This is a genomic window from Comamonas badia DSM 17552, assembly GCF_000484635.1.
Classification (GTDB): domain Bacteria; phylum Pseudomonadota; class Gammaproteobacteria; order Burkholderiales; family Burkholderiaceae_C; genus Comamonas_C; species Comamonas_C badia.
In genome coordinates, this window is record NZ_AXVM01000009.1 from 1 (window position 1) to 105,097 (window position 105,097).

The window sequence follows — 105,097 nt, forward strand, 5'->3', positions numbered from 1 at the left end:
TGTCACATCCCGGACGATCATATGGTCGTCTATGGAACAACTGAGGATGGGATTTGTACCACTGTTTCATCGTCTGCATCGGGGTCTGGCTCTTGAGGGCTGACTGAGGCAATTGCTGGTTATACAGATGCACGTAGCGCAGCAGCGTAGCGTCCAGGTCTTCCTGGTTGATGAACCTGTGCGTTCTGAGCACGTCGGCAATGCGCCCGTTGAAGCGCTCCACCATCCCGTTGGTTCTGGGCGTTCTGGGCTGGGTGAGGCGATGCTCAATTGCCAGCTCCTTGCACAGCAGGTCAAACTCGTGATTACCGCTGGGCTGCTTTTCCCGGCTGGCAAAGAGCCTGTCGGTGAACTCCTTGCCGTTGTCGGTGAGGATCTTGCTGATTCTGATCGGGCAAGCCTTGGCAAGCGCATTGAGGAAGCTGCGCGCACTGGCTGCGCTCTTGTTCGTCTTGATGGCCACGAACACCCAACGCGTAGCGCGGTCAATGGCCACAAACAGATAGCGGCGCTTGCTCTCACCGGGCATCTGCGGCAGATACTTCACATCGATGTGCACGTACCCTGGCTCGTAGGCCTTGAAGGTCTTGCCGGGCTCCTTGGGAGCGGGCGGCAACAACGCTCGCAGATTGCCCACGCCATGGCGACGAAGGCAGCGATCGAGCCCCGAGCGAGAGGCCTCGGGGCACAGGAATTCACGCGTGACAGCGAGCAAGTCATCCAGGGGCAGCAGCAGCGTCTTGCGCAGTTCAACCACGATCGCTTCCTGTGCTGGCGTGAGCGTCGTCTGAAGGTGGTGCGCCGTGTGCGAGCGGTCGGTGAAGACCTCACGCTTTTTCCACTTGTAGACACACAACGGGCTGACGCCGTAGCGGGCAGCAAGCACGTGGGCAGGTTCACTGCTGGCGGCGATCTCGGCACGCACCGCAGGCGTGGTGCGTGCGTTCTTGTGCAAGGCGATGATCATGGAGCACTCCCGGATGCAGATTGCAATGACGCTATCAGTTCAGCCATCGTCGCTCGCGCGATGAAGAGCGGGTAGCGTTTATTGTTTATCCAATCATCCGGGATGTGACACCTAGACACGAATGATTTGGAAGTGGAATTACGTCTGAACCTGGGTTTTCAGCGCCTCCTGGTACAGCCACAGGTCTTCGGCGCTGAAGCAGCAGAACACCACCTGCTGCAGCGTACCCGGCCGGTGTTCCCGCACGTTGCGCACCGCGATTGCAGCCGCTTCGCGTTTGGGATAGCCATACACCCCGGTGCTGATGGCCGGGAAGGCAATCGACGTGCAACCCAACTGCTCGGCCAGCGCCAGCGACTGGCGGTAGCAACTCGCCAGAAGCCGGGCTTCATCGAAACCGCCACCGCGCCAGATCGGGCCGACGGTGTGGATCACATGGCGGGCGGGCAGCCGGTAGCCCTTCGTGGCCTTGGCCTCGCCGGTCGCGCAGCCGTTCAGCAGCCGGCATTCGGCCAGCAGCTCAGGGCCGGCCGCGCGGCGGATCGCGCCATCCACCCCGCCACCGCCCAGCAGCGTGGTGTTGGCGGCGTTGACGATGGCATCCACCGGCAGCGTGGTGATGTTGGCCTGAAGGGCGCGCAGTTGCATGGCGTCAGTGATCGTGGCGTAGTCAAAGGATATGGCATCAATGCACCGCCGCCGAACGCATGGGGTAGGGCAGCTGCGTTTGCACGTATTGGTACACCCCCTCGGCGCGGGCCTCGATGTCTTCGCTGGAGAAATCCTCGGGCATCCCATCGAGCAGGCGGTCGATGATGGCCGCCTTCATCTGCGCCTGCGCTGAGGCGCGGTCGCGCAGCTCGCCCATTTCGTGGCGACGCTGCTCCACGGTGTCCATCAGCGCCTGCGCCACTTTTTTGATTTTTTCGATGTCGCCTTTGGTGATATGGGCCTTGTCCTTGGCCAACAAATCGAACACCGCCAATTCCTTTTGCGTGGCAAAGCCCTCGCGGATGTAGCGTTGCTCCTCCTGGTCCAGTCCATCGTGCAGCGCCAGCAGCGCATCGAACACGCGCTGGATTTCAGCGGCGTCCTTGTCCTTGTTGTAGTCGGCAATGATGCTCTGGTAGCGCTGGTACAGGTCGATGCGGCTGGGGTTTTGTGCCAGCATCTGGGCCAGCCGCGCGTCGATGCGCTCCTGCAGAGTCAGCACCGCCGTTTCCTTGTAGGGCGACTGGGCAAACTCCGCGCGCAGGCGTTCAAAGTCGATGTGCGACAGGTCGTATTGCTTGGTGGGTAGCTGGGCTTTCCCCTTGGGCGTCACCTCCAGCGCGGTATCGATCACGCCGCGAATCTCCTGCAGGATGGCGGTGATGTCCACCTTGGGCTTGGGTTTTTGCAGCAGGTTGTACAGCGCGGCAATCGCGTTGTCTTGCGGCTCGTAGGCGAACAGGCCGGGGTGGGGGAACAGGCCCCGAAAGCGGTCAAACACATCTTCGGCCAGCACCTGAAAGGTCTTTTTGGCTTCGGCGCTGGTGCTGAGCGCGTTCTGCGCCTTCAGCAGCTCGGCCCAGGTTTCCTCCCCTTCTTCGGCGCGCACCAGCGCCGCCAGGTCGTAGCCCACGGCGTGCAGGTGGGCCTGCACCTTGCCGATGGCTGCCGCGTATTCGGCCAGCGCCTGGTCTTCGTCGAACAGCGGGTCGGCGGGCTGGCCCTGCTCGCCCTGCGCGTAGGTGGCCAGCGCCTGGCGCAGGCTTTTGAGCATTCCGTTGTAGTCGATGATCAAGCCGTTTTTCTTGTGTGCCGCCACGCGATTCACGCGCGCAATGGCCTGCATCAAGGTGTGGCCCTTCATGGGCTTGTCCAGGTAGAGCGTGGCCAGGGGCTTGACGTCAAACCCCGTCAGCCACATGGCGCAGACCACCGCCACGCGAAACGGGTGCTTGCCGTTCTTGAAGCATTCGTCCAGCGCCTTGCCGCCTATGCCCTTGGCCATCACCTCGCGGTAAGGCCGCACGTCGATGCCCTCTGCAGCAAAATCCTTCACCTCGTTTTGCTCGGGGCTGAACACGGGGTGAATCTGCGTATCGGCCATCCACGCAATCTGCGCGCGCAGGCGGGCCACAAACGCCGTTTCGGGCTTGCCCGCCTGGACAAAGTGCGCCTCTTCCTTCGCAAGCTGGGTTTGCAGCTCCAGCAGCTTGATCTGCCATTTTTGCTGGATGCGCTGGGCCATCTTGGCGCAGGTGATCTTGTCGATGCATACCAGCAGCGCCTTGGCGTTGCCGCCGTATTTTGGAGTGCTGCCCTTTGGTACGGGCGGCTCCATCAAGCGCCAGCGCTGGTGAAAGTGATCGACAAAATCGCTCGCCACATCGTTCAGGTGCGTGTCTGACGTGAACACCGGGTAGTCGCGCGCCAGCTCGCGGTAGAGCTTTTCTTCCTGTTCCTCGGTCAGCTCGCCGTCGGCGCGGGCGGCGTCTATGCGCGCTTCGATGCGCTGGTTCAGGCTGGCATCCACCAGGCGCAGCTTTTCGCCCCGGTTCTCGTAGTACAGCGGCAGCGTGGCGCCGTCGGCCACCGCGCGCTGAAAGTCGTACACCGACACATAGGGGCCAAACACCTGCTCGGTCACGCTGCGCTCGGGCCCGTCAATCAGCGGCGTGCCGGTAAAGCCGATGAACTTGGCCCGCGCCAGCGCCATGCGCATGTTCAGCGCCAGCCGGCCATATTGGGTGCGGTGCGCCTCGTCCGATACAACGATCACATCGCTGCGCTGGTTCCACGGCGCGCTCACGCGGTGGCGAAACTTGTGGATCAGGCTGAACACATAGCGGCGGTTTTCGTCCTTCAGCAGGTGCTCCAGCCCCTCGGCTCCCGTGGCCTTGTCGCCCTTGCTGGTCGAAACACCGCAGCCGACAAAGGTTTTGTAGATTTGCTCGTCCAGTTCGCGGCGGTCGGTCAGCAGCACAAAGGTGTAGGCCGCCGACACCGTGCGGTGCACCTTCTGGCAGAAGAACACCATCGAATAGCTCTTGCCGCTGCCCTGCGTGTGCCAGAACACACCCAGCTTGCCCGCCAGCACGTCGGCGTCGCCCAGGTCGCCGGCCTGCAGCCTGGCAATGGCCCGGTTCACGCCCAGGTACTGGTGGTTGCGCGCCAGCACCTTCACGGTGTGCTCCTCGCTGGCATCAAACAGCGTGAAGTTCTCCACCCAATCGAGCAGCGCCGCCTTGGCGCACATGCCGCGCAGCAAAATGGGCAACAGGGGCTTGAGCGGCGGCGCATCGTGCTGGGGTGCCGGGTCGGCATCGCCTTCATCCAGGCGCTTGCAGCGGTAAAAATGGTCCCAACTGCTGGTGATCGAGCCATAGCGCGCATCCAGCCCGTTGCTCACCACCACCAGCGCGTTGTAGTGAAACAGCTGCGCGATGGTGTCTTTGTAATCGCTGTAGTTGTCGTCAAATGCCGCCTTCAGCCCCTTGTCATGGCGTTTGAGCTCCACAAACACCAGCGGCAGGCCGTTGACGAAGCCCACCAGATCGCAGCGCCGTTTGAACGGCCCGCTGTGCACCCACAGCTCGCGCACCAGCAAAAAATCGTTGGCCGCCGGGTTCTGAAAGTCGATCACCGCCACATGCACGTCCTGCGCCGTATTGCCGCTGGGCGACTTGACGGTGACGCCATCGCGCATCCAGCGCCATTTGGCCTCGTTGTGTTGCAGCAGCGTCTTGCTTGGGTCGGTGTCCAGTAGCACATCACGCGCCTGGGCCAGCTGGGCGCGCCCTTCGGGCGTGGCCGCCAGCGCGGGGTTGAGCCTGGCCAGCGCCGCATCCAGCTCGCGCACCAGCACCACCTCGCCCGCATGGTTGCGCCCCAGCAGCGAACCCGGCCCAAAGGTTTCGGCGTTGAAGGCAAAGACCGAGCGCCAGCCCAGCTCCTGCTCCAGCAGCCGGGCGGCGGGTTCCTGGATGTTGGCGTCTTCGGAGTAGGGGTTGGGGCTCATGCAGGCAGGTGGTCAGGGGTGGTGGTGAGTGGGCAGAGTGGCTTATTTGCCTGACGGGGCACGCAGATCGGCATCCAGCTCCGCCTCCAGCCGCTCGATGCTGGGCAACTGGTCGCGCAGCGCCTCGGGCAGCGTGTGAGACAGCTCGTAGCTGGCCAGGCCCAGTGGCTTGTGGATGTCCGACAGCGCGTATTCCGCCACCAGCCGGTCACGGCTTTTGCACAGCAGCAGGCCGATGGTGGGCGCATCCTGCGGGCCGCGTAGCTGGGCGTCCACCGCCTTCAGGTAAAAGTTGAGTTTGCCGGCAAACTCGGGCTCGAAGTCCACGGTTTTCAGCTCCACCACCACGTAGCAGTGCAGGCGTGCGTGGTAGAAAAGCAAGTCCAGAAAGAACTCGCGCTCGCCTACCTGCAGCGGTACCTGCCGCCCCATATAGGCAAAGCCCGCGCCCAGCTCCAGCAAGAACTGCGTGATGTGCTCGGTCAGTGCCCCCTCCAGCTCGCGCTCGGTGTGCTCGGGCGTGAGGCTCAAAAAATCGAACACATAGGGGTCTTTGAGCAGCTGCGCCGCCAGGTCAGACTGCGGCGCGGGCAGAGTCTGGGCAAAGTTGTTCAGCGCCTGGCCTTGGCGCTGCCACAGGCCGCTTTCAATCTGGTGCGTCAGCACCGCGCGGCTCCAGTGGTGGGCCTGGGTTTGCTGCACGTAAAACAGCGCCTGGGCGGGGGTGGGGCACTTGCTAAGGATGGTCAGGTTGTGCCCCCAGGGGATGGTGACCAATTGCGCTACAGCTTGTTGCGCAATTGCGGCGTCGCTGCTCCAGTACCGGTGCCACTGGCGAATGGCCTCCAGATTGCGCCTGGAAAAGCCCCTCACCTCAGGGAACTCGCGCATCAAATCCTGGCTGAGCTGCGCCAAAAAGCCGCTACCCCACTGCGCCTGCGTCTGCGCCTGCTGCGCGGCAATGTCCGCCCCCAGCGCCCAGTAAAACTGCAGCAGCTCGGTATTGACGGCCACCGCCGCCTTGATCTGCACGGCGCGAAAACGGGTTTTGAGCTGCGCCAGCCATTGAGAATAGGCCGGGTTGGCGGGAGCAGCGAAGGTGTTGGGTGGTGTCATGGATTGCCCTTTTTTAAGTCTGCGCAGCAGGCGGCTGTGCAATGGGTGCCGTCCCTTGGCGCAGCTCCTCGGCGGTGATGCGCCGCAGCTGGCCGTCTTGCACGATGACGATGGCGGTGTTGGTCTGTATCGCCACCTGCCGCGCCATGTCGGCGGCGCGCAGCAAGGCGGGGTAGGCATCGCGCAAATGCTGTGGTGCCTGAGAAAAATCTGTGGATTTCATAGGTTGCTTCCCCACTCCAGTGCGATAGGCGCATTGCCGACGTTATCAAACAGAATCCAGTCATCGACTGCCTGGCGGTAATGGTGCTCAAAATTGTGCAAACCGGCGGCGAATCACGGGTTCTGGAATGTCATGCCCGCCCTGGCGCACGCGCTCGGCCACGCGGCGGATGGCGGTTTGGGCATCGGGCAGGGTCAAAAAATACAGGGTGACGCAGTAACCCCGTGCGCGCCAATCGGTGATGTGGCGCAAGTAGCCCAGGCCGGACAGCGTGGTTTCAATCGCAAAACTCTCGCCGCGCTGCACGCTGTGCGCCACCTCTTGCAGCATCAGCCGCCCGGCGCGAATGGCAGCCGTCTCGGGCGCAAAGGGCGCCAGCCCGGCGGCGATCAAATCGGCGTTGATAAAGCGCAGCAGCCCGGCTTCAGCCGGTAAAAAGGCGCGGGCAAACGTGGTTTTGCCCGCGCCATTGGGGCCGGCAATGATGAGGGCGCGGGGCGGGGCGCTCATGCGATGCTCTCCTCGGGCTGCGGGATGTTGGAGACATCGAGCTGGCCGGACATCAGCTTGGGCAGCAGCAGGTCGCGGGCTTGGGCGAGGTCGTGGTTTTGCAGTAGCAGTGTTTCGACTTGCCGGAATAGTGGTTGGACTGCGCTCCCAAATGCTTGTGTTATCGCCGCATCGGGCAAAACAAAAGGAATTACTTTGAAGGTATCTACCACGATTGCATCAAAAACACCGCCGACAGCAACTTGTTTGAAATGCTCGACAGCATCTTTGATTGCAGCAAACAGAAATAAATTGTCGTATTCCTGTTTTGGCACCAGCGCGTAGCAAGATTGATTCATAGCCATTGGCTTCTGCGCCAATGCTACTTTGCCGACCGTACCGCGTGCCGTAATAAATGTGGTGTTCTTCTTAAAAAGACGACTATTGCAATTGGCTAGACCGCTCTCGGTTAATGTTTTTTCGGTGTCAAGAACGTAAAACGCATCTGGGCTATCTTTCGGCGTGAAGAACGGAATGCCGCCATCCCAATAGTGCTCAGTACTGGTTTTTGGCGTGCCACCACTCAAGATTGAAATGAAATCATGGGCAGAGCCTTGAGTCCACCCCTCCGGCACCCCATCCCTCACCGGCACCTGCTCATGCCCAGGAAAGCGCAGATGCACAAACCATTCGCGGTAGAGGCGGCGGGCAACTTCTTCCAGCAAGGCGATGCGGCGCTGGTTGGTGGTGATGAGGTCATCGTAGGTGGAGAGCACTTCAGCAACTTGACGCTGTACTTCAATTGGCGGACAGACAATTCCGAAAGACAGCAACTTTTCCTGGCTCAAGTTATCTTGAGTTGCGCCTTGAGACACCATCTGTAGCTCACGCTGAATGATGTCGAAGTAATACTTCACAAAGCGCGGATCGGCCTTTTCCTTGTCTGCGATGAAGCCAATCACACTGTCAGGAAAACATGCTTCGTACGCAAGCAGGGCTGTGTCGGCAATGTTGGCAGCAATCGTGATGCAAAGCGTGTCTTTTGGCCATAAGCGGCTCTGAACCAAACCTGCGTCGCTGTATGTCGCTGTGTGTTCTGTAATCCGAAAATTCGCGTGCTTCACATCCCCTGTTTGAATGAAAGGGTACGGGCCTCCATACAGGGTCGGGTCGTTACGTGGACGATGACGAGATCGGCCACGGGACACATATCCAAGCTGATCCAAGGGAAGTTTGGGCCAACTCATCCCACCACCCCCTCAGCATCCCCCGCTGCCCGCAAACTCAGCTCAATCTCCCGCCGCAGCTCTTCCTTGTCCGGCAAATACAACTGGTATTTCTGCACAAACAACTGGCTGTCCATGCCGTAGGTGGCGTATTCCACCAGCAGCTCGTCTTTGTTGCGGCTCAGGATGATGCCGATCGGCGGCTGGTCGTCGGGGGTGTTTTCTTCCTTGGCGAAGTAACCCAGGTAGAGGTTCATTTGCCCGATGTCGTGGTGCTGCACGTCGCCCATTTTCAAGTCGATCAGCACAAAGCAGCGCAGGATGCGGTGGTAGAAAACCAGGTCCACGCGGTAATGCGTGCCGCCCACGGTGATGCGGTATTGCCGCCCGACGAAGGTAAAGCCCTTGCCCAGCTCCAGCAAAAAGTGCTGCAAATTTTCAATCAGCGCGGTTTCCAGCTGGGTTTCGGAAACTTGCGCTGTTTCCGGTATTTTCAAAAACTCGAACACATAGGGCTGGCGCAGCAGGTCTTCCGGCGTGGCGACGCGCTGGCCTTGCCGGGCCAGTTGCAGGATGCCCGCCTTGTCTTTGCTGGCGGCCAGGCGCAGGAAGAGGGCGCTGGCGTACTGGCGTTTGAGCTCGGGCACAGACCAGCGCTCGGCAATGGCTTGCTGCTCATAAAAGCCTCTTTCCAGCGGGTCGTCCATGCGGATCAGCTCTACATAGTGCGACCAGCTCAAAAAGCCAGAAGGCTTCTGGCTTTTTGGGTAGAGCAGATAAAACTGCCGCATGGAGATCAGGTTGCTGCGGCTAAAACCCTTGCCGTGGCGCGTGCGCAGGTCGGCGGAAAGGCGGTGCATCAGGCCAGCGCCGTATTCGGCGCGGTCTTTGCCGTTTTGCTCGAACTCGACAATGTGCTGCCCCACTTGCCAGTAGGTTTGCACGAGGAAGCTGTTGACCGCCTGCGCGGCCTGCTGGCGGCCACTGGCGTAGGTGCTGGAAATTTGCGCGAGCAGGTCTTGGTAGCCGGTACTGGGGACGGGTGTGGTCATGCCAGCAGCTCCTCAAAATTACTGGCAATCCGCGTCGCCAGCTCCACCGCCTTGTCGTTCAACTGCGCCAGCTCGGCGTGGATCTCGCGCATTTTTTCGGCAAAGTCTTCGGCGTCGTCCTCTGCCGCAGCAGCTACGCCCACGTAGCGGCCGGGGGTGAGGGAGTAGTCGTTGGCGGCAATTTCGTCTTGCGTGACGGCTTTGCACAGGCCGGGCACGTCCTGGTAGTAGCCATCAGGAAAGCGGCTGTGCAGCCAGTGGCCTTGGTGGATGAAGTATTGCGACTGTTTTAGGGCTGTAGCGCTTATCTGGCAAACGCTGGCAGCTTCTGTTTTGCTAGCGTCTGCGGGCTGCAGGGCGCGTTTGGCTTCGCGGATGGCCTTGGCGTCCCAGGCTTTGCTTTGGCGGGCGCGCAGTGGTTTTTCTGCCGTTTCCAGCAGCTTGAGCCATTGTTTGTGGCGGGCTTCCAAGGCTTTGGCGGTGGTTTTGAGGGCGGGTTGCAGGGCGTCGAGCTGGGCTTGCTGGGCGGCTGGCCCCTCACCCCAGCCCTCTCCCCAGAGGGGCGAGGGAGGCATACCGGGGGCGGGGGTGGCAAGGGCGGAGGCCAGCTCGTCTTTGAAGGCCTGCCACTGCACAACGGTGATGGGGCTTTCCTGCCCGGCGTTAAGCTCAGCCAGCGTGGCGTTGTCGGCAAAGGCTTGCAGCAAATCTGCCAGGGTTTGCACGGCGGCGTCGTCGTCTGCCAGGCATTGGGGCAGTTGCGCCAGCCAGCTGTGCGCCTGCTCCTGGTGGCGGGCCAGCAGGGCGCGGTATTTGTCGGTTTCGCCCCGGTAGAGCCAGACGATGGCGTTGAGATTGGCCAGTTGCTCTTCGCTGAAGACGTGTGAGCGCGCCGAGACGACGGTATAGACGTTGCGCGCGTCCAGCATCAGCACCTGGCCCTGCAAATCATCGCCCTTGCCTTTGTCCAGAAACCACAGGGTGCAGGGCAGGCTGCGGGTGTAGAAAAATTTGTTGCCGATGGCGACCATGGCGTCCACATGGCCGGTTTTGACGAGCTGCTCGCGGATATCGCGGTCTTTGTTGCCGGCGTCAGACGCGCTGGAGGCCATGACAAAACCGGCGCGGCCCGTGGCGTTGAGGTAGCTGTAGAAGTACTGAATCCACAGGCTGTTGGCGTTGCTGATGGCGCCGGTTTTGCCGTTGGTGCCGGGCAGGCCAAAGGGCAGGCGGCCCGTGGGGCTGACCTGGGACTCGATTTTTTTCGTGTCCACGCCATCCACGTTGAACGGCGGGTTGGCCATGACGAAGTCGCAGCGGCCCAGCAGCTGGTGCTGGTCTTCATAAAAGGTGTTGCCTATGCGGATTTGCCCCTCCAACCCGTGCACGGCCAGGTTCATGCGGGCGAGCTTGCTGTTGAGGTCGGCTTTTTCCTGGCCGTAGAAGGTGATGTCGGTGTCCACCGTGTGCTGGTGGCGCACTTCTTCGATGAAGTGGCCGGTTTGCACAAACATGCCGGCCGAGCCGCAGGCGGGGTCGAGCACGGTGCCGTGGTCGGGCTCGATGACGTTGACGATCATGCGCACCAGGCTGGGGGGCGTGAAATATTCGCCGCCTTCTTGCGCGCCGCTTTGCGCGAACTGGTTCAGAAAGTATTCGTAGATGCGCCCGAACACGTCGCCCTGGGCGGTTTGCAGCGCCGGGCGGTTGAAGATTTTGACCAGCTCGGCCAGCAGGTCTTGCTCCAGGCCCAGGTAGTCCTTGGGCAGCGCGCCCTCCAGCAGCTTGTTGCCTTGCTGATCGGTGACCGAGGCCTCGATGGCGATCATGGCGTCGCGTATCGCCGCGCCCACGTGGGTGCCTGCGGGCAGCGCGGCCAGGTGGTCGTAGCGCGCGGCTTCGGGCAGGTAGATGGCGGCCTTGCCGGCAAAGCCGAGCTTGATGCGGTCTTCGCGCAGCGCGCCGGTGGCGCGGGCTGGCACGGCTTTTTCTACCTCGGGCAGCAGGTCGTAAAAGCGCGTGGTGGCGTGGCGCAAAAAGATCAGGCCCAGCACGGGCATGGAATATTCGCTGGCCGTGAGCTTGGAGTTGGCACGCAGCTGGTCGGCGGCGGCCCACAGGTCGTTTTCGAGTTGTTGGAGCTGTTGGTAATCCATGGTGTCTTTGTGCGTGCGCTGGCTTGTCAGTGGCTGGGCCACAGCGCCTGAAAATCAAAAGAAAGCTGGCTTTGGTGGCGAAGTGCGTACAGCAGCGAATGATTCGGGGCGTGCGTCATCACGTGCCCACGTACTCGCGCAGCGAAATGTTGCGGATTCGAGCACGTAGGGTTCTGTGGATCATAGGTACAGAGGCGTCGGATGGGTAGGCGCGAACTCTGGGCCTCAAGGGCTGGTGGGATCAAAGCGCCGCCGTGTACAAGTGCGTTTTTCAATCTGCATCGGATTCGCCGGGCCGAAATCCACGTACAGCGGCATAAATGCCACCCCCCACCAGCGCCGCCGGCCCGGTGAAGAACCCCAGCATCGGCCCCTGGTTGGCGCCCGGCGCAAGCACCATGGGACCAAAGAAGCCCAGCGCAAAGCCGATCACCCCCCATTTGGCTGCGGTGCGCAGGATGCTGAACAGGCCGACCGGTGCCTGCGGGCGCACAGCCCACCAGACGGTGGCACCCAGCACCAGCGCGCACAGGCCCACGACGGCCTGCTGTACCGGCCAGCGCAAGACCGGGAAGAATGCGAACGCGATGTGCAACAACCACCAGCTGCCCCAGGCGGTGAGGCAGGCAAGCAGCAGGCGAAGGGCGGGGTGCATGGCCCCATTGTGGGGCGCACCTTCCCTTTACATTTCTTCAAGTACCGCATACCGCCCGCTTGCGCCCGCTGGCTACGATGCAGGGCGCCGCACACAAGAAGCAAGCACATGGCCGAATCCACCGATATTTCTCACGCCGCCACGCCCGTGGCGCGCCCGCACCGCAAGGGCCTCTCGGTTTTTCTGACCCTCATCGTGATCGCGCTGCTGGCGGGAGGGGCGTGGTGGCTGGTGCAGCGAGGCAAGGCGCCTGCCGCGGCACCGTCCGGCTTCGGAGCAGGGCGCGGCGGCCCGCCCGGTGGCGGGGGCGGCGGCGCCAGCGTGACGGTAGGCTCGGCCGTGGCGTCGCAGGGCGCCTTGCCCATCGTGGTGGATGCGCTGGGCACGGTCACGCCGCCAATCACCTCCACGCTGGTGCCGCAGGTCTCGGGCGTGCTCACCGAAGTGCTGTTCACCGAAGGGCAGATGGTCAAGAAGGGCGAGGTGCTGGCGCGCATCGATGTGCGGCCTTATGAGCAGCAGCTTGCCCAGGCGCGCGGGCAGAAGGCGCGCGATGAGGCGCAATTGACGGCAGCGAAACTGACGCTCTCGCGCTACCAGCAGTTGCTGACGCAGGATTCCATCGCCCGCCAGGACGTGGATACGCAGGCGGCGCTGGTCAAGCAGCTCGAAGGCGCGGTGGAATCGGACAGCGCCAGCGTGCGCTCGGCCGAGCTCAACGTGGGCTTTGCGACGATCCGCGCGCCGATCAGCGGGCGCATCGGCCTGCGTGCGGTCGATCCGGGCAACCTGGTGAGCAGCGGCACGGCGGGCGGCATTGCCACCATCACGCAGATGGCGCCGATCGACGTGGTGTTCTCGGTGCCGCAGGAACGCCTGGGCACGGTACAGGCGGCGCACAAGAGAGGAAAACTGCCAGTGGCGGCGCTGGACCGTGGGCGCACGCAGCCGCTGGCGCAGGGGCAATTTCTGACGCTGGACAACGTGGTGAACACCGCCACCGGCACGGTGCGCGCCAAGGCACGCTTTGCCAATGCCGATGGGGCGTTGTTCCCGGGCCAGTTCGTCAACGCGCGGCTGCAATTGGGGCAGGACGAGGGCGTGCTGGTGCCGGTGACGGCGGTGCGTACCGGGCCGCAGGGCGATTACGTCTATGTGATTGACGAGGAGCAGGTGGCGCACACCCGAGCGGTGAAAAAGGGCCTGGCCAACGCCGAGCAGGTCTTGATTACGCAGGGGCTGAAGACCGGTGAGCGCGTGGTCTCCGAAGGGGGCGACCGTGTGAAAGATGGCGGCAAGGTGCGCTTGGCGGATGAACAAAAAACGCCTGCAGCGCAGGATGGGCAAGCGCAAGCAGCTACTGAAAAGAAAGCGCCTGACCTGAGCCGCCTGCCACCCGAGTTGCGCGAGAAGGTGGAAAAGATGACGCCGGAGGAGCGCCGTGCCTTCTTCGCGCAGCGGCGTAGCCAGCAGGGGAGCGCGCAGTGAGTGCGGGCGGCCAACTCCCTCGCCCCTTTGGGGAGAGGGTGGGGGGGAGGGGCTTGCGGTGCCTGCATGACGACTGGTGTGTTGTGTGGTGCCGCATGCCCCCATCCCTGCCTTCCCCCAGAGGGGGAAGGAGCAGCGTACTGGGATTGCGGGCATGAACGTCTCACGCCTCTTCATTCAGCGCCCGGTGGCCACCGCCTTGTTCATGGTGGCCATCGTGCTCGCGGGTCTGGTCGGCCTGCGCTTTCTGCCGCTGGCCGCGCTGCCGCAGGTGGATTACCCCACGATCCAGGTGCAGACGCTCTACCCCGGCGCCAGCCCGGATGTGATGAGCCGCACGGTGACGGCGCCGCTGGAGCGCCAGTTCGGCCAGATGCCGGGACTCTCGCGCATGAGCAGCGTGAGCAGCGCGGGCGTCTCCATGGTCACGCTGCAGTTCGACCTGAACCTGAACATGGACGCGGCCGAGCAGCAGGTGCAGGCGGCGATGAATGCGGCCGGCTCGCTGCTGCCCGCCGACCTGCCCGCGCCGCCTGTCTACGCCAAGGTGAACCCGGCCGATGCGCCCATCCTGCAACTGGCCGTCACCAGCACCAGCCTGCCGCTGACCGAGGTGCAGAACATGGTGAACACGCGCCTGGCCCTCAAGATCAGCCAGATCAACGGCGTGGGGCTGGTGACGCTGGCGGGCGGGCAGCGCCCCGCCGTGCGCGTGCAGGGCAATGTGCAGGCACTTGCCGGCATGGGCCTGGGGCTGGATGCCATCAGCAGTGCGATCACTGCGGGCAACGCCAGCAGCGCCAAGGGCAGTTTTGACGGCCCCAAGCGCCAGTACAGCATCAACGCCAACGACCAGCTTCTGAGTGCCAAGGAGTACCGCGAGCTGATCGTGGCGTATGTGAATGGTCAGCCGGTGCGGCTGAAGGATGTGGCGCAGGTGGTGGATGGCTCGGAGAACGACCGGCTGGGGGCGTGGACGGCTATCAAAAATGAGAGCTTGCAGCGTGCGGTGGATAAGCGCAAGAGCGATATTTCATCTGAAAACACCACGCTGCTGAACCCCGCCATCATCGTCAACGTGCAGCGCCAGCCCGGCGCGAATGTGATCGCCACCGTCGATGCGATCAAGCGCCAGCTCCCACTGCTGGAGCAGGGCCTGCCCGAGAGCGTGCACCTGGCGGTGCTTTCCGACCGCACGCTGGGCATACGCGCCTCGGTCGAGCATGTGGAGATGGAGCTGATCCTGGCCGTGCTGATGGTGGTGCTGGTGATCTTCGCCTTTCTGCACAGCCTGCGCGCCACGCTGATCGCCAGCATCGCGGTGCCGATCTCGCTGATGGGCACGGTGGGGGCGATGTACCTGCTGGGCTATTCGCTCAACAACCTGTCGCTGATGGCGCTCACCATCGCCACGGGTTTCGTGGTGGACGATGCGATCGTGATGATCGAGAACATTTCCAGGCACCGGGAAATGGGCAAGTCGCCGATGCAGGCGGCCTTGGAAGGCGCGGGTGAGATCGGCTTCACCATCATCTCGCTCACCGTCTCGCTGATCGCGGTGCTGATTCCGCTGCTGTTCATGCAGGAGGTGATCGGCCGGCTGTTCCGTGAGTTCGCGGTGACGCTGGCGATCACCATCCTGTTCTCGGCACTCGTCTCGCTCACGCTGGTGCCGATGATGTCGGCGCGCGTTTTGAAACCCCTGGACGAGGCGCGGGGTGGCATCGCGCGTTGGCTGCAGGGCTGGATAGACACCATGGTCCGCTGGTACGACGCGGGCCTGCAATGGGTGCTGCGCCACCAGCGGTTCACGCTCTGGGTGGCGCTGGCCACCTTCGCGGTGACGGCGCTGCTCTACGTCTTGATCCCCAAGGACCTGTTCCCCACGCAGAGCACCGGCCAGCTGCAGGGCAGGGTGCAGGCGGCCAGCGACGTGTCGTTTGCGCGCATGTCGCTGCTGCAGGGCGAGGTGGCGCGCACCGTGTTGGCCGATCCTGCGGTGCAATCGCTCAGTTCGGTGGTGGGCGTGGACGCCAGCAACAACGCCGCGCTCTCCTCAGGCCGGCTGGTGATCAACCTGCAGCCGCATCAGCTCTTTGGCGATTCCGAGGCGGTCATCATGCAGCGTCTGCGCCAGCAGGTGGCCGAGCAGGTGGCGGGCGTGGATCTCTACCTGCAGCCCACGCAGGACCTGACCATCGATTCGGACACCGGCCCGACGCAGTACCGCTTTGACCTGGAAGGTGTGGATACGCAGTTGGTGAACCAGTGGGCGCAAAAGCTCGTGGGCGTGATCGCCAGCCTGCCCGAGGTGCGCCACGCCATCACGGACGCGGGGCAAACCGCGCCATCGGCCATGGTGCGCGTGGACCGCGACACCGCCTCGCGCCTGGGCGTGGCCACCAGCACGCTGGACAACACGCTCTACAACGCGTTTGGCCAGCGCATCGTCTCCACCATCTTCAGCGAGACCAACCAGTACCGCGTGATCCTGGAGGCGGCGCGCCCGGATGCCATGAGCCTGCAGGCATTGCGCGATCTGCCGGTGAAAACCAGCGCGGGCGGCACCACACCGCTGTCCTCCTTTGCCGAGGTGGTGCAGGAGGCAGCACCGCTGACCGTGCAGCGCGTGGGCCAGTACCCGGCAGCCACCGTGGGTTTTGATACCGCCCCCGGCGTGAGCCTGGGCGCGGCGGTGCAGGCGGTGCAGGCCGCGGTGGCCAAGGCCGGTCTGCCCGCGAGCATCACGCTGCGCTTCACCGGCTCTTCCGGTGCCTACCAGAAGTCGCTCTCCAACCAGCTCTGGCTGATTCTGGCGGCAGTCGTCTGCGTGTACATCGTGCTGGGCGTGCTGTACGAGAGCTATGTGCACCCGCTCACGATTTTGTCCACCTTGCCCTCGGCGGGCGTGGGCGCGCTGCTGGCGCTGGAGTTCACCGGGCATGCGCTGGATGTGGTGAGCATCATCGGGCTGGTGCTGCTCATCGGCATCGTCAAGAAGAACGCGATCATGATGATCGACTTCGCCATCGAGGCCGAGCGCGGCGAGGGCAAGAGCGCGGTAGAGGCGATTCACCAGGCGGCGCTGCTGCGCTTTCGGCCGATCTTGATGACGACGCTGGCGGCGCTGGCGGCGGCGGTGCCGTTGATGCTCAGCTGGGGGGATGGGGCTGAATTGCGTCGCCCGCTTGGCATCTCGATCTTTGGCGGGTTGGTGTTGAGTCAGTTGCTGACGTTGTTTACGACGCCAGTGATTTACATCTGGTTTGATCGGCTGGGGGGTGGGGTTAAGCGGTTGGAGTCGGCGTCATGAACGGGGTTGGGGCTGTTTCTCTCTCGCCCCTTTGGGGAGAGGGCTGGGGTGAGGGGCTTGCGGCTCGTGCATTTCCAAAGGCTTGCTTTTTGCAAGCGCCGCTGGCCGGGATTTCGCCCCGGCGGGCGACTCACTTTCTTTTGCTTCGCCAAAAGAAAGTAAGCAAAGAAAAGGCGACCCCGATGCCCGTGTCCCTTCGCTTCGCTCCGGGCAACCTGCGATGCTCGTGCCTGCAGTGGTGCTGCGGAACTCGCTTCGCGCTTGCGCGCTCCGCTCAGACAGCCGCAGCAAGTCAGTTCACGAAGCTTGGGCATGTTCCACTGCCCAAGCCCACTGCAGTCACTGCGCTTCTCGGCACGGGCAGAGGGGACCCCGACGCAGCCCATGCGAGCGCAGGGGGCATGTGCGGCAGCACTGCCGTTTTCCTCCCTCTCCCTCTGGGAGAGGGCTGGGGTGAGGGCTTGCGGCTTCCCACCCCCTTGGCTGCGCCTGCGGCGCGAGGCTCGCGGGGTGGCGGCTGCACCGAAGGATGCAGACGCTTCGTCAACATGCTCGCCGCATTTGTCCGAGCGGAGCGCGCAGCGCAAAGCGAGTTATGCGGCGCACCCCGCAAGCCTTGCGACGCAGGTTTGCCCCGAAGCGAAGCGCAGGGGTCGCAGACTCGGGGGTCGCCTTCTTTTGCTTACTTTTCTTGGCGAAGCAAGAAAAGTGAGTCGCCCGCCGGGGCGAGACCCGGCCAGCGGCGCCTGCAAGCAACAAGAGCCGTGCAATGCACAAGCCGCAAGCCCCTCACCCCAGCCCTCTCCCCAAAGGGGCGAGGGAGCCTGCCCCCGCCCCAACCCTCACCCGTTAGGGGGGGGAGTAACTCCCAAAGGGCGGGCACATGAACCTCTCCCGCCCTTTCATCCGCCGCCCCATCGCCACCATCCTGCTGACCATAGGCCTGGCCCTGGCCGGCATCGCCGCCTTTCTCACGCTGCCCATCGCCCGCCTGCCCGCAGTCGATTTCCCGGTGATCTTCGTTTCCGCCAACATGCCCGGTGCCAGCCCCGCCGACATGGCGCGCACCGTCGCCACTCCGCTGGAGCGCACGTTGGGAACCATCGCGGGCGTGAACCAGATGACGAGTTCCAGCAGCGTGGGTTCCAGCCGCGTGGTGCTGCAGTTCGACCTGAACCGCAACATCGACAGCGCCGCGCGCGATGTGCAGGCCGCGATCAACGCCGCGCGCATCGACCTGCCCGCCAACCTGCGCAGCAACCCGACGTACCGCAAGGCCAATCCCGCGGCGCAGCCCTTCATGATCCTGGCGCTGACCTCGAAAACGCGCTCGCCGGGGCAGATCTTCGATGCGGTCAACAACATCGTGAGCCAGCGCCTGCTGCAGGTGCCGGGCGTGGGCGACGTGACGCTGGGCGGCGGCTCGCAGCCCGCGGTGCGCATGGAGCTCAACCCCTTCGTGCTGCACGATCTGGGCATCAGCAGCGACGATGTGCGCGCCGCGCTGCAGGCGAGCAACGCCAACCGGCCCAAGGGTGTGCTGGAGACGGGCACCGATGCCGACGGCCAGGCCTTCCAGGTGCTCACGCCCGCGCCCGGCCTGCATGCCGAGGACTACCGTGACCTGATCGTGGCCGTGAGGAACGGCGCCGAGGTGCGCCTCTCGCAGGTGGCCGACGTGCGTGACAGCGTGCAGGACACGCGCACGCGCGGCATGTTCAATGGCCAGCCGGCCATCGTCGTCAACATCACCCAGCAGCCCGATGCCAACCTGATCGCCACCGCCGATGCGATCGAGGCGCTGCTGCCGCAACTGCGCGCGCAACTGCCGCAGGATGTAGAGCTGCAGGTGGCGATAGACCGCACCGGCTCGGTGCGCGGCTCGGTGCATGAGGTGGAAATCACGCTGGCGATCGCCGTGCTGCTGGTGGTGCTGGTGGTGGGCCTCTTCCTGGGCAATCTGCGCGCGGCGCTGATCCCGGCCGTAGCCACGGGTGTGTCGCTGCTGGGCACCTTTGCGGTGATGGCGGCGCTGGGGTATTCGCTCAACAACCTCACGCTGATGGCGCTTACGGTGGCGACGGGCTTCGTGGTGGATGACGCCATCGTGGTGATCGAAAACATCAGCCGCCATCTTGAACAGGGCGTGGCGCGCACCCGGGCGGCGCTGGACGGCGCGCGCGAGGTAGGTTTTACCGTGCTCACCATCAGCGTGTCGCTGGTGGCGGTGTTCATACCGCTCTTGTTTATGGGCGGGCAGCCGGGGCGACTGTTCCGCGAATTTGCCGTCACGCTGTCGGTGGCGGTGATGATTTCGCTGGTGATTTCGCTCACCACCACGCCCATGCTGTGCGCCATGCTGCTGCCCGCGCGCGATGCGCAGGCCCCGGCGCGCCAAAGTGCGGCGGGCGGGCTGCGCAGGCTGTTTTCCGGCCTGTGGCGCGCGCTGCTGCGCGGCTATGGCCATGCGCTGGATTGGACGCTGGCCTTCCCCTGGCTGGTGATGCTGGTGCTGGGTGTGGTGATTGCCGTGTCGGGCTACCTCTTCGTGCATATCGAGAAGGGCTTCTTCCCCGATCAGGACAACGGCCAGTTCTTCGCTGGGCTGCGCGCCGACCAGAGCATTTCCTCGCTCGCCTTCGGCGACAAGCTGCAGCAGGCGGCCAACATCATCGGCGCCGATCCCTCGGTGGGCACCGTGGTGGCCTACGCGGGTGGCCGCAGCGGCGGCGGTTTCTTGTTCAGCGCCTTGAAGCCTGCAGCAGAGCGGCCCAAGGGCGAAAAGACTCGAACAGTGATTAACCGCCTGCGCCCCCAGCTATCAAAAATTACAGGGCTGAGCGTCTTCCTCAACCCCGCGCAAGAGTTGCGCATGGGTGGCCGCAGCAGCAATTCCACCTACCAGTACACCCTCAAGGCCGATAGCCAATCCGACCTCAAAAGCTGGACGCTCAAACTCGCCGCCCAGCTCAAGCAGGACGCGCGTCTGACCGACGTGGACGACGACATGAGCGACAACGGCGTGGAAACCTTCGTCGAGATCGACCGCGCCAAGGCCGCGAGCCTGGGGGTTTCTCCCTCCAGCATCGACACGGCGCTGTACAACGCCTTCGGCCAGCGCCAGGTGGCCACGATGTACAGCGAGCTCAACCAGTACAGCGTGATCATGGAATGGGCACCGCGCTATGCCCAGTCGCCCGCCACGCTGAGCGATGTGATGGTGGCGGCGGGCAATGCGGGCGGCACATCGGCCAACCCGGCGCTGCGCGCGGGCTCCACCGGCTCGCCGATATCGACGAGCCAGCGCAGCATGGTGCCGCTCTCTGAATTCGCGCGCTTTTCCGAACGCGCCGTGCCCGCCAGCGTGTTTCACGATGGCGGCGAGCTCTCCAGCACGCTCTCGTTCAACCTGGGCGACAGCGTTTCGGTGGAGCAGGGCAGGCAGGCGGTGCTTGATGCCGTGGCGGCGATTGGCATGCCCAACAACGTGCGCGGCGCGTTCGACGGGGCCCTGGCCCAGGCGCAGCAGACGCAATCCAGTCAAGGCCTGCTGATTCTGGCGGCCATCGTCGTGATCTACATCGTGCTCGGCATCCTCTATGAGAGCCTGATCCACCCCATCACCGTGCTCACCACGCTGCCCAGCGCGGGTTTTGGCGCGGCGCTGGCGCTGATGCTGCTCAAGATGGAGTTTTCCATCATGGCGCTGATAGGCGTGTTCCTCCTGATCGGCATCGTCAAGAAGAACGCCATCCTCATCATTGACTTCGCCATCGAGGCGCAGCGCCAGCACGGCTGGACGGCGGTGCAGGCGGTGCGCGAGGCTTGTTTGCTGCGCTTTCGCCCCATCCTGATGACTACGCTCGCCGCAGGCCTGGGCGCACTGCCGCTGGCCATAGGCTTTGGCGAAGGTGCCGAGCTGCGCCAGCCGCTGGGCGTGACCATTGTGGGCGGGCTGATTGCAAGCCAGTTGCTCACGCTGCTGACCACCCCGGCCGTCTATGTGCTGCTGGACAAGCTGCGCCGCGAAAGGCCAGCCACGGGGCAGGCACACCAGCCTGCGCTGGAGGGACTATGAAATTACCTGCTTTGCCTTTGAACTCCTTCCCCCTCTGGGGGAAGGCAGGGATGGGGGCTGCTCCCTATGCGCGCGGTGGTGGGAGTAGCCAGCACGGCCAGCCCCCACCCCAGCCCTCCCCCAGAGGGGGAGGGAGCACGATGCTGAGCGTCGTAACCTTCTTGCTAGCCAGCTTGCTTCTCACCGCATGCTCCACCGTCACCGTACCCGAAACCAGCTCACAGGTACTCCCTGCAGGGTGGAAGAGCGCCGCCCCGACCGGCTGGGTCAGCACGCAGGATTACCAGCAGTGGAACAGCGGCCAGTGGTGGCGCTGGTTCGGCGATGAAACCCTGGATGCGCTGATGGCGCAGGTGGCCATCGGCAACCAGAACATCGCCACCGCTGCGGCCAATGTGGCGCAGGCGCAGGCCCTGCTGCAGCAAAGTGAGGCGCAGCGCTGGCCGACGCTGGGTGTGCAGGCCGGTGCGCAGCGCGGCAGCAGCGCCAGCGGCGGCGCCAACGCGGGCCTTTCGGCCAGCTGGGCGCCCGATCTCTGGGGCCGCATCGCGGCCGGTGTGCAGGCGCAGCAGGCGGCGGTGCAGGCCAGCCAGGCCGACCTGGCCGGTGCGCGCCTGGCGGCGCAGGGGGCGCTGGCGCAGGCCTATCTGCAGGTGCGCGAGCTGGATGCGGAAACGCAGTTGATGGTGGAGATCATCGCGGGCTACGAACGTGCCGAGCAGATCACCGGCAACCGCTACCGTGCGGGCGTGGCGGCGCACACCGACCTGCTGCAGGCCCAGACCACGCTGGAGAACGCCCGCGCCACGCGCGCGGGCCTGGCGCGCAGCAGGGCCACGGCAGAGCATGCGATGGCGCTGCTGCTGGGCCAGGCGCCCGCGCAGTTCACGCTGGCGCCCGCGCCCTGGAACAGCGCCGTGCCTCAGCTGCCTGCGCTGCTGCCGTCCGAGCTGCTGCTGCGCCGCCCCGACGTGGCCTCTGCCGAGCGCAGTCTGGCGGCGGCCAACGCGCGCATAGGCGCGGCGCAGGCGGCGTGGTTTCCCAGCCTGAACCTGTCGGCCGGCATCGGCGGTGCGGCAGGTAGCATCGCCGACCTGTTTTCCGTGCCCACGCTCACCTGGTCGCTGGGCGCTGCGCTGGCCCAGACCTTGTTCGACGCGGGCGCACGCGACGCCGCCGTGCAGCAGGCCGTGGCCGCGCAGCAGGCGGCCACGGCGCAATACCGCCAGAGCGCCCTGAATGCCATGGGGCAGGTGGAAGACCAGCTCACGGCGCTGGACGCGCTGGCGCGCCAGATCGGTCACCAGAAAGCCGCCGCCGATGCGGCCGCGGGCGCGGAGCTGCGCACCATGAACAGCTACCAGGCGGGCCTTTCGGCCTATACCAGCGTGGTGACGGCGCAGGCCGCGACGCTGGGCGCGCGCCGCTCGCTGATGCAGTTGCAGCTGCAACGCCAACAGGCACTCGTTGCACTGGTGCAGGCACTGGGTGGTGGCTGGACAGCGCCCTGGCTGGAAGTGTCGGAAGGGCAAGAGTACAACTGATATTTCAATAATAAAAAAATTGGATATAGGGTTTTCTCTATGCGTATGGGGGTGGTATTTTTGTGTAACCACTCTTAGACTGGCAGCACGAGATGTGATTGCCTGCTTTCCCCCAACCTCCCGATCAGGAAGTGAGGAGACGCATGAAAAACCAGGACGTGATTCTGACGATCTGGCTGACAGGCGCGGTACTGATCAGCCTTGGCTTCATCTTCGTCATCCGGCAGGCCGGCCAGCCCGATACCGACGCCGCTGCCCGGGTGCATGCATCGCACCAATGGCAAGGCCGGCTGTTCATCGTGATGGTGCTGGCCTTCATCGTGGGCACCTGGGCCACGTTGCGCACATTCCCCATACCCCGGCAGGATGTTGCCTCCGGCGCGCCGCAGACGGTGGAGGCCGTGGGCCGCATGTGGTCCTGGGAGCTCAGGCCCGACAAGATCGACGCAGGCAGCATGGTGGAGTTTCGCGTCACCACGGTGGATGTGAACCATGGCTTTGGCGTGTATGCGCCCGATGGCCGCATCGTCACGCAGACGCAGGCCATGCCCGGCTACACCAACCGGCTGGTCCATATCTTCGCGGAGCCCGGCATCTACACGGTGCAGTGCATCGAATACTGCGGCGTCGGCCACGGCCCGATGCGCGCCACGTTTGAAGTTCTTGCGCCAAGGGGGCAATGACCATGGCATCCCTCACCCTGTACCCTGACGAAGAGCGCCTGGCAGGCACTGACCGCCTGGTGTTCAACCTCTACCTCATCACCGGCCTGGTGCTGTTCGTGCTGATGATGCTGCTGGGCCTGGGCATGCGCTGGACGCAGGCGCAATGGCTGGGCGTGCCCTCCAACTGGTTCTACCAGCTGCTGTCCATGCATGGCGCGGGCATGGTCGGCACCTCGGTGATGATCACCACCGCCACCATGTGGTTCTTCCTGCGCAAATACGTCACGCTGCACCTGTGGGCGTTCGCCGCCAACTACGTGCTCTTCATGCTGGGCGCGCTGTGCATCATCGGTGCCATCTTCGGCGGCGGCTATGCGGCGCTGTGGACATTCCTCTACCCGCTGCCGATGCAGGGCATGGGCATGTGGTCGCCGGGCGCATCGGCGCTGTTCATGCTGGGCTATCTTCTCATCGGCGTCGGCTCGCTCATCTTCTACTTCGATGCAGCCGCCGGCATCATCAAGGTGCACGGCAACCTCGGACGGGCGCTGGGACTGCAATGGCTGTTCGGCGGCACCATCAACCAGGATCATCCCAAGGCGGTGGTGGCGAGCACCAGCATGGTCATCGCCAATTCCCTGGGCATTCTGGCCGGGGCGGTGGCGCTGGTGATGAGCCTGGCCGCCATCTTCTTCCCCGAAGTCAAGCTGGACATGGTGTTGATCAAGGCGCTGATCTACTGGTTTGGCCACATGTACATCAACGCCGCGATCTACATGGGCGTGATCGGCATCTATGAGCTGCTGCCGCGCTACACCCACCGGCCTTATGGGCTCTCGCGTGCCTTCCTCTGGGGCTGGGCGACGACCTCCACGCTGGTGATCATCGTCTTCCCGCACCACCTGCTGATGGATTTTGCCGTGCCGCACTGGATGCTGGTGATGGGGCAGATCGCCTCCTGGGGTTCGGGCTTCCCGGTGGTGGTGGTCACGACCTGGGGCGCACTCAGCAACATCTACAAGGCGGACTTCAAATGGAGCCTGCCGCCCATGCTGCTGATCCTTTCGCTCTTTGGCTGGGTCACGGGCGGCTTCGGCGCCTTCCTTGACAGCACCATCGTGGTGAACCTCACCATGCACAACACCCAGTGGGTGCCGGGGCATTTTCACTTCTACCTGCTGCTGGGCGTGGTGGCGATGACGCTGGGTTTCATCTACCACGTCGTGGGCGATCGCTCGCCCGAAACGGTGCAATCGGGCCTGGGAGGCAAAGTCTTCTGGCTGTACTTCGCGGGGGCCCTTGTCTTCCTCTTCGGCTTCCTCGATGGCGGACGGCTGAGCGTGCCGAGGCGCATGGCCGAGCGTATCGACGCCTGGATCTTCACTGACCAGGTTGGCGCTGTTGGCGGCACGCTGGTGTTCCTGGCGATGCTGTACTTTGCCGCCAGGCTCACCGCCGGCCTGCTGCAGACGCGTGCGCCTGCGGGGGCGGGTCGTGCCGGCGCTGCGCACGCTGCTCGCTAGCCTGCCGATTGTTGCCGGCGGGCTGGCGGCACTGCATGCCGCCACCGACGGCTTTCAGGCCTTTACGTCCGAAACCGCGCGGCGCCTTTCCATCGCGAGGGACCCGCGCCTGCTGCCGCAGGTGCCGCTTGAGGCAGCCGATGGCAGCACAGTGCAGCTGGGCGATCTGCGCGGGCGCTGGCTGCTGGTGGACTTCATCTACACGCGCTGCGAGACCTACTGCTCGGTGCAGGGCAATGAATTCGCCCGGCTGCAGCAACGATTGGGCACGCAGATCCAAGCAGGCCAGGTGCAGCTTGTGAGCATCAGCTTTGATCCGGCGTATGACGACCCGGCGCAGCTTGCCGCTTACCAGCGCCGCTCGGGCGACCGCGGCAGCGGCTGGATTGTCGCGCGGCCGGTGCAGACGACCGATTTGCCGAAACTGCTCGCCACCTTTGGCGTGAAGGCCGTACCCGATGGACTCGATGGCTATGTGCACAACGCGGCCATCTCCATCGTCAACCCAGAAGGGCGGGTGGTGGCGGTGCTGGACTGGGACGCGATGCAGCAGGCGCAGGACTATGTGCTGCAAAGGGTGGCGCCGTGAAAAATGGGGCGCGCACCAAGGCCGGGCTGGCCACGCTGCTGTGGCTGGGCCTGGCGCTGCCACCTGCCCGGGCCTTGCTGGAAGCCAGCATGACGCGCCAGATGCTCATTCAGATGCCGCTGCTCGCACTCGTCGGCTGGTGGCTGGCTGCGGTGGTGCCAGCAGTCTGGCGCAATGCGATAAACAGGTGGAACGCGCACGGCATCAACGGTTTTTTGATTGCCTCGTTGACCGGCATGCTCTGGATGGTGCCGCGCATGCTCGATGAAACGCTTGATCTGCCTTGGGTGGAAGCCGCCAAATTCACGTCCATGCCTTTGCTGATCGGTTTGCCTCTGGCGCTGAGCTGGCCACGCGCGGGCTTCGTGCTGCGTGCCGCCGTGCTGGTGGAAGCCATTGCCACGGCGTTCCGCCTGGCGTGGCTCTACCTTGCATCGCCCGTGCGCCTGTGCAGCAGCTATCTGCTGGATGATCAGCAGCGCCTGGGCCAGGGCCTGCTGGTGCTGGGCCTGACGCTGTGCGTAGTGCTGGGCTGGAAGCTGATGTGGGGGCATGTCCGGGTGGATGGCGCGTAGGGCAGTGCGGGTTTCACTGCGCTGGCGCAGGCCATTGACCAGCCCTACCATCCACGCAAATCATCCCTCTCCGGAGTCTCCATGGATCAAGCCACTCAGGTCAAATACGCTGAAACACTGCGCCGTCTGCACCATACGGACGCCGTGCTGCTGCTCCCCAATGCCTGGGATGCCGGCAGCGCCGCCCTGTTTGCCCATTGTGGCTTTGGCGCCATTGCCACCACCAGCGGCGGCGTGGCGTGGGCGCTGGGGCACCAGGACGGCGAACAGGTGCCGCTGCAGGATGTACTGTCCGTGGTGCGCCGCATCACGCACACGGTGGCATTGCCGGTGACGGTGGATTTTGAAAGCGGCTACGGCACGGAACCTGCGCAGGTGGCGGATGCCGTTCGCGCCCTGATCGCCACCGGTGCGGTAGGCGTGAATCTGGAAGACGGCATGCCTGGCCACGGGCCGCAGCGCAGCGTGCGGGAGAGTGCTGAACGCATTCGCGCCGCACGGCAAGCCGCGGCGCAAGCCGGTATTCCATTGGTCATCAATGCGCGTATCGATAACTGGATGCACGCTGTGGATGTCCCATCCGCCCCGCTGGCCGATGCGCTGGCGCGTGCCGCCGCCTACCGCGCGGCAGGCGCTGACTGCCTGTACCCTATAGGCTTGGGTGACAAGGCCACGATCGCGGCCTTTGCGCGTGCGGCAGGGATGCCGGTGAATGTCATGGCAGGCGCTGGTGGAATGGACCTCGCCGAACTGCATCGGATCGGCGTGGCGCGGGTGAGCACCGCCACGCGCTTTGCCACGCTGGCCCTCGGAGCCATGCGGCAGGTGGCGCAGCAGATCCTGCTGTCCGGCAGCTTCGACGCGCTGGCGGGCGATTTCAGTTACAAGGATGCGCAGCAGTTGTTCGAGGCAGGGTAAATCCAGGGACAGCGTGGCGATGCGCCGTGGCTCCGGGAACTTGGGCAGAGTACGTGTAATCAAAAGTGTCGAGACATTGGTTTGCCTGCTCATGGAGGTATGCCATGGACTGGATCACGCAAGCACGCTGGGCGCCGGCTCTGTTCAGTCTGCTGGGTTGTTGCCCTTCTGCCCAGGCGCTGCCGCTGCTTGTGGCTGATACTGCATCCGGCGCACGCGCGGAAATTGTGCTGGAACATCTGCGGAACCCGGCTGCTCCGCCGTTGGCGGCGCAGCGGCTGGACTTTACTGGCTGGAGCCGTCCAGGCCGTCTCGGTGCCGGATTGTCGCTGGGCGTTTGGGCAATCGATTCCGCGCCGCTTCCCACCGGTACGATGAGCGCGCCCAGCCTTTGGACGCCGCAACTGGGTGTCCACTGGCGCATGCCCCTTGCCAATCGCCTGCGGCTGAATATCTCCGGCTGGATTCCCCTGCAGGTGAACGACGCGGCGCGCAGCAGCTGGCCGCTGCAAAACCCCGATGCCGCCTATGCCGCCCGCCTTGAGGTGCAATGGAGCTCGCCGCGCTGGGGCGGGCTGATTCCAGAATATCGCGCCATTGGCGTACAGCTGCAGGGCAGCTCCTCGGGGCGGCTGCTGCTGCGCGCGCGCCATGGTGGGCCGATGATTTACTACCGGGCGAAATTTTGAAGCGCCGCGCTTCCGGAAATCCTGATCTCTGCCCTTGGGGGCGATCACCACGCCGGAAACGAAAAAACCGCTCAAGAGCGGTTTTTCCTTCTTTCGACAGCGCACCCGTTACAAACGGCAGGCAGCAAGCTGCCCGTGCGTGCAACCTGAGATATTCAGGCTGCGGTGGCCAGGGCCTTGACCTTGGCGGACAGGCGGCTCTTGTCGCGCGCGGCCTTGTTCTTGTGAAAAATGCCTTTGTCGGCGATCGAGTCAATGACCGATTGCGCCTTGGCGAAGGCTTCGGTCGCCTTGGCCTTGTCGCCCGTGAGAACGGCCTTTTCGACGTTTTTCACGAAGGTGCGGTAGCGCGAGCGCAGCGAGGTGTTGGCGGCGTTGAGCTTGACGTTTTGACGGGCGCGCTTGCGACCGGAGGCAAGGCGCGGGTTTTTCTTGACTGGCTTTCCAGAGGCCATGAATGAATTCCTTGTGTGTCTGTGGATGATGTCGAAAGAACCTGGGATTGTAATTCATCCCGGTTGCTTCGAAAAGTGCTGCTGCGCGCGCATACACTCGCCTCGGTGTCCCTGATTCGATCTGCCTCCACGGTTTCCCTGCTGACGCTGGCTTCGCGTGTGACCGGGCTTGCGCGAGATCTGCTGATGGCCGCCGTCTTTGGCGCCAGCAGCTTCACCGATGCCTTCAACGTCGCATTTCGCATTCCCAATCTCTTTCGCCGCTTGTTTGCTGAAGGCGCGTTCAGCCAGGCCTTTGTGCCAGTCCTGGCCGCGCACAGACAGGCGCATGGCGAGGCGGACACGCACCGGTTGATCGACGCCGTTGCAACGACACTTTTGTGTGCCTTGGTCCTAACCTGCATTCTGGGTATGCTGGGGGCGCCGGCGCTGGTCTGGGCGCTGGCCAGCGGGCTGCGTCAGGAACCCGCCGGTTTTGAGGCGGCCATCTTCATGACGCGCTGGATGTTTCCCTACATCGCCTTCATGTCGTTGGTGGCGCTGGCGGCCGGCATCCTCAACACCTGGAAGCATTTCACGGTTCCTGCTCTTACGCCGGTACTGCTCAACCTGTGCATGATCGCCGCCGCCTGGTGGGGAGCGCCACTGCTTGCAGCCAGGGGCGTAGAGCCTATTTTCGCCATGGTCGGCGGGGTCATGGCGGGCGGCGCGCTGCAGCTCGCCGTTCAATTCCCCGCGTTGCGGCGGCTGCATCTGTTGCCGCGCATCGCACTGGGGTGGCGTCATCTTCGCGCGGCCTGGACTGATCCCGGGGTGCGGCGCATCCTCTCCCTGATGGCCCCAGCCGTTTTGGGGGTGGGCGTGGCGCAGTTGTCGCTGATGATCAATACGCAGATTGCCTCCTATCTGGCGCCTGGCAGCGTGACCTGGCTTTTCTATGCCGATCGGCTGATGGAATTTCCGACGGCGCTGCTCGGCGTGGCGCTCGGCGTCGTGCTGACACCGCAACTGGCGAGCGCCCTGGCGGGCGGCGACCAGGCGCGCTATTCGGCCATGCTCGACTGGGGCTTGCGCATGGTGGTGCTGCTGGCGGTGCCCTGCGCCGTGGGCCTGCTGGCGTTTGCGCGGCCGCTGGTGGCCACGCTGTTTCATTATGGTGCGCTGCATGGCAGCGACGTACTGCGCATCGCGGCCGCACTCATGGGATATGGAGTGGGGCTGTTGGGGCTGGTGGCGGTCAAGGTACTGGCGCCGGGCTACTATGCGAGCCAGGACATGCGCACGCCGGTGCGCATCGCCATTGTGGTGCTGGTGATCACGCAGTTGCTGAACGTACTGCTGGTTCCCTGGCTGGCGCACGCGGGGCTTGCGCTGTCGATAGCGCTGGGCGCGCTGGTGAATGCAGGATGGCTGTTGATCGGCCTGCGGCGCAAGGGCAGTTACCGGCCGAACCCGGGCTGGGGCGCCTTTTTGACGCGCGTGGCCGTGGCCGCCGCCGCACTGGCTTTGTGGCTGGCCTGGGGCGCGCAGCGTTTTGACTGGCTAGCGTTGAGTGCGCGGCCCCTGGAACGTGTCGGTCTGCTGGCGCTGCTGCTGGCAGGTTCGGCGATGGTGTACTTTGGCGTGTTGACCGCGTCGGGTTTGAAATGGGCGCAACTGGCGCATCGCGGATGAAATGGACTGCACTGACCCCTCTGGAATACTTTGCATCGCTGGTGCATGGCGACACCCTGCCGCTGCTGGAGACGGTGGCGAGCCTGGCGCAGGATGATGAGCCGCGGCTGGATCTGCAGGCGCTGGTCACCGAGATGGACACGCTTTTGCACAGGCTCAGGCAGCGCTTGCCTGCGGACGCGGGCGCGCTCACCCGGCTGCGCATGCTGCACCACTATTTCTACAAGGAGCTGGGCTTTGGCGGAAACCGCAACGACTATTACGCCGCCCGCAACAGCTACCTGCACGAGGTGGTACGCACCCGGATGGGCATACCGGTATCACTGGCGGTGCTGTGGCTGGAACTGGCGCGCGGAATCCAGTTGCGTGCCGATGGCATTTCGTTTCCGGGTCATTTCCTCCTGAAAGTGCGGTTGCCTGATGGCTATGTGGTGATCGATCCCATGAACGGGCGATCGCTCTCGCCCGAGGAGATCGGGGAGCGGCTGGAGCCGATGCGGGAGCGTCTGGGAGCGCTGTCGGAGGAAGAACTTCCGCTGGCGCTGTACCTGCAGGCGGCCTCATCCCGGGATATCGTGGGCCGTATGCTGCGCAACCTCAAGGAGATTCACCGTTCCAACGAGGACTGGGGCCGGCTGGTTGCGGTGCAGGATCGCATGCTGGTGCTCCATCCTGAAGGGTGGAGCGAATGGCGCGACCGCGGGTACGCTCATGCCCAGATCGGCAATACCGTCCAGGCTGTGCAGGATCTTGAAACCTATCTGGCGCATGCCGCCCATGCGGGCGACGTGGAGGAAGTCACACGGCTGGTGGCCCAGTTGCGCGGTGCTTCCGGTACCGGCGCAGAGCGCCGGCCCGATTGATACGGGTTCGCCTTCAGCCGTATAACTTCGTTGGTCAGCCTAGCCGCGCGCCAGCACTGTCTTCGGCTTCCCGCCTCGTTATCCGACCGAATGCAAACCCGTGTGGGTGGTTAGCGGAGGGCTCAGTCCGCCTTGACGGCCAGCACGGGGCAGGGGACGTTGAGCAAGATGTCCTGCGCCATGCTGCCCAGCAACAGCTTGCCCACGGGATTGCGCTTGCGCAGGCCGATCACGAGCACCGTGACCTGCAGGGTCTGCACCATTTCCTCGATTTCCTCGATCGCGCTGTTGCCGCGCACGAAGACCTTGAACTCCGTTTTGATCGGCAAGGTCGCCAGGCGCTCTTCCACGCGCTCGACCTCGTAGCCGCTCACGACGTTGGGGTCGTCCGAGCGACCGCCTGGGCCGGCGTTCACGACCACGAGCTGCTCATTGTTCTTGGTGGCGATTTCAATGCCTTTGTCCAGGGCGGCCTGGCCTTCGGGACGGGGGACGTAGGCGACGAGAACGGTCATGGTGATACCTGCATATTTGTAGTGGATAGCAGTGCTGATTATGCAAGAAGCAATGCGTTTCAGCGCAATCGCGCCGGTGCTGGTTTACACCAGTCGCGCGGCCTCCAGTTCCTTCTTGGCATAGGCGTAGAAGAGCGGTGCGGCCACCAGCCCCGCCGGGCCGAAGATGGATTCGGCCACGAACAGCACCGTGAGCAGCTCCCAGACGCGGATGTGCGTCTGCTGGCCGACCACTTTGGCGTTGATCAGGTATTCCGCCTTGTGGATCAGGATCAGGAAGCCCAGACAGGCGATTGCCGCGAGCGGCGACACCGACAGACCCACCAGCGTGATGACGGCATTGCACAGGAGGTTGCCGACGATGGGGATCAGCCCGCCGACGAAGGTCAGCATGATGAGCAAGGCGGTGTAGGGCAGCTTCAGCCCCCACAGCGGCAGCACCAGCAATAGAAAAACGGCGGTGAGCGTGGTGTTGAACGCGGCGATCCAGAACTGCGCCGTGACAATCTGGCGGAATGCCTCGCCCATGCGGGTGGCACGCAGCATCAGCTGCCGCACCAACGGCCCGCTGGCCCTTGTTTCGTGGGGCAAGGCGGCCAGGGCGCCCACGATCAGGCCGACGTAGGCATACAGAAGTCCACCCAGCCAGGCCCGGCCCGCCAGGGCCAGTGCGCCGGCCTTGGCGCCCAGATAGCCGGCCAGCACGCGCTGGATTTCGGCTGCGCCCTCGGGCAGCTGCGCCGCGATCTCGGGCGGCAGCTTGTCACGCAGTTCCAGCACCGTGCGGGCGAGAAAATCCAGCAGCTCGCGGTACTGCTGAGGCGCTTCGATGATGTAGGAGCGCGAGTGCGAGAGCGCCAGCGCCAGCAGCAGCACAGGGGCCAGCATGACCAGCGCCGCAGCCAGGTTGTGCACCGCAAACGGCAGGCGCCGCTGCGCCCAGTGCAGGCGCTGGTTCAGCCAGCGGGTCAGCAGGAAGGCGACGCAGGCGCTGAGCATGCCCGCCAGCAGGCCGTAGTGCATCACGCCAAGCAGGGCACCTGCCATCAAGAGGTGGCTGGCGGCTATGGCACGGGTGCTTTCCGGCGCAATTGGACGGGTCACGGGCTGGCGCAATCAGGCAATGCTCACGGCGTCGGCGCCACGCTGCACGACGGTGCCTATGGCATAGACCGTTTCGCCCAGTGCCTGCAGGGCCGCGGCAGCCGCGGGCGCCGCGTCCGGCGACAGGATGGCCACCATGCCGATGCCATTGTTGAAAGTGCGGTTCATTTCCACGTCATCGATGCCGGCGGTGCGCTGCAGCCAGGCAAAAAGCTCGGTCCGTGGCCAGCTTCCCGCCCGTAGGTGCACGCCCAGGTGCTGCGGCAGCACGCGCGGAATGTTTTCCAGCAGACCGCCGCCCGTGATGTGTGCCAGTGCCTTGATCGGATGCTGCGCGAGGAGCGCGAGCACGCTTTTGACGTACAGCCGCGTCGGCTCCATGATGGCCTGCCGAAAAGGCTTGCCGTCAAGGTGCGTGGGGGCCTTGGTGCCGGCCCGTTCCAGGCATTTGCGCACCAGGCTGAAGCCGTTGGAGTGCACGCCGCTGGAGGCCAGGCCGAGCACGGTGTCGCCCGCCTGGACGCTGGTGCCATCGAGAATTTTCGATTTTTCGACCGCACCCACGGCAAACCCGGCCAGGTCGTATTCCCCATCGGGATACATGCCCGGCATTTCGGCGGTTTCTCCGCCGATCAAGGCACAGCCCGAGAGTTCGCAGCCACGCGCGATACCGCCGACGACGGCGGCCGCCGTATCGACATGCAGCTTGCCGCAGGCGAAGTAATCCAGAAAAAACAGCGGCTCGGCGCCCTGAACGAGCACGTCGTTGACGCTCATCGCCACCAGGTCTATGCCCACGGTGTCGTGCATGTTCCACTCGAACGCCAGCTTGAGCTTGGTGCCCACGCCATCGGTGCCGGAGACCAGCACCGGCTCCCGATAGCGCTTGGGTACCTCAAAGAGCGCGCCGAAGCCGCCGATGCCATTGATCACGCCTTCGCGCAGCGTCTTGCGCGCGAGGGGCTTGATACGCTCCACCAGTGCGTCGCCCGCATCGATGTCGACGCCGGCGTCTTTGTAGGAAATGGGAGCTTGCGCTGCTGGGGAACTCATGGGCGGTGCGCGCACGTGGCGGCAGGGTGGTTGCAGGGGCAGGCGACGATTCTAGGGCAACGTAAAATCAATCATCCCGGCTTCAGCCTGCGCATCGGCAGGAAAACGCCGCGTCTCTCATTCTTCATGCACACCCTCTTGTCTTCCAACGCCGTCCGGTTTGCTCCATGAAACAGTTGGCGCTCGATATCGGGCTGCCTGCCGGCCCCACGCTGGGCAATTTTCTCGCCGATGGCAATGGGCAGGCGCTGCAGTGCCTGCACGAGGGGCTGTGCCGCGAGGGCCGGGCGCAAGCGCCGGTGTACCTGTGGGGCGGCCGGGGCTGCGGCAAATCGCATCTGCTGCGGGCCAGCGTCCTGGCGCTGCAGCAGCAGGGCGCCAGGGTGGGCTGGATGGATGCCGCATCGGGCGCCCCGGGTGGTTTCGACGATGGCTGGGATGCCGTCGCCATGGACGACGTGCATCGGTACGACGAGGCACTGCAGGAAGCGGCGTTCAACTGGTTCGTCAATGCCACCCACCCGCAGGCCGGCAGCGCGCGCTGGGTCCTGGCCGCAGGCGCCTTGCCGCCGGCGGACCTGCCGCTGCGCGACGACCTGCGCAGCCGCTTGGGCTGGGGGCAGGTGTTTCAGCTTCAGCCTCTGGACGAGGTGGGATGCCGCCATGTGCTGCGCCAGCAGGCCCAGGAGCGTGGCATCGCCTTGCCCGACGAGGTGCTGGATTTCATGCTGGTGCGCTTTGCGCGCGACATGGGCAGCCTGGCGCAGATGCTGCGGGCGTTGGACCACTTTGCCTTGCAAGCCCGGCGGGCGGTCACCATCCCGCTGGTGCGTGCGATGCTGAACGAGGCGCCTGACGTGGCGGAGCTTGCATGACGCAGCGCGATGGCCGTGGCGCGCAGCCCCGTCTGGCCTTGTTTGATCTTGACCATACCTTGCTGCCGCTGGATTCCGACTATGAATGGGGCGAGTTCACGATCCGCGAAGGCTGGTGCGACCGCGGCGATTTCGGGCGGCGCAATGAAGCATTCTTTGCCGATTACCAGCGCGGCAGCCTGGATGTTCACGATTACGTGCGTTTTGCGACGCAGGCGCTGCGCCGGCAGGGCCCTGGCGCTGCGCGCGCTGCCCACGCGCGCTTCATGCGCGAGGTGATAGCACCAGCCATACGCCCGCAGGCACTGGCCTTGCTGCAAAAACACCGCGACGCGGGCGACCTGGTCGTCATCATCACGGCCACCAACGAATTCGTCACGGCGCCCATTGCACAAGCGTTAAATGTTGCCAATTTGATAGCAATTGAATTGGAGCGTGGCGCCGATGGCTGGATCACCGGCGAAATCCGCGGCGTGCCGTCGATGCGCGAGGGCAAGGTCGTGCGCCTGCGCCAGTGGCTGGCCGGGCGCGGCATGGCGCTGGAGCACTGCGAATCCACTTTCTACAGCGATTCCATGAACGACCTGTCGCTGCTGCAGCTGGTCGATCACCCCGTCGCCACCAACCCCGGAGACGAGCTGCGCGCCCTGGCGCATGCGCGCGGCTGGCCCGTGCTGGATCTGTTTGCCGAACCACCTACTCCATGATCAAGACCTTCATCGACAAATTGCTGGGCAAGCGCACCGGCAGCAAAAACCCCTTCGGCAGGCGCGAAGAAGTGCCCGAGAGCGTGCACCACATCGATCCGGCGCTGGTGGACAAGCGCGCGGCAGAAGTGGTGCGCACGCTCAAGCAGGCGGGCTTTGAGGCCTACATCGTCGGCGGCGCGGTGCGCGATCTGCTGCTGGGCCTCAAGCCCAAGGACTTCGACGTGGCGACCAACGCCACGCCCGAGCAGGTCAAGGGGCTGTTCCGGCGTGCCTTCATCATCGGCCGGCGTTTTCGCATCGTGCATGTGGTGCACGGCCGCGGGCGCGAGCATGAGGTGATCGAGGTATCGACGTTTCGCGCCTATCTGGACAACGCGGCGGCGGAGCAGGTGCGGGGCAACGAGAAAACCGGCAAGGCCGAGCTCGCTGGGCTGCGCCATGCGGTGGATGCCAGTGGCCGCGTGCTGCGCGACAACGTCTGGGGGCCGCAGGAAGAAGACGCCGCGCGGCGCGATTTCACCGTCAACGCGCTTTATTACGACCCGGAAACGCAGATCGTGGTGGACTACCACAAGGGCATCCAGGACGCGCACAAGCGCGTGCTGCGCATGATCGGCGATCCGGCCACGCGCTTTCACGAAGACCCGGTGCGCATCATCCGCGCCGCGCGCTTTGCCGCCAAGCTGGGCGTGCGCGGCTTCACGCTGGAGCCGCGCACCGCCAAACCGCTGGTGGCGTGCGAGCCGCTGCTGCGCGACATTCCGCAAAGCCGTTTGTTCGACGAGATGCTCAAGCTGCTGCAGACCGGGCATGCGCTGGCTTCGGTGGAGCAGTTGCGCAAGCTGGGGCTGGAACGCGGCATCTACCCGCTGCTGGACGTGGTGGTGGAGCGCGCCGAGCTGCCGCTGGTGCATGCGGTGCTGCTCGACACCGACAGGCGCGTGGGCGAAGGCAAGGCGGTGGCGCCGAGCTTTCTGCTCTCCTGCGTGCTCTGGCCGGATGTGAAGGCGGGCTGGGAGCGCCACCAGGGACGGGGCGAGCATGCCTTTCCGGCGCTGCAGGCGGCGATCGACGAGGTGTTTGCCCAGCGTATCGGCGACATCTCCGGCCGCGGCAAGCTGGCGGCCGACATGCGCGAAATCTGGGTCATGCAGCCGCGCTTTGAAAAGCGCTCCGGCCAGAGCGCGCTGAGCATGGTGGCGCACATCCGCTTTCGCGCGGGGTTTGATTTTCTGCGCCTGCGCGCCGACAGCGGCGAAGTGGCTGAGGAATTGGTGGCCTGGTGGCAGCAATTCTCCATGGCCGATGATGCGCGCCGCCAGGACATGCTCGATCAGGTGCGCGATGAACAGCGCCAGCGCCAGCGCGCGCAGCCGCGCCGGTCTGCCCCGGTGGCGCCCGCCGCGCACGCGATGTCTGCGGCGGCTGCACCCGAGGGCGCTGACGGCGCGCTGCAGGTGGCGGCGAAGAAGCGCAGGCGCCGCCGCCGCAAGCCCTCGGCAGACGGGGGTGGCGGCGAGGCGGCGCCCGAGTGAATGCCTTCATCGGCCTGGGTGCCAATCTGGGCGATGCGCAGGCGGGCCTGCGCGCGGCGGTACAGGCCATGGCGCAGTGGCCGCACAGCCGCGTGCTGGCGGTTTCCTCGCTCTACGCGAGCGCGCCCGTGGACGCGCAAGGGCCGGATTACCTCAATGCCGTTGTCAAATTAGATACAAAAATGGCTGCTGGCGCTTTGCTGGCGGCGCTGCAAGCTATTGAAAACGAAGCGGGACGCACGCGTCCCTACCGCAATGCGCCGCGCACGCTGGACCTGGATTTGCTGCTTCTGGGTGATCTGCAGCTGGGTGATCTGCAGCTGGGTGATGAGCGCCTGACGCTGCCGCACCCGCGGATGTGGCAGCGCGCGTTTGTCCTGCTGCCGCTGCGCGAGCTGGCGCCCGAGCGGGTCAGCGCTGCGCAGCTTGCCCTGGTGCAGGGGCAGCGCATCCGCTGCGTACGGCAAGGGTCCGCCTGGGCCGGTAGCGGCTGGTAGCCGTGCCCGTCATGCGTGGTGCTTGTCCGCCTCGGTCAGGAAGGCATCGGCGAAGAAGGCATCCTCCGGCAGACCGCGCCGGGCGGTGAAATCCGCACGGGCGGCATTCACCACCACCGGTGCGCCACAGGCGTAGACCTCGTGGCCTGACAGGTCAGCCAGATCATCAAGCACGGCCCGGTGCACAAACCCGGTGCGTCCGCTCCAGCCGTCTTCGGGCAGCGCGTCGGAGACCACCGGCACGTAGCGCAGCGTGGGCATCTGCACCAGCCGCTCGCGCACCCAGGCATCCATGTACAGATCCCGCGGCCGGCGCCCGCCCCAGTACAGGGTGGCCGGGCGTGTGCTGCCCAGGTGCTGCAGATGCTCGATCAACGCCTTGACGGGCGCAAAACCCGTACCTGACGCCAGCAGGATGATGGGCTTGCTGCTTTCTTCGCGCAGATGGAAGCTGCCAAACGGGCCTTCGACGCGCAGGATGTCCTTTTCCTTCATGCTCGCGAAAGCCTGCTCGGTGAAGAGCCCGCCCGGCGTGTGGCGCATGTGCAGTTCCAGCCCGCGCTGCGTCGCCTGCGTGTGCGGTGCGTTGGCCATCGAATAGGAGCGGCGCGAGCCGTCCTTGAGCAGCACATCCACGTACTGCCCGGCGCGGTAGCCGAAGGCGTCACCCGCGGGCAGCATCATCTGCGCCACGATCACGTCGGGCGCCGGACGTTCGAGGCGCAGCACGCGCACCGGGAATTTGCGGATGGGGTAGCTCGCTTCGCTGCTGACCTGATCGGACTCGATCACCACGTCGCCCTGCGGCCAGGCGCTGCAGGCAAGGATGATGCCCTGGGCTTCTTCCTGGGCGTTGAGCGCATCGTCCAGATGCTCGCGCAGGCGCACCTCGCCTTCGAGCTTGCGGCATTTGCAGGAGCCGCAGGCGCCGTCGCGGCAGCCATAGGGCATGCCGACGCCCTGGCGGATGGCTGCGGCCAGAATGGTTTCTCCGGGCTCGACCGCGAAGGTGCGGCCGCTGGGCTGGACGGTGACGTTGAACGGGCTGTCGGAACCGGACATGGGCTGGGTATGCTCCTGCATGCGTGAAACGGATAGACGCTGATTGTGCCTTCCAACCTTTATCCCCTGGGCGCTCTGCCGGCGCGTTTTCGCCGCCAGCGCGTGCTCATCGTCGGCTGCGGCGATGTGGGGCTGCGCGCTGCCAAGGCGCTGGGCCGCGGCGTCCGTCTGATGGCATTGACCTCCTCGCCCGACCGTATCGCTGCGCTGCGCGCGGCGGGAATCGTGCCTGTGCTCGGCAATCTGGATGACGCAGCCACGCTGGCTCGCCTGGCAGGGTTGGCCACGCGGGTGCTGCACCTGGCGCCGCCGCCGCCCAGGGGCGTGGTTGATCCGCGCACCCAGGCGCTGGCGCGGGCACTGGCGCGGCGCCGCCTGCCTCGGACACTGGCCTACATCTCAACCACCGGCGTCTATGGCGACTGTGGCGGTGCCTGGGTGGATGAAACCCGGATGCCGGCGCCAGCGTCCGAGCGCGCCCGCCGGCGCGTGGATGCCGAAGCCACGCTGCGCGCACTGGGCCGGCAGGGCGTGCGCGTGGCCCTGCTGCGCGTGCCGGGCATCTACGCCGCGGACCGCCCCGGTGGAGCGCCGCGCGAGCGGCTGCTGCGCGGCACGCCCCTGCTGCGGCAGGAAGACGATGTGTATGTGAGCCATATCCACGCCGACGACCTGGCGCGCGCCTGTGTGCTGGCGCTCTGGCGGGCACGGCCGCAGCGCGTCTGCAATGTGGCCGATGACAGCAGCCTGCTGATGGGCGACTACTTTGATCTGGCTGCCGATGGCTACGGTTTGCCGCGCCTGCCGCGCATCGCACGCGCCCGGGCACAGCGGGAACTCACGCCCGCCATGCTGAGCTTTCTGGGGGAATCGCGGCGCATGGTCACGCGGCGCCTGCGGCAGGAATTGCGCCTGCGGCTGCGCTACCCGACCGTACGGGAAGGCCTGGCCGCAACTGCGCAGGGTCAGCGCGGATAGCTGTTGCCCTGCTGGTCGTAGCAGCGAAAGACGTTGCACTGCACCATTTCCGGCTTGGGCCTGGGCTGGGTGTGGTGCGGGTGATGGGGGCGCAGTGGCGGCACGATGACGACGGGCGGGATGAAGCCCGGGTTCCCGTAGATCGAGCGCTGCTCGCGGTCGCGCTGCAGGCGGGCGATTTCCACCGGCGTGAGGCAGGCCAGTTCCTCGTTGCGCTGGGCGCTGTGGATGCGGGTGTTCGTGTCGTAGAGCGACGGATCGCGGGCCAGGGCGGCTTTCAGGCTCTGGCGCGCCTGTGCGCATTCGGCAGACTGGGCCGGATCGGGTGCGCGCTGCGTGTCGGCGTCCTGCCGGGGCCTGTCCACGGGCGCCGGGCTGGCTTGCGCCGCTTCCAGCGCACGCCGCTCTCGCTTGAGCCGCAAGGCCTCCTGTGCCTGATCGCGCTCGCGCTGGATGTCTTCGGTGGTCTGGCGCGGTGCCACTTCCTTGCGCGCTTGCCCTGCGGCGCAGTCGCCATCGGTGTAGGTGATTTTTCCCGTCGCCGGGTCGCTGCAGCGCATGACCTGGGCCGCGGCGGAACCAGCCCACAGGCATGCGGCAAGCAGCAGGGCAGCGTTCGGGGCGAAAAATCGGGCGGGCATGGCAGGAAGGGCGTACTCAGCGGTGGCCGCGTCCGGGTCCACCGCCGCCTTCCCCCTGGCCCCCGCGGCCGCGCCATGCCGGCGGGGAGCGATCGGCGCGGTCTCGGCCCTGCGCATGCGGCCTTGGCATGGTGTCTGGCGAGAACTGCCGCCAGCGCCTGCCTTGCTCACCCGCGAACGGAGATCGCTGGTGCTCGTGCGGACGTGGCTGGGCGTTGCTGCCAGGGCGGTCGTGCTGCCACTGCGGCCGTTGCCAGTCTGGACGGTGCCTGCCCGGGTTGCGCCATCCGCGCCGATCGCGCCCGTGGCCAGAGTCGATCCATATCTGACCGCCGAGGAACAGCGGAGGCGCTCCGTACACATACGCAGGTTCCGCCGGGCTGATGTAGGGCGCAGGCGGATACGCCGGGCCGCCATAGCCATAGGCGTCGTAGCCATAGGGATCGGCCACGGGCACGGCGCAGCCCGCCGCCAGCAGCGCGGCCGCAAAGCCGCAGGCGGCCATCAGCGGACGAAGGGCAGGGTGGGCAAAAAATCCGTGCATGCAGTTGTGACGCCTGGTTGTCGCATAAGGTTGACGGCATGGCGCCGTTTTACCTGTTCTTTACCTCGTGGCGCCGCAGGGGCGCATGGGTCATACGGTACCACTGGCGCGCAAGGCCTCTATGTCGTGCTCCGACAAGCCCCACTCGCGCAGCACCTCTTCGGTGTGCTGCCCCAGCGCGGGTGGGGCGCCGCGGTAGCGGACCGGCGTTTTCGACAGCCGCAGCGGACTTGCGACAGTCCCGATCTGCGGTATGCCGTCGCCGGCCTTGCGTGTGAGTTCGACGCGCAGGCCGCGGGCGCGCACCTGTGGGTCTTCAAACGCCTGCGCGATGGTGTTGATCGGGCCGCAGGGCACGGCTTTGTCGTGCAGCAGGGTAATCCACTCGCCGGTACTGCGTTCGCGCAATACCGGCTCCATCAGCGCCAGCAGCGCGCTGCGGTGGTGCACGCGGGCGGTATTGGTGGCAAAGCGCTCATCGCGCGCCCATTCGGGCCGGTCGATGGCGTTGCAGAAGCGGCTGAACTGCCCGTCATTGCCGATTGCCAGCAGCACCTGGCCGTCGCGCGTGGCGAAATCCTGGTAGGGCGCCAGGCTGGGGTGGTTGTTGCCGGCGCGCATCGGGCTGTTCCCGGTCGCCAGAAAGCCGGCCGCCTGGTTGGCCAGCACCGCCATGCCCACGTCCAGCAGCGCCGTGTCGATGTATTGCCCCTCGCCCGTGCGTTCGCGTGCGTGCAGGGCGGCAAGGATGGCGTTGCTGGCGTACAGGCCGGTGAAGATGTCGATGACGGCCACGCCGACCCTCAGGGGCCCGCCGCCGGGTTTGCCATCGGCATGGCCGGTGACGCTCATCAGCCCGCTCAGGGCCTGGACCATGAGGTCGTAGCCCGCGCGCTCGGCATAGGGGCCGTTTTGCCCGAAACCGGTGACGGAGCAATAGATGAGCCGCGGGTTGGCGGCCTTCAGGCTGCCGTAGTCCAGCCCGTAGCGGGCCAGACCCCCCACCTTGAAGTTCTCGACCACGACATCCACCTCGGCCGCAATGCGCTGCAGCAGCGCCTGGCCTTCGGGGCGGGCCATGTCCAGCGTGACCGAGCGCTTGTTGCGGTTGCAGGCGGTGAAGTAGCTGGCCTGGTCGGTGTCTTCACCATCGGCCGTCTGCAGAAAAGGTGGCCCCCAGTGGCGTGTGTCGTCGCCGCTGCCGGGGCGCTCGATTTTGACGACATCGGCACCCAGGTCGGCCAGAATCTGCGTGCACCAGGGGCCTGCCAGCACGCGCGACAGATCCAGCACCTTGATGCCGGCGAGTGCTGCGTCACTGGACGCTTGCATGTCCGCGGGAATCTGGCGGCTGCCGGATCTACAGCGTGAATTCCTTGCCGACCATGTCTGCCGGAACGCGCTTGTGCGTGCCGTCGCAGTTCGGCGCGTTGTGCGTCTGCTTGCACTGGCATAGCCAGGCGTCACCGGTTTTGTCGGCGGTGAAGGCCAGCGGCGTGATGTCGGTCGCGCGGTGCGAACCATCGCAGAACGGCTGGCGCTTGGACAGGCCGCAGCGGCACCAGTGGTAGGACTTGCCAGCCTCCAGTGCGACTTTGATGGGGGCATTGGCTGCGACGACGGGTTTGCTCATGGATGTCTCCGTTGAAAATGGTTGAAACGGCTGGCATCTTGCCAAGTTTTTGGTCTTGCGTCAGCACCTGCCGTCAATTCCGAGTGCCGTGCGTTCATTACACTGCCCGCACTGGATCACTGGGGATAGGGCATGGAGCATGGATTCTGGCTGGAACGCTGGCGCGACGGGCGTACCGGCTTTCACCAGCCGCTGGTTTCGCCGCTGCTGCAGAAACATTGGCCGCAACTGGGCCTGGCGCGTGGCAGCAAGGTGTTTGTGCCGCTGGCGGGCAAATCGCTGGACATGGCTTGGCTTGCCGAGCAGGGCCACGCGGTGCTGGGCGTGGAACTCTCGCCGGTCGCGGTGCGGCAGTTTTTTGCCGACCATGGCTGGCAGCCGCGATTGCATGAAAGCCGCTACGGCACGCACTACAGCGCGGGCGCCATCGAACTCATCTGCGGTGATGCCTTCGGTCTGGATGCCGCTGTGCTCGCCGATTGCGCGGCGGTGTACGACCGGGCTGCCCTGATCGCGCTGCCGCCGGCGATGCGCGCAGGCTACGTGGATGGATTGATGGCGCGCCTGCCTGCCGGTTGCCGCGGCTTGCTGCTCACGCTGGAGTATGCGCAGAGCGAGATGGATGGTCCGCCCTTTGCCGTGCTGGAGCCCGAAGTGCGCGCGCGCTACGCAGGCAGCTGGGATGTCGCGTTGCGCGAGCGGCTTGACATCCTCGCGCAGGAGCCGGGCTTTGCCGCGCGTGGCGTAAGCAGCATGGCGACGGCGGTTTATGGTTTGCAACGCTGGGGATGAACCATGGCAATCACGCTGAACCCGCGCAGGAGTTTGGGCGCACTGGCCCTGGTGCTGGCGGGTTGCGCCAGCCCGACGGCCACTCTGGCACCGCCGCAGGAGGCGGTGGCCACGGATGGCAGCAAGCAGGCGGTATCCGCGACGGCCGGGCTGGAGTGCGGCCAGCCGCGCTGCCCGCAGCTGACGGCGCGCTGGAGCAGCAAGCGCGCAGGCGTGGCGATGCTGACGATAGGGGTGCCTTACCAGAAATCGGCCGTCGCGAGGGCCGAATTTCACTTTGGCGGCAACCAGGTGGTGCGGCTCATGCTCCCTTCCGGGGAGCAGCCCGCGCCGGGCGATTATCCGGCCACCGCATTCGACGCGCCGGTGTCGCTGATCGATGCCATTGCCTACCGGGCTGGTGGCTGGGTGCGGGTCGTCATGGCCGACGGCCTGGTGGTGCAGGAAACGGTAAGCAATGGCGAGGTGAAGAGCCAGGCGGTGGACGCCATGCGCGAATTCTTGCGGGCGGTGGACACGGCCACCGGCAAGCCTGTGGAGGAGCGCGGCAGCGGTGGCGGGGTGTTCGATCTGCTCAAATGAGTTGCGCAGGAGCGCGCGCGAGCGCCCTCAAAGGCGCTTGACCAGCACCTGGCTCTTGCGGTCCCAGTTGTACTTGCGCTTGCGCGCCTCGGGCAGCCAGTCGGGTTCGACGGGAGAAAACCCGCGCTTCAGAAACCAGTGCATGGTGCGCGTGGTGAGCACGAAGATGCTGGCCAGGCCCATGTCGCGCGCACGCTGCTCTATGCGCTTGAGCAGTTTTTCGCCATCGCCCGTGCCCTGGCTGTCGGTCGATACGGTGAGTGCTGCCATTTCGGCGGTTTTCTGCTCGGGGTAGGGATAGAGCGCGGCGCAGCCGAAGATCACGCCGTCGTGCTCTATCACCAGGTAGCTGGTGATGTCGCGCTCGATTTCGGTGCGGTTGCGCTTGACCAGCGTGCCGTCGCGCTCGAAGGGTTCGATCAGCTGGATGATGCCGCCGACGTCGTCGATGGTGGCTTCGCGCAGTTCTTCGAGCTTTTCGTCGATGACCATCGTGCCTATGCCGTCGTGCACGTAGATTTCCAGCAGCAGCGAACCATCCACGCCGAAGGGCAGGATATGGCTGCGCTCGACACCGTGCTCGCAGGCCTGCACGCAGCGCGTCAGGTAGAAGGCCGGATCGGTCGGCTCGACGGGCTCGGGCAGTTCCTGCAGCAGGCGGCGGGCGGCGGCCAGGGTGATTTCGGTATCGATGGGGTTGTCGTCGCCCGCGGGCTCCTGGGGCTTTTCGCGTACGCCGGGAATTTCGGTGAGGAACAGCAGTTTGTCGGCCTGCAACTCGCTCGCGACCCGCGTCGCCACCTCTTCCATGCTCAGGTTGAAGGCCTCGCCGGTGGGCGAGAAACCGAACGGCGAGATCAGCACCATGGCCTGCGAATCGAGCGCGCGCTGTATGCCCTCCACGTCCACCTTGCGCACCTTGCCGGTGTGCTGGAAATCCACGCCGTCGATGATGCCCATGGGCTGTGCGGTGAGAAAGTTGCCCGAAATCACGCGCACGCGCGCATCGGCCATGGGCGTGTTGGGCAGGCCCTGGCTGAAGGCTGCTTCGATCTCATAGCGCAGCTGGCCGGCGGCCTCCTGCGCGCAATCGAGCGCGATCGGATCGGTCACGCGGATGCCCCTGTGGTGGCGCGGCGTGTGCCCCTTCAGGCGCAATTGCTCGTTCACCTGCGGGCGAAAGCCGTGCACCAGCACGATCTTGACGCCCATGGCCTGGATCAGCGCCAGGTCCTGCACCGTGTTCTGCAGCTTGCCCGCGGCCACCGCCTCACCGGTGAGGCCGACGACGAAGACCTGGTGGCGGAACTTGTGGATATAGGGCGCGACCGAGCGAAACCACGGCACGAAGGTGAAGTTGAAGACGGCGGACATGGGGGCGACAGGGCAGGCGACCGGAAAAACCGGCAGTGTAGCGGCGCAAGGCTGGCGCGGGTGATGGGGATAATCGCCCGCTTCATGCCGCTTGCCATCACTTTTCCCGAATCTCTTCCCGTGTCCGCCCGCCGCGCCGAAATCATGGCCGCGATGGACAAGCACCAGGTCATCATCGTCTGCGGCGAAACCGGTTCTGGCAAGACCACGCAGCTGCCAAAAATAGCGCTGGCCCTGGGACGCGGCAAATGCAACGCAAAGGAAGGCGAGCGCGGCCGGCTGATCGGCCACACCCAGCCGCGGCGCATTGCGGCCAGCAGCGTCGCCAAGCGGATTGCCGAGGAACTGAAGACGCCGCCCGGCGAGGTGGTGGGCTACAAGGTGCGCTTTGCCGACACGCTGCAAAAGGGCGCCTCGGTCAAGCTGATGACCGACGGCATCCTGTTGGCCGAGACGCAGACCGACCCGCTGCTCAAGGCCTACGACACGCTGATCATCGACGAGGCGCACGAGCGCAGCCTGAACATCGACTTTCTGCTCGGCTATCTGCGCCAGATCCTGCCGCAGCGGCCGGATTTGAAGCTGGTGGTGACCTCGGCGACGATTGACGCCGAGCGCTTTGCCAGGCACTTTGCCGACGCCAAGGGCAAGGATGCGCCGGTCATCATGGTGTCGGGCCGCACCTACCCGGTGGAGATGCGCTGGCGGCCGTTCGAGGAGAAGAAGGACTTCGACCTCAACGACGCGATTGCCGACGGCGTGGATGAACTCTGGACGGGCGGCGCGGGTGGCGACATCCTGATCTTTCTGCCCGGCGAGCGCGAGATCCGCGAGGCGGCCGACCATTTGCGCAAGCACCTGCAGCATTCGCCCGTGCTGCGCAGCAGCGAGGTGTTGCCGCTGTTCTCGCGTCTGTCGCAGGCCGAGCAGGACAGGATTTTTGATGCGCACCACAACCGCCGCATTGTGCTGGCGACCAACGTGGCCGAGACCTCGCTCACGGTGCCTGGAATCAAATACGTCATTGACGCAGGCACGGCGCGCGTCAAGCGCTATTCTTTCAGAAGCAAGGTGGAGCAACTGCTGGTTGAGCCCATCAGCCAGGCCGCCGCCAACCAACGCGCCGGGCGCTGCGGGCGCGTGGCCAACGGCATCTGCATCCGGCTGTACGACGAGGCGGGCTTCAACCAGCGCGACCGCTTTACGGATCCGGAAATTCTGCGCAGTTCGCTCGCCGGCGTCATCCTGCGCATGAAGAGCCTGGGCCTGGGCGACGTGGTGAACTTCCCGTTTTTGGAGGCGCCCTCGGGCCGGGCGATTGCGGACGGCTACCAGTTGTTGCAAGAGCTGGGCGCGGTGGACGAGCGCGGCGCCCTGCAGCCCATGGGGCGCGAGCTGGCCCGGCTGCCGCTCGATCCGCGCGTCGGCCGCATGATTCTGGAGGCGCGCACGCGCGGGGCTCTTTCCGAGGTGCTGGTCATCGCCTCGGCCCTGTCGGTGCAGGACGTGCGCGACCGGCCGCTGGAGGCGCAGGCCCAGGCCGACCAGGCGCACGCCAAGTTCGACGACGAGAAAAGCGAGTTCAGCGGCTATGTGCGGCTATGGCACTGGCTGCACGATGCGCGTGGCGGCAAGGTGGTGGCCAGCAGCCGTAAGGAGATGGCGGCGCCTGTAGGGCCGTCGGCGCGGGCGCAGGCGTTTTTGCCGGTGGCCAAGCGTGCGTCGGGCGCTCAGCCCTCACCCCAACCCTCTCCCAGAGGGAGAGGGGGCAACAGCCAGGGCGCGGGGAGTTCACTCCCTCTCCCGCCTGCGGGCGAGGGCAGGGGTGAGGGTGACAACCACAAACTCAGCAACCGCCAGTGGGAGCAGCTGCTGCGCCAGAACTACCTGAACATCCGCCGCGTACGCGAGTGGCGCGACATCCATTCGCAGCTGCTCACGGTGGTGCGCGAACACCAATGGCCGCTCAACCCGCAGCCCGCCGGCTATGAGGCCGTCCACCTGTCCATGCTCTCGGGCCTGTTGGGCAACATCGGCTTCAAGGGCGAGGAAAGCGAGGCCTATCTCGGCGCGCACGGCATCAAGTTCCACCCGCACCCGGGCGCGCACCTGAGCAAAAAACCGGGGCGCTGGATCGTCGCCGCCGAGCAGGTGGAGACGTCCCGCCTGTATGGTCGGGGCATTGCCGCCATCGAGCCGCAATGGCTGGAGGAGGTGGGCGCGCATCTGCTCAGAAAGCAGCTGCTCGACCCGCATTGGAGCAAGAAGCAGGCCGATGTCGTGGCGTATGAGCGTGCCACGCTCTACGGCCTGGTCGTCTACAACCAGCGCGGCGTGAGCTATGGCCGCATCGATCCCGTCGAGGCACGCCAGCTGTTCATCCGCCGCGCGCTGGTGGAAGGCGAGTGGGAGACGCATTGGCCCTTCCTGGCCGCCAACCACAAGACGGTGCGCAAGGTGGAAGACCTGGAGCACAAGAGCCGGCGCCAGGATGTGCTCGTCGATGACGAGCTGATCTACGCCTTCTACGACCAGGCGATTCCCGAGGCTGTGTACAGCGGCGCGAGCTTTGACAAGTGGTTCCGCGCCGCGTCCAAGGCCGAACCGAACCTGCTGCGCTTGTCCAAAGACGAGCTGATGCGCCATGAGGCGGCGGGCATCACCAGCGACAAATTCCCCAAGACGGTGAAGCTGGGCGGCGTGGATTGCAGCGCGAGCTACCTGCACAGTCCGGGCGACGCGCGCGACGGCCTCACCGTGACGGTGCCGCTCTTTGTGCTGAACCAGGTGAGCGAGGAGCGCGCCGAATGGCTGGTGCCGGGGATGCTCAAGGAGAAGATCCAGGCGCTCTTGAAAAGCCTGCCGCAGCGCCCGCGCAGCCGCTTCGTGCCCCTGCCCGAGCACGCCGAGCGTCTGGCGCAGCTGTTTCTGCAGGAAGAGCGCTGGGAACGCGGCGGTTTGTTGGACGTGCTTTTGAAGCAGGCGCGCGACGAAACCTCGCTGGACATCAAGCGTGCCGACTTCAAGCTGGACATGCTCAGCGCCCACCTGTTCATGAACCTGCGCGTGACCGACGAGCATGGCCGCCAGCTGGGCCAAGGCCGCAACCTGGCGGCGCTGAAGGCCGAATGGGGCAGCAAGGCGCGTGGGGCGTTCCAGGCGCTGGCGGAGTTGAAGCTGGCTGCACCTTCTTTACCCTCCCCCTCTGGGGGAGGGCAGGGTGGGGGCCAGCCTGGGGCAGTGCCTTCCTCCTCTAGCCGTCCCCACCCCAACCCTCCCCCAGAGGGGGAGGGAGAAAATCCGCGAGTGAAGGCCGGGGAACGCTACACCAGCTGGGGCTTTGGCCAACTCCCCGAACTGATGGAGCTGAAAAAAGGCCAGCACCAGCTGATCGGCTTTCCGGCCCTCACCGACCAGGGTGACGCCGTGACTATCGAAGTCTTTGACGAGCCCGAGGTGGCAGCCGCCAAGCACCGCCTGGGCCTGCGCCGCCTGTGTGCCCTGCAGATCAAGGACGCGCTGAAATACCTGGAAAAGAACATTCCCGACCTGCAAAAAATGGCCGTGGCCTATATGCCACTGGGCACGCAGGAGGAGTTGCGCGCGCAAGTCATCGACGTCGCCATGGAGCGCGCCTTTCTGCAGGAGCCGCTGCCGCAGGACGAGGCGCAGTTCAAGCAACGTGTGCAGGACGGCCGTGGGCGGCTGACCTTGATTGCGAACGAGGTGGCGCGCCTGGCCGGCGTGATCCTCACCGAATACGCCGCCGCGCAGCGCAAGATAAAAGACACTAAAAATGCGCCGGAAGCCACGCAGGATGCGGGCAAGCAGCTACAAACATTGATGCCAAAGGACTTCATCACCCAGGCGCCCTGGGCGCAGCTGCAGCACTTTGCGCGCTACTTGAAGGCCATCACCGTGCGCCTGGACAAAGTCCGCGCCGACCCGGCCCGCGACGCGGCTAAATGCAAGGAATTGCAGCCGCTGGAACAGCGCTACTGGCGCCTGGTGGCGGAACGCAAGGGCCAGCAGGACGCGCGCATGCAGGAATACCGCTGGATGCTGCAGGAGCTGCGCGTGAGCTTCTTCGCCCAGGAGCTGCGCACGCCTTACCCGGTGAGCAGCAAGCGCCTGGACAAGATCTGGGCGCAGCTGATTACGTGAGCGCCATCACGCCAGCGCGAGCCGGTTGAGTTCGGCGCAGACGTCGGCCATGCGCCCCGATGCAACCAGCTTGCAGGAACCGTCGGGGGCGCGGTTGACGATGAGGCGCAGCGAGGGGTGGGTGTTGGCGTATTCCTGGCGCGGCCGGCGCCGCTGCGGCATGGGCCGCAGGGTGATGACCTTGCCTTCAGAGGGTGTGGGGAAAAGAGGAAGCGGGCGCTGGGCAGACTGCATGTGAAACTCCATTGGGTAAAGACACAGGCAGGATTGCCATTCGAAGTCTCGCCCCAGGGTTGGCATGCCTAAGCGCCTTTGCGCTCCGTGCCATGCCATACGCCCGCCACCTGCGGCGCGGACTGCCATGCCTACATCAGCATGGTGTTGCGGATCAGGCCCACGGCCAGGCCTTCGATTTCAAACGGTTCGCCGGGGTGTACCTGAATGACCGGGTAATCGGGGTTTTCGGGCAGAAGCTCGATCTGGCCGCCGCTGCGGCGCAGGCGCTTGACGGTGACTTCGTCGCCCAGGCGGGCGACGATGATCTGGCCACTGCGGGCATCGTGCGTGGCTTTGACGGCGAGCAGGTCGCCATCCATGATGCCGGCATCGCGCATGGACATGCCGCGCACCTTGAGCAGGTAATCCGGCTTGTGGGCGAACAGGGTGCTTTCTATGGTGTAGCTTTGATCGACATGTTCCTGCGCGAGAATCGGTGAGCCGGCGGCGACGCGGCCTATGAGCGGCAGCGTGAGCTGCGCCAGGCTGGGGATGGGCAGGTTGAACTGCAGACCGCGCCGGGTGTTGATCTCGCGCAGGGCGCTGGTGCGCAAACGGATGCCGCGCGAGGTGCCGCTGACCAGCTCGATGGCACCCTTGCGTGCCAGGGCCTTGAGGTGTTCCTCGGCGGCATTGGCGGATTTGAAGCCCAATTCTTGTGCGATTTCAGCGCGCGTGGGGGGGGCGCCGGTTTGCGCGACGGCACGTTCGATGAGCTCGAGAATCTGCTGCTGGCGACTGGTGAGTTTGGACTGGTCAGGCATGCGGGGCTCCGGTGGATTGGCAGGGCTATGGCGAAATACATAACTGTTTTTTGATCCAGTAACTGTATTTTCAACCAGTTTTCAAAAAGACGCAACCCATGAGCAGAAAAATCGTGATTCTGGGTACCGGCGGCACGATAGCCGGTACCGGCCCGGCGGGCAGTGGCAGTTACACCGCGGCGCAGCTCACGGCAGAGCAGCTCGTCGGCAGTATTCCCGCGCTCCAGAATGCCGCTGGCGGCGGATTGCTGGTGCAAGAGGTGGCGCGGATCGACAGCAAGGATATGACGCATGCCGTGTGGCAGTGGCTGGCGCAGCGCTGTCTGGCACACCTGGCCGACGGCACCGTGGGCGGCATCGTCATCACCCACGGCACGGATACGCTGGAAGAAACCGCCTGGCTGCTGCACGAACTGCTGCCCGCCGACAAGCCCGTGGTGCTGACCTGCGCCATGCGCCCGGCGACGGCCCTCTCGCCTGATGGACCGCAGAACCTGCTGGACGCGGTCACGCTGGCGGCGCACCCTGAAGCCCATGGCGTGCTGGTGGTCGCTGCGGGCGTGGTGCACGGCGCGCGCGAGGTCACCAAGGTGCATCCGCAGCGTCTGGATGCGTTTGCTTCGCCCGATGGCGGGCCACTGGGCTGGGTGCAGGGCGGAGAAGTGCGCTGGGCGCACGCCACGGCGCCCCAGCCGGCGGCGCCGCGCTGCGGTGCGCTGTTGCTGGAGCCTGCCTTCATGGCGCCGCAATGGCCGCGGGTGGAGATCATTCTCAGCCACGCCGGCAGTGATGGCGCTTTGGTGGACTGGCTGGTGGCGGGCGGTGTGCGCGGCATCGTGGTGGCAGCCACCGGCAATGGCACGCTGCACGAGGCGCTGCAGGCAGCGCTGCGACGGGCCGTCTCGGCCGGTGTGACGGTGCGCCTCGCCTCGCGGTGTGGCGAAGGTCGCATCAGCCCGGTCACCGATCAGCCCTGGCGCGATGCCGGAGGGCTGAGCCCGGTCAAGGCGCGCATCAGTCTGATGCTGGAGTTGATGCAGGCATCGGATTCATTTGGGGCGCGACCCGATGGCTTGTCAGGCTGATTTTTTCCAGGTCGCGTACTCCCGGGGCATGCAAACGGCGCATGGCCGGTAGCCAGCGGCGATGGCCGTGGCCTCGTCGGCAAAGAAAACGCGGTGCCTGACATAGCCGCCGCGCGCAATGGCCTGGAGCGCGGCACGGCAATCCAGGCGGCCGTACAACTTGCCGCCGCGATGGCCTCCAATGGTGCCGGGCAAAGCGCTGGAGTACGGTGTGCCATCCGGCCCCACCAGCACGAATGTCCTGTCCGATGCCGGCATGTGCAGCACGCCTTCCACGTCAAGGTGCATCGTGGAACGAAAGCTTCAGTCCGATGCGCTCGCCCTTGCGGATTCGGCTGATGGCGTGCCTGTGGTTGACCCGGTAGTGGCCTTTGGTACCCCTGAAGGGGCGCTGCGCCGTGGCAATGATCGCCACATCGCCGAGCCTGAGCGGCAACACCGCCGGGCGCGACTGCATGCGCGGGCGCTGCTCCGTCATCACGAACTCGCCCCCTTGGAAATCAACGTCCGGCTCCGACAGCACGGCGACGATCTGCATGGGGAACACCTGCTCGCCGCCCTGGCGCTGGTGCAGCGCTACATGGTCTTCGACACCGAGCCGGCTCAGATGGGATTGTGCCGGCGTCTGGCCCGCCATGCGGTTGCAGCGCAAGAACGCTTCCCACTGCGCCGGAAAGCGATGGGCTGCGCCCAGAATTTCGTTCCAGCGATTGGCAACGATGACCAGGCGGCGATAGAGAGCGGTGCGCCACTGCTGCAGCGGCGCCGGCAGGCCCGCGCCGAAGTACAGCAACTCGCCGCGCCCCAGGGCGTTGGATTCCAAAGTCACTCGGCTGGCGTCGGTTGCGAAGGCTCTCTGTGCCAGGCCACGCGCCGCATCGGTGTCCAGGAGGCCCGAAAGCACGGCAAAGCCATCGGCATCGAGCTGCGTGCAGATGTCCCCCCAGTTCAGGCGATCAAGCGTGGTGTCGAATGCCGCCATGGGGCACCTCTGCATCAAGCCTGGGCGTCGCGGCGCAGCAGCTCGCGCTTGCGATCCACGCCCCAGCGGTAGCCGGCCAGGTCGCCGTCGCGCCGCACGACGCGGTGACAGGGAATGGCCACGGCGATGTGGTTCGCGGCGCAGGCCCGGGCCACGGCGCGCACGGCCTTGGGCGAGCCGATGCGCTCGGCGATCTCGGTGTAGCTCGCGGTCGTGCCCGGCGGGATTTCGCGCAGCGCGCGCCAGACACGCTCCTGGAACGCCGTGCCTTGCACATCCAGCGGCAAGTGCAAGCCCGTTGCGGGGGCTTCGATGAAGCCCACCACCTGGGCGATCAGCTGCTCGAATTCACCGTCGCAGCCGATGATTTCGGCCTTGGGGAATTGGTCTTGCAGGTCGCGCACCAGCCGGTCAGGACAATCGCCCAGCAGGATGGCGCAGATCCCGCGCTGGCTCTGGGCCACCAGGATGGCGCCCAGCGAGCACTGGCCCACCGCGAAGCGGATGACCGCGCCGGCACCGCCTGCCCGGTAGTCGCGCGCGTGCATGCCCAGCAACTGCGCGGAGGCTTCGTAGAACCGGCTGTTGGAGTTGAACCCGCTGTCGTAGATCGCGTGGGTGATGGACGTATCCGCGCTGCTCAGTTCCCCGCGCAGCTTCCCGGCGCGATAGGCCGAGCTGTACGCCTTGGGCGTGAGGCCGGTTTCGGTCTTGAAGAGGCGATGCAGGTGGAACGGGCTCAGGCCCACCTCGGCCGCCAGAACATTGAGCGAGAGATGTGTCTGCGCGGCCTCGATCAGGCGGCAGGCGCGTGCCACCACCGCGGCGCGTTCTGCCATGGCGCTGGTCTGGTCGCCACGGGCGCGGCGGCTGCAGCGGTAGCCCGCCGCTTCGGCCGCCTCGGCGGAATCGAAGAACGCCACGTTCTCGCGCTTCGGAAGCCGCGCATTCGAACTCGGCTGGCCGTACACGCCGGTGGTGCGCACCGCGTAGACGAATTGACCGTCGGCCGCGGCGTCACGCGCCTGAACGGCTGCCCAGCGGTCGTCTTCGGTTTCGTAAACAAGAGGTGTATTCATGGCAGAAGTCCCGTCATCATCATCCATCCAGCGTCGCTGTAGTGTTGACGCAGGCCGCGCTGCAGCCGCGCCGCGCCGAATTCGCCAAACAGGCAGGGTTGCGCAGGCCCTCGCGGCACCATGGCAGCAAGCCCCGGTCGCTGTTGCGGCTTCTGCGTCGGAACATCGAAAAATTCAAGCGATTTCATGCTCACCTCGCGTCGTGAAAAATGAGTCCCACGGTGTGGCGCTGGCCGCTGCCGATGCGGCTGACGCCATGGCGCATGGTCACCTTGCGAGGGCCGCGTCGCCCTGCAGGTGGGGGTGTGGCAGGCCGTCGATGGACGGCGAACACCACCGCATCGCCCTGGCGCAGCGCAACGACCTCCGCGCGCTGCCTTGTGTTGGACCGCTCCGTCATGACGAATTCGCCGCCGGTGAAATCCCTGCCGGGCTCGGACAGCAGGATGGCTACCTGCAGCGGAAAGACGTGGTCGCCGTAGAGATCCTGATGAAGGCAGTTGTAGTCGCCCGCGCCGTACTGAAGGATCAGCGGCGTCGGCCGGGTCTGGCCGGCCTGGTGACACCGCTGCAGGAAGGCGGCCAGATCATCCGGGTAGTGCACATCGCTTCCCAACTGCACATTCCAGCGGTTGGCAATCGGCGCAAGCCGGGGATGCAGCGTGTGGCGCAGCCGTTCAAGCAGCGGCGGCAAGGGGTACGAAAAATACTTGTATTCGCCGCGCCCGAACCCGTGGCGAGCCATGATGATCCGCGTGCGATAGCCCTCCTCCTGCGGGTAGAGCGCAGCCAGCAGCTTGCATTGCTCCGCCGTTAGAAGGCCAGGCAGCACGGCGTTTCCATGCGCATCGAGCGAACGCACTACGTTCACCCAGTCGGAGGCCCCGGGTGCCATGGCAGGGCTGTGGCTCGCCGCGGCTTTCATGCTGCCTTTCACCGGGCTATCCGGGGCACGGAAGTGGTACCTGAGCATGGAAATGGAACGGGTCATCATGGCAACCAAGCACTGCAGTTTGAAGAGTGCGGTCAGTTTAGAAGTTCACCCCCTTGTTGAAACTCCGCTCCTTGCGGTTGAATTTTTCCGCGATTCACCAGGCGGGGTCTGCTCGCCAGCGAAGCTCGGTGCTTGATACGACTTCGCCTTCAAACGTATCACTGCGTTGGTTCGCCTTGCCGTGCGACAGCACTGATCTGCGGCTTCTCGCCTTGTTCTACGCTTGAATGCAAAGTCGTATGAGTCGTGCCGAAATGCAAAAGCCCCGCAGGGCGGGGCAATTCGGGTGGTGGGCGAGGGTGGTGCCGTGTCAGCTGGACAGCGCCGCCAGGGCCCGCGCGGTGATTGCGTCCACGTTGCCCAGGCCATTGATGGCGCGGTATTTGGGCGCGGCCGCCGGGTCGGCCTTGGCCCAGCCGGCGTAGTAATCGACCAGCGGGCGCGTCTGATCGCTGTAGACCTGCAGGCGCTTCTTCACGGTGTCTTCCTTGTCGTCGTCGCGCTGCACCAGCGGCTCGCCGGTCACGTCGTCCTTGCCCTCCACCTTGGGCGGGTTGAACGTGACATGGTAGGTGCGCCCCGAGGCCGGGTGGCTGCGCCGGCCGCTCATGCGCTCGATGATGGCGTCGAAGGGCACGTCGATCTCCAGCACGTAGTCGAGCTTGACGCCCGCCGCCTTCATCGCATCCGCCTGCGGAATGGTGCGGGGAAAGCCGTCGAACAGAAAACCCTTGGCGCAGTCGGGCTCGGCGATGCGTTCCTTGACCAGTCCGATGATGATGTCGTCGCTCACCAGCGCACCGGAATCCATGACGGCCTTGGCCTTCACGCCCAGCGGCGTGCCCGCCTTGACGGCGGCGCGCAGCATGTCGCCGGTGGAAATCTGCGGAATGCCGAACTGCTTGCAGATGAAGGCCGCCTGCGTGCCCTTGCCGGCGCCGGGAGCGCCCAACAGTATCAGTCTCATGGATATCCTCTCGTACTATGAAAATCGGCGGCGCCGCTGTGCGCGCAGGCGGTCAAGAATAGCATGCACCTTTGCTTACAGATGGCGCTGCTCAGTGAACCATTCGCGCACGCGTGCAAGGTCGGCGGGGGTGTCCACCCCGGCGCCCGGTGCATCCGGCGTGGTGTGCACGGCTATGCGAAATCCGTGCCAGAGCGCGCGCAATTGCTCCAGGGATTCGATTTGCTCGGTGGGCGCAGGCGCCAGGGCGGTGAAATCGCGCAGAAAGCCCGCGCGGTAGCTGTAGATGCCGATGTGCCGCAATGGCGCAATGCCTGCTGCTGCGCTTTGCCACCAGGCGCTGCCGGCCGCGGCGTCGCGCGCATGGGGGATCGGGGCGCGGCTGAAGTAATGCGCCATGCCGCGCGCGTCGCAGACCACTTTCACCACGTTGGGGTTGGCGAATTCCTGTGCGCTGGCGATGGGGTGTGCCGCGGTGCCCATGGCGGCGTCCGGCTGGGCCGCCAGCAGCTGGGCCACGGCGCTGATCAGCTGCGGGGCTATCAGCGGCTCGTCACCCTGCACGTTCACCACGATGGCTTCGGGCGCCAGCGAGAGCAAGGTGCAGGCTTCGGCAAGGCGGTCGCTGCCGCTGGCATGGTCGGTTCGGGTGAGCAGCGCCTTCACGCCGTGTGCGGCGCAGGCCTGCACGATGCGCGCATCGTCGGCGGCAACCACCACCTGCGCGGCACCACTTTTGGCGGCCTGCTGCGCCACGCGCACCACCATGGGTAGGCCGGCGATGTCGGCCAGGGGTTTGTCCGGCAGGCGCGTGGAGGCCATGCGCGCCGGAATCAGGACGGTGAAGGGCGGCGTGCTCACTTCGTTTCAAGCTCGTCGTCGGTGAGCGTGCGTGCCTCGTTTTCGAGCAGGATGGGAATGCCGTCGCGCACCGGATAGGCCAGGCGCGCGCTGCGCGAAATGAGTTCCTGGCGCTCTCGGTCGTAGGTGAGCGGCCCCTTGGTGGCGGGGCAGACCAGCAGTTCAAGCAGTTTGGGGTCCATGGCGTGATGATAGTGAGGCCAGATGGGCGTCCAGCCAGTCAAGGAAGGCCGGTGCCAGGGAGGTTTGCAGTGGCACGGCCAGCGCGTCGGGATGGCGTGGCCAGAACTTGACGGCGTCTTTTTCGGTGCAAATCAGTGGATAACGCTTACCAGATGGGCGCTGCCAGCTATCAAAATCATGGTGATCCGGCAGGGCTTGCGCGTGCGCAAGCGTCAAGCCTCGTGCGCGCAGCATGGCAAAGAAGGCCTCTGGTTCGGCAATGCCTGCGAGCGCGTGCAGCGGCTGGCCGGCGAGGCTGCTCAGTGCCACGCTTTCCCCGCTGGCGGCGATGGCGTGATCGGCCAGAGACCGCTGGACGGCAAAAGCAGGCGAAGCGCCAGCCGGTGGCGTGCCGCGGTAGAGCACGGCATCCACGGCGCGCGGCCAGGGCTCGCGCAGCGGGCCGGCGGGCAGCAGCCAGCCGTTGCCCGCGCCCGAATCGCTGAACACGCAGAGCTCCAGATCACGCGCCAGCGCCAGGTGCTGCAGGCCGTCGTCGCACAGCAGGATGTCGGTGGCGGGGTGGGCGGCGAGCAGCGCGCGGCCGGCGTCGGCGCGGCGCGGCGCGACAAAGACGGGCACCCGGACGCGGCGGGCGATGAGCAGCGGCTCGTCGCCGACCTCTGCGGCCGTGCTGCCCGGCAGTACCGCGCGGCAATCATCCATCGCCCGGCCATAGCCACGGGAGATCACGCCCGGGTGCCAGCCATTTGCGCGCAGATGCTGCGCCAGTGCGATGGCGATGGGGGTCTTTCCGCTGCCGCCCGCCACCACGTTGCCGATGACGATCACCGGGACCGGCAGGCGTTCGCTGGCCAGCCAGCGGTGGGCGTAAAGCCAGCGGCGCAGGCGCACCAGTGCGCCGTGGAGCTGCGCCAGCGGCCACAGCAGCCATGCCAGTGCGCCACGGTGCTGCCAGGCGCGGCGCAGGCGCTCGCTCATGTCACTGGGGGTTGGCGCTGGCCCTGGCGCCGCCGGAGCTCTGGGTGGCGAAGGTGATCTGCGCCAGGCCCACGCGGCGTGCGGCCTCCATCACCGTGATGACGGCCTGGTGCGGCGCCAGCGCGTCGGCGCTGATGATGAGAATGGGCTCGCTGCCGCTGGGCATGGCCGCCTGCAGCGCGGCCGCCAGTTCCTGCACGCCCCTGCCGGCCAGCGTGGTCTTGTTGACGGCGTACTGGCCTTCGGCCGAGACGGCGACGATGATCTCGCGCGGGCGCTCGCGCATCTGCTGCGCATCGGCCACGGGCAGCGTCAGCTGCAGCTCGGTGAAACGGCTGTAGGTGGTGGTGAGCATGAGAAAGATCAGGATCACCAGCAGCACGTCGATGAACGGGATCAGGTCGATGCGGGGCTCTTCCCGGGGGCTGCCGCGAAAGTTCATGCGGAATCTCTCGCCGGCTCAGGACTTGCGCTGGCCCAGCTGGGTCAGATGGCGCAGAAAGCGCTCGCTGGCCAGCTCCAGCTGCAGCAGATAGGCATCGACGCGGCTGCGGAAATACTTCCAGAAGAACAGCGACGGAATGGCGATGATCAGGCCGAACGCCGTGTTGTACAGCGCCATCGCGATGCCGTGCGCCAGCTGCGCCGGATTGCCGCCGCCCGCCACCTGCCCGACGGCGCCGGCACCCGCCTGCGCGCCGAAAATCTCGATCATGCCGACCACCGTGCCCAGCAGCCCCAGCAGCGGCGCGGCCGAGGCGATGGTGCCCAGGGCATTGAGGTATTTTTCCAGCCGGTGCGCCATCGCCCGGCCGCTGCCCTCCATTGCGGCGCGGACGTCTTCCGGCGTGCTGCGCGGCTGGCTGGCGAGCTGGCGGATGCCGCTGGCCAGCACCTCGCCCAGCGCGCTGTTCTGCTCCAGTTGATTGACGACATCCGCCGCCGGCAGGCCGCGCGCGGTGACGGCGATGGCTTCATCCAGCAGTTTGGGCGGGGCGACGCGGCGCGCCTGCAGCGAAATGAAGCGCTCGATGATGAGCGCGAGCGCGGCGATGGAGCAGGCGATGAGCGGCCAGATCGGCCAGCCCGAGGCTTGTATGATCGAAAACAATGCGTACTCCGCGCTTTGGATGCAAGCGTTTGATTATGGCGCACCGCTGCCGCGCGGCCGCCGCAGCCTGCTGCAGGCAGCCAGCGCCAGTCTTCCACTTTTTCTGTGGACAACTTTGTGGGTAACTGGCGGTACAAGCGGGTCCGGAGCGCATCCACTGGTGCTTTGCACGCGATGCCTAAAAATTAAGCTGTAAAAACATCAATAAAATCAATATGTTATATGTGTGCCGGTGATTTTCGTGCTATCGCTTGCGCATTCAAGCCCCTGCCGGCCGCCATGGCCTTGCTGTGGATGACTGCTTCGCAGACATCGGGCGCAAGCCCTTGTCCCGTCTGTGTTTGAGACCCAAAACGACGCAGCCGCGCCGCTGATCTGGGAGGTTGGCGCGCTGTGCCGCGCCGTGGCGGACAGTCTGCAGGCGCGCTTCAACCCGGTGGCGGTGCGCGGCGAACTGGCGGGCTTCTCGCGCGCGGCCAGCGGGCATTGCTACTTCACGTTGAAAGACTCGCAGGGGCAGCTGCGCTGCGCCATGTTTCGCCGCGCCGCCAGCCAGCTCGCGTTCCACCCGCGCGACGGCGACCAGGTGGAGCTGCGCGCCAGCCTGGGCGTGTACGAGGCACGTGGCGATCTGCAGCTCATCGTCGAGGACATGCGCCAGGCCGGGCAGGGGCAGCTGTTCGAGCAGTTCCTGCGGCTCAAGGCCAAACTGGAGGCCGAAGGCCTGTTCGATGCCGCGCGCAAGCGCCCGCTGCCGCTGATGCCGCGCGCCATCGGTCTGGTCACCTCGCTGGGCGCCGCCGCGCTGCACGACGTGGCCACCACGCTGGCGCGGCGCGTGCCGCATATCCCGGTGGTGCTGGCGCCCGCGCAGGTGCAGGGCGCGGCAGCACCGGCAACGCTGTGCGAGGCGCTATCACAGTTGTATCTGCTGACGCAGGATGGGCAAGCGCTGGAAGGCAAAAAGCCTCTGAACCATCCGCCCATCGACGTCATCCTGCTGGTGCGCGGCGGCGGCTCGATGGAAGACCTCTGGGCCTTCAACGACGAACAGCTGGCGCGCACCATGGTCCAAAGCCCGGTGCCTCTGGTGAGCGGCGTGGGGCACGAGACCGATTTCACCATCGCCGATTTCTGCGCCGACCTGCGCGCGCCCACGCCCACGGCCGCCGCCGAGCTGGTGGCGCAGCCGCGCGCCGACTGGCTGGGGGCGCTGGCGTTGGTGCAGGACCGGCTGCAGCAGGCCGCGCAGCGCCGCATCGATACCGGCCAGCAGCGGCTCGATGGCGCCGCGCAGCGCCTGGGGCGTCCCTCGGGGCTGGTGGCGGGGGCGCAACTGCGCCTGGCCGGCCAGGCCCAGCGGATGCGCCATGCGGTACTCTCAAAATTGCAGCTTATGGCGCAGTCTCAGCAAGCGCTGCAAGCTGATTTTTCTCATGTTTTCGAGGGCCGTCTGGCGCGTGAAGCGCAGCGCCTGGACCGCGCGGCGCTGCGCCTGCAGCTGCTCGATCCGCAGCAGGTGCTTGCGCGCGGCTACGCGTTGCTCACCGATGCGCGGGGGCAGGTGCTGACCCGCCCGGCGCAGGTGCGCACCGGCGCGCCGGTGCACGCCCGCCTGGCCGAGGGCGAACTCGATCTGACCGTGGCGCAGCCACGCCTGCTGTAGGAGTTTGTCCATGCTCTCGATGGAAGCGCCCGCCCAAGCCGCCCCCCGCTGGGCCGCGCTGCGCCGCGATGCCGGCGTGACCTATGCCGTCAACGGCCTGATCGGCTTCATCTTCGCGGCCACCGGGCCGGTGGCGGTCATCCTTTCGGTGGGCCTGCGCGGCGGCTTGTCGGAAGCGGACCTGGCCTCGTGGATCTTCGGCGCCTTCTTTCTCAACGGCCTCATCACGCTGCTGATGTCCTGGCGCTACCGCCAGCCGCTGGCGTTCTTCTGGACCATTCCGGGCACGGTGCTGGTCGGGCCGGCGCTGGGGCATCTGAGCTTCCCCGAGGTGATCGGCGCCTTTTTCGCCACCGGCGTGCTGATGCTGCTGCTGGGCGTGAGCGGCTGGGTGCGGCGCGCGATGGCGGCCGTGCCCATGCCCATCGTCATGGGCATGGTGGCGGGGGTGTTCCTGCGCTTTGGCACCGATCTGGTGCGCGCGCTGCACCAGGACGTGCCGATCGCCGCGCCCATGGTCATCACCTTCCTGCTGCTGAGTGCCTGGCCGCGCCTGGGCCGGCGGCTGCCGCCCATGCTGGGCGCGCTGCTGGTGGGCGCGGTCGCCGTGATGTTCTCGGCACGGTTTGCGCCGGAGCTGAACGCCAGCATGGTCCTGGCACGTCCCCATCTCTACGCACCGGCCTGGTCGCTGCAGGCCATGGTCGAACTGGTGCTGCCGCTGGCCATCACCGTGCTGGTGGTGCAGAACGGGCAGGGCGTGGCGGTGCTGAAGGTGGCGGGGCACGAAGCGCCGGTGAACGCGGTCACGCTGGCCTGCGGCCTGGGCTCCATGGTCAGCGCCTTTGTCGGCACGGTATCGACCTGCCTCACGGGGCCGACCAACGCCATCATCGTTTCCTCGGGCGAGCAGCGGCGCCACTACACCGGCGCGCTGGTCGTCGGCCTGCTGGCGATGGCGTTTGGCCTGCTCTCGCCGCTGTTCACGCGCCTGATGCTGGCCACGCCCCCGGCCTTCATCGCCACGCTGGCGGGGCTGGCCATGCTGCGGGTGCTGCAGACCGCGTTTGTCGCCTCGTTCGCCGGGCGCTTTTCGCTCGGGGCGCTGGTGGCGTTTCTGGTGACGGTGACGGATTTGACGATCCTGAACATCGGCGCCGCCTTCTGGGGGCTGGTCGCGGGCGTGCTGGTGTCGCTGCTGCTGGAACGCCCCGATTTCGCCGCGCTGCGTCGGCCGGGCGGCTGAATTTCGCAGTGGGCGATGGGGCTGCGCCGGCGCGGTCGGGCAGGCGGCCTCATACCTTCCTACAATGCCCGAGTTGACCGCGCGGTTGCGCGGCCACCGGTTTTATTGACAGACAAGGAAAGGAACACACCATGCAACACGAATTGCCCGCTTTGCCCTATGCTATGGACGCGCTGGCGCCCCACATCAGCAAGGAAACGCTGGAGTTTCACTACGGCAAGCACCACAACGGCTACGTCACCAATCTGAACAACCTGCAGAAGGGCACCGAGTTCGAGAGCATGTCGCTCGAGGACATCGTCAAGAAGGCGAGCGGCGGCCTCTTCAACAACGCCGCCCAGGTCTGGAACCACACCTTCTTCTGGCACAGCATGAAGCCCAACGGCGGCGGCCACCCCGGCGGCGCGCTGGCCAAGGCGATCGACGCCAAGTGGGGCAGCTACGCCGCCTTCCGCGAGGCCTTCGTCAAGAGCGCCGGAGGCAACTTTGGCTCGGGCTGGACCTGGCTGGTGAAGAAGGCCGATGGCAGCGTGGACATCGTCAACACCAGCAACGCCGCCACCCCGCTGACCGGCGCCGACAAGCCGCTGATGACGGTGGACGTATGGGAACACGCCTACTACATCGATTACCGCAATGCACGGCCGAAGTTCGTCGAGACGGTGATGGACCACCTCGTCAACTGGCAGTTCGCCGAGAAGAATTTCGGCTGATGGTTGGCCGACGGGTTCGGCATCGGCTGCAAGGGTCTTTGGCTTGGCGTCAAAGGCCCTTTTTGCTGGGCGCGTGATGGAGCAAGGCGGATTTTTGCCAAATGAAATCCGTCTCAGATATCATGAAAACTTGGTCCAGCGCCCGTGATCCGGGCCGGATTCCCATTGTTTTCCGCCATTTCCGGAGGCTTGCGCGATGAGCACACCAGAGACATCCATCATCTACACGCTGACCGACGAGGCCCCGCGCCTTGCCACCGCATCCCTGCTGCCGATCGTGCAGGCGTTCGCCGCGTCGGCCGGCATCCACATGCAGAGCAGCGACATCTCGCTGTCAGCGCGCATCCTGGCGCAATTTCCCGAGCTGCTGAGCGACGCGCAGAAGGTGCCCGACACCCTGGCCGAGCTGGGCAGAAAGACGCTGCAGCCCGACGCCAACATCATCAAGCTGCCCAACATCAGCGCCACCGTGGCGCAGCTCAAGGCGGCGATCAAGGAACTGCAGGGCAAGGGCTACAAAATCCCCGATTTCCCGGATGCGCCCAGGAACGATCAGGAAAAGGACATCCGCACGCGCTACGAGCGCTGCACCGGCAGCGCCGTGAACCCGGTCATCCGCCAGGGCAATTCCGACCGCCGCGCGCCCAAGGCCGTCAAGGAATACGCGCGCAAGCACCCGCACAAGATGGGCGAATGGTCGGCTGCCTCGCGCACCCATGTCTCGCACATGAAGCGGGGCGATTTCTACAACGATGAACTCTCCATCACGCTGGACCAGGCGCGCGAGGTGCGCATGGAGCTGGTTACCCAGGGTGGCAAGACCATCGTGCTCAAGCCCAAGGTCAGCCTGCTGGACCGCGACGTGGTCGATTCGATGTTCTTCAGCAAGAAGGCCTTGCTCGATTTCTACCAGGAGCAGATCGACGATGCGCGCAAGACCGGCGTGCTGTTCTCGCTGCACGTCAAGGCGACCATGCTCAAGGTCTCGCACCCCATCGTGTTCGGCCACTGCGTGCGCGTGTTCTACAAGGACGCGTTTGCCAAGCACGCCAAGGTGCTGGAGCAGCTGGGCGTGAACGTGAACAACGGCATGGTCGATCTCTACAACAAGATCGCCACGCTGCCCAAGAGCGTGCAGGAGGAAATCCGCGCCGATCTGCATGCCTGCCATGCCAACGGGCCCGAGCTGGCCATGGTCGATTCGGACAAGGGCATCACCAATTTCCACTCGCCCAACGACGTGATCGTCGATGCCTCCATGCCCTCGATGATCCGCAACGGCGGCAAGATGTACGGCGCCGACGGGCGGCTGAAGGAAGTCAAGGCCGTGATGCCCGAATCGACCTTTGCCCGCATCTACCAGGAGATGATCAACTTCTGCAAGTGGCACGGCGCGTTCGACCCGGTGACCATGGGCACCGTGCCCAACGTCGGCCTGATGGCGCAGGGCGCGGAGGAATACGGCTCCAACGACAAGACCTTCGAGATCGCCGAGGACGGCACGGTGCGGATCACCGACAACGCCACGGGCGAGGTGCTGCTCAGCCAGAAGGTCGAACAGGGCGACATCTGGCGCATGTGCCGCACCACGGATGCCGCCATCCGCGACTGGGTGAAGCTGGCCGTCACGCGCGCGCGCAATTCCGGCATGCCGGTGGTGTTCTGGCTCGACCCCTACCGTCCGCACGAGAATCAGCTCATCACCAAGGTCAAGATGTACCTCAACGAGCACGACACCAAGGGGCTGGAAATCCACCTGATGAGCCAGGTGCGTGCGATGCGCTACACGCTGGAGCGCATCGTGCGCGGGCTGGACACCATCAGCGCCACCGGCAACATCCTGCGCGACTACCTGACCGACCTGTTTCCCATCATGGAGCTGGGCACCAGCGCCAAGATGCTGTCCATCGTGCCCATGCTCGCGGGCGGCGGCATGTACGAGACCGGGGCCGGCGGCTCGGCGCCCAAGCATGTGGAGCAGCTGGTGGAAGAAAACCACCTGCGCTGGGATTCGCTGGGCGAATTCCTGGCCCTGGCGGTGAGCCTGGAAGAGCTGGGCCTCAAGCACCACAACGCGCGTGCGGTGGTGCTGGCCAAGGCACTGGATGCGGCCACCGGCAAGCTGCTGGACAACAACAAGAGCCCGAGCCGGCGCACCGGCGAACTGGACAACCGCGGCAGCCATTTCTATCTGGCGCTGTACTGGGCGCAGGAACTGGCGGCTCAAAAGGACGATGCCGAGCTCGCGGCCAAATTTGCGCCGCTGGCAAAGGCGCTGACGGACAACGAAGCGAAGATCGTCGGCGAGCTCAACACGGTGCAGGGCAAGCATGTGGACATCGGCGGCTACTACCTGCCCGATGTGGCCAAGCTGGAAACGGTGATGCGCCCGAGCGGGACCTTCAATGCAGCCTTGGCGGCTCTGAAGTAAAGTTCGAGGTTTCCAGCTCCGGCTCGGTCGGGCGCCGGAGCTTGCCGGCCGCATTGAAACGCCGCCCTTGGGCGGCGCTGCCGTCATTGCCGCCCTTGCGGGCAAGACCCTGCCAGCTACCCAGTCGCTAAAGGTGCATATGATATGCACCTTTAACGCATTTCCACAGCGAGACCCATGACCGAACCCGTGGACACCGTGAGCGCCGCCTCGGCCATAGAAGACAAGCCCCAGGATGCCGCACTGACGCAGGCGCTGCAGCGCAGCTACCAGCATGGTTTCGTCACCGACATCGAAACCGATTCGCTGCCGCCTGGCCTGAACGAAGACACCATACGGGCGATTTCACGCAAGAAGAAGGAGCCCGAGTTTCTGCTCAACTGGCGCCTGGCCGCCTTCGAGCGCTGGCTCAAGATGGAAGCACCCACCTGGCCCTACCTGCACCTCGCGCCCATCGATTACCAGGCGATCAGCTACTACAACGCGCCCAAGACCGCCAAGGACCAGCCCAAGAGCATCGATGAGGTCGATCCCAAGCTGCTCGAAACCTATGAAAAACTGGGCGTGCCGCTGCACGAGCGCGCGGCGCTCGCGGGCGTGGCGGTGGACGCGGTGTTCGATTCGGTCTCGGTCGGCACCACGTTTCGCAAGCAGCTGGCCGACGTCGGCGTGATCTTCTGCTCGTTCTCCCATGCCGTGGAACACCACCCGGAGCTGATCGAGAAATACCTCGGCACCGTGGTGCCGGTGAGCGACAACTACTACGCCGCGCTCAACTCGGCGGTGTTCTCCGACGGCTCCTTCGTCTACATCCCCAAGGGCGTGCACTGCCCGATGGAGTTGTCCTCGTACTTCCGCATCAACGCGGCCAACTCCGGCCAGTTCGAGCGCACGCTGATCATTGCCGAAGAGGGCAGCGACGTGAGCTACCTCGAAGGCTGCACCGCGCCGCAGCGCGACGAGAACCAGTTGCACGCCGCGGTGGTCGAACTGATCGCGCACGACGATGCCTTCATCAAATACTCCACGGTGCAGAACTGGTATCCCGGCGACGAGAACGGCGTCGGCGGCATCTACAACCTGGTGACCAAGCGGGGCCTGGCGGCCGGCAAGCGCTCGCGCATCGCCTGGACGCAGATCGAGACCGGCTCGGCCGTCACCTGGAAGTACCCGAGCGTGATCCTGCGCGGCGATGAGTCGAGCGGCGAGTTCTATTCCATCGCCGTCTCCAACCACTACCAGCAGGCCGATACCGGCACCAAGATGGTGCACCTGGGCAAGAACACCAAGAGCCGCATCGTCTCCAAGGGCATCAGCGCCGGGCACGCGCAGAACAGCTACCGCGGCCTGGTGCGCATCAACCCGGGCGCTTCGGGCGCGCACAACCACACGCAGTGCGATTCACTGCTGATCGGCACGCACTGCGGCGCGCATACCTTCCCCTACATCGACACCGCGCGCGCCGATGCCGTGGTGGAGCACGAGGCGACAACCACGCGCATCTCCGAGGAGCGCCTGTTCTACTGCCAGCAGCGCGGCATCGAACCCGAGGAGGCCACCGCGCTCATCGTCGGCGGCTTCTGCCAGGCGGTGCTCGAAGAGCTCCCGATGGAGTTCGCGCTGGAGGCCAAGGCGCTGCTCGCGGTCTCGCTCGAAGGCTCGGTGGGTTGATCCATCGCCGGGCGGTGTTTTCAGAAATTTTCAAGAAGAGAGTCCAACCATGAGTGCTTCCTCCGCCTTGCTGCAGGTGCGTGATCTGCGGGTCGATATCGGCGAGCGCACCGTGCTGCAATCGGTCACCCTGGATGTGCAGCCGGGCAGCCTGGTGGTGCTGATGGGCGCCAACGGCAGCGGCAAGAGCACGCTGGGCATGGCGCTGGCGGGGCATCCCAATTACCACGTGGTGTCGGGCCAGGCGCTGCTTGATGGCAAGAACCTGCTGGAACTGGAGGCGCACGAACGCGCGCGCGCCGGGCTGTTTGTCTCGTTCCAGGCGCCGCCCGATGTGCCGGGCGTGAAGAACAACCTCTTCGTGCGCACCGCGCTGAACGCCGTGCGCCAGGCGCGCGGCGAGGAGCCGCAGGATGCGTTTGACTTCCTCGCCAGCGCCAAGGCGGCGGCCAAGGAACTGGGGCTGCCCGCCAGCATGCTGGGCCGCCCGGTGAACGAGGGTTTTTCGGGCGGCGAGCGCAAGCGCAATGAGCTGCTGCAGCTGTCGCTGATGCAGCCCAGGCTGGCGATGCTCGACGAAATCGATTCCGGCATGGACGTGGACGGCGTGCGGGCGGTGGTCAAGCTGGTGGAGCGCCTGCGCAGCGAAGGCACGGCCTTCATCATCATCTCCCACTACCTGCAGATGATCGAATCGCTGCACCCGGACGCCGTGCTGCGCCTGGATGGCGGCAAGATCGTCGAGGAAGGCGACATGGAGCTGGCCCGCAGCATCGCGCGTACCGGCTTCAAGCAGCATGCGGCGGCTGTGGGAGCACCGGCATGAGCGATGTTCTTGCACAGCGCCAGGCCGCGCGCGCGCAGGCGCAGCAACTGGGCTGGCCGGGCCGGCGCAGCGAGCATTTCCGTGCCCTGCCGCCGCCCGTGTTCGAACGCTGGATGCACGCCGAGTTGCCGCAGGAGATGGCCAGCGGCTGGACCGTGGAGCAAAGCGCCGGCAGTGGCGTGAGCGTGCGCACGCTGAATGCGCTCGATGCCAGCGAGCGCGCCGTGCTGCTGGCCCATTTGCCTGCGCCCGAAGACGATCGCGCCGCGCCTTTCGCCTGGGCCCACCGCGCCCTGTGCACGGGCGCCTTGCATCTGCAGGTTTCCGCATCCGCGGGGACGGCGGTGCTGCGGCTCAAGCACTTGGCCGCGGGCACGGTGCAGGCCCCGGCGCTCATCGTCGAGCTGCAGGAAGGCGCACGGCTGGTGCTGATCGAGGAACATGCCTGGCCGCGGGAGCCGGACGGCGTGGCGCAGAACCTGGTCGCCCATATCCATCTTGCGGCAGGGGCGCACATGCAGCATTTGCGCATCGTCACGCCCGGCGCGAAGGACCGTGTGGCCCACCACGTGCAGGTGGCGTTGCAGGGCAAGACCCACTACGCGCAGGCGCTCGCCGCCACCGGCTGCGGCTACCACCTGCAGCGCAATACGGTGCAGCTGACCGAGCGGGACGCCGAATCGCGCCATGCCGCGCTGGTGCTCAATGCCGATCAGGCACTGGACTACCAAATGGTGGGCAGGCTGGCCGCACCGCGCACGCGCCACCAGGTCGAAACGCTGACGCTGGCCAGCGGCAAGGCCAAATCGGTCTCCAACGCGTATGCGCGCATCGCGCCCGGCGCGGACGAGGCCGACGTGTTCCAGCGCCTCACCGGCATTGCGCTGCAAGGCCAGCCGCACATGCAGCTGCGCCCGCACCTGGAAATCCTGCACGACGCGGTGCAGGCGGTGCACGGCGCCACCTGGGGTGCGCTGCCCGAGGATGCGCTGTTCTATGCCCGCCAGCGCGGTCTGGACGATGCCAGCGCCCGCGCGCTGATCGTCGAAGGCATGGCGCGCGCGGTGCTGGCGCGCTGCCTGGGCGATACGCTGGACGATGCCGAGGCGCCGCTCGCGCAGTGGCTGGACGGCCCGTGGCTGGCCGAGGCCATCGCCGCGCAGTGGAACAGGGAGCCCATCCATGGGTAATGCGGACACCCTGGCGCAAAGGCTGGATGTCGCGGCCGTGCGCGCGCTGTTCCCGGTGCTGCACCAGCAGGTGCATGGCCACGCGCTGGCCTACCTGGACAACGGCGCGACGACGCAGATGCCGCTGGAGGTGATGGATGCCCTGCGCCGCTTCGAGACGCATGACCGCGCCAACATCCACCGCGGCGTGCACACGCTGAGCCAGCGCGCCACCGATGCCTTTGATGGCGCGCGGGCGGTGCTCAAGCGCTTCGTCGGCGCGGGCAAGGCGCATGAGCTGGTGTTCACCTCCGGCACCACCGAGGCGCTCAACACCATCGCCAACGGCCTCTGGGCCGGTGGCCCAGGTCACGCCTGGCTGCGCGAAGGCGATGAAATCATCGTGAGCGGCCTGGAGCACCATGCCAACATCATCCCGTGGCAGCACGCGGCGCGCCTGACGGGCGCCAAGCTGCTGATCCTGCGCGCCGACGAACAAGGCCGGGTGCATGAGGCGGACCTCAAAAAGCTGCTCTCGCCGCGCACGCGGGTGTTTTCCATCACGGCCTGTGCCAACGCCACCGGCGAGCGCCCACCGTATGAGGCGCTGCTCCAGCTGGCCAGTGAGGCGGGTGCGCTGACGGTGCTCGACGCCGCCCAGGCCGTGAGCCATGCGCTGCCCCATCTCTCCGATCTGGCCTGCGATTTCATGGTGTTTTCGGGCCACAAAATGTATGGCCCCATGGGCACCGGCGCCATGGTGGGCAAGCGCTCGGCGCTAGAAAAATTGTATCCACTGCGCCTGGGTGGCGACATGGTGGACTGGACCCGCTATGAGGACGCAGGTTTTGCCGAACTGCCCGCGCGCCTGGAAGGCGGCACGCCCAATGTCGGCGGCGCCGTCGGCCTGGCGGCGGCGGCGCAGTTCATCGAACGCATGGGCCGCGCCGCGATCGACGCACATGTCCACGCCTTGCGCGCGCAGGCCCTCGCCGGCCTGCAAAACATAGCCGGCGTGCGCGTGCTGGCGCCGCACGCCAAAGCGTCGGCGCTGGTCTCCTTCGTCGCGCAGGACGCCCACCCGCACGACATCGGCACGCTGCTCGATGAACGCGGCATCGCCGTGCGCACCGGCCACCACTGCGCGCAGCCGCTGCTCGATCAGCTGGTGCAGGGGCCCACCACGCGTGCCTCGTTCGCCATCTACAACACCCCCGAAGAAGTGGACCGGCTGATCGCGGCCGTGGCCCACGCCGTGAAAGCCTTGCGATGAGCAGCGCCGAAGACGACCTCTACCAGCAGATCGTGATGGAGCACAAGCGTGCGCCACGCAATTTCGGCCACCTGGCGCACCCCACGCACCAGGCGCAGGGCACCAACCCTTCGTGCGGCGACAAGATCGCGGTGGAGCTGGAGCTCGAAGGCGATCACATCAAGGCCATCGCCTTCAACGGCCAGGCCTGTGCGATCTGCATGGCGTCCAGCTCGATGATGACCGAAGCCATCAAGGGCCGCGACGTGCAGCTGGCCAAGGAGCTGCAGCAGCATTTTCGCGGCGTGCTCACCGGCGAGATCGATCCTGACGATGTCGAGATCGGCAAGCTCGTGGCGCTCGCCGCCGTGCGCCGCTACCCCAGCCGCATCAAATGCGCGCTGCTGGGCTGGCATGCGCTGATGCATGCGATTGCCGGGCAGGCGGGCGCGGCCACCACCGAAACAGCGAATTCTGGAGAGTAAAAACATGGCGCGTTCACGCGAATCGGTACTGGTCAGGCGCGACGTGGTCGGCGAACTGGTGCCCTATGGCACACCGTTCGAGTTGCAGGAGGGCACCTGGGCCGAGATCACGCAGGCGCTGGGCACCTCGTTCACGCTGCTGGTCGAAGGCCGCCTGGTGCGCCTGGGCGGCGCCGACGCCGACGCCATCGGCAAGGACAAGCCCGAAGCCATGAACGTGGTCCACGACGGCGACGAGACCAGCGACGAGGAAGTCAAGCGCCTGATCTGGGAGCAGCTGCACACCTGCTACGACCCGGAAATCCCGGTCAACATCGTCGATCTGGGGCTGGTCTACAAATGCGAGGTCGAGCCCTACGAGCAGGAGGCCGGCAAGCTGCGCGTGATCGTCGACATGACGCTCACTGCGCCCGGCTGCGGCATGGGCGAGGTGATCGCCAACGAGGTCAACGACAAGATCCTGAACCTGCCACGGGTCGAGGAGGTGACGGTGAACATCGTGTTCGACCCGCCCTGGGATCGCTCGATGATGACCGAGGAAGCGCACCTGGCGCTGGGGCTGTAGCGCTTTCAAAAAGAGAGCTGCCAGCGCTTGCGTGGCAAGCGCGGAAGCCCGAAAACACTTCAATATCGGCGGCGCACCGCGCGCATGCCCAGTGCGGCCGCCAGCAGCGAGAGCAGCAGCAGCGCCCACTGCGACAGCGTCGGTATCGCCGACACGTCACCTGGCAAAACCGGCCCGCCCGGGTCGCTGATCGAGCCGTTGGCGCTCAGGTCGCTGTCGCCATCGGCGCCATCGGTCAACGTGAGGGTGATGGTGTTGCCGCTCACGGTGGCATGGCTGCTGAAGTCGTACCAGTGGGGCGTGGGCTGTGCCTTGGTCGGGCCGTACTTGTATGCCGCGAGGCCCTTACCCCCGCCCTCTCTCAGGGGGAGAGGGCGCAAAACCAGTGCGCAGGGAGGCTTTGAGAAGGATGGCTTTTGTCGCCGCCACGCCCGCGCGCACGGCGCCTTCGAGCGTGGCGGGGTAGGGGCCTGCGACGTAGTCGCCGCAGGCCAGCAGGCCGGGCGCGATGGCCATGGCGGGGCGCTGCAGCGCCGGGGTGCAGGCAAAGGTGGCGCGTTTTTCGATCACCGTCCGCAGGGGCTGCAGCCCGGTGATGCCCAGCGCGTTACGGGCCTGAAGGATTACCTGTTTTTGTAGCTGCTCGCGCTCTCCCGTAAAGGCGCTGACGACGAAAGCAAGCACGCCGTGGTGCCCGCCCAGGTGGCCCCGGTCGAAGACGAATTGGGCCGGGTACTGCGGTGTGGCGCGCAGCGCCAGCATCGCATGGGGCAGCAGCGGCGCGGTGGCGCCCGGTTGCCGCGCATAGACGGTGGCGATGGCGCCGAACGCCAGCGCCTGCGCGCCGCCGGCCCAGGCCCGCGCCGCCGCCTGCAGCGCGGGCGGGGCGCCGGCTTCGCCCGCGAGCCGCGCGGCGTCTGCGCTGGGGCAGGCGAGCAGCACGGCGTCGAAGGCTTCGCCGTCCACCTGCCACGCGACGCCGTCGTGCGCCAGCGCCTGCACGCGCTGGCCCAGCCGCACGGCGTGGCCCCGTTGGCGCAGCCAGTCCAGCGCGGGCTCGGGCAGCAGCGCGCCCAGCGGCACGCGCGGCAGCAGCAGGTGCGAGCCGCCGCGCCCGGCGAACAGGCTGTCGTGCAGCACGGTGAGGAAGACCTGGCCGCTGGCTTCTTCAGGCAGTGTGTTGAGGGCGGAAACGCACAGCGGGGCGATGAATTCATCCATCAGGCGTTGTGGCAGCCCAGCGCACAGCTGCGCCACGCTGGCCTGCGGCGCGCATTGAAAGCCCTGCATGCGCCAGCGTGCGGCGCGGGCCAGCAGCGCGGCGCGCTCGCGCCAGCTCCAGCCGCGCGCGCGCAGGATGCCGATCAGCGCATCCCAGGGCGGCGCGGCATCGGGCAGGGCCAGGCCCGTGCCATCGGGGAAGAGGAGGGCCAGCGGCTCGCGGTGCAGCGCCGCGGCTATATTGACGCCCACCAGACGCATCAGCCGCAGGCATTCGCCGTAGGCGCCGATCAGGATGTGCTGGCCGTTGTCGAGCAGCAGCCGCGTGCCGTCGCTGCGCTCTATCTCCACCGTGCGCGCCCGGCCACCGGGCTGGCGCGCGGCCTCGATCAGCGTGACCTGGTGGCCGTCCTGCGCCGCCTGCAGCGCCGCCGCGCAGCCCGCCCAGCCGGCGCCGACGATGCAGAGCTTCACATCTTCCCCAGCGCCTGCACCTTCCACGCCAGCCAGAGCTTGCGCAGCGGCGTCAGCGCAATGCGCTGGTGCAGCACCTGAAAGTCGCTGGCCTCAATCTCGCGCAGCAGCGTGCGGTAGATGCTGGCCATCATCAGGCCGGGCTTTTGGCTGCGCCGGTCGATGGCGGGCAGCAGTGCCAGCGCTTGGTCGTAGCAGGCCTGCGCGCGCTCGGCCTGAAAGCGCATCAGCTGGGTGAAGGGGGCACCGTACTTGCGCTGGGCGATGTCCTCGGGCGTCACGCCGAAGCGGCGCAGATCGGCCTGCGGCAGGTACACGCGGCCACGGCGCGCATCCTCGCCCACGTCGCGGATGATGTTGGTTAGTTGCAGCGCCAGGCCCAGCTTGTGTGCGTATTGCGTGGTGGCCTCCTGCTGCTGGCCGAAGATGCGCGCCGACACTTCCCCCACCACGCCGGCCACATGGTGACAGTAGTTGGCCAGGCCCTCGAAGTCCTCGTAGCCGTCGTACTTCAGATCCATCTCGCAGCCTTCGATGATGCTGTGCAGCGGGCCTGGCAGGATGCGGTACGGCCCCGCATGCGGCAGCAGCGCTCGCATCGCCGGGTGCGTGGGTTTGCCGTCAAAGGCCTGCGCCACCTCGCCGTGCCACCACTGCAGCTTGGCGGCGGCCACGCCCTTGTCGTGCACCTCATCGACCACATCGTCCACCTCGCGGCAAAAGGCGTAGAAGGCGGTGATGGCGGCGCGCCGCTCGCGCGGCAGGAAGAGGAAGGCGTAATAAAAACTGCTGCCGGAGGCAGCAGCTTTTTCTTGGACGTATTGCTCGGGGGTCATCGGGGCGGAATTGTCCCATGCCCACGGGTCGCTGCCGACGCAGGGAGAATTCAGGAAAAATACCCGTTTTGCGCAGGATACAAAAGCGCCTAAAGCTATCAATTTGAGATTACATGGCGCCAGCACGCAGCAGCATGCCCGGCAGGTGCCAGGGGCGCAGGCGCGGCCGGGCCAGCAGGCTGGCACCGCGCATCTGCTGCACCTGCGTCAGCACCGCAAGGCCACCTTGCACCACCAGGCGCAGCTCCCAGCCTATGCGACCGCTCAACCGATGCACCAGCGGCGCCCCCTGCAGCATCAGCGTGCGTGCCCAGGCGGCGCAGTCCAGGATGAGCGCATCGCTGGCGCTTGAGCGCCGCTGCGCCGCCAGATCGGCGCGCGCCACGCCGTGAGCCGTGCAATCGCTATCTGCCACGTAGTGCCGCCCGCGCGGCAGGTCCACGCTCAGGTCCTGCCAGAAGTTGATGAGCTGCAGCGCGGTGCAGATCGCGTCGCTCTCACGCAGTGCCGTTTCATCCTGCACGCCGTACAGGTGCAGCAGCAGGCGCCCGACGGGATTGGCCGAGCGGCGGCAGTAATCGAGCAGCACGGCGCGGTCGGGGTAGGTGGCTCCGCTGGCCGTCATGCGCACATCCTGCGCGAAAGCATCGAGCAGATCAGTGAGCAAAGGAAGGGGTAGCGTGTGCTGTTTGATGGCTACAGCCAGCGGAGCAAACACCTGCGGCCAGCGTGGCGTGACGGAATCTGAGCGGCAACAAGCCAGCAGATCGGCACGGTAGGCATGCAGGTCAGCGAGGCGTTGCTCCGGGCCTGCGCTGCCCTCGTCAGCAATGTCATCGGCTGTGCGCGCAAACGCATAGATGGCGCGAATTGGGGCGCGCAGATGCGGCGGACAAAGCCAGGAGGCAACCGGAAAATTTTCGTAATGCCTGGTGGGCGGAGCTGCTGAAGATGTCACGAAAGAGGGTGCGGGCCGGTCAATCTTGAAAATCCTTGAAGAAGGCATGGTCCACCTCGAAGGTGGTGATTGCGTGCAAGCCCAGTTCAAGCCGCTCCATCATGTCGATCAACTTTTCGCCGTCCACGAGCTCAATGGGTGGCGCACCGTCTCTGGCGGCTTCCTTTTTTGCTTCCGCCGTAAAACCGCCCGTCGTGATGATGATTCCCTTCTCTGCGCGCCCGGCCATCGCGCCGCGAAAGTCGCGAACCGTGGACGAAGACACGGAGCCGGAATAGCGCTTGCATTGAAAGATTACCTTGAACGACACCAGCGGGTTCACCTGCAGCGTGCCAAACCCATCAATGCCGCCGTCACCGCTCTTGCCCGTGACCACGACTTGATTGAACCCTGCTTCGCGCAACAACCGTTGGGAAAGACGTTCAAATCCGGACGGAGGAAGTTTGAGCAAGAGAGCATGTACGAGCGAGCGATAGTCTTCGGACCTGCTGCCGGTCTCCTCAGCCACTTCCTGCGGAATCTCGTCGGCGCTCTTCTTGGCACGCTCCTCTTGAAAAATCTTCACCCACTTGAGGAAGATGCCTCGAGCCTGTTCGTGGCTCAAGTGCGTTGATTTACCTTGTTCCGTGAGACTCCACACGCCGCGCCTGGAAGAGTCGAGCAGGTTCTCCCGAACCAGGTAAAACCGTGCCCACGCCACCTGGTTCTTGAAACGTGAGCCGCCGGAAGGCAGCGTTTCATTGAGTACCGATTCGGGGATCTGCAGATTTTCGGCAACGCGGTCCGTGGCTTCATCCACCGTCGCCGAACCGCCGAGGTCGCGCAGCGCATCGAGCAAGGGCCCGAAATACTGGACGAACTGCGCACCATCGTGTTTTTTCTCCTTTGTCATTCGAGTCGCCCTTCGTCAGCGGCACAAAAATTCGTGCAGCGCCGCCGTCGTCTCTTTAGGCGCCTCGGTCATCTGGTGGTGCCCCACGGGCAGGTGCTGCACCTGCACCGTCTTGCCAGCCTGGCGCGCAGCGGCGATCAGCGACTGCGCGGCCCTGGGAGGGGTCATCTGGTCCTGGCTGCCCAACAGAAACAGGATGGGGCAGGTGAGCTGCGCCATCACCGCCGGGCCGCCTTCGTACTGGTCGCAGGCAACGAAGCCCCGATGAAACACATTCACGCGGGGATTGCTGCGCAGCACCTTGCGCCCCAGCGCCATGCTGGCGCCGTACACCCAGAAGCCCGCGCCGGTGGGCGAGGCCAGCGTGCTGCGCGAGAAGACGTTGATCATCTTGAGGGCGGCTTCCGGATCGTCCTGCGAGGCGGCGATCAGCGCGGGCGAGACCTTCATCGGCGCGGCGGTGCCGATCAGCACCAGGTGGCTGATGCGCTCTTTCAGGCGCGCGGCCGCTTCCATGGCGATCAGCGAGCCCCAGCTGTGGCCCACCAGCGCGGCCTTTTGCACGCCTGCGGCATCGAGCAGCGCTGCGATGGTGTCTGCCGCCTGCGCCACGCTGGCAGGGGCCTCGCCGCCGCTGCGGCCGTGGCCGGGCAGGTCGATGGAGAGCACGTTGAAGCCGTGGTTGGCCAGATGGCGCGCCTGCCAGACCCACACGCTGTGGTCGCACAGCACGCCGTGGATCAGCACCACGGTGGGTTTGGCGGCGTCAAACGCCTTGTCGCCGGTGTAGCAGTAGAGCGGCGCGCCCTGCACTTGGTAGAACATCACGCACCTGCCTTTGCGTCAAATTTTTCTGCGGCTTTGAGCGCGCGCTTGAGGTCATCGATCAGGTCGTCCGGGTCTTCCAGGCCTATCGAGAGCCGGATCGTGCCCTGCGTGATGCCGCCCGCCAGCAGCGCCTCGTCGGTCATGCGGAAATGCGTGGTGCTGGCCGGGTGGATGACGAGCGAGCGGCAGTCGCCCACGTTGGCGAGGTGGCTGAAGATCTTGAGCGTCTCGATGAACACCTTGCCCTGCTCGCGGTTTCCACGCAAGTCGAAGCTGAAGACCGCACCCGCGCCGCGCGGCAGCAGTTTTTGCGCAATCTTGTGGCTGGGGTGACTCTCCAGCAGCGGGTGGCCCACACGCGCGACGAAGGGGTGGCTGGCCAGGAACTGCACCACCTTTTCGGTGTTGCGCACATGGCGCTCCATGCGCGCGCCCAGGGTTTCTATGCCTTGCAGAATCAGCCAGGCGCTGTGCGGGCTCATGCAGGCGCCAAAATCGCGCAGGCCCTCGCGGCGTGCGCGCAGCAGAAAGCCGGCGACGCTTGATTCCTGCGCGAACACCATGTCGTGAAAGCCGTCGTAGGGCCGGGCCAACTCGGGGAAGCGCCCCGAGGCGTCCCAGTCGAACGCGCCACCATCGACCAGCACGCCGCCCATCACCGTGCCGTGGCCCGAGAGAAATTTGGTGGCGGCGTGGTAGACCATGTCGGCGCCCAGCGCCAGTGGCTTCATCAGATAGGGCGTGGTGAAGGTGGAATCGACCAGCAGCGGAATGCCGGCCTCGTGCGCGATCTGCGACACGGTGGGGATGTCCAGCACCTCCAGCCCCGGATTGCCTATGGTCTCGCCCAGCAGCAGGCGGGTAGTGGGCCGGATGGCGGCGCGCCAGGCGTCCACGTCGGTGGGTTTGACGAAGGTGGTCTCGATGCCGAAGCGCCTGAGCGTGTAGTTCAGCAGGTTCTGCGAGCCGCCGTACAGCGCGGTGCTGGCCACGATGTGGCTGCCCGCGCCCATCAGCGTGACGATGGCCAGGTGCAGCGCCGCCATGCCGCTGGCCGTCGCGATCGCTCCCGCGCCGTCTTCGAGCGCCGCCACGCGCTGTTCCAGCACGTCGGTCGTGGGGTTGGAAAGGCGCGAGTACACATGCCCCGGGCGCTCCATGTTGAAGAGCGAGGCGGCGTGATCGCTCGATTCGAACACGAACGAGGTGGTGAGATAGATGGGTGTGGCGCGCGCGCCGGTGGTGGGGTCGGGCCGCGCGCCCGCGTGCACCGCGAGCGTGTCGAAGCCGGGGTCGGAGTAGCCGGGCATGGTGGTGTCTGGTGGGGCAGTCGTGAAGCCGTGGATTGTGGGCTATATTCTTTTGCCCTTTTTCAACCCGCACCCGGGCCATTCCATCCATGAGCGGCAGCACCCTCGGCACCCTGTTCTGTGTCACCAATTTCGGCGAATCCCACGGTCCGGCCATCGGCTGCGTGATCGACGGCTGCCCGCCGGGCATGGCGCTCTCCGAGGCCGACATCCAGCACGATCTGGACCGCCGCCGTCCCGGCACCAGCCGCTTCGTCACGCAGCGCAACGAGCCGGACGCGGTCGAAATTCTCTCGGGCGTGCATGAGGGCAAGACCACCGGCACGCCGATCGCGCTGCTGATCCGCAACCAGGACCAGCGCAGCAAGGACTACGGCGAGATCGCCCAGCAGTTTCGCCCCGGCCATGCGGACTACACCTACTGGCACAAATACGGCCTGCGCGATCCGCGCGGGGGAGGGCGCTCATCGGCCCGGCTGACCGCGCCCACCGTCGCGGCCGGAGCGGTTGCCAAGAAGTGGCTGCGGGAAAAGTTCGGCACGCAGTTCCGTGCCTGCATGACCCAACTGGGCGAGCTGCCAGCCGCCTTCGAAAGCTGGGAATTTGTAGACAAAAACCCGTTTTTCGCACCACTGGCGGACGTGAGCAGCTATGAAAATTACATGGACCAGCTGCGCAAGGCGCATGACTCCTGCGGCGCCCGCATTCGCGTGCAGGCGACGGGCGTGCCCGTGGGGCTGGGCGAGCCGCTGTACGACAAGCTCGATGCCGACATCGCCCACGCGATGATGGGGCTGAACGCGGTCAAGGGCGTGGAGATCGGCGCCGGGTTCGACAGCATTGCCCAGCGCGGCACGGTGCATGGCGATGCGATCACGCCGCAAGGCTTCGAGACCAACCACGCGGGCGGGGTGCTGGGCGGCATCAGCAGCGGGCAGGACATCGAGCTGAGCCTGGCGATCAAGCCGACCAGCTCCATCCTGAGCCCGCGCCGCTCCATCGACGTCCACGGCCAGCCGATTGAGGTGGTGACCAAGGGGCGGCACGACCCCTGCGTGGGCATCCGCGCCGCGCCGATCGCCGAGGCGCTGCTGGCGCTGGTGCTGATGGACCACGCGCTGCGCCACCGCGGGCAGTGCGGGGATGTGAATCAGGCGGTGGGCCCGGTCGGTTGATCTGAACGAAAATAGGCACTGGCGCATGCCAGCAAACCGCTGGCAGCTATGGTTGGAGTAGCGCGCTACTCCCCCACCTTGTCCACCAGCGCCTTGAATTCCTCGATGTGCTCAAAGCTGCGGTAGACGCTGGCGTAGCGCACATAGGCCACCTTGTCCATCTTCTGCAGTTCGTGCATCACCATCTCGCCGAGGCGGGTGGACAGCACCTCGCGCTGGCCCAGTTGCAGCAGGCGTTCTTCGATGTGGCTGATCGCGGCGTCCACCTGTTCGGTGCCGACGGGGCGCTTGCGCAGCGCGATGTGAAATGAGCCTTCGAGCTTTTCTCGCTTGTATTCCACGCGCCGCCCGTCCTTCTTGACGATGGCGGGGAAGTTCACCTCGGGCCGCTCGTAGGTGGTGAAGCGCTTGTCGCAGGCGCTGCAGCGGCGCCTGCGGCGGATGAAATCACCGCCCTCGGATTCGCGGGTCTCGACGACCTGCGTTTCCGGGTGGCTGCAGAACGGGCATTTCATGGTGGTGTCCCGTCCGGCTGCGCAGCTCAGCGATAGACCGGGAAGCGGCTGGTGAGCGCGTTCACCTTCGCGCGCACGGCGGCGATGTTGGCCTCGTCATGCGGCTTTTCCAGCACGTCGGCCATCAGGTGGGCCGTGATGCGCGTCTCCTCTTCCTTGAAGCCGCGCGTGGTGATGGCCGGGGTGCCCACGCGCACGCCGCTGGTCACGAAGGGCTTTTCCGGGTCGTTGGGGATCGCGTTCTTGTTGATCGTGATGTGGGCCTGGCCCAGCGCCGCCTCCGCCGCCTTGCCGGTGATGCCCTTGGCGCGCAAATCCACCAGCATGACGTGGCTTTCGGTGCGGCCGCTGACGATGCGCAGGCCGCGCTGGGTCAATGTCTCGGCGAACACCTTGGCGTTCTTGGCCACTTGTTGCTGGTAGGTTTTGAAATCGGGCGAGAGCGCTTCCTTGAAGGCCACGGCCTTGGCGGCGATCACATGCTCCAGCGGGCCGCCCTGCAGGCCGGGGAAGATGGCGCTGTTGATGGCCTTCTCGTGCTCGGCCTTCATCAAAATGATGCCGCCGCGCGGGCCGCGCAGGCTCTTGTGCGTGGTGGAGGTGACCACGTCGGCAAACGGCACCGGATTCGGGTATTCGCCCGCGACGACGAGGCCGGCGTAGTGCGCAATGTCCACCCAGAAGATGGCGCCGACTTCCTTGGCCACGCGCGCCATCCGTTCAAAATCGATGCGCAGGGCATAGGCCGAGGCACCGCCGATGATGATCTTCGGCTTGTGCTCGCGTGCCTTGGCCTCGAAGGCGCCGTAGTCGATTGCTTCCTGGGCGTTGAGGCCGTAGGAGACGACGTTGAACCACTTGCCCGACATGTTCAGCGCCATGCCGTGCGTCAGGTGCCCGCCCTCGGCCAGGCTCATGCCCAGGATGGTGTCGCCGGGCTTGGCAAACGCCATCAGCACGGCCTGGTTGGCCTGCGAGCCCGAGTTGGGCTGCACGTTGGCGGTCTCGGCGCCAAAGAGCTGCTTCACGCGGTCTATGGCCAGCTGTTCGACCACGTCCACGTTCTCGCAGCCGCCGTAATAGCGCTTGCCGGGATAGCCCTCGGCGTATTTGTTGGTCAGCTGCGAGCCCTGCGCCGCCATCACGGCGGGCGAGGCGTAGTTCTCGCTGGCGATCAGCTCGATGTGGTCTTCCTGGCGGCGGTTCTCGGCCTGGATGGCGGCCCACACTTCGGGGTCGGTCTGTTCTACGAGGATATTGCGTTGGTACATGGCAGATTGCGTGGTGACTCTCCCTTGGCGTGCAAGGGCTGCCCAGGCGAACGACGGATCGCGGCGGAAATCGGCTTCCGGCGCGGCACGCTCCCCCGTGGTGGCTCTCCACGTCGGCTGCGCTGCCGTTTGCGGCGGTGCACAACCTATCGCCAGTCGCGTACCGCGCGAGTGTATCGCGCGGCTGCCGGGGGCACTGAAAGATCAGAAATTGCCCAGCAAGGCCACCTTCTGGTCTTGCTGCGGCGCGCCGGCCGGCGCCTTCGCCGAGGTCTTGGCCGCGGGCTGCGCCTTGGCCGTCACCACCTTGGGCTTGACCGAGGCATTGGCCACGTCGCGCAGCCGCTGGTGCTCGGCCAGCACCTTGACGGCATACCCGGAATCGTCAGGCAGGTTGGCGGCGCCCACGTAGTAGCGCAGACCGCCTTCGAGCGAACCCGCACGCGTTATGCATTCCTGCAGCACTTTCACGCCCACGCGCAGATTGGCCACCGGGTCAAAGGCGGCAAAGCGTCCGCCGAAATCCTCGTACTTGTCGGTATGCACGCGTGTCATCACCTGCATCAGCCCTTGCGCGCCGACGTTGCTCTGCGCAAATGGGTTGAAGCTCGATTCCACCGCCATCACCGCCAGGATCAGTGTCGGATCCAGCTTGGTGCGGGCGCCGATGGCGTAGGCCTCGCTCACCAGCACCGCCAGCGGCTCGGGCGCCACGCTGTACTTCTTGCTCAGCCAATAGGTGACGGCTTCCTGCTCGCGTGGAAGCGCCTTAGGGTTGCTGGCAGTGGCGCGCTCGCTGGCGAAGGGTTCGGCGGCAAACCCGTCCATCGCCACCTGGCGCTCCTGCAGCCAGCCCATCAGCTGCTCGGCGCCTGTCTGGCGCAGATCCGGGCGCGCGACCAGGGTCAGGGCGGCAAACGTCACCGCGAGGCCCACCAAGGCGAGTCCGCTGTGGGTCAGCTCGAAAAAGCCGGCGGTGATGTCGCCGGCAAAAGTGCGCAAGCCGGCGAATGCGCGGGTGCCTGCCTTCATGGGAATCCTTTCGTTCTCTACCCAGCCTGCCTTGCGTCCGAATCGTCGGCAGTGCGATGGGTCTGGCCGGACGCAGGGTCCGGGCGATTCTGAGTTCGTGCGTTTTGCGGGGCCGGTGCTTTCGGTGGCACCTTGTTCATAGCCCTGAGCTATCAATCAGTAAGGGTTTCTACCAATTCATTGAAAACGGGCGGATTTTAGGGAGGGTTGAAATATCTAGTCAATGATATAAATGGTAATTGTTAGATATAAATGTGTTAAGCGATCGACTCCCGTCCACCTTCAAGGCGGGTTTCGGCAGGCAAGAGCCGGCGACCGGGCACGTTCGTCAGCAAATGAAAAAGTGTGCGCGCACCCGTTGCCGTTGGATACAACGGCCGTGCGCACGGTGGGCAAAGCTGGTATGGTTGCCTCGCCTGCTTGGTGCAGGTATTTGCCACAAGGGTGCAGGCTTGCGGGGACAGGTGTTCAAAAGCCCTGAAACCGCGGGAAGCTGCGCCCCGAGGCCCTGATGGAGGCAATCCTTTGTCTCCGGCACGGCGGACAGCAATCTCCGCCGCGCTCAAGATGGTTTTGGCCATGCGCCTGCCATCAGACCCGGTGCCCGGAGTACCTTCGGCCGCCGGGTCTTCTGTTTCTTGCTTTGGACAATCGCTCGCGCCGCCGTGCAGAATCCGGTGCGTCAAAGGTTTTCATGGGGACGCAATGCGGTCAATGGGCTGGGTAGCCGCGCACAGGGTGGCGTTCAAGCGCCTTGCGTGGGCGGCGGCAGTGGTGGTGGTTCTCTATCTGCTGGCCTGGCTGGCGCTGCCGCAGGTTGTGCGCTCCCAGTTGCAGAAGCAGGGCTCGCAGGCGCTCGGACGCCATGTCACCGTGGCCGGCGTTCAGTTCAACCCCTTGACCCTGGAGTTGACTATCGAGGGCCTGGCGGTGGCCGATGCCGCCGGCCAGTCGCCCCAGTTGCAGGTTCAACGCATCTATGCCAATGCCGCGGTGCAATCGCTATGGCGCCTGGCGCCGGTGGTTGATGACCTCCAGGTGGACGCCCCGGTGTTGCATGTCGCACGAACAGGTCCGGAGGCTTTCGATTTCGACGACATCCTGCATCGTCTGGGCCAGCAGGAGGCCGTCCCATCGGATCAGCCGGCCCGGTTTGCGCTGTACAACGTGCGGCTGCGGGATGGGAAAGTTGATTTTGAGGATCGCGCCGTAGGAGGTCGGCACAAGCTGGAACGCCTGACGCTCAGCCTCCCTTTTCTGAGCAATCTGCCAGCGGACCGGCAGATCAAGGTCTCTCCCCGGCTGGCATTCGAGTTGGATGGCAGTGCCTTTGATTCATCGGCCGAGGCGACGCCGTTTGCCGAATCCCGCACGACACAGGCAAGATTGCAAATCAAAGATTTTGACCTGGCGCCACTGGCAGCCTATGTGCCTGCATCGCTGGGAGTGCGGCTGCAGTCGGCGGCTCTCAGTGCCGACCTGCAGCTCGACTTCTCCGAGCAGGACGCAACGCCCAAGGTGACGCTTGGCGGGCTGCTGCAACTGGACAAACTCGCGATTGCGGACGGTGCCGGTCAGCCGCTGCTGGCGCTCGATGGCCTGACGGTTTCCATCGCGGATGTGCGCCCGCTGCACCGCGAACTGCACCTGGCAGCGGTGGAACTGCACAAACCCGTGCTGTATCTGCGCCGCGATGCCGCCGGTGCGTTAGCGCTGCCTGGGGCCGGCCAGCCAGGCGATGCCAAGGTGGCGCAAGCAGACAGCCCCTCCGCGCATTGGGCCGTCAGCGTGCAGAAGGTTCAGCTCAGTGATGGCGCCGTGCACTGGCAGGATGACAGCCTGCCCGGCGCAGCCAAAGCGGCGCGCTGGCAGGCCGGTGGCTGGCAAGCCGAAGCCACCGACATCGTCTGGCCGCTCACGCAGCCGTTGCACTTCACGACCAGGTTCGAGCTGAGCGAGGCGAGTGCCCAGGGAGAAGCCGCCCGTTTCGAAGCCGAGGGCGAAGCCACGCGAAGCGGTGCCAAGGTGGAGCTGTCCGTGAACGATCTGTCCCTGGGGTTGGCAGCCCCGTACCTGGCGCAAACGCTTGCGCCTGCGCTGGCCGGCACGGCGCAGGGCCAGGCGACATTGGTGCGCGATGGCGACGCCCTGTCGCTCAAGGTGCGGCAACTGGCCGTCAGCGGACTCAGTCTGTCCTGCGTGCAGCGCAAGGATTGCCCCAATCTGCGCGCGGCAGGCATGCGTGGCATCCCGGCGCAAGCCCAGCTGAGCGTGCGGGCCCTGGAGGTGCACGATGCGGATGTTGACCTGCAAAAACACAGCGTGGCCCTGCGTCAGGTGCTGCTGCAGCAGCCGCTGGCATTGGCCGAGCGCGACAAGGCCGGCAGCTGGATGTTCGAGCATTGGTTGCAATCTCCTGCCGCGGGCGTTGCCGAATCCACGGAAAAGTCCGCTGAATGGAGTGTTGCCTTGGGCGAACTGCAAATGAAGGACGCCGCCGTGGCCCTGCGCGATGCCGCGGCACGCAGCCCGGTGGCGCTCGACGCCACGGCGCTGGATGTGACTGTGCGCGACCTTGCCTGGAAGGACGGCCGCCTGCCGGCCTTCGGCCTGCGCGTGCGGTCCCGCGTGGGCACGGGAAAGGCCGACCCTGGCTCGCTCGTCTGGGACGGCTCGGCGGCGCTTTCTCCTGCGCTGCAGGTCAAGGGCTCGGTGCGCGCCGTCAACCTTCCGCTGCAGGTGGTACAGGCCTATCTGCCGCAAGAGCTGAATGTGGATGTGCTGCGCGCCGACGGCAGTTTCAACGGCAATGTCCATCTGCACGAACAACAGGCGGGGCTGGCGCTGCAGGTGCAGGGAGACGCCGAGTTGAGTGAAGTGCAGGTGCAGCTCAAGCCGGAGGCGCTCGCGCTCACCGATTCGGGTGGCCCCGTTTCCCAGGGCGCCGACCTCTTGCGCTGGAACGCTCTGGTGCTGCGTGGCCTGGCGCTCGACATCGAACCCGGCCAGCCGCTGGCGCTGGATGTGCGCGAAACGGCGCTGACGGATTTTTTTGCGCGCGTCATCGTGCGGGAAAACGGGCGCATCAATCTGCAGGACATCGGCACGGTGCCGGCTGCGGGCGCCCAGGAGGTGCTGCAGTCCGCGGCCGAAGACTCCGGCCCGAGCCCCAGAATCCGCTTCGGGCCGGTCGCGCTGACCAACGGCACCGTGGATTTCACCGACCATTTCATCAAGCCGAATTATTCTGCCAACCTGACCGAGCTCACCGGCAGCCTGAGCGCGTTTGCGTCCGGCGAGGCAACGCCCGGCGCCGCGCCGCAAATGGCGCAACTGGAGCTCAAGGGCCGGGCGCAGGGCACGGCCACGCTGGAAATCAACGGCGAGCTCAACCCCCTGGCCAAACCGCTGGCGCTGGATATTCAGGGGCATATGCGGGATCTGGAGCTCCCGCCGCTCTCGCCTTACAGCGTGAAATACGCCGGACACGGCATAGAGCGCGGCAAGCTTAGCGTGGACGTGGCCTACAAGGTGCTGCCGGATGGCCAGCTGACCGCGAACAACAAGCTGGTGCTCAAGCAACTGGCGTTCGGCGACGAGGTCAAGGGCGCGCCCGCCAGTCTGCCGGTACGCCTGGCGGTGGCGCTGCTGGCCGACCGCAACGGTGTCATCGACGTGGATCTGCCGATCAGCGGCTCGCTCAACGACCCGGATTTCAGCCTCGGCCCGGTGATCCTCAAGGTGATAGGCAACCTCATCATGAAGGCGATCACCGCGCCGTTTTCGCTGCTGGCCAGCGCTTTCGGCGGTGGCGACGAGCAAGGCGCTGTCGCCTTCGCAGCCGGCAGCAGCCAATTGAATGCCCAAAGCCGCGAGCAGCTGGAAAAAATCGCCCAGGCGCTGGCGGATCGTCCGGCGCTCAAGGCCACGGTGATTGGCTGGGCGCTGCCGCGGCAGGAGAAAGATGGCTGGAAGGAACAGCAGCTCCAAGCCATGCTGCTGGCGGAAAAGCGCCGCGAAGCCGTGCAGGAGGGCAAGGACGCCGCCGCCATTGCGCAGGTGTCCGCAGAAGAATATCCGGCCCTGCTCAAGCGCGTCTACCAGCGGGCTGGCAACATCAAGAAACCGCGCAACCTGATTGGCATGGCCAAGGACCTTCCTCAGGTCGAAATGGAAAAACTGCTGCTGGACAGCATCGCGGTGCCTGACGACGCCATGCAGGCGCTCGCACTGGCGCGCAGCGTGGCTGTGCGCGACTACCTCGCGGAGCACAAGGTGCCTGTCGATCGCCTGTTCATTGGCGCCAGCAAGCTGCAGCAGCCAGGCGAAAAGGATCAGCCTTCAGCGCCCCAGGTGCAGTTGCAACTGTCCGCCAGTTGAGGCCGACCGTTGAAACCGGCGCAAACCAAGCCACAATAGCCCCTTGCCCGCGCGTGCAGCCGTGCCCGGCGGGTTGAAGTGGTGCGCACGCCATTTGATTTTTCCTGTCCCAATCCCATGTTCCCTTTTTCATCCCAGAGTCCCGCCCCTGAAGCCGCCGCTGCAGCGCCAGCCGCCGAGCCCCATCCCTTGGATGCCCTTACCGGCGGGGCCTTTTCGGCCGAAACCTCCGGCGAACGCGCCGCCCGCATACGCGACTGGCTCGCCAGCAACCCCGGTACCGAACAGCTGCAGGAGGTGTTCAAGAAGCTCAGCACCAAGGACAAGGGCGCCGCGCGTGCGATACGCGAGCGCCTGGAAGAACTGCGCCGCGCCACTGCCCAGGAGGCGAGCGCCGCCGACTGGGCAGCCAAGGCCGAGGCCTTGCTGGCCTCTGCGCGCCTGAACATCGCCGATGCGCTCGCGTGGCAGCGTGATGCCGCCAAGGCCGGAGCACCCTTGTCGCGCGAGCCGCTGGCGCAGCTCAAGACCCGGCTGGCCGACCAGGTCAAGCTCATCGAGGACCTGCAGCATCGTGTGCAGGTGCAGCGCGAAGCGGCGGTGCTGATGGCGCAGCGCATCGAGGTGCTGTCCACCAAAGCCTGGCGCGAAGCCCAGGCGGTGCGCGAGCAGCTGACTGCGGACGTGGCGCACTGGACGGACCAGGCGGGGCAGATCGTGCAGGATGCGGTTTGGCCCAGCGTGGACCTGCGTTTTCCCCCGCAGCTGGAGCTGGCGCAAACGCAGCTCCTGGCCGTCTGGGAGGCTTTCCAGGCGGCGCTGGTGCAGGCAGCTGCGGCCAGCGAGGATGCGCAGGCGCCGCTGCCACCCGTGCCCGTCTGGGCCGATGAATTGCGTGCCGCCCGCGGTGAAGCCGCCGCGCCACCTGCGGCACCGGCCCGGCCGCCCGTGGATCTCGAACGCGTTGCCAAGGCCGTGCAAGCCGTGGATGCCGCGCTGGCGCGACTGGAGCACGAAACCACCGAGGGCCACGGCAAGGCCAGCGTGGGCGCCGCCACCGCGTTGCGCGCGACATGGAAGGACCATGGCCGCTTTGTCGATGCGGTGCTCGAAGGCAGGGTGCATGCCGCACTGGCCGCCGCGGGCGAGCTGCAAGGCTGGCAGCGCTGGAGCGCCGATCAGATCCGCGAAGACCTGCTCGCCAAGGCGCAGGGCCTGCTGAGCCGCCCCGAAGGCCAGTCGCTGGGCGGGCGAAAGATGCAGGAGCTGCTGCGCCAGTTGCGTGAGCAATGGAAGCAGGCAGACCAGGGCGCCATGGCCAACCATGCGCTGTGGAAGAAATTCGACGATGCCTGCAACGCAGCGCACAAGGTGGTCGAGGACTGGCTTGAAAAATCCTGTGCCGAGGCACAGGAGCACAAGGCACAGCGCCTGGCCCTGATCGAGGAAGTCAAGGCGTGGACGCAGGCGCATGCCGCATCGCAGGACTGGAAAATGCAGCTCCGCAGCCTGCACCAGTTCAGCGAACGCTGGCGCAACGCCGGGCATATCGGCGAAAAGATGTTTGCCGAACTGCAGCCGTTGTGGCGCCAGGCCATGGATGCCGCCAGCGGTCCTTTGGCGGCGGCGCAAAAGGGCAACCTCGACGCCCGCAGGAGCCTGGTCGATGAAGCGGCTGCGCTGGGGGCGGCACCTGAATTGCGCGTGGATGCCGTCAAGGCGCTGCAGCAGCGCTGGCAGGTGCTGGCGCAGGCCGTTCCACTGGAGCGTCGCCTGGAGCAAAAGCTGTGGTATGCTTTCCGCAAGCCCATTGATGAAGCGTTCCAGCGCAAAAGCGCACAGCGCGAGCAGATGGCGGCATCGCTGAATGCACACGACCGCGCCGTGTTGGATGCCTCCAAGGCTCTGGAGGCCGCCAATGCCGCAGGGGACGCCGGCGCCATTCAGGCTGCCATGCAGGCACTGCAGGCGGCCTTGCGCGGAGACATGCGGCCGCTGGCTGTTGAGCAAGATAAAAAACAGGCTTCAGAGCTTGATACATCAGTGCAAGCAGCTATAAAAGAAGAAGTAAACGACGCGCCCAGCGAAAGTACGGCTGGGCAAGAAGACGCACCGGCGCCTGTCGCTGCCGTTCGGCGTGTGGTTGCGGTACGCGGAGATGACCGCCCTGGGGCCGGCAAACCTGCTGCAGCGCCCGCGCGAACCATGGACCGAAAAGATCGCCGCCCCCCGCGTTCTGGCGGCGCGGATCGCTTCGGCGACCGCCCCGAGCGGGCCGACCGTGGACCGCGCCTGGGTGATGCGGCGTTTCGCGCGCAGCGCGACGCGCTGGAGCAGGCGCAGGGCGCGCTGCGCAAGCTCGCAGCCCAAGCCCACGGCGAGGCACTGGCGCAGCTGATGGATGCATGGAAAAAGCGCGATGCCTCCTTGCTGCCAGCGGCGCGCGACCTCGGCCGCACGGTCAGCCCGTCGGCCCATGCCGCGTGGGCCAAGGCCTTGTCCGGCGACGTCCAGCAGGCTGCAGGCGACGCCTTGCTGCGCCTGGAGATTGCCGCTGACGTGCCCACACCCGCCGAGCACCACGACGCCCGTCGCGCGCTGCAGCTGCAGATGCTCACGCGCCGCAACGACCCGTCGCCCCAGGAAACCTGGACGCAGGACGCGGGGCGCGTTCTTGCCACCGCGGCTGAACCGGGTAGCGAGCGCCGCTTGCAAGGCGCGCTCAAAATCCTGCTGCGCAAGTGAGCGCAGCAAAAGAAAAGGCCGCTATGCAAATGCAAGCGGCCTGTCTTCATGTTTACTGCCAAGTGTTCTTCTACACTTGGTGCCCAGGAGAGGACTCGAACCTCCACGGAGTTACCCGCTAGTACCTGAAACTAGTGCGTCTACCAATTCCGCCACCTGGGCATTTCAGGAAAGAGCAAGATTGTATAGCAAAAAAAATGAAATTCGCACAACCGCCGACGACGAAATTGAAGGCAGCGTGCAAGGCCACCGTGACGGACATGGTTTCGTGATCCGTGACGATGGTGAGGGCGACATCTATCTACCGCCCAATGAAATGCGCGCCGTGCTGCACAAGGACCGGGTGCGCGTGCGCATCGTGCGCCAGGACCGGCGCGGGCGCCCTGAAGGGCGCGTGCTTGAAATCATCGAGCGGCCTGCACAGCCCATCATCGGGCGCCTGCTCAACGAGGCGGGCATCTGGCTGGTGGCGCCCGAGGACAAACGCTACGGCCAGGATGTGCTCATCCCGAAGACGGCAACGGGCGCCGCTGCCGTCGGACAGGTCGTCGTGGTGCAGCTGACCGAGCCGCCCGCGCTCTACGGCCAGCCCGTCGGGCGCGTGGCGGAGGTGCTGGGCGAAGTCGATGACCCGGGCATGGAGGTTGAAATCGCGGTGCGCAAGTACGGCGTGCCGCATGTGTTTTCCGATGCCTGCCTGGCGCAGGCACAGGCGCTGCCCGATGCGGTACGCGCCCAGGACTGGCGCCAGCGGGTGGATCTGACCGACGTGCCCTTTGTCACCATCGATGGCGAAGATGCGCGCGATTTCGACGATGCGGTGTATTGCGAACCCGCGCGCATCGGCCGCAGCAAGGCCTGGCGCCTGCTGGTGGCGATTGCCGATGTGAGCCACTACGTCGAGTCGGGTGGCGCGATCGACACCGACGCCTACGACCGTGCCACCAGCGTGTATTTTCCGCGCCGCGTGCTGCCCATGCTGCCGGAGAAGCTCTCCAACGGCCTGTGCTCGCTGAACCCGCAGGTGGCGCGCCTGGCGATGGTGTGCGACATGATCGTCAGCACCAAGGGCGATATTCACGCCTACCAGTTCTACCCCGCGGTCATCGAGAGCCATGCACGCCTGACCTACACCGAAGTGGCGGCCGTGCTCGCCAATACCCGCGGCCCCGAGGCCAGCCGCCTCGCGGATCGGGTGAAGGATTTGCTCAACCTGCATGAAGCGTATCGCTCGCTGCTGGCCGCGCGCCACGCCCGCGGCGCCGTGGATTTCGAAACGACCGAAACCCAGATCGTCTGCGACGACAACGGCCGCATCGAGAAGATCGTGCCACGCACCCGCACCGAGGCCCACAGGCTGATCGAGGAGGCCATGCTGGCGGCCAACGTCTGCGCGGCCGATTTCGTGGGCGAACACCAGCGCGCCTGCCTGTACCGCGTGCATGAAGGACCGACGCCGGAAAAACTCGAGATCCTGCGCGGCTACCTCCGGGCGCTGGCGGTGCAGGCGTCGCTGCCTGAGGACCCTCGGCCCGGGGCGTTTCAGGCGATCGCCGAGGCCACCAAAGACAGGCCGGATGCGGCGCAGATCCACAGCATGCTGCTGCGCTCCATGCAGCAGGCGATCTACACGCCGATCAACAGCGGGCACTTCGGCCTGGCGTATGAGGCCTACACGCACTTCACCAGCCCGATCCGGCGCTACCCCGATCTGCTGGTGCACCGCGTCATCAAGTCCATCCTGGCAGGCAGGAAGTACCAGTTGCCGCCGCTGCCGGTACCCGGAGAGGCCCAGCGCAAGCTGGCACGCCAGTGGGCCAGCCGCGGGCAGGCACCAGCGGCCTCACCAGCCCCTGCCGGTATGGCCAACCGCCGCGACCTGCAGGGCTGGGAAGCGGCTGGTCTGCATTGCAGCGCCAACGAACGACGCGCCGACGAAGCCAGCCGCGATGTGCAGGCCTGGCTCAAGTGCCAGTACATGCGCGAGCACCTGGGCGAGGAATACGCAGGCATCGTCACCGCGGCCACGAGCTTTGGCATCTTCGTGACCCTGGATGGACTCTATGTGGAAGGGCTGGTGCACATCACCGAGCTCGGTGGCGAGTACTTCCGCTTTGATGAAGTGCGCCAGGAACTGCGCGGTGAGCGCACCGGCGTGCGCTACGGCATAGGTACGCGCCTGCGCGTGCAGGTCAGCCGCGTGGATTTGGACGGCCGCAAGATCGATTTCCGCCTGGTGCAGGAGCCGGGTTCAGGCGCGACGGAGAAGACGACGGGAGCCAAGGTGGCGCCGCGCAAGGCTTCCAAGGGCAACCGCGACCGGGACGAGCGGGATGCGGGCGGCAAGGACGCCAAAGCGAAGAAAATCCCCTACAAAGGCAAAGCCGGACGCGAAGCGCATGGCCGGGATGCTCCGCGAAAGAGACGCTGATGAAGATGAATCAAAAAATCGCCATCGTCACGGGCGCCGGCTCGGGCATTGGCCGCGCAGCCGCACTGGCCCTGCTGCGCGACGGCTGGTGCGTTGCTCTTGCGGGCAGGCGCGCAAAGCCGTTGCAGGAAGTCGCCGGCGGGTGGGCTGTGGGCGGCGCGGCCCTTGCCGTTCCCACCGATGTCGCGGATCCGGTGGCCATGCGCCATTTGTTCGATGCCACGGTGGAGCGTTTTGGCCGCGTGGATCTGCTCTTCAACAACGCGGGCAATGGCGCGCCCGCCATCCCGCTCGATGAGCTGTCGGTGGAACAGTGGAAAGCCGTGGTGGATGTCAACCTCAACGGCATGTTCTACGGCATCCAGAACGCCTTTCGCGTGATGAAGGCGCAAGCGCCGCGCGGCGGGCGCATCATCAACAATGGTTCGATCTCGGCGCATGTACCGCGCCCGAATTCCATCGCCTACACCGCCACCAAGCACGCGGTCTCGGGCATGACCAAGTCGGCGTCGCTCGATGGGCGCCACTTCGACATTGCCGTGGGTCAGATCGACGTCGGCAATGCCGATACGCCGCTGGCGCACCGGCTCACCCAGGGCGTGATGCAGGCGCATGGGGCGGTGGCCGAGGAACCACTGATGGATGTAGGCATCGTCGGGCAATCCGTGCTTTACATGGCCAATCTGCCACTGACGGCCAATGTGCTGTTTCACACCGTCATGGCAACCAGGATGCCATTTGTGGGCAGGGGGTAGGGCCATGCGCAATTTCATTCGCAGCGCGCTGCTGGCGTGCCTGTGCTGCATGGGTGCGGTCTGGGCCCAGGGTGCTTCACAGGATGCCATGGCAGACCGGGTCCTGCCCTGCACCGCGTGCCATGGCGAAGAGGGGCGCGCCACGCCCGATGGCTATTTCCCGCGCATCGCCGGCAAGCCTGCAGGCTACCTCTACAACCAGTTGCGCAATTTCCGCGAAGGGCGGCGCAGCTATCCCCAGATGGCTTATCTGCTCACGCACCTGACGGACGGCTATCTGTACGCCATGGCCAGTCATTTTTCCGAGCTGCAGCTGCCTTACGCCGCGCCCGCACCCGCAACGGCACCGCAGGCGGTGCTTGAGCGCGGGGAGGCACTTGTTCGCCATGGCGATGCAACGCGTGACTTGCCGGCGTGCCAGCAGTGCCACGGCCAGAAGCTCACCGGCGCGGAGCCGTTCATTCCCAGCCTGCTGGGTCTGTCGCGAGACTACTTGAGCAGCCAGTTGGGGGCCTGGCGCACCGGCCAGCGCCATGCGCCGGCACCCGACTGCATGGCGCAGATAGCCAGGCACCTGTCCCTGGACGATGTGCAGGCGGTGGCCGCCTGGCTCTCCGTCCAGGCCGTGCCGGATGACGGCAAGGCTGCAGCCCATGCACCCGACACCCTGCCGCTGCGCTGCGGCAGCCTGCAAGTGCAGTTGCCCCCTGACCAGCGCGGAGAGCAGCGATGAAGCGGCGGATTTTTGGGCCGATCGCCCTGGCAGCTGCCGCGCTCGTGGCCGTAGCGGTTTACGCGGTGTCGGCGTTGAACCGGCTTGGCGAAACCCCTCTGGGCTCTGGCAGCCCGGCTGCCACATCGCCAGAAGTGGTGGCCCGCGGAGCCTACCTCGCCCGCATCGGGGACTGCGCGTCGTGCCACACCCAGCCGGGCGGCGCTGACTACGCTGGCGGGCGAGCCATCCGAACCCCGTTTGGTGCGGTGTATTCGAGCAACCTCACGCCCGACGACGCCACCGGACTGGGGCACTGGACGCCCGATGAGTTCTGGCGCGCACTGCACAACGGCCGCTCGCGCGATGGGCGGCTGCTGTATCCGGCGTTCCCTTACACCGAATACACCCATGTGACGCGCGAGGATGCGGATGCGATCTTCAGCTATCTGCGCACGCTCGCGCCCGTGCGGCAGGAGCCGGTACGCCATCAGCTGGATTTTCCTTACAGCACCCAGGCGGCGCTGGCCGTCTGGCGGGCGCTGTACTTCCGCCCGGGCAGCGGCGAAGTGGCGCAGCAGGCGAGCCCCGAGCTGACCCGCGGTGCCTACCTGACGCAAGGCCTGGGGCACTGCGCTGCCTGCCACACACCGCGCAACGCGCTGGGCGGGCTGCGCAGCGATGCACCTTTGGGCGGCGGGCTCGTGGAGGGCGACGCCTGGTGGGCGCCTTCACTCACGTCGGAGGCGCAGGCCGGCGTTTCCCAATGGGCTGAGGATGACGTCGTGGCACTGCTCACCCGCGGCGTTTCGGCGCAGGCCGGCGTCTCCGGGCCCATGGCTGAAGTGGTGTTCAGCAGCCTCCAGTACCTGGATGCGGAGGACGCCCGCGCGATGGCGGCCTGGCTGCGCCAGTTGCCGCAGAGGGCGGAGACTGCCGCGCATGGCAAGCCACCCCCTGCGGGCGTACTCGAGCGCGGCCACGAGATCTACCACGACCAATGCGCCCAATGCCATGACGACGAGGGGCAGGGCAAGCCGGGAGCATTCCCGGCGCTGGCCGGCAACCGGGCGGTGCGCATGGCCGAACCCTTGAACCTCGTGCAGATCGTGCTGCACGGCGGCTATCTTCCCGCGACGGCGGGCAATCCCCGCCCCTACGGCATGCCGCCATTTCGCCAGAGCCTGTCGGACGACGACGTGGCGGCCGTTCTGTCCTACATCCGCGATGCCTGGGGCAATGGGGCGCCGCCCGTTGGCATTGTGGGCGTTCACCGCGCGCGTGAGCGCGCCGGTTCGTGAGCCGCGCATGCCAGTCCTGAACAGCGATCCAAGGTCCTGGTGGATACTCTGCCTGTGTGCCGAGTGGTGCAATGTCTGCCGCGCTCTGCACCCGGATTTCGAAGCTCTGTCGGCCGATTGGCCTCAAATCCGCTTTGCCTGGGTGGATGTGGAAGACGAAGAAGCGCTGGTGGAGGAACTCGAAATCGAGACTTTCCCCACCATGCTGATCGGCAACGCGGACGAGGTGCGCTTCCTCGGTCCCGTGCAGCCGCGCGCCGAGGTGCTGGCGCGCCTGCTGGCAGGTCTGACCTCTGACGATGGCGTGGCGCTGGACGATCCTGCTGCGCTGGCAGCGCTCCAGGCCGTCATCCTGAGCCGCACGTGAGTGCCAAGTGGCCTCCCGGCGATTGAAGCTGTTGAAAATTGGGGTTTTTTTCACTACAATGCTAGCTTCACGACCAAAACGGGCGGGTTTCAACCGCCCGTTTTTTTTGGTCGTTTGACTTTTGACCGGGCGGCGCAGCGCGCTGTCCCCAGGAGCGCAGACAGCAGTGGCATTGCAGCAAGTCGTCCAGCAGACCGTAGAGGGCCTGGGTTTCGAACTCGTGGAGATAGAGCACTCCGCGGGAGGCGTGCTGCGCGTCACCATCGATGTGCCCTGGGAGCCGGCGCAGACAGAACGTTTCATCACCGTGGACGATTGCGAGGCGGTGACTCGCCAGCTGCAGTTTGCCCTGGAAGTGGAAGATGCCGATTACAGGCGCCTGGAGGTCTCGTCGCCGGGCATAGACCGGCTGCTGCGCAACGAAACGGATCTCGATCGCTTTTGCGGCGAACAAGTCGACATCACGCTCAAGGCCCCATTGGGCGCTGCGGCGCAGGGCCAGGTGGCGGCCAATCGCAAGAAGTTCAGGGGCCTGCTGGCGCGCGGCGATGCGGGCAGCTGGCAGATCAGCTGGAGCGATGCGCCCGCTCCCAAGCCAGGGCAGCGCATCAGCAAGAAGCGTGAAAGCGCTCCCGTTCAGGTGCTGGGCTTCGTGTGGGATGAGCTGCGCGAAGCCAGGCTCGCGCCGGTCGTCAATTTCAAGGGGCGCGGCGTCAAGGCGCCGCCGCAGGGCTGAGCGATAGAAACACTACGGGGCTGCCGTCTGCAATGGCGGCCCACCGACATTTGGAAACAGGAGTGCGAGGCATGAATCGCGAGTTGTTGATGCTCATCGAGGCGATTTCACGCGAAAAGAGCGTGGAACACGATGTGGTGATGGGAGCGGTGGAATCGGCGCTGGCCCAGGCTACGAAGAAGCTCTACCAGGGCGATGTGGACATCCGCGTGGCGATCGACCCCGAGACCGGCGAGCATGAAACCTTCCGCCGCTGGCTGGTCGTGCCCGATGATGCCGGTCTGCAGAACCCGGACGCCGAAGAAATGCTGATGGATGCCCAGGAGCGTGTGCCAGGCGTTCAGGTCGGCGAGTACATCGAGGAGCCGGTGGATTCGGTGCCGATCGGGCGCATCGGCGCGATGGCGGCCAAGCAGGTCATCCTGCAGAAAATCCGTGATGCCGAGCGCGAGACCCTGCTCAACGACTTCATGAGCCGCGGCGAGAAGATTTTCACCGGCACCGTCAAGCGCATGGACAAGGGCGACATCATCGTCGAGAGCGGACGCGTGGAAGGGCGCCTGCGCCGCGGCGAGATGATTCCCAAGGAAAACCTGCGCAGCGGCGACCGCGTGCGCGCCATGATCATGGAGGTGGACCTGACGCTGCGCGGCGCGCCCATCCTGCTCTCTCGCTCGGCGCCGGAGTTCATGATCGAACTGTTTCGCAACGAGGTGCCCGAGATCGAACAGGGCCTGCTCGAAATCAAGAGCTGCGCGCGCGACGCCGGCAGCCGCGCCAAGATTGCCGTCCTCTCGCACGACAAGCGCGTGGATCCCATCGGCACCTGCGTCGGCGTGCGCGGCACGCGCGTGAATGCGGTCACCAACGAGCTGGCCGGCGAGCGCGTGGATATCGTGCTCTGGAGCGAAGACCCGGCGCAGTTCGTCATCGGTGCGCTGGCGCCGGCCAACGTGCAATCCATCGTCGTCGATGAGGAAAAGCACGCGATGGACGTGGTGGTGGACGAGGAAAACCTGGCGATCGCCATCGGCCGCGGCGGGCAGAACGTGCGCCTGGCGTCCGACCTGACCGGCTGGAAGATCAACATCATGGATGCGGCCGAATCGGCGCAGAAGGAAGCCGACGAGACCAGCGTCGCACGCCAGCTGTTCATGGAAAAGCTCGACGTGGACCAGGACATCGCCGACATCCTGATTCAGGAAGGCTTCGAAAACCTCGAAGAAGTGGCCTACGTGCCGCTGCAGGAGATGCTGGAAATCGAAGGCTTCGACGAAGAAATCGTCAACGAACTTCGCACCCGCGCCAAGGACGCCTTGCTGACGATGCAGATCGTGCGCGAGCAGGTGGTTGGCAAGGTGGATGAAGACCTGCGCGAGTTGCCCGGCCTGAATGCCGACCTGATCGTCAAGCTGGCGGCGGGCGGCATCACGACGCGCGACGATCTGGCCGATCTGGCCGTGGATGAGCTGGTGGAGCTCACCGGCCAGAGCGAGGATGAAGCCAAGGCCTTGATCCTGAAAGCCCGCGAACACTGGTTTGCCGCGGGCGATGAATGAGATCGGGGAGGAACGTACTGCATATGTCGAGTAATACCGTCACCGAGTTCGCTGCCGAACTCAACAAGACTCCCGAAACCCTGCTGGCGCAGCTGCGCTCTGCCGGGGTGGCCAAGACATCGGCGGCCGATGCGCTCAGCGATGCTGACAAGCAGCAGTTGCTGGCGCACCTGCAGGCCAGCCATGGCACCGCCGTGGACGAGCGGCGCAAGATCACGCTGGTCAAGCGCTCGACCAGCGAAATCCGCCAGTCGGATGCGACCGGCAAGGCGCGCACCATCCAGGTGGAGGTGCGCAAGAAGCGCACCTTCGTCAAGCGCGACGGCACGCCCGATGCGCCTGCCGAGAGGGTCGCGGAGTCGCCGGTGGCCCTCGAGGCCGACGAGCAGGCGCGCCGCGAGACGGAGGCGCAGCGTCAGGAAGAGCTGATGCGCCGCCAGGCGGCGGAACTGGAGTCTGCGCGCGTCGAACGCGAACGCAAGGAGCGCGAAGCCGAAGAGCGCGCTGCGGCCTATGTCGCTGAACAGCGCGAAAAGAAGGCGCGTGAAGCGGCACTGACCGAAGAAGCCCGCCGGGAGATTGCTGAAGAGGCTGCTGCGCGCCAGGCCGCTGAAGAGCAGGCGCGCAAGGCGGCCGAAGCAGAGGCGCAGGCCAAAGCCGCCGAGGAAGCCGACCGGGCCGAAGACCAGGATGAACGCCGCCGCAAGGCCATGGCGGAAGCCGAGGCCATCCGCGCCATGATGGCCGCGCCCAAGAAGGTGCTGGTGGCCAAGAAGCCGGAAGAGACGCGCGGCGCCAAGGACAAGGACGCCGCCAAGGGCGACGCCAAGAAGGGCACGCTGCACAAGACGACTGCTCCCGCCACGCCTTCGAACAGCAAGGAAGTGAAGTCGTCCAAGCTCTCTTCGAGCTGGGCGGGCGACAGCGACAAGAAAAAAGGCCTCAAGACCCGGGGCGATTCCTCGGGCGGCGTGGGCGCCAATCGCTGGCGTGCCGGCACCTCCCGCGGTGGGCGCCGCAGCGGTGGCCGCGAAGAGCGCCATCACCAGTCGGCCGCGCCGGTGGAGTTCCGTGCGCTGGAGGTGCATGTGCCCGAGACCATCACCGTGGCCGAGCTGGCGCACAAGATGGCCGTGAAGGCCTCCGAAGTGATCAAGGTACTGATGAAGATGGGCCAGATGGTCACCATCAACCAGCCACTGGACCAGGACACCGCGATGATCATCGTGGAGGAAATGGGCCATACCGCCGTCGTCGCGGCGCTGGACGACCCCGAGGCCTTCACCGCCGAAGAGGTTTCGAGCCACGAAGCTGAATCGCTGCCGCGCGCGCCGGTGGTCACCGTCATGGGCCACGTGGACCACGGCAAGACCTCGCTGCTCGATTACATCCGCCGCACCAAGGTGGCGACGGGCGAGGCGGGCGGCATCACGCAGCACATCGGTGCCTACCATGTGAAGACGCCGCGCGGCATCGTCACCTTCCTCGATACCCCGGGCCACGAGGCGTTCACCGCCATGCGCGCCCGTGGTGCGCAGGCCACCGACATCGTGATTCTGGTGGTGGCGGCCGACGACGGCGTCATGCCGCAGACCAAGGAAGCCATCAAGCACGCCCGCGCCGCCAAGGTGCCGATCGTGGTGGCGATCACCAAGTCGGACAAGCCCGAGGCCAATCCCGACCGCGTCAAGCAGGAACTGGTGGCCCAGGAAGTGGTGCCCGAGGAATACGGCGGTGACGCTCCGTTCGTCGCGGTGTCCAGCAAGACGGGCATGGGCATCGACGAACTGCTGGAAAACGTGCTGCTGCAGGCCGAGGTGCTGGAACTCAAGGCGCCGATCGATGCCATGGCCAAGGGCCTAGTGATCGAGGCGCAGCTCGACAAGGGCCGCGGTCCCGTGGCCACCATCCTGGTGCAGTCCGGCACGCTCAAGGTGGGCGACATGGTGCTGGCAGGCCAGACCTTTGGCCGCGTGCGCGCCATGGGCGACGAAAATGGCCGCGCCATCAAGGAAGCCGGCCCATCGATCCCGGTCGAAATCCAGGGTCTCTCCGAAGTGCCGCAGGCCGGCGACGAATTCATGGTGCTGGGCGACGAGCGCCGCGCACGTGAAATCGCGACCTACCGCGCCGGCAAGTTCCGCAACACCAAGCTGGCCAGGCAGCAGGCGGCCAAGCTCGAAAACGTCTTTGCCGACCTGCAGTCGGGCGAGGTGCAGCACCTGCCCATCATCGTCAAGGCCGACGTGCAGGGCTCGCAGGAGGCGCTGTCGCAATCGCTGCTCAAGCTCTCGACCGATGAAGTCAAGGTGCAGCTGGTGTACGCCGGGGTTGGCGGCATCAGCGAGAGCGACGTGAACCTGGCGATAGCGTCGAAGGCCATCGTCATCGGTTTCAACGTGCGCGCCGACGCCAATGCCCGCAAGGCGGCCGAGATGAACGCAGTGGACCTGCGCTACTACAACATCATCTACGACGCCGTCGATGAGCTGAAGGCGGCGATGTCCGGCATGCTCGCGCCCGAGCAGCGCGAAGAGGCGCTGGGCACGGCCGAGATCCGCACGGTGTTCGTGGCGACCAAGATCGGCACCATCGCCGGTTCCTACATCACCTCGGGCCAGGTCACGCGCAACTGCAAGTTCCGCCTGCTGCGCGAGCATGTGGTCATCTACACCGGCGAAGTGGAATCGGTGCGCCGCCTCAAGGACGACGTGAAGGAAGTCAAGGAAGGCTTCGAGTGCGGTATCAAGCTGCGCAACTACACCGACATCAAGGAAGGCGACGAACTCGAATTCTTCGAGGTCAAGGAAGTGGCGCGGACACTGTAAAAGGTTGAGCGTTCAGCGTTGGGCGTTCAGCGACGCTCAACGCTCAATGCTCAACGCTCAACGATGAAAAAGCATTCCGGCCCCCACCGCGACCTGCGCATCGCCGACCAGATCCAGCGCGATCTGGCCGAGCTGATCCGCGGGCTGAAAGACCCGCGCGTCGGCATGGTCACGCTGCAGGCGGTGGAGGTCACGCCCGATTACGCGCACGCCAAGGTGTTCTTCAGCGTGCTGGTGGGCGACGGAGAGGCCTCGCAGGAGGCGCTGAACCTGTCCGCCGGATTTCTGCGCAACAGCCTGTTCAAGCGGCTGCAGATTCACACCGTGCCGACGCTGCATTTCGTCTACGACCGCACCAGCGAGCGCGCGGCCGACATGAACGCGCTGATCGCACGCGCCGTGGCTTCCCGCTCCAAAGACGAGGACGCAGGATGACGGCTGCCCCACGCATCCGGGTGCAGCGGCGCCCGGTGCATGGGGTGCTGCTGCTCGATAAACCCCTGGGCCTCTCCAGCAACCAGGCGCTGCAGAAGGCCAAGTGGCTGCTGCGCGCGGAGAAGGCCGGGCATACCGGCACGCTCGACCCCATGGCCACCGGCGTGCTGCCGCTGTGCTTTGGCGCGGCGACCAAATTCAGCGCGCTGCAGCTCGATGCGCCCAAGCGCTACGAGGCACTGGTGGTGCTGGGCGTGACGACCAGCACGGGTGATGCCGAGGGCGAGGTGCTGAGCCGCACGCCCGTGGAGGCCGCCATGCTCGCGCCCGAGCGTCTGGCCGCCGTCACGCGCCAGTTCATTGGCTGCATAGCGCAGGTGCCGCCCATGCACAGCGCGCTCAAGAAGGATGGCAAGGCGCTGTACGAATATGCCCGCGCGGGTGTCGCGGTGGAGCGGGCCGCGCGCCGCGTTGAAATATTCAAGCTAAATATGGCTGTAACGCAGGATGGACAAGCGCGACCAGCTATCAAAATGGATGTTGCCTGCAGCAAGGGCACTTACATCCGCACCTTGGCCGAGGACATGGGCAAAGCCTTGGGCTGCGGCGCGCACCTGGGTGCGCTGCGTCGTACCGAGACGGGCGGCATCGGTCTTTCCCGCTGCATAGGCCTGGTCGAGCTCGAAGCACTCTCCGAGGCCGAACGGCCCACGCATCTGCTGCCGACGGATGCGCTGCTGGCCGAGCACACCCGCATCACTTTGGCGCCCGAAGAAGCTGGGCGCTTTCTCTCCGGCCTGCGCCGCCGCGGCGCCTGGCCCGACCAGCCTGCCGTCGCCGTCTATGGCGAGCAGCCACCTGCGCTGCTCGGCGTCGGCCACGTCACGGCTGGCGAACTCATTCCCGACCGGCTCCTGAGCCCCCTTGAAATCCAGCAAATCCTGCAAGAAGAAGCACTGACATCATGAGCAAGCACATTCGCAACATCGCCATCATTGCCCACGTGGACCACGGCAAGACCACGATGGTGGACCAGCTGCTGCGCCAGAGCGGCACCTTCGCCGCGCACGAAAAAGTGGTCGATACCGTGATGGACAACAACGCCATCGAGCGCGAGCGCGGCATCACCATCCTGGCCAAGAACTGCGCGGTGACCTGGAAGGGTACGCACATCAACATCCTCGACACGCCCGGGCACGCGGACTTCGGCGGCGAGGTGGAGCGCGCTCTGTCCATGGTCGATGGCGTGGTGCTGCTGATCGACGCGCAGGAAGGCCCGATGCCGCAGACGCGCTTCGTTACCAAGAAGGCGCTGGCGCTGGGCCTCAAGCCCATCGTCGTGGTGAACAAGGTGGACAAACCCGGCGCGCGGCCCGATTGGGTGGTGAACGCGGCGTTCGACCTGTTCGACAAGCTGGGCGCCAATGATGAACAGCTGGACTTTCCCGTGGTGTACGCCTCGGGCATCAACGGCTGGAGCTCGCTCACGCAGGGCAACGCCGGCGAGCAGTGGGGGCCGGACATGTCCGCGCTGTTCGAAACCGTCCTCAAGCATGTGCCTTCGGTGCAGGGTGACCCGAGCGCGCCGATGCAGATGCAGGTTTCGGCGCTGGACTATTCCACCTTCGTCGGCCGCATCGGCGTGGGCCGCATCAACCAGGGCACGCTGCACGCCGGGCAGGAAGTGCTGGTGATGGCCGGGCCCGATGGCGCGAAATACAAGGCGCGCATCAACCAGATCCACCAGTTCCAGGGGCTCGATCGCGTGCAGGTGAGCGAGGCCGGACCGGACGAGATCGTTCTGGTCAACGGCATTGAAAACCTGGGCATAGGCGAGACGCTGACTGACCCGGAGAACCCGCAGCCGCTACCCATGCTCAAGATCGACGAGCCGACGCTGACGATGAATTTCTGCGTCAATACCAGTCCGCTGGCCGGGCGCGAGGGCAAGTACGTGACGAGCCGCCAGATCTGGGACCGGCTGCAGAAGGAGCTGCGCTCCAACGTCGCGCTGCGCGTGAAGGAAACCAGCGAGGACGGCATTTTCGAAGTGGCGGGGCGCGGCGAGCTGCACCTGACCATCCTGCTGGAGGAAATGCGCCGCGAGGGCTATGAGCTGGCGGTTTCCAAGCCGCGCGTGGTCTTCAAGGAAATCGACGGCGTGCGCTGTGAGCCGGTGGAGCTCGTCACCACCGACGTGGAGGAGAACCACCAGGGCGGGGTGATGCAGGCGCTGGGCGAGCGCAAGGGCGAGCTCGTGAACATGGAAAGCGACGGGCGCGGGCGCGTGCGGTTGGAATACCGCATTCCGGCGCGCGGGCTGATCGGCTTCACCAACGAATTTCTCAACCTCACGCGCGGCACCGGGCTCATCAGCAACATCTTCGACAGCTACGAGCCGCACAAGGGCGAGATCGGCGGGCGCAAGAACGGCGTGCTGATCAGCATGGATGCGGGCGAAATCTTCACCTACGCGCTGGGCAAACTGGACGACCGCGGGCGCATGTTCGTCAAGCCCGGCGATCCGGTGTACGAGGGCATGATCGTCGGCATCCACAGCCGCGACAACGACCTCGTGGTCAACGCCACGCGCACCAAGCAGCTCACGAACTTCCGCGTGAGCGGCAAGGAAGATGCGATCAAGGTCACGCCGCCGATCGACCTCACGCTGGAATACGGCGTCGAATTCATCGAGGACGACGAACTGGTCGAGATCACGCCCAAGAGCATCCGCCTGCGCAAGCGCCACCTGAGCGAGCATGAACGCAAACGCGCGGCGCGCGAAGACCGCGGCGATTGAATGAGGCTGAAGGAGAGGGCATGGACACGGCAGAAATCCTCACGGAAGTACACGGCCAGATCGGCTGCATCACACTCAACCGCCCAAAGGCGCTCAACGCTCTGTCGCTGGGCATGGTGCGCGGCCTTCATGCGGCGCTTCGCCAATGGGAGGCAGACCCCGAGGTGCTCGCCATCGCCATCCGCGGCAGCAACAAGGAAGGGCCTTTTGGCGCGTTCTGCGCCGGGGGAGATATCCGGTTTCTGTACCAAGCCGCAAAGCAGGGCGATCCGCGCGTGGAGGATTTTTTCACTGAGGAATACATCCTCAACCACCTCACGCACCACCTGAAAAAGCCCTACATCGCCTTCATGGACGGCGTGGTGATGGGCGGCGGCATGGGCATCAGCCAGGGCGCCAGCCTGCGCATCGTCACCGAGCGCACCAGGATGGCCATGCCCGAGACCGGCATCGGCCTGTTCCCGGATGTGGGCGGCGGGTATTTTCTCTCGCGCTGCCCGGGCCATGCCGGCGAGTGGCTGGCGCTCACCGGCGAAACCATCAACGCGGGCGATGCGGTGGCTGTGAAGCTTGCCGATGTCGTGCTGCCGTCCGACCAGCTGCCTGCGCTGTGGGACGCGCTGGGTGCCCAGACCTTTGCCGATGGCGCCGCCGTGGAGCGCTGGATTGCTGCACAAGGTATAGCTGCAAGCGCAGACCACGCAAGCGATATGGCCAGAATAAACCGTTATTTTTCGCTGCCGGATGTACCCGCCATCATTGCTGCGCTGGAGGCCGCCGAAGGCGCATGGGAGCAAGCGACGGCTGCATTGCTGCGCCAGCGTTCACCGCTCATGCTGTATGTGGCGCTGGAGCAAATCCGCCGCGCGCGCGGCATGACGGTGGCCGAAGATCTGCGCATGGAGCGCGACCTGATGCGCCACTGCTTTCATCTGCGCCCTGGCCAGAGCGAGACCCTGGAGGGCGTGCGCGCGCTGGCGGTGGACAAGGACCGCAAGCCGCAATGGAACCCGGCGCGCATCGAGGCGGTGGACCCGCAGCTCGTGCAGGCCTTCTTTGCCAGCCCCTGGCCGCAAGCGCTGCATCCGCTGGCTGGGCTCGCCTGATCGCTGGATCGCTTGAACCCGCGCTGCGCCTATCATTGCAGCCCAACGTCGAAAGGAGGGCGGGTATGCAGTCACCAGGCACAGTGTTTCCCGAATGGGAGGTGTCCCGCTGGTTCAATACCGACCATCCACTGCGCCTGGCGGATTTGCGTGGGCAGGTGGTGCTGGTGGAAGCCTTCCAGATGCTCTGCCCCGGCTGCGTGTCGCATGGCCTGCCGCTGGCAAAAAAAGTGCACCAAGCCCTGGGCGGGCAGGGGGTGGCGGTGATCGGACTGCACACGGTGTTCGAGCACCACGATGCGATGCAGCCGCATGCGCTCGCGGCCTTCCTCCATGAGTACAAAATCCGCTTTCCCGTGGGCGTGGATGCACCCATGCCCAACAGTACGCTGCCCAGCACCATGGCGCGCTGGGAACTGCAAGGCACGCCCAGCCTGCTGCTGTTTGACAAGTCTGGTCAGCTGCGCGCTCACCAATTCGGCAACGTCGATGAATTGCAACTCGGGGTTTTTCTGGGCCAGCTTCTTGAAGAGGCGCCGAACGCCGTCCCAGACGCTGTTGCCACGCCAGCCGGAGATGGCTGCGACGAACAGGGGTGCGCGGTGCCGCCCGCCGGCTGAACGGCCGCTCAGCGGTGGCGGCTTTTCATCGCCCGCTCCACCTCGCGCTTGCCTTCGCGCTCCTTGATGGTGCTGCGCTTGTCGTGCTCGGCCTTGCCCTTGGCCAGGGCGATCTCGCATTTGGCGCGGCCGTTTTTCCAGTAGAGCCTGAGCGGCACCAGGGTGTAGCCCTTCTGCTCCACCTTGCCGATGAGGCGCAGGATTTCATCCTTGTGCATGAGCAGCTTCTTGGTACGCGCTGCCTCGGGGCTGACGTGCGTGGAAGCGGTCTTGAGCGGCTGAATCTGGCAGCCGATCAGAAACAGCTCGCCGTTCTTGATGACGACATAGCCTTCGGTGATCTGCGCCTTGCCTTCGCGCAGGGCCTTGACCTCCCAGCCCTGCAGCACGATGCCGGCTTCGTGCCGCTCTTCGAAGAAGTAATTGAACGCTGCCTTCTTGTTTTCGGCAATGCGCGGGGAGGGTTCTGGTTTCTTGGCCATGCGGGAAAGATGGGGCGCGCCACTAGAATCGGCGCAGCAGGGAAGGCGCCCATTCTAGGCTGCCGACCGGCATGAATCGTGCATGAAGACCGTCCGCAAATCCGTCCTGATCTGGTACAGCCCGCAAGAGATGTTCGAGCTGGTCACGGATGTGCCCAGCTACCCGCAATTCCTGCCCTGGTGCGACCATGCGCTCATCCGCGAGCGGGACGGCCAGGGCATGACGGCGGAAGTGGGTATCGCGCTGGCGGGCGTGCGCAAATCGTTTGTCACGCGCAACCGGCATGAACCGGGCCGGCGCGTCACCATGACGCTGGTGGAAGGGCCGTTCTCGCAGCTCGATGGCGACTGGCACTTCCATCCGGTCGGCGATGGCTCGCAGCGCGCCTGCAAGGTCGAACTTGAGCTGCGCTACGGCTTCAGCAGCTCGACGCTGGCAACACTCGTCGGCCCGGTGTTTGACAAGATCGCCGCCTCGTTGGTCGATGCCTTTGTCGCGCGGGCGGAGAAGGTCTATGGGTGAGCGGGTTTCAGTGGTGGTCGTCGCATCGGCCGCCCCGCGCCAGACCTGCGAATGGGCATTGGAGCTGCCCTTGGGATGCAGCGTGGCCGACGCCCTCAATGCCTGCGGCCTGGAGGCCCACGATCCGCTGTACGAGGCTGGAATCTGGGGCAGGGCGGTTGCCCTGGATGCGCTGCTGCGCAGCGGTGATCGTGTCGAGTGGTGCAGGCCTTTGCGGGTGGACCCGAAGGTGGCCAGACGCGAGCGCTTTGCGCGCCAGGGCGCCCGGGCCACCGGCCTCTTCGCCAGGCGCACCCGTTGACTGCCGGCGCTATCTGCAGTCCGACTGGATGATTTGCTGGGCGCGCTGGAGCTCGGCTGCCCGCGTGGCGTCGTCCATGTAGCCGCGCTCGCCCTTGGCGTTCGTCGTACCCACCAGCCGCCCGGGCTGCAGCGCCTGGGCACTCTGGCGTGCCCGGGCGCAATTGTCGGCGCGTACCTTGGCGGCCTGGGCCGCCTTGGCATCTTCCTCGGCTTTCTTCTTGGCGGCTTCCTGCGCTTCGGCCTTGGCCTTCTGTTCTTCCAGCGCCTTGTCCTTGCCGTTCACCACGGGCGGCGCGGCCGTGTCCGCTGCATTGACGGCACCATCGCCTTGTGCGGCAGGGGCGGTGACCGTACGCGCCGCGGAGACCGCGCGCGGCTCCTTCAGAATGTTTTTCTGCGGCACTTCCAGGGGCGGCGGCCGGTCGCTGAAGACCTTGCGGCCATCCTTGTCCACCCACTGGTATTGGGCGGTGGCTCCCATCGCCCAGAAGCAGGCGAATGCCAGCAAGAGAAGCTTGTGCAGTTTCATGCGCGCAGTGTAGCGGCGCCGAATGGCGGCGCCTAGGAGTCTGCGCGGCAGACGCCACGCGCTCGGAATGGTGAAAGAGAATGACGCGCATGACCGCGAGCTACATACCGTACGTTCCTGAGCAATCGCTCTTGTTGCCGCCGACGCTGCAGGAGTGGCTGCCGCAGGGGCATCTGGCCTACTTCATCAGCGATACGGTCGACGCGCTGGATCTGTCGGCGTTTCATGCGAGGTATGCCAAGGGTGGGCCGCGCAATCAGCCGTTCCATCCGGCGATGATGGTCAAGGTGGTGGTCTACGGTTATGCCACTGGGGTGTTCTCCTCGCGCAAGCTGGCAAGGAA

At 65.7% G+C, this 105,097-nt stretch carries 94 protein-coding genes, 1 tRNA gene, 1 pseudogene and 1 riboswitch; of the genes and pseudogenes, 50 read left to right on the forward strand and 46 right to left on the reverse strand.

Annotated elements, in window-relative coordinates:
• The 10 genes and pseudogenes from K320_RS0115845 to K320_RS0115895 form a co-directional block, all read right to left on the reverse strand.
• On the reverse strand, positions 1-967 hold a 967-nt coding region (locus K320_RS0115845; protein WP_024539801.1), incomplete at its 3' end, for an IS481 family transposase.
• A gap of 138 nt (positions 968-1,105) precedes the next feature.
• On the reverse strand, positions 1,106-1,615 hold the full coding sequence (locus K320_RS0115850) for an O-acetyl-ADP-ribose deacetylase (protein WP_024539802.1): 510 nt from the start codon (positions 1,613-1,615) through the stop codon (positions 1,106-1,108).
• A gap of 37 nt (positions 1,616-1,652) precedes the next feature.
• Positions 1,653-4,973 carry a type I restriction endonuclease subunit R gene (locus K320_RS0115855; RefSeq protein ID WP_024539803.1) on the reverse strand — a complete coding sequence of 1,107 codons (3,321 nt, stop codon included), beginning with the start codon at positions 4,971-4,973 and terminating at the stop codon, positions 1,653-1,655.
• A 42-nt stretch (positions 4,974-5,015) separates the two neighbouring features.
• Positions 5,016-6,089, reverse strand: a complete 1,074-nt coding sequence (locus tag K320_RS0115860; RefSeq protein WP_024539804.1) for a PDDEXK nuclease domain-containing protein — start codon at positions 6,087-6,089, stop codon at positions 5,016-5,018.
• A 13-nt stretch (positions 6,090-6,102) separates the two neighbouring features.
• Complete coding sequence (locus K320_RS18240; RefSeq protein WP_024539805.1) at positions 6,103-6,312, reverse strand: hypothetical protein; 210 nt, start codon at positions 6,310-6,312, stop codon at positions 6,103-6,105.
• Positions 6,309-6,822, reverse strand: a pseudogene (locus K320_RS18245) (zeta toxin family protein). Before K320_RS18245 ends, K320_RS18240 begins: the two are co-directional and overlap by 4 nt.
• Positions 6,819-8,048: a restriction endonuclease subunit S gene (locus K320_RS0115875; RefSeq protein ID WP_029696241.1), complete on the reverse strand. Its 1,230-nt coding sequence runs from the start codon at positions 8,046-8,048 to the stop codon at positions 6,819-6,821. Before K320_RS0115875 ends, K320_RS18245 begins: the two are co-directional and overlap by 4 nt.
• Positions 8,045-9,079 carry a PDDEXK nuclease domain-containing protein gene (locus K320_RS0115880; protein WP_024539807.1) on the reverse strand — a complete coding sequence of 345 codons (1,035 nt, stop codon included), beginning with the start codon at positions 9,077-9,079 and terminating at the stop codon, positions 8,045-8,047. The genes K320_RS0115875 and K320_RS0115880 overlap by 4 nt, the downstream gene beginning before the upstream one ends.
• A complete protein-coding gene (locus K320_RS0115885; RefSeq protein ID WP_024539808.1) occupies positions 9,076-11,235 on the reverse strand; it encodes a type I restriction-modification system subunit M in 2,160 nt (719 codons plus the stop codon). Before K320_RS0115885 ends, K320_RS0115880 begins: the two co-directional genes overlap by 4 nt.
• A gap of 271 nt (positions 11,236-11,506) precedes the next feature.
• Positions 11,507-11,890, reverse strand: a complete 384-nt coding sequence (locus K320_RS0115895) for a hypothetical protein (protein WP_024539809.1) — start codon at positions 11,888-11,890, stop codon at positions 11,507-11,509.
• A 108-nt stretch (positions 11,891-11,998) separates the two neighbouring features.
• Between K320_RS0115895 and K320_RS0115900 the strand changes: the two genes are divergently transcribed.
• From K320_RS0115900 to K320_RS0115945, 10 genes are all read left to right on the forward strand, one after another.
• Positions 11,999-13,378 (forward strand): efflux RND transporter periplasmic adaptor subunit, encoded by a 1,380-nt coding sequence (locus K320_RS0115900; protein ID WP_024539810.1) that lies wholly within the window; start codon positions 11,999-12,001, stop codon positions 13,376-13,378.
• Between the two features lie 154 nt (positions 13,379-13,532).
• Positions 13,533-16,691, forward strand: a complete 3,159-nt coding sequence (locus tag K320_RS0115905) for an efflux RND transporter permease subunit (protein ID WP_024539811.1) — start codon at positions 13,533-13,535, stop codon at positions 16,689-16,691.
• An 883-nt stretch (positions 16,692-17,574) separates the two neighbouring features.
• Entirely contained in the window at positions 17,575-20,769 is a 3,195-nt protein-coding gene (locus tag K320_RS0115910) for an efflux RND transporter permease subunit (protein ID WP_024539812.1), read from the forward strand.
• Between the two features lie 140 nt (positions 20,770-20,909).
• On the forward strand, positions 20,910-22,313 hold the full coding sequence (locus K320_RS0115915; protein ID WP_051384962.1) for an efflux transporter outer membrane subunit: 1,404 nt from the start codon (positions 20,910-20,912) through the stop codon (positions 22,311-22,313).
• Between the two features lie 143 nt (positions 22,314-22,456).
• Positions 22,457-22,996, forward strand: coding sequence for a cupredoxin domain-containing protein (locus K320_RS0115920; protein WP_024539814.1), 540 nt, complete (start codon positions 22,457-22,459; stop codon positions 22,994-22,996).
• Between the two features lie 2 nt (positions 22,997-22,998).
• Positions 22,999-24,501: a cbb3-type cytochrome c oxidase subunit I gene (locus K320_RS0115925; protein WP_024539815.1), complete on the forward strand. Its 1,503-nt coding sequence runs from the start codon at positions 22,999-23,001 to the stop codon at positions 24,499-24,501.
• The gene (locus tag K320_RS0115930) at positions 24,473-25,090 is read left to right on the forward strand and encodes an SCO family protein (RefSeq protein WP_024539816.1); all 618 of its coding nucleotides are present in this window, start codon (positions 24,473-24,475) and stop codon (positions 25,088-25,090) included. The genes K320_RS0115925 and K320_RS0115930 overlap by 29 nt, the downstream gene beginning before the upstream one ends.
• A complete protein-coding gene (locus tag K320_RS0115935) occupies positions 25,087-25,665 on the forward strand; it encodes a hypothetical protein (protein WP_024539817.1) in 579 nt (192 codons plus the stop codon). Before K320_RS0115930 ends, K320_RS0115935 begins: the two co-directional genes overlap by 4 nt.
• An 81-nt stretch (positions 25,666-25,746) precedes the next feature.
• Positions 25,747-26,583, forward strand: coding sequence for an isocitrate lyase/PEP mutase family protein (locus K320_RS0115940; protein WP_024539818.1), 837 nt, complete (start codon positions 25,747-25,749; stop codon positions 26,581-26,583).
• Positions 26,584-26,687: 104 nt separating this feature from the next.
• Complete coding sequence (locus K320_RS0115945; protein WP_024539819.1) at positions 26,688-27,272, forward strand: hypothetical protein; 585 nt, start codon at positions 26,688-26,690, stop codon at positions 27,270-27,272.
• Positions 27,273-27,427: 155 nt separating this feature from the next.
• Here the strand turns inward: K320_RS0115945 and rpsT are convergent, their stop codons facing one another.
• The gene (rpsT, locus tag K320_RS0115950) at positions 27,428-27,727 is read right to left on the reverse strand and encodes a 30S ribosomal protein S20 (RefSeq protein ID WP_024539820.1); all 300 of its coding nucleotides are present in this window, start codon (positions 27,725-27,727) and stop codon (positions 27,428-27,430) included.
• A gap of 105 nt (positions 27,728-27,832) precedes the next feature.
• Between rpsT and murJ the strand changes: the two genes are divergently transcribed.
• Positions 27,833-29,401, forward strand: a complete 1,569-nt coding sequence (murJ, locus tag K320_RS0115955; protein ID WP_024539821.1) for a murein biosynthesis integral membrane protein MurJ — start codon at positions 27,833-27,835, stop codon at positions 29,399-29,401.
• Positions 29,398-30,264: a SirB1 family protein gene (locus K320_RS0115960; protein WP_024539822.1), complete on the forward strand. Its 867-nt coding sequence runs from the start codon at positions 29,398-29,400 to the stop codon at positions 30,262-30,264. Before murJ ends, K320_RS0115960 begins: the two co-directional genes overlap by 4 nt.
• Positions 30,265-30,386: 122 nt before the next feature.
• Here K320_RS0115960 and K320_RS0115965 read toward each other — a convergent pair whose 3' ends face one another.
• From K320_RS0115965 to purM, 3 genes are all read right to left on the reverse strand, one after another.
• Positions 30,387-30,779 (reverse strand): universal stress protein, encoded by a 393-nt coding sequence (locus tag K320_RS0115965; protein ID WP_024539823.1) that lies wholly within the window; start codon positions 30,777-30,779, stop codon positions 30,387-30,389.
• An 84-nt stretch (positions 30,780-30,863) separates the two neighbouring features.
• Entirely contained in the window at positions 30,864-31,826 is a 963-nt protein-coding gene (locus K320_RS0115970; RefSeq protein WP_084301283.1) for an AI-2E family transporter, read from the reverse strand.
• Positions 31,827-31,895: 69 nt separating this feature from the next.
• Positions 31,896-32,936 (reverse strand): phosphoribosylformylglycinamidine cyclo-ligase, encoded by a 1,041-nt coding sequence (purM, locus tag K320_RS0115975; RefSeq protein WP_024539825.1) that lies wholly within the window; start codon positions 32,934-32,936, stop codon positions 31,896-31,898.
• Between the two features lie 167 nt (positions 32,937-33,103).
• Between purM and hda the strand changes: the two genes are divergently transcribed.
• The 4 genes from hda to folK are packed head-to-tail and all read left to right on the forward strand — an operon-like array spanning position 33,104 to position 36,553.
• Positions 33,104-33,811, forward strand: a complete 708-nt coding sequence (hda, locus tag K320_RS0115980) for a DnaA regulatory inactivator Hda (RefSeq protein WP_024539826.1) — start codon at positions 33,104-33,106, stop codon at positions 33,809-33,811.
• Complete coding sequence (locus tag K320_RS0115985) at positions 33,808-34,518, forward strand: histidinol-phosphatase (RefSeq protein ID WP_024539827.1); 711 nt, start codon at positions 33,808-33,810, stop codon at positions 34,516-34,518. Before hda ends, K320_RS0115985 begins: the two co-directional genes overlap by 4 nt.
• Entirely contained in the window at positions 34,515-36,056 is a 1,542-nt protein-coding gene (pcnB, locus tag K320_RS0115990) for a polynucleotide adenylyltransferase PcnB (protein WP_024539828.1), read from the forward strand. Before K320_RS0115985 ends, pcnB begins: the two co-directional genes overlap by 4 nt.
• Complete coding sequence (folK, locus tag K320_RS0115995; protein WP_024539829.1) at positions 36,053-36,553, forward strand: 2-amino-4-hydroxy-6-hydroxymethyldihydropteridine diphosphokinase; 501 nt, start codon at positions 36,053-36,055, stop codon at positions 36,551-36,553. The genes pcnB and folK overlap by 4 nt, the downstream gene beginning before the upstream one ends.
• Positions 36,554-36,562: 9 nt before the next feature.
• Here the strand turns inward: folK and K320_RS0116000 are convergent, their stop codons facing one another.
• Positions 36,563-37,615 carry a CDP-6-deoxy-delta-3,4-glucoseen reductase gene (locus K320_RS0116000; protein ID WP_024539830.1) on the reverse strand — a complete coding sequence of 351 codons (1,053 nt, stop codon included), beginning with the start codon at positions 37,613-37,615 and terminating at the stop codon, positions 36,563-36,565.
• 45 nt (positions 37,616-37,660) lie between these two features.
• Here K320_RS0116000 and K320_RS0116005 point away from each other — a divergent pair, with 45 nt between their 5' ends.
• Positions 37,661-38,593 (forward strand): NAD-dependent epimerase/dehydratase family protein, encoded by a 933-nt coding sequence (locus tag K320_RS0116005; RefSeq protein WP_024539831.1) that lies wholly within the window; start codon positions 37,661-37,663, stop codon positions 38,591-38,593.
• Here the strand turns inward: K320_RS0116005 and K320_RS0116010 are convergent.
• The 4 genes from K320_RS0116010 to K320_RS0116025 form a co-directional block, all read right to left on the reverse strand.
• Positions 38,581-39,234, reverse strand: a complete 654-nt coding sequence (locus K320_RS0116010; RefSeq protein WP_024539832.1) for a DUF4124 domain-containing protein — start codon at positions 39,232-39,234, stop codon at positions 38,581-38,583. The genes K320_RS0116005 and K320_RS0116010 overlap by 13 nt on opposite strands.
• Positions 39,235-39,250: 16 nt before the next feature.
• Positions 39,251-39,778, reverse strand: coding sequence for a hypothetical protein (locus tag K320_RS0116015; RefSeq protein ID WP_156914036.1), 528 nt, complete (start codon positions 39,776-39,778; stop codon positions 39,251-39,253).
• 90 nt (positions 39,779-39,868) lie between these two features.
• On the reverse strand, positions 39,869-41,110 hold the full coding sequence (locus tag K320_RS0116020) for a CaiB/BaiF CoA transferase family protein (RefSeq protein WP_024539834.1): 1,242 nt from the start codon (positions 41,108-41,110) through the stop codon (positions 39,869-39,871).
• Between the two features lie 28 nt (positions 41,111-41,138).
• Positions 41,139-41,411 carry a CDGSH iron-sulfur domain-containing protein gene (locus K320_RS0116025; protein ID WP_024539835.1) on the reverse strand — a complete coding sequence of 91 codons (273 nt, stop codon included), beginning with the start codon at positions 41,409-41,411 and terminating at the stop codon, positions 41,139-41,141.
• Positions 41,412-41,543: 132 nt separating this feature from the next.
• On the opposite strand from K320_RS0116025, the gene K320_RS0116030 reads away from it, so the two are divergent.
• Entirely contained in the window at positions 41,544-42,203 is a 660-nt protein-coding gene (locus K320_RS0116030; protein ID WP_024539836.1) for a thiopurine S-methyltransferase, read from the forward strand.
• Between the two features lie 3 nt (positions 42,204-42,206).
• Positions 42,207-42,785 (forward strand): hypothetical protein, encoded by a 579-nt coding sequence (locus K320_RS0116035; RefSeq protein ID WP_024539837.1) that lies wholly within the window; start codon positions 42,207-42,209, stop codon positions 42,783-42,785.
• A 27-nt stretch (positions 42,786-42,812) separates the two neighbouring features.
• Here K320_RS0116035 and argA read toward each other — a convergent pair whose 3' ends face one another.
• Positions 42,813-44,159, reverse strand: a complete 1,347-nt coding sequence (argA, locus tag K320_RS0116040) for an amino-acid N-acetyltransferase (protein ID WP_024539838.1) — start codon at positions 44,157-44,159, stop codon at positions 42,813-42,815.
• A gap of 84 nt (positions 44,160-44,243) precedes the next feature.
• Between argA and hrpA the strand changes: the two genes are divergently transcribed.
• Positions 44,244-48,323 (forward strand): ATP-dependent RNA helicase HrpA, encoded by a 4,080-nt coding sequence (gene hrpA, locus K320_RS0116045; protein ID WP_024539839.1) that lies wholly within the window; start codon positions 44,244-44,246, stop codon positions 48,321-48,323.
• Between the two features lie 6 nt (positions 48,324-48,329).
• On the opposite strand, the gene K320_RS0116050 is transcribed toward hrpA, so the two are convergent.
• The gene (locus tag K320_RS0116050; protein WP_156914038.1) at positions 48,330-48,557 is read right to left on the reverse strand and encodes a hypothetical protein; all 228 of its coding nucleotides are present in this window, start codon (positions 48,555-48,557) and stop codon (positions 48,330-48,332) included.
• 131 nt (positions 48,558-48,688) lie between these two features.
• Entirely contained in the window at positions 48,689-49,363 is a 675-nt protein-coding gene (gene lexA, locus K320_RS0116055) for a transcriptional repressor LexA (protein ID WP_024539841.1), read from the reverse strand.
• A gap of 98 nt (positions 49,364-49,461) precedes the next feature.
• On the opposite strand from lexA, the gene K320_RS0116060 reads away from it, so the two are divergent.
• Positions 49,462-50,448, forward strand: coding sequence for an asparaginase (locus K320_RS0116060; RefSeq protein WP_024539842.1), 987 nt, complete (start codon positions 49,462-49,464; stop codon positions 50,446-50,448).
• On the opposite strand, the gene K320_RS0116065 is transcribed toward K320_RS0116060, so the two are convergent.
• The 11 genes from K320_RS0116065 to K320_RS0116115 form a co-directional block, all read right to left on the reverse strand.
• Positions 50,440-50,706, reverse strand: a complete 267-nt coding sequence (locus tag K320_RS0116065) for an Ada metal-binding domain-containing protein (protein ID WP_029696251.1) — start codon at positions 50,704-50,706, stop codon at positions 50,440-50,442. The genes K320_RS0116060 and K320_RS0116065 overlap by 9 nt on opposite strands.
• Positions 50,707-50,725: 19 nt before the next feature.
• Positions 50,726-51,430, reverse strand: coding sequence for a 2OG-Fe(II) oxygenase (locus K320_RS0116070; RefSeq protein WP_024539843.1), 705 nt, complete (start codon positions 51,428-51,430; stop codon positions 50,726-50,728).
• 14 nt (positions 51,431-51,444) lie between these two features.
• Positions 51,445-52,509 carry a bifunctional DNA-binding transcriptional regulator/O6-methylguanine-DNA methyltransferase Ada gene (gene ada, locus K320_RS0116075; protein WP_024539844.1) on the reverse strand — a complete coding sequence of 355 codons (1,065 nt, stop codon included), beginning with the start codon at positions 52,507-52,509 and terminating at the stop codon, positions 51,445-51,447.
• Positions 52,506-52,697 (reverse strand): hypothetical protein, encoded by a 192-nt coding sequence (locus K320_RS0116080; RefSeq protein ID WP_024539845.1) that lies wholly within the window; start codon positions 52,695-52,697, stop codon positions 52,506-52,508. Before K320_RS0116080 ends, ada begins: the two co-directional genes overlap by 4 nt.
• A gap of 2 nt (positions 52,698-52,699) precedes the next feature.
• The gene (locus K320_RS0116085; RefSeq protein ID WP_024539846.1) at positions 52,700-53,404 is read right to left on the reverse strand and encodes a 2OG-Fe(II) oxygenase; all 705 of its coding nucleotides are present in this window, start codon (positions 53,402-53,404) and stop codon (positions 52,700-52,702) included.
• Positions 53,405-53,813: 409 nt separating this feature from the next.
• Entirely contained in the window at positions 53,814-54,470 is a 657-nt protein-coding gene (adk, locus tag K320_RS0116090) for an adenylate kinase (RefSeq protein ID WP_024539847.1), read from the reverse strand.
• Positions 54,471-54,545: 75 nt separating this feature from the next.
• Entirely contained in the window at positions 54,546-55,331 is a 786-nt protein-coding gene (kdsB, locus tag K320_RS0116095) for a 3-deoxy-manno-octulosonate cytidylyltransferase (RefSeq protein WP_024539848.1), read from the reverse strand.
• On the reverse strand, positions 55,328-55,513 hold the full coding sequence (locus K320_RS0116100; protein ID WP_024539849.1) for a Trm112 family protein: 186 nt from the start codon (positions 55,511-55,513) through the stop codon (positions 55,328-55,330). Before K320_RS0116100 ends, kdsB begins: the two co-directional genes overlap by 4 nt.
• Positions 55,494-56,495, reverse strand: a complete 1,002-nt coding sequence (gene lpxK, locus K320_RS0116105; RefSeq protein WP_024539850.1) for a tetraacyldisaccharide 4'-kinase — start codon at positions 56,493-56,495, stop codon at positions 55,494-55,496. The genes K320_RS0116100 and lpxK overlap by 20 nt, the downstream gene beginning before the upstream one ends.
• Before the next feature lies 1 nt (position 56,496).
• Positions 56,497-56,937: an ExbD/TolR family protein gene (locus K320_RS0116110; RefSeq protein WP_024539851.1), complete on the reverse strand. Its 441-nt coding sequence runs from the start codon at positions 56,935-56,937 to the stop codon at positions 56,497-56,499.
• Between the two features lie 18 nt (positions 56,938-56,955).
• The gene (locus K320_RS0116115) at positions 56,956-57,606 is read right to left on the reverse strand and encodes a MotA/TolQ/ExbB proton channel family protein (RefSeq protein WP_024539852.1); all 651 of its coding nucleotides are present in this window, start codon (positions 57,604-57,606) and stop codon (positions 56,956-56,958) included.
• A gap of 337 nt (positions 57,607-57,943) precedes the next feature.
• Between K320_RS0116115 and xseA the strand changes: the two genes are divergently transcribed.
• The 10 genes from xseA to sufT all read left to right on the forward strand — a co-directional run bounded on the left by xseA (position 57,944) and on the right by sufT (position 69,630).
• Entirely contained in the window at positions 57,944-59,272 is a 1,329-nt protein-coding gene (gene xseA, locus K320_RS0116120; RefSeq protein WP_024539853.1) for an exodeoxyribonuclease VII large subunit, read from the forward strand.
• A 10-nt stretch (positions 59,273-59,282) separates the two neighbouring features.
• The gene (locus K320_RS0116125) at positions 59,283-60,518 is read left to right on the forward strand and encodes a benzoate/H(+) symporter BenE family transporter (protein ID WP_029696252.1); all 1,236 of its coding nucleotides are present in this window, start codon (positions 59,283-59,285) and stop codon (positions 60,516-60,518) included.
• A gap of 131 nt (positions 60,519-60,649) precedes the next feature.
• A complete protein-coding gene (locus K320_RS0116130; RefSeq protein WP_024539855.1) occupies positions 60,650-61,231 on the forward strand; it encodes a superoxide dismutase in 582 nt (193 codons plus the stop codon).
• Between the two features lie 196 nt (positions 61,232-61,427).
• Positions 61,428-63,662, forward strand: coding sequence for an NADP-dependent isocitrate dehydrogenase (locus K320_RS0116135; protein ID WP_024539856.1), 2,235 nt, complete (start codon positions 61,428-61,430; stop codon positions 63,660-63,662).
• A gap of 177 nt (positions 63,663-63,839) precedes the next feature.
• Positions 63,840-65,333: a Fe-S cluster assembly protein SufB gene (sufB, locus tag K320_RS0116140; RefSeq protein ID WP_024539857.1), complete on the forward strand. Its 1,494-nt coding sequence runs from the start codon at positions 63,840-63,842 to the stop codon at positions 65,331-65,333.
• Positions 65,334-65,382: 49 nt separating this feature from the next.
• A complete protein-coding gene (sufC, locus tag K320_RS0116145; protein WP_024539858.1) occupies positions 65,383-66,159 on the forward strand; it encodes a Fe-S cluster assembly ATPase SufC in 777 nt (258 codons plus the stop codon).
• Entirely contained in the window at positions 66,156-67,349 is a 1,194-nt protein-coding gene (locus tag K320_RS0116150) for a SufD family Fe-S cluster assembly protein (protein ID WP_024539859.1), read from the forward strand. The genes sufC and K320_RS0116150 overlap by 4 nt, the downstream gene beginning before the upstream one ends.
• The gene (locus tag K320_RS0116155; RefSeq protein ID WP_034343734.1) at positions 67,342-68,601 is read left to right on the forward strand and encodes an aminotransferase class V-fold PLP-dependent enzyme; all 1,260 of its coding nucleotides are present in this window, start codon (positions 67,342-67,344) and stop codon (positions 68,599-68,601) included. Before K320_RS0116150 ends, K320_RS0116155 begins: the two co-directional genes overlap by 8 nt.
• Positions 68,598-69,065, forward strand: a complete 468-nt coding sequence (gene sufU / locus K320_RS0116160) for a Fe-S cluster assembly sulfur transfer protein SufU (protein WP_024539861.1) — start codon at positions 68,598-68,600, stop codon at positions 69,063-69,065. Before K320_RS0116155 ends, sufU begins: the two co-directional genes overlap by 4 nt.
• A gap of 4 nt (positions 69,066-69,069) precedes the next feature.
• Complete coding sequence (sufT, locus tag K320_RS0116165; RefSeq protein WP_024539862.1) at positions 69,070-69,630, forward strand: putative Fe-S cluster assembly protein SufT; 561 nt, start codon at positions 69,070-69,072, stop codon at positions 69,628-69,630.
• A gap of 59 nt (positions 69,631-69,689) precedes the next feature.
• Here sufT and K320_RS19695 read toward each other — a convergent pair whose 3' ends face one another.
• The 7 genes from K320_RS19695 to K320_RS0116200 all read right to left on the reverse strand — a co-directional run bounded on the left by K320_RS19695 (position 69,690) and on the right by K320_RS0116200 (position 76,149).
• Positions 69,690-70,010: an IPTL-CTERM sorting domain-containing protein gene (locus K320_RS19695; protein WP_342667237.1), complete on the reverse strand. Its 321-nt coding sequence runs from the start codon at positions 70,008-70,010 to the stop codon at positions 69,690-69,692.
• Positions 69,976-71,325, reverse strand: a complete 1,350-nt coding sequence (gene hpnE / locus K320_RS0116175) for a hydroxysqualene dehydroxylase HpnE (RefSeq protein ID WP_024539864.1) — start codon at positions 71,323-71,325, stop codon at positions 69,976-69,978. The genes K320_RS19695 and hpnE overlap by 35 nt, the downstream gene beginning before the upstream one ends.
• Positions 71,322-72,161, reverse strand: coding sequence for a presqualene diphosphate synthase HpnD (gene hpnD / locus K320_RS0116180; RefSeq protein ID WP_024539865.1), 840 nt, complete (start codon positions 72,159-72,161; stop codon positions 71,322-71,324). The genes hpnE and hpnD overlap by 4 nt, the downstream gene beginning before the upstream one ends.
• Positions 72,162-72,270: 109 nt before the next feature.
• Complete coding sequence (hpnC, locus tag K320_RS0116185) at positions 72,271-73,143, reverse strand: squalene synthase HpnC (protein ID WP_029696256.1); 873 nt, start codon at positions 73,141-73,143, stop codon at positions 72,271-72,273.
• The gene (locus K320_RS0116190; RefSeq protein ID WP_024539867.1) at positions 73,139-74,011 is read right to left on the reverse strand and encodes a restriction endonuclease; all 873 of its coding nucleotides are present in this window, start codon (positions 74,009-74,011) and stop codon (positions 73,139-73,141) included. Before K320_RS0116190 ends, hpnC begins: the two co-directional genes overlap by 5 nt.
• 15 nt (positions 74,012-74,026) lie before the next feature.
• Positions 74,027-74,836, reverse strand: a complete 810-nt coding sequence (locus K320_RS0116195; protein WP_024539868.1) for an alpha/beta fold hydrolase — start codon at positions 74,834-74,836, stop codon at positions 74,027-74,029.
• Entirely contained in the window at positions 74,836-76,149 is a 1,314-nt protein-coding gene (locus K320_RS0116200; RefSeq protein WP_024539869.1) for an O-acetylhomoserine aminocarboxypropyltransferase, read from the reverse strand. The genes K320_RS0116195 and K320_RS0116200 overlap by 1 nt, the downstream gene beginning before the upstream one ends.
• An 89-nt stretch (positions 76,150-76,238) precedes the next feature.
• On the opposite strand from K320_RS0116200, the gene aroC reads away from it, so the two are divergent.
• The gene (gene aroC / locus K320_RS0116205; RefSeq protein ID WP_024539870.1) at positions 76,239-77,324 is read left to right on the forward strand and encodes a chorismate synthase; all 1,086 of its coding nucleotides are present in this window, start codon (positions 76,239-76,241) and stop codon (positions 77,322-77,324) included.
• A 65-nt stretch (positions 77,325-77,389) separates the two neighbouring features.
• On the opposite strand, the gene nrdR is transcribed toward aroC, so the two are convergent.
• The 3 genes from nrdR to K320_RS0116220 all read right to left on the reverse strand — a co-directional run bounded on the left by nrdR (position 77,390) and on the right by K320_RS0116220 (position 80,142).
• Positions 77,390-77,839 (reverse strand): transcriptional regulator NrdR, encoded by a 450-nt coding sequence (gene nrdR, locus K320_RS0116210; protein WP_024539871.1) that lies wholly within the window; start codon positions 77,837-77,839, stop codon positions 77,390-77,392.
• 26 nt (positions 77,840-77,865) lie between these two features.
• Positions 77,866-79,110, reverse strand: coding sequence for a serine hydroxymethyltransferase (glyA, locus tag K320_RS0116215; protein WP_024539872.1), 1,245 nt, complete (start codon positions 79,108-79,110; stop codon positions 77,866-77,868).
• Between the two features lie 33 nt (positions 79,111-79,143).
• Positions 79,144-79,280, reverse strand: a riboswitch (ZMP/ZTP riboswitch).
• Positions 79,281-79,314: 34 nt separating this feature from the next.
• Positions 79,315-80,142 (reverse strand): lytic transglycosylase domain-containing protein, encoded by an 828-nt coding sequence (locus tag K320_RS0116220; RefSeq protein WP_024539873.1) that lies wholly within the window; start codon positions 80,140-80,142, stop codon positions 79,315-79,317.
• A 714-nt stretch (positions 80,143-80,856) separates the two neighbouring features.
• On the opposite strand from K320_RS0116220, the gene K320_RS0116225 reads away from it, so the two are divergent.
• Positions 80,857-84,522 (forward strand): DUF748 domain-containing protein, encoded by a 3,666-nt coding sequence (locus tag K320_RS0116225; protein ID WP_024539874.1) that lies wholly within the window; start codon positions 80,857-80,859, stop codon positions 84,520-84,522.
• A gap of 117 nt (positions 84,523-84,639) precedes the next feature.
• The gene (locus K320_RS0116230; protein WP_024539875.1) at positions 84,640-87,267 is read left to right on the forward strand and encodes a DUF349 domain-containing protein; all 2,628 of its coding nucleotides are present in this window, start codon (positions 84,640-84,642) and stop codon (positions 87,265-87,267) included.
• Between the two features lie 77 nt (positions 87,268-87,344).
• Here K320_RS0116230 and K320_RS0116235 read toward each other — a convergent pair.
• Positions 87,345-87,429 (reverse strand) — tRNA-Leu (locus K320_RS0116235).
• A 19-nt stretch (positions 87,430-87,448) separates the two neighbouring features.
• On the opposite strand from K320_RS0116235, the gene rnr reads away from it, so the two are divergent.
• From rnr to K320_RS0116300, 13 genes are all read left to right on the forward strand, one after another.
• Positions 87,449-89,698 carry a ribonuclease R gene (gene rnr / locus K320_RS0116240; protein WP_024539876.1) on the forward strand — a complete coding sequence of 750 codons (2,250 nt, stop codon included), beginning with the start codon at positions 87,449-87,451 and terminating at the stop codon, positions 89,696-89,698.
• On the forward strand, positions 89,698-90,453 hold the full coding sequence (locus K320_RS0116245; RefSeq protein ID WP_024539877.1) for an SDR family oxidoreductase: 756 nt from the start codon (positions 89,698-89,700) through the stop codon (positions 90,451-90,453). Before rnr ends, K320_RS0116245 begins: the two co-directional genes overlap by 1 nt.
• A gap of 4 nt (positions 90,454-90,457) precedes the next feature.
• Positions 90,458-91,186 (forward strand): c-type cytochrome, encoded by a 729-nt coding sequence (locus K320_RS0116250; RefSeq protein WP_407059771.1) that lies wholly within the window; start codon positions 90,458-90,460, stop codon positions 91,184-91,186.
• Positions 91,183-92,466 carry a c-type cytochrome gene (locus K320_RS0116255; RefSeq protein WP_024539879.1) on the forward strand — a complete coding sequence of 428 codons (1,284 nt, stop codon included), beginning with the start codon at positions 91,183-91,185 and terminating at the stop codon, positions 92,464-92,466. Before K320_RS0116250 ends, K320_RS0116255 begins: the two co-directional genes overlap by 4 nt.
• Positions 92,467-92,473: 7 nt before the next feature.
• A complete protein-coding gene (locus tag K320_RS18250) occupies positions 92,474-92,833 on the forward strand; it encodes a thioredoxin family protein (protein ID WP_034343775.1) in 360 nt (119 codons plus the stop codon).
• A gap of 166 nt (positions 92,834-92,999) precedes the next feature.
• On the forward strand, positions 93,000-93,569 hold the full coding sequence (gene rimP, locus K320_RS0116265) for a ribosome maturation factor RimP (protein WP_024539881.1): 570 nt from the start codon (positions 93,000-93,002) through the stop codon (positions 93,567-93,569).
• Between the two features lie 71 nt (positions 93,570-93,640).
• Positions 93,641-95,128, forward strand: coding sequence for a transcription termination factor NusA (nusA, locus tag K320_RS0116270; RefSeq protein ID WP_024539882.1), 1,488 nt, complete (start codon positions 93,641-93,643; stop codon positions 95,126-95,128).
• A 23-nt stretch (positions 95,129-95,151) separates the two neighbouring features.
• On the forward strand, positions 95,152-97,956 hold the full coding sequence (gene infB / locus K320_RS0116275; RefSeq protein ID WP_024539883.1) for a translation initiation factor IF-2: 2,805 nt from the start codon (positions 95,152-95,154) through the stop codon (positions 97,954-97,956).
• 63 nt (positions 97,957-98,019) lie between these two features.
• Complete coding sequence (gene rbfA / locus K320_RS0116280) at positions 98,020-98,391, forward strand: 30S ribosome-binding factor RbfA (RefSeq protein ID WP_024539884.1); 372 nt, start codon at positions 98,020-98,022, stop codon at positions 98,389-98,391.
• Positions 98,388-99,359, forward strand: a complete 972-nt coding sequence (gene truB, locus K320_RS0116285) for a tRNA pseudouridine(55) synthase TruB (RefSeq protein ID WP_024539885.1) — start codon at positions 98,388-98,390, stop codon at positions 99,357-99,359. Before rbfA ends, truB begins: the two co-directional genes overlap by 4 nt.
• Positions 99,356-101,191, forward strand: coding sequence for a translational GTPase TypA (gene typA / locus K320_RS0116290; protein ID WP_024539886.1), 1,836 nt, complete (start codon positions 99,356-99,358; stop codon positions 101,189-101,191). The genes truB and typA overlap by 4 nt, the downstream gene beginning before the upstream one ends.
• A 20-nt stretch (positions 101,192-101,211) precedes the next feature.
• The gene (locus K320_RS0116295) at positions 101,212-102,297 is read left to right on the forward strand and encodes an enoyl-CoA hydratase/isomerase family protein (RefSeq protein WP_024539887.1); all 1,086 of its coding nucleotides are present in this window, start codon (positions 101,212-101,214) and stop codon (positions 102,295-102,297) included.
• A gap of 65 nt (positions 102,298-102,362) precedes the next feature.
• Complete coding sequence (locus tag K320_RS0116300; RefSeq protein ID WP_024539888.1) at positions 102,363-102,917, forward strand: redoxin domain-containing protein; 555 nt, start codon at positions 102,363-102,365, stop codon at positions 102,915-102,917.
• 8 nt (positions 102,918-102,925) lie between these two features.
• On the opposite strand, the gene smpB is transcribed toward K320_RS0116300, so the two are convergent.
• Complete coding sequence (gene smpB / locus K320_RS0116305) at positions 102,926-103,399, reverse strand: SsrA-binding protein SmpB (protein ID WP_024539889.1); 474 nt, start codon at positions 103,397-103,399, stop codon at positions 102,926-102,928.
• Positions 103,400-103,481: 82 nt separating this feature from the next.
• On the opposite strand from smpB, the gene K320_RS0116310 reads away from it, so the two are divergent.
• The gene (locus tag K320_RS0116310; protein WP_024539890.1) at positions 103,482-103,922 is read left to right on the forward strand and encodes a type II toxin-antitoxin system RatA family toxin; all 441 of its coding nucleotides are present in this window, start codon (positions 103,482-103,484) and stop codon (positions 103,920-103,922) included.
• On the forward strand, positions 103,915-104,223 hold the full coding sequence (locus K320_RS0116315) for an RnfH family protein (protein ID WP_024539891.1): 309 nt from the start codon (positions 103,915-103,917) through the stop codon (positions 104,221-104,223). Before K320_RS0116310 ends, K320_RS0116315 begins: the two co-directional genes overlap by 8 nt.
• 9 nt (positions 104,224-104,232) lie before the next feature.
• On the opposite strand, the gene K320_RS0116320 is transcribed toward K320_RS0116315, so the two are convergent.
• Complete coding sequence (locus tag K320_RS0116320; protein ID WP_024539892.1) at positions 104,233-104,754, reverse strand: DUF4124 domain-containing protein; 522 nt, start codon at positions 104,752-104,754, stop codon at positions 104,233-104,235.
• 89 nt (positions 104,755-104,843) lie between these two features.
• Between K320_RS0116320 and K320_RS0116325 the strand changes: the two genes are divergently transcribed.
• On the forward strand, positions 104,844-105,097 hold a 254-nt coding region (locus K320_RS0116325; protein WP_024539893.1), incomplete at its 3' end, for a hypothetical protein.

Bases quoted from the DNA above. Each gene is read 5' to 3' on its own strand.
- K320_RS0115880 (WP_024539807.1), bottom strand. From the start codon at position 9,079: ATGACCACACCCGTCCCCAGTACCGGCTACCAAGACCTGCTCGCGCAA.
- purM (WP_024539825.1), bottom strand. From the start codon at position 32,936: ATGAGTTCCCCAGCAGCGCAAGCTCCCATTTCCTACAAAGACGCCGGC.
- K320_RS0116110 (WP_024539851.1), bottom strand. From the start codon at position 56,937: ATGAACTTTCGCGGCAGCCCCCGGGAAGAGCCCCGCATCGACCTGATC.
- K320_RS0116230 (WP_024539875.1), top strand. From the start codon at position 84,640: ATGTTCCCTTTTTCATCCCAGAGTCCCGCCCCTGAAGCCGCCGCTGCA.
- K320_RS0115900 (WP_024539810.1), top strand. From the start codon at position 11,999: ATGGCCGAATCCACCGATATTTCTCACGCCGCCACGCCCGTGGCGCGC.
- rbfA (WP_024539884.1), top strand. From the start codon at position 98,020: ATGAAAAAGCATTCCGGCCCCCACCGCGACCTGCGCATCGCCGACCAG.
- K320_RS0115885 (WP_024539808.1), bottom strand. From the start codon at position 11,235: ATGGATTACCAACAGCTCCAACAACTCGAAAACGACCTGTGGGCCGCC.
- truB (WP_024539885.1), top strand. From the start codon at position 98,388: ATGACGGCTGCCCCACGCATCCGGGTGCAGCGGCGCCCGGTGCATGGG.
- K320_RS0116065 (WP_029696251.1), bottom strand. From the start codon at position 50,706: ATGCCGGCATCGGACAGGACATTCGTGCTGGTGGGGCCGGATGGCACA.
- K320_RS0116200 (WP_024539869.1), bottom strand. From the start codon at position 76,149: ATGCCCGGCTACTCCGACCCCGGCTTCGACACGCTCGCGGTGCACGCG.
- K320_RS0116315 (WP_024539891.1), top strand. From the start codon at position 103,915: ATGGGTGAGCGGGTTTCAGTGGTGGTCGTCGCATCGGCCGCCCCGCGC.
- K320_RS0115850 (WP_024539802.1), bottom strand. From the start codon at position 1,615: ATGCAACTGCGCGCCCTTCAGGCCAACATCACCACGCTGCCGGTGGAT.
- K320_RS0115855 (WP_024539803.1), bottom strand. From the start codon at position 4,973: ATGAGCCCCAACCCCTACTCCGAAGACGCCAACATCCAGGAACCCGCC.
- sufB (WP_024539857.1), top strand. From the start codon at position 63,840: ATGACCGAACCCGTGGACACCGTGAGCGCCGCCTCGGCCATAGAAGAC.
- sufU (WP_024539861.1), top strand. From the start codon at position 68,598: ATGAGCAGCGCCGAAGACGACCTCTACCAGCAGATCGTGATGGAGCAC.
- K320_RS0116035 (WP_024539837.1), top strand. From the start codon at position 42,207: ATGGCAATCACGCTGAACCCGCGCAGGAGTTTGGGCGCACTGGCCCTG.
- K320_RS0116195 (WP_024539868.1), bottom strand. From the start codon at position 74,836: ATGTTCTACCAAGTGCAGGGCGCGCCGCTCTACTGCTACACCGGCGAC.
- hda (WP_024539826.1), top strand. From the start codon at position 33,104: ATGAAACAGTTGGCGCTCGATATCGGGCTGCCTGCCGGCCCCACGCTG.
- K320_RS0116020 (WP_024539834.1), bottom strand. From the start codon at position 41,110: ATGCAAGCGTCCAGTGACGCAGCACTCGCCGGCATCAAGGTGCTGGAT.
- K320_RS0115970 (WP_084301283.1), bottom strand. From the start codon at position 31,826: ATGGCAGGTGCCCTGCTTGGCGTGATGCACTACGGCCTGCTGGCGGGC.
- K320_RS0116025 (WP_024539835.1), bottom strand. From the start codon at position 41,411: ATGAGCAAACCCGTCGTCGCAGCCAATGCCCCCATCAAAGTCGCACTG.
- K320_RS0116295 (WP_024539887.1), top strand. From the start codon at position 101,212: ATGGACACGGCAGAAATCCTCACGGAAGTACACGGCCAGATCGGCTGC.
- K320_RS0115905 (WP_024539811.1), top strand. From the start codon at position 13,533: ATGAACGTCTCACGCCTCTTCATTCAGCGCCCGGTGGCCACCGCCTTG.
- K320_RS0115940 (WP_024539818.1), top strand. From the start codon at position 25,747: ATGGATCAAGCCACTCAGGTCAAATACGCTGAAACACTGCGCCGTCTG.
- sufT (WP_024539862.1), top strand. From the start codon at position 69,070: ATGGCGCGTTCACGCGAATCGGTACTGGTCAGGCGCGACGTGGTCGGC.
- K320_RS0115860 (WP_024539804.1), bottom strand. From the start codon at position 6,089: ATGACACCACCCAACACCTTCGCTGCTCCCGCCAACCCGGCCTATTCT.
- aroC (WP_024539870.1), top strand. From the start codon at position 76,239: ATGAGCGGCAGCACCCTCGGCACCCTGTTCTGTGTCACCAATTTCGGC.
- K320_RS0116130 (WP_024539855.1), top strand. From the start codon at position 60,650: ATGCAACACGAATTGCCCGCTTTGCCCTATGCTATGGACGCGCTGGCG.
- nrdR (WP_024539871.1), bottom strand. From the start codon at position 77,839: ATGAAATGCCCGTTCTGCAGCCACCCGGAAACGCAGGTCGTCGAGACC.
- sufC (WP_024539858.1), top strand. From the start codon at position 65,383: ATGAGTGCTTCCTCCGCCTTGCTGCAGGTGCGTGATCTGCGGGTCGAT.
- K320_RS0116050 (WP_156914038.1), bottom strand. From the start codon at position 48,557: ATGCAGTCTGCCCAGCGCCCGCTTCCTCTTTTCCCCACACCCTCTGAA.
- K320_RS0116085 (WP_024539846.1), bottom strand. From the start codon at position 53,404: ATGGCACCCGGGGCCTCCGACTGGGTGAACGTAGTGCGTTCGCTCGAT.
- K320_RS0116135 (WP_024539856.1), top strand. From the start codon at position 61,428: ATGAGCACACCAGAGACATCCATCATCTACACGCTGACCGACGAGGCC.
- K320_RS0116080 (WP_024539845.1), bottom strand. From the start codon at position 52,697: ATGAAATCGCTTGAATTTTTCGATGTTCCGACGCAGAAGCCGCAACAG.
- K320_RS0116010 (WP_024539832.1), bottom strand. From the start codon at position 39,234: ATGCCCGCCCGATTTTTCGCCCCGAACGCTGCCCTGCTGCTTGCCGCA.
- K320_RS0115965 (WP_024539823.1), bottom strand. From the start codon at position 30,779: ATGACCGTTCTCGTCGCCTACGTCCCCCGTCCCGAAGGCCAGGCCGCC.
- argA (WP_024539838.1), bottom strand. From the start codon at position 44,159: ATGTCCGCCGTCTTCAACTTCACCTTCGTGCCGTGGTTTCGCTCGGTC.
- K320_RS0116320 (WP_024539892.1), bottom strand. From the start codon at position 104,754: ATGAAACTGCACAAGCTTCTCTTGCTGGCATTCGCCTGCTTCTGGGCG.
- K320_RS0115875 (WP_029696241.1), bottom strand. From the start codon at position 8,048: ATGAGTTGGCCCAAACTTCCCTTGGATCAGCTTGGATATGTGTCCCGT.
- K320_RS0115920 (WP_024539814.1), top strand. From the start codon at position 22,457: ATGAAAAACCAGGACGTGATTCTGACGATCTGGCTGACAGGCGCGGTA.
- rpsT (WP_024539820.1), bottom strand. From the start codon at position 27,727: ATGGCCTCTGGAAAGCCAGTCAAGAAAAACCCGCGCCTTGCCTCCGGT.
- lpxK (WP_024539850.1), bottom strand. From the start codon at position 56,495: ATGAGCGAGCGCCTGCGCCGCGCCTGGCAGCACCGTGGCGCACTGGCA.
- K320_RS0116245 (WP_024539877.1), top strand. From the start codon at position 89,698: ATGAAGATGAATCAAAAAATCGCCATCGTCACGGGCGCCGGCTCGGGC.
- hpnD (WP_024539865.1), bottom strand. From the start codon at position 72,161: ATGACCCCCGAGCAATACGTCCAAGAAAAAGCTGCTGCCTCCGGCAGC.
- K320_RS0116100 (WP_024539849.1), bottom strand. From the start codon at position 55,513: ATGGACCCCAAACTGCTTGAACTGCTGGTCTGCCCCGCCACCAAGGGG.
- K320_RS0115915 (WP_051384962.1), top strand. From the start codon at position 20,910: ATGCTGAGCGTCGTAACCTTCTTGCTAGCCAGCTTGCTTCTCACCGCA.
- K320_RS0116125 (WP_029696252.1), top strand. From the start codon at position 59,283: ATGCTCTCGATGGAAGCGCCCGCCCAAGCCGCCCCCCGCTGGGCCGCG.
- K320_RS0116015 (WP_156914036.1), bottom strand. From the start codon at position 39,778: ATGCACGGATTTTTTGCCCACCCTGCCCTTCGTCCGCTGATGGCCGCC.
- K320_RS0115945 (WP_024539819.1), top strand. From the start codon at position 26,688: ATGGACTGGATCACGCAAGCACGCTGGGCGCCGGCTCTGTTCAGTCTG.
- K320_RS0116030 (WP_024539836.1), top strand. From the start codon at position 41,544: ATGGAGCATGGATTCTGGCTGGAACGCTGGCGCGACGGGCGTACCGGC.
- K320_RS0115895 (WP_024539809.1), bottom strand. From the start codon at position 11,890: ATGCACCCCGCCCTTCGCCTGCTGCTTGCCTGCCTCACCGCCTGGGGC.
- K320_RS0116000 (WP_024539830.1), bottom strand. From the start codon at position 37,615: ATGTCCGGTTCCGACAGCCCGTTCAACGTCACCGTCCAGCCCAGCGGC.
- pcnB (WP_024539828.1), top strand. From the start codon at position 34,515: ATGATCAAGACCTTCATCGACAAATTGCTGGGCAAGCGCACCGGCAGC.
- K320_RS0116310 (WP_024539890.1), top strand. From the start codon at position 103,482: ATGAAGACCGTCCGCAAATCCGTCCTGATCTGGTACAGCCCGCAAGAG.
- K320_RS0116070 (WP_024539843.1), bottom strand. From the start codon at position 51,430: ATGGCGGCATTCGACACCACGCTTGATCGCCTGAACTGGGGGGACATC.
- nusA (WP_024539882.1), top strand. From the start codon at position 93,641: ATGAATCGCGAGTTGTTGATGCTCATCGAGGCGATTTCACGCGAAAAG.
- typA (WP_024539886.1), top strand. From the start codon at position 99,356: ATGAGCAAGCACATTCGCAACATCGCCATCATTGCCCACGTGGACCAC.
- K320_RS0115960 (WP_024539822.1), top strand. From the start codon at position 29,398: ATGAAATGGACTGCACTGACCCCTCTGGAATACTTTGCATCGCTGGTG.
- K320_RS0116250 (WP_407059771.1), top strand. From the start codon at position 90,458: ATGCGCAATTTCATTCGCAGCGCGCTGCTGGCGTGCCTGTGCTGCATG.
- K320_RS0116155 (WP_034343734.1), top strand. From the start codon at position 67,342: ATGGGTAATGCGGACACCCTGGCGCAAAGGCTGGATGTCGCGGCCGTG.
- hrpA (WP_024539839.1), top strand. From the start codon at position 44,244: ATGCCGCTTGCCATCACTTTTCCCGAATCTCTTCCCGTGTCCGCCCGC.
- K320_RS0116300 (WP_024539888.1), top strand. From the start codon at position 102,363: ATGCAGTCACCAGGCACAGTGTTTCCCGAATGGGAGGTGTCCCGCTGG.
- K320_RS0115910 (WP_024539812.1), top strand. From the start codon at position 17,575: ATGAACCTCTCCCGCCCTTTCATCCGCCGCCCCATCGCCACCATCCTG.
- ada (WP_024539844.1), bottom strand. From the start codon at position 52,509: ATGAATACACCTCTTGTTTACGAAACCGAAGACGACCGCTGGGCAGCC.
- K320_RS0115925 (WP_024539815.1), top strand. From the start codon at position 22,999: ATGGCATCCCTCACCCTGTACCCTGACGAAGAGCGCCTGGCAGGCACT.
- lexA (WP_024539841.1), bottom strand. From the start codon at position 49,363: ATGCCTGACCAGTCCAAACTCACCAGTCGCCAGCAGCAGATTCTCGAG.
- adk (WP_024539847.1), bottom strand. From the start codon at position 54,470: ATGAGACTGATACTGTTGGGCGCTCCCGGCGCCGGCAAGGGCACGCAG.
- K320_RS0116255 (WP_024539879.1), top strand. From the start codon at position 91,183: ATGAAGCGGCGGATTTTTGGGCCGATCGCCCTGGCAGCTGCCGCGCTC.
- glyA (WP_024539872.1), bottom strand. From the start codon at position 79,110: ATGTACCAACGCAATATCCTCGTAGAACAGACCGACCCCGAAGTGTGG.
- K320_RS18250 (WP_034343775.1), top strand. From the start codon at position 92,474: ATGCCAGTCCTGAACAGCGATCCAAGGTCCTGGTGGATACTCTGCCTG.
- K320_RS0116190 (WP_024539867.1), bottom strand. From the start codon at position 74,011: ATGACAAAGGAGAAAAAACACGATGGTGCGCAGTTCGTCCAGTATTTC.
- K320_RS0116060 (WP_024539842.1), top strand. From the start codon at position 49,462: ATGAGCAGAAAAATCGTGATTCTGGGTACCGGCGGCACGATAGCCGGT.
- K320_RS0116150 (WP_024539859.1), top strand. From the start codon at position 66,156: ATGAGCGATGTTCTTGCACAGCGCCAGGCCGCGCGCGCGCAGGCGCAG.
- K320_RS0116220 (WP_024539873.1), bottom strand. From the start codon at position 80,142: ATGAAGGCAGGCACCCGCGCATTCGCCGGCTTGCGCACTTTTGCCGGC.
- K320_RS18240 (WP_024539805.1), bottom strand. From the start codon at position 6,312: ATGAAATCCACAGATTTTTCTCAGGCACCACAGCATTTGCGCGATGCC.
- smpB (WP_024539889.1), bottom strand. From the start codon at position 103,399: ATGGCCAAGAAACCAGAACCCTCCCCGCGCATTGCCGAAAACAAGAAG.
- K320_RS0115985 (WP_024539827.1), top strand. From the start codon at position 33,808: ATGACGCAGCGCGATGGCCGTGGCGCGCAGCCCCGTCTGGCCTTGTTT.
- K320_RS0116225 (WP_024539874.1), top strand. From the start codon at position 80,857: ATGGGCTGGGTAGCCGCGCACAGGGTGGCGTTCAAGCGCCTTGCGTGG.
- infB (WP_024539883.1), top strand. From the start codon at position 95,152: ATGTCGAGTAATACCGTCACCGAGTTCGCTGCCGAACTCAACAAGACT.